The sequence below is a fragment of the Agrobacterium tumefaciens genome (assembly GCF_031801495.1).
Classification (GTDB): domain Bacteria; phylum Pseudomonadota; class Alphaproteobacteria; order Rhizobiales; family Rhizobiaceae; genus Agrobacterium; species Agrobacterium tumefaciens_K.
Genome location: NZ_JAOEGC010000002.1, coordinates 1,128,832 through 1,242,698 on the forward strand (window position 1 = coordinate 1,128,832; position 113,867 = coordinate 1,242,698).

Here is a 113,867-nt window from a genome sequence, read left to right on the forward strand (position 1 = left end):
TCGAAGACGCGCTGGGCCTGTCGTTCCGCGAGCTGATCGAGCGTCACTGCGGTGGTATCCGCGGCGGCTGGGACAATCTTCTCGGCGTTATCCCCGGCGGCGCATCTTGCCCCATCGTTCGCGGTGAGGACATGAAGGACGCGATCATGGACTTCGACGGCATGCGCGAAGTCAAGTCGTCCTTCGGTACGGGCGGCATGATCGTCATGGACAAGTCCACCGACGTCATCAAGGCAATTGCCCGTATCGCGGCTTTCTTCAAGCACGAAAGCTGCGGCCAGTGCACGCCTTGCCGCGAAGGCACGGGCTGGATGTGGCGCGTGCTGGAGCGCATGGTGAAGGGCAACGCGCAGAAGCGCGAAATCGATATGCTGTTCGAAGTCACGAAGCAGATCGAAGGCCACACCATCTGCGCTCTCGGCGACGCTGCTGCCTGGCCGGTTCAAGCTCTCATCCGCAATTTCCGTCCGGAAATCGAAAAGCGGATCGATCAGTACACCTACAGGGCCATGGATGATGGCGCTGTTCTTGAGGCTGCCGAATAATAATTCGGCAGCTGGATGCGGCGCTGGCTCAGACCTTCGCCGAACCATCATGACGCGGCTGGCAGGTCAGTTTGAGTGCTGGACGTGATTAAGGATTTGTTGCGGACTGTGTGGGACACGGGACGAACAGGCAACAGGACGTAAGTAGAACCATGGCAAAGCTCAAGGTTGACGGTAAAGAGATCGAGGTTCCGGATCATTTCACGCTGTTGCAGGCGTGTGAGGAGGCTGGCGCCGAAGTTCCGCGCTTTTGTTTTCACGAGCGCTTGTCGGTCGCGGGTAACTGCCGCATGTGTCTCATCGAGGTGAAGGGCGGACCGCCCAAGCCTGCTGCATCCTGCGCCATGGGCGTGCGCGATATCCGCGGCGGCCCGAATGGCGAACTGCCGGAAGTTTTCACCAACACGCCGATGGTCAAGAAGGCCCGCGAAGGCGTGATGGAATTCCTGCTCATCAACCACCCGCTGGATTGCCCGATCTGCGACCAGGGCGGAGAATGCGACCTTCAGGACCAGGCAATGGCCTTCGGTATCGCCGGTTCGCGGTACGCTGAAAACAAGCGCGCGGTTGAAGACAAGTACATCGGACCGCTCGTCAAGACGGTCATGAACCGCTGCATTCACTGCACGCGCTGCGTCCGTTTTACGACGGAAGTGGCGGGCATCGCCGAACTCGGCCTGATCGGCCGCGGCGAAGACGCCGAGATCACCACCTATCTCGAGCAGGCGATGACCTCCGAGCTTCAGGGCAACGTTGTTGACCTTTGCCCGGTTGGCGCGCTGACCTCCAAGCCATTCGCTTTCACGGCACGTCCGTGGGAACTCAACAAGACCGAAACCATCGACGTCATGGACGCGCTCGGTTCGGCGATCCGTGTCGATACGCGTGGCCGTGAAGTCATGCGCGTCATGCCGCGCGTCAACGAAGCTATCAACGAAGAGTGGATCTCCGACAAGAGCCGCTTCATCTGGGACGGCCTGAAGACGCAGCGCCTTGACCGTCCTTATGTCCGCAAGGATGGCCGTCTGCAGCCCGCGACCTGGGGTGAGGCGTTCGGCGCGATCCGTTCGGCCGTCGGCGCAACTTCCGGCAACAAGATCGGCGCGATTGCTGGCGATCTGGCCTCGGTTGAAGAAATGTTTGCGCTGAAGTCGCTTCTCGCATCGCTCGGCTCGGCCAATGTTGACTGCCGTCAGGACGGTGCAGCGCTTGATCCGTCGCTCGGCCGCGCCAGCTATCTGTTCAACGCCACCATCGAAGGCATTGAACAGGCCGACGCGCTCCTGATCGTTGGCTCCAACCCACGTTACGAAGCGGCCGTTCTCAACGCCCGCATTCGCAAGCGCTGGCGTCGCGGCGGCTTCCCTATCGGTGTGATCGGTGAAGGCGGCGAACTGCGCTACGATTACGAATACCTCGGCTCCGGCGCGGAAACGCTTTCGGATCTGGCAAATGGCTCGCACAGCTTCGTTGACAAGCTGAAGTCCGCCAAGAATCCGCTCATCATCATCGGCCAGGGCGCTCTGGCGCGCGCTGATGGTGCTGCTGTTCTCAGCGCTGCGGCAAAGCTCGCCGTTTCGGTTGGCGCCGTTACCGAAGAGTGGAACGGTTTCTCCGTTCTTCACACGGCAGCTGCCCGGGTTGGTGGTCTGGACATCGGCTTCGTACCGGGTGAGGGCGGTGTTTCCGCCGCTGACATGGTTGCGTCGATGGACGTTCTTTTCCTGCTTGGCGCAGACGAGATCGACCTGTCGAACAAGGGTGCCAAGTTCACCGTCTACATCGGCAGCCATGGTGATCATGGCGCGATGAACGCTGATGTCATCCTGCCTGGTGCGGCCTATACCGAAAAGTCCGGTATCTGGGTCAACACCGAAGGCCGTGTTCAGGTTGGCAACCGTGCTGGTTTCGCTCCCGGCGAAGCCCGCGAAGACTGGGCAATCCTGCGCGCCCTGTCCGACGTTCTCGGCAAGAAGCTGCCGTTCGATTCTCTGTCGGCGCTGCGTGGCCAGCTTTACGTTGCCCATCCGCATCTGGCCGAAACCGACGAGATCGTTGCCGGCAACGGCAAGGACCTCGAGGCGCTGGCCGGCAAGGTTGGCACACTCAACAAATCGGCGTTTGCCTCGCCGGTTAAAGATTTTTATTTGACGAACCCGATTGCGCGCGCCTCCGCTGTCATGGCCGAGTGCTCCGCATTGGCCCGCAACAATTTCAAGGCTGCGGCAGAGTAAGGGTAGGGGATTATGGATTCGTTTTTCTGGAGCTACGTCTGGCCCGCGCTGATTATGGTCGGCCAGTCCCTGCTGCTTCTCGTGTGTTTGCTGGTGTCCATCGCCTTCCTGCTGCTGGCCGACCGTAAGGTCTGGGCCGCCGTACAGCTGCGCCGTGGCCCGAACGTCGTTGGCCCGTTTGGTCTGTTCCAGTCGTTCGCCGACCTTTTGAAGTTCATTCTCAAGGAGCCGGTTATTCCGGCTGGTGCCAACAAGGCCGTGTTCCTGCTGGCTCCGCTGGTTGCCGTGACGCTTGCGCTCGCCACCTACGCGGTCATTCCGTTCAATGAAGGCTGGGTCGTCGCCAACATCAACGTCGGCATTCTCTATATTTTCGCGATCTCGTCGCTCGAAGTATACGGCATCATCATGGGCGGCTGGGCTTCGAACTCGAAGTATCCGTTCCTCGGTGCGCTTCGTTCGGCGGCGCAGATGGTGTCTTACGAAGTGTCCATCGGTCTGGTGATCGTGACCGTTCTGCTATGCGTTGGTTCGCTGAACCTCACGGACATCGTTCTGGCCCAGAAGACCGGCCTTGGCACCATGCTCGGCCTGCCTGCCTCGTTCCTAGATTGGCACTGGCTGTCGCTGTTCCCGATGTTCATCGTGTTCTTCATTTCCGGCCTTGCCGAAACCAACCGTCCGCCTTTCGACCTTCCGGAAGCGGAATCGGAACTGGTTGCCGGTCACATGGTCGAATATGGCTCCACGCCGTACATGATGTTCATGCTTGGCGAATATGCTGCCATCGTTCTGATCTGCTGCCTGACGACGATCCTGTTCATGGGTGGCTGGCTGCCGATCGTGGACGTATGGTTCCTGAACTGGGTTCCGGGTATCGTCTGGTTCGCGCTCAAGGGCTGCATGGTCTTCTTCATGATCGCTCTGACGAAGGCTTTCGTTCCCCGTTACCGCTATGACCAGCTCATGCGCCTTGGCTGGAAGGTGTTCCTGCCGCTGTCGCTCGCCATGGTCGTTATTGTTGCATTCGTACTGAAGCTGACGGGGTGGGCAGGTTGATGCCTGAACTCCTCGCTCAAAGATCTGGAGACTGAGATGGCAAGCCTCTCCCAAGCCGTCAATTCACTGTTCCTCAAGGAGTTCGTTGGCGCGATCTTCCTGACGATGCGCCACTTCTTCAAGCAGAAGGCGACAGTGAACTACCCGTTTGAAAAGGGTCCGGTTTCTCCGCGTTTCCGTGGGGAGCACGCTCTGCGCCGTTATCCGAACGGGGAAGAACGCTGCATCGCCTGCAAGCTGTGTGAAGCGATCTGTCCTGCTCAGGCCATCACCATCGAAGCTGGCCCGCGCCGCAATGACGGCACCCGTCGTACGGTGCGTTACGACATCGACATGGTGAAGTGCATCTATTGCGGATTCTGCCAGGAAGCATGCCCGGTCGACGCGATCGTGGAAGGTCCGAACTTCGAGTTTGCGACAGAAACCCGCGAGGAGCTCTATTTCGACAAGCAGAAGCTTCTCGACAATGGCGACCGTTGGGAGCGTGAAATCGCGCGCAACCTCGCGCTGGATGCGCCTTATCGCTAAGGTGCAACCGTGTTCGGCGGAGCTTGCGCTTCGGTGAACGATGAAAGAGTAAATGCCTGTCAGGTTTTACCGGCAGGGATAAACGGGTGAGGGGACGACAAGGGTCTTCTCTGCCCGGATGAGGACGAGAAGGCACCAACATGGGTCTGCACGCTATATTCTTTTACATATTCGCTTTCGTCGCCGTGGCGTCTGCGTTTCTGGTCATTGCATCGAAGAACCCGGTTCACTCGGTCCTCTTCCTGATCCTGACCTTCTTCAACGCGGCTGCGCTGTTCCTGCTGACGGGAGCCGAGTTCCTCGGCATGATCCTGTTGGTGGTCTATGTCGGCGCCGTGGCGGTGCTCTTCCTCTTCGTCGTCATGATGCTGGATGTCGATTTCGCCGAACTGCGCTCGGGCGTGCTGCAATATGCGCCGGTCGGCGCGTTGATCGGCCTCATCCTCGCAGCGGAGCTGATCGTCGTGGTTGGTGGCAGCATGCTGAACCCGCAGGCGGCCAAGTCGATCACCATGCCGATCCCGAACCCGCTTGAGCGCACCAACACGGCTGCACTCGGCGACGTTCTTTATACGAACTACGTCTACTTCTTCCAGCTCGCCGGCCTCGTGCTGCTGGTCGCCATGATCGGCGCAATCGTGCTGACGCTGCGTCACCGCACAGACATCAAGAGGCAGGATATATCGGTCCAGGTTGGCCGTGACCCGAAAACGGCGGTCACGACGGTCAAGGTCAAGCCGGGCCAGGGCATCTGAGGCGCGAACGGATCCAAGGAAAAAGAATATGGAAATCGGTCTTTCCCACTACCTGACGGTCAGCGCGATCCTCTTCACGATCGGCGTCTTCGGTATCTTCCTCAACCGGAAGAACGTCATCGTCATCCTCATGTCGATCGAACTCATCCTGCTTGCGGTCAATCTCAACATGGTGGCGTTCTCGTCCTTCCTGAACGATATCGTCGGTCAGGTATTCGCACTGTTCATCCTGACCGTCGCTGCTGCCGAAGCGGCCATTGGTCTTGCAATACTCGTTGTCTTCTACCGCAACCGTGGATCGATCGCGGTGGAAGACGTCAATATGATGAAGGGCTGATAAGGCTATGATCTACAAGGCTATCGTCTTTCTTCCGCTGATCGGCTTCCTGATCGCTGGCCTGTTTGGCCGCTCGATCGGTGCCAAGGCCTCGGAATATGTCACCACCGGTCTGATGATCGTGGTTGCGGTCCTGTCCTGGATCGTGTTCGTGAATGTTGCGCTCCTCGGCCACGGCGAGGGCGGTGAAATCATCAAGGTCAGTGTCCTGCGCTGGATCCAGTCGGGCGGCATCGACGTCGAGTGGGCATTCCGCATCGACACGCTGACGGCTGTCATGTTCGTCGTGGTCAACACGGTGTCCTGTCTCGTGCACCTGTATTCGATCGGATACATGCACCACGATCCGCATCGTCCGCGCTTCTTCGCATACCTGTCGCTTTTCACCTTTGCGATGTTGATGCTGATCACCTCCGACAACCTGCTGCAGATGTTCTTCGGCTGGGAAGGCGTGGGTCTGGCGTCCTACCTTCTGATCGGTTTCTGGTTCAAGAAGCCATCTGCATCGGCTGCGGCCATGAAGGCGTTCATCGTCAACCGCGTTGGCGACTTCGGCTTCATCCTCGGTATTTCCGGCGTCTTCGTCCTGTTCGGTTCGATCAATTTCGAAACGATCTTCGCGGCAGCAAGCACCTATCTGCCGGCTGAAGGCGCCGCGTCCACCGACGCTGTCATCAACCTGTTCGGCATGAGCCTCGACAAGGGTCATGCGATCACGGCGGTCTGCCTGCTGCTGTTCATGGGTTCCATGGGTAAGTCGGCGCAGTTCCTGCTGCACACCTGGCTGCCGGACGCCATGGAAGGCCCGACGCCGGTTTCGGCGCTCATTCACGCCGCAACCATGGTCACCGCCGGTGTGTTCCTCGTGGCTCGCATGTCACCGCTGTTCGAACTGTCGCCGGATGCGCTCACCTTTGTCACGCTGATCGGTGCGATCACCGCGTTCTTTGCCGCGACTGTTGGTCTGGTGCAGAACGATATCAAGCGCGTCATCGCTTACTCGACCTGCTCGCAGCTCGGTTACATGTTCGTGGCACTTGGGGTCGGTGCCTATGGTGCCGCCGTGTTCCACCTGTTCACGCACGCGTTTTTCAAGGCTCTCTTGTTCTTGTGCGCCGGTTCGGTCATTCATGCCGTCGATGGCGAGCAGGATATGCGCTATATGGGCGGCCTGCGTAAGCACATCCCGCTCACCTTCTGGACGATGACTGTCGGCACGCTCGCGCTGACCGGCGTTGGCATACCCGGCACCGTCATCGGCTTTGCTGGCTTCTTTTCCAAGGACGCCATCATCGAGTCGGCTTTCGCCTCGCATTCCAGCCTCGGCGGTTTCGCCTTCACGCTTCTCGTCATCGCTGCGCTGTTCACCAGCTTCTATTCGTGGCGTCTGGCGTTCATGACCTTCTTCGGCAAGCCGCGCGCTTCCGCGGACGTCATGCACCACGTCCATGAATCGCCGATGGTGATGTTGCTGCCGCTGTTCATCCTGACGGTCGGCGCTCTGTTTGCCGGTGTCGTGTTCGTCGAATATTTCTTCGGGCATCACTACGAGGAATTCTGGAAGGGTGCCCTGTTCACCGGTCCTGAAAACCACATCGTGCATGAGTTCCACAACGTTCCGAAGTGGGTGAAGTGGAGCCCGTTCGCAGCCATGGCTCTTGGTTTCGTGACGGCATGGTACATGTACATCAAGTCGCCGGAGACGCCCAAGCGTCTGGCCGAAACCCACCGTGGCCTGTACCAGTTCCTTCTCAACAAGTGGTACTTCGATGAACTCTATGACTTCCTCTTCGTCCGTTCGGCGAAGGCGCTCGGTCGCTTCCTGTGGAAGAAGGGCGACGTGGCGGTCATCGATCATTACGGTCCGAACGGTATTGCAGCGCGTGTGGTTGATGTGACCAACCGCATGGTCCGCCTGCAGTCCGGTTATCTTTATCATTATGCCTTTGCGATGCTCATCGGCATCGCGGCGCTTGTCACCTGGATGATGCTCGGGAGTGCCTTCTGATGACCGATTGGCCCATTCTTTCAACGGTCACCTTTTTGCCGCTCGTCGGCGTGGTGCTCCTGCTTCTGACGAATGAAAACGGCCCGTATGGACGCCGCAACATTCTCAATGTTTCGCTGCTGACGACCGTATTCACTTTCATCGTCTCGCTGTTCGTCTGGATCGGGTTCGACAATTCGAACCCGGGCTTCCAGATGGTCGAGAAGCATGACTGGTTCGGCAACATTGCGTCCTACCACCTGGGTGTCGACGGCATTTCCATGTTGTTCGTCATCCTCACCACCTTCCTCATGCCATTCTGCGTGCTGGCAAGCTGGGAATCGGTAGAAAAGCGCATCAAGGAATACATGATTGCCTTCCTTCTTCTGGAAGTCGTCATGATCGGTGTGTTCGTCGCGCTCGATACCGTTCTCTTCTACGTCTTCTTCGAAGCGACGCTGATCCCGATGTTCGTCATCATCGGCGTGTGGGGCGGCAAGGATCGCGTTTATGCATCCTACAAGTTCTTTCTCTATACACTGCTCGGTTCGGTTCTGACGATGCTCGCCATCATGGCGATGTATTGGCAGGCCGGTACGACCGACATCACCGAACTACTGAAATACGGCTTCCCGGCCGGTATGCAGACATGGCTATGGCTGGCGTGCTTTGCTGCCTTCGCGGTGAAGATGCCGATGTGGCCAGTCCACACCTGGCTGCCCGATGCGCACGTTCAGGCGCCGACCGCTGGTTCGGTCATCCTGGCTGGCGTCATGCTGAAGCTTGGCGGTTACGGTTTCATCCGTTTCTCGCTCGCCATGTTCCCGCTGGCTTCGGATTATTTCGCACCGTTCGTCTTCACGCTCTCGGTTCTCGCCATCATCTACACCTCTCTGGTTGCGATGATGCAGGACGACATCAAGAAGCTGATTGCCTATTCCTCCGTCGCCCACATGGGTTACGTGACCATGGGTATCTTCGCCGCGAACGTTCAGGGCGTGCAGGGCGCAATCTTCCAGATGCTCTCGCACGGCATCGTCTCGGGCGCGCTCTTCCTCTGTGTCGGCGTCGTGTACGACCGTCTGCACACCCGTGAAATCGCGGCCTATGGCGGCCTGGTGAACAACATGCCGAAATACGCCGTGGCGTTCATGATTTTCACCATGGCCAATGTCGGTCTGCCGGGTACCTCGGGCTTCGTCGGAGAATTCCTGACGCTGGTCGGCGTGTTCCGCGCCAACACCTGGGTTGCTCTCTTCGCGGCAACCGGCGTCATCCTTTCGGCCGCCTATGCGCTGTGGCTCTACCGCCGCGTCATTTTCGGTGCGCTTGAGAAGGAAAGCCTGAAGTCGATGCTCGATCTGTCGACCCGCGAGAAGGTTCTCCTTTACCCGCTGGTTGCCCTGACGATCTTCTTCGGGGTCTATCCGGCGCCGGTGTTCGATGCCACAGCTGCATCGGTCGATCTTCTGGTAAACAACTATACGGCTGCATTGCAGGCGGCGCAGAATGTTGCGCTCTCTATGAATTGACGACAGGACCCGTTGGACATGACCGCTGAAATTCTTTTTGCCAGTCTGCACATCGCGACGCCCGAGCTGATCCTTGCGGTCGGTGCGCTGGCGCTGCTCATGATTGGCGTATTCTCCGGCGACAAGTCGACCAATACGGTGACGGGCCTTTCGGTCGCGCTGCTCGTTGTCGTCGGTCTGTGGATCGTCTTTGCTCCGGCTTCGGGGCTGGCCTTCGGCGGCGTTTACGTCGCCGATGCCTTCGGCAACTTCATGAAGATTCTGGCGCTGATCGGTTCGATCACGGCCATGATCCTTTCGGTCGGCCAGAGCCGTTTCGAGCCGATTGGCCGTTTCGAGTATCCGGTCCTGCTGGTGCTGGCGACCCTCGGCATCCTGCTGATGATCTCGGCCAACAACCTGATCTCGCTCTACATGGCGCTGGAACTCCAGTCGCTGGCTCTCTACGTCATCTGCGCGATCAACCGCGAAAGCCTGCGCTCCACCGAAGCCGGTCTGAAGTACTTCGTCCTCGGCGCGCTGTCCTCCGGTATGCTGCTTTACGGCATGTCTCTGGTCTACGGCTTCACTGGTAACACCGGCTTTGCTGAAATCGCCCAGGTTCTGACGGCTGAAACCCGTTCGCTCGGCCTTGTCTTCGGTCTGGTCTTCGTTCTGGCCGGTCTGGCGTTCAAGATCTCAGCCGTTCCGTTCCACATGTGGACGCCGGACGTTTACGAAGGTGCACCGACCCCGGTGACTGCATTCCTCGCAGCTGCTCCGAAGATCGGTGCGATGGCAATCCTCGTACGCATTGTCGTTGAAGCCTTCCAGCCGGTGTTTGCCGACTGGCAGCAGATCGTAGTGTTCATCTCGATTGCCTCGATGCTGCTCGGCTCCTTCGCGGCAATCGGCCAGAAGAACATCAAGCGCCTGATGGCATACTCCTCCATCGGTCACATGGGTTACGCGCTGGTAGGTCTTGCCGCCGGCACGGAAGCAGGTATCTCCGGCGTCATTCTCTACATGACCATCTACATGGTCATGACGCTCGGCTCCTTCGCCTGCATCCTCTCGATGCGTCGCAAGGAAATCGGCAACGTTGAAAACGTCGAGGATCTGGCTGGTCTGTCGTCCACCAATCCCTTCATGGCGGTTGTACTGACCATCCTGATGTTCTCGCTCGCAGGCATTCCGCCGCTAGCTGGCTTCTTCGGCAAGTACTACGTCTTCCTTGCCGCCATCGAAGCCAAGCTCTACGCGCTTGCCATCATCGGTGTCATCGGCTCGGTTGTCGGCGCTTATTACTATATCCGCGTCGTCAAGGTGATGTGGTTCGATGAGGCCAAGGACAGCTTCGACCGTCCTGCTGGCGAACTGAAGATCGTTTACGCGCTCTCGGGGCTGTTTGTTCTTGCCTTCATCTTCTTTGGCGGTGCGCTCGGCAACGCGGTAACTGCCGCAGCAAAGACGTTCTTTTGATTGATACGCTTAAAAACACGGGCCGGATGTCGACTGACGACTTCCGGCACGAGGCGATGGCGGAAACGCCATCCACCAACATCGAATGTTTTGCCCGTGCGCGGGCAGGGGACGGTGGCAATCTGTGGATTACCGCCTCCCGCCAGACCGGCGGCAAAGGCCGTCGCGGCAGGCCATGGGTTTCCGAACCCGGCAATCTCTACGCATCGCTCCTCCTGATCGATCCCGCTCCCGTGGATCGCATCGGCTCGCTGCCGCTGGCTTTCGCGCTGGCCGTCTATCGTGCCGTCCGCTCGGTTCTACCGGCCGGTGGAGCGCCGCTTGAGATCAAATGGCCGAATGATATCCTGATAGGGCGAAACAAGACCTGCGGTATCCTCATGGAGGCGGAAGTGCTGCCCGATGGACGTCGGGCGGTCGTGATCGGCATCGGCATCAACATCGCGCACAAGCCGGATAATCCGCATTACCCCGTGACCATGCTGGCGGAACACGGTGCAGCATGCTCTCCGGACGAGCTTTTCGCGCATCTGTTCCGCGAGACGGCGGTGGTGTTGCAGGCCTGGAATCAGGGCGTTGGCGTTGCAGAGGTTATGGCAAGCTGGCGCGCCGCCGCTTGTGGTATCGGGGAGCGTATCACCGTGAATTTCCCGGACCGTTCTGTAGGCGGGCGCTTCGCCGGTATCGATGATAATGGTTTTCTCTTGCTGGATGAGGATGATGGCCCGAGACGGTCAATTGCCGCCGGCGATGTGTTTTTCGGGTAAGGGCCGCGCGCTGTAAAAATCGTGCAAGGCTTGCCCGCTCGAGTTTGGAGCCTCCCTGCTGCTCATGGAAAGCAGGGCGTCAGACCGGTTCCGCATCGGCCCGGTTGTCCTGACGCTCGATATGTCCGATGCTTTGAAAATGGTGTCGGGTTGCAGCCAGCGGCTGCGGCCCGCGTGCCGTTATGAATGGACAAGAACAACAATGGCTACACAGGACGAATTCGTTTTCCTGCCACTTGGCGGGGTTGGTGAAATCGGCATGAATCTGGCGCTGTACGGTTATGGACCGGCAGCCAAGCGTCAGTGGATCATGGTCGATTGCGGCGTGACCTTTGCTGGCCCCGATCTTCCTGGTGTGGATCTGGTGCTTCCGGATCTCAGCTACATCGAGCAGCAGAAGAAGAACCTCAAGGGCATCATTATCACCCACGCCCACGAGGATCACTATGGCGCGCTGAACGACCTGTGGCCGGGCCTGAACGTTCCGGTCTATGCGTCGCCATTCACCGCCGGCATGCTGGAGGCCAAGCGGAACTTCGAAGGCACCCGCGCCGAAATTCCGATCACGATCTTCAAGGCGGGCGACCGCATCAATGTCGGCCCCTTCGAGATCGAGGCTGTCGGCGTCAATCACTCAATCCCCGAGCCGATGTCGCTGGTCATCCGCACCCCGCTCGGTAACGCCATCCATACCGGCGACTGGAAGATCGATGAAGCACCGTCGCTCGGACCGTTGACGGATGAAGCCCGTTTCCGCGCCATTGGCGAGGAAGGCGTGCTGGCGCTTCTCTGCGATAGCACCAATTCTGTACGCGATGGTGTTTCGCCTTCCGAACATGAGGTTTCGGAAGGGCTTAGACAGATCATCGAAAATGCCGAAGGACGTGTGGCCGTCACCACCTTCTCCTCAAATGTCGGACGTATCCGTTCCATCGCGCAGGCCGCGGAAGCCGCAGGCCGCGAGGTTCTGCTGCTTGGTTCGTCCTTGAAGCGTGTCGTCAACGTCTCGCAGGATCTCGGCATCATGGAAGGCATCAAGCCGTTTCTCGCCGAGGATGAATATGGCTATATTCCCCGCGACAAGGTCGTGCTGATCCTGACCGGCTCGCAGGGCGAACCGCGTGCCGCGCTTGCCAAGCTTTCTCGTGACGAAATGCGCAACGTTGCGCTTGCTGCGGGTGATACCGTCGTCTTTTCGTCCCGCGCCATTCCCGGCAACGAAAAGGCCATCATCGATATCAAGAACGGCCTGATCGAGCAGGGCGTCCATATCATCACCGACAACGAGGCTCTTGTACACGTATCCGGCCATCCTCGCCGCAACGAACTGCTGCGCATGTACGAATGGACCAAGCCGCAGATCGTTGTTCCGGTACACGGCGAAGCTGCGCATCTGGTGGCACAGAAGGAACTTGCCGAGCAGGCGGGCATCCCCCAGGTGCCGAAGGTGCGTAACGGCAATATATTGCGTCTTGCACCTGGACCGGCGGAAGTCATCGACGATGCGCCGCATGGACGTGTGTTCAAGGACGGCAATCTGATCGGTGACATGGACGAGATGGGCATCGGCAACCGTCGAAAGCTCTCTTTCGCCGGTCACGTTGCCGTTAACGTCATACTGGACAGCCGGTTTGATTTCATGGGGGATCCCGACGTCGTACCCTTCGGCCTGCCGGAGTTCGACGACGAAGGCGAAGATATGGAAGACACCCTGTACGACGCCGTTCTCGGCGCAGTGGAAAGCATTCCTCGTGCGCGCCGCAAGGACCTCGAAATGGTGCGCGAGGCCGTGCGCCGTGCCGTTCGTGCTGCCGCCAATCAGGCGTGGGGCAAGAAGCCGATTGTGACGGTGTTCATCACGAAGGTCTGATGACATCATTGACGCTGGCGAGCAGGCTTCCTTCGGGGAGCCTGCGCGAAAAGGGCGGCATTCCTGTTTCCCGGTGAATGCGCTACAACAGGAGAGGATCAGGGTGCCGGGTGCGTCTCGATCCTGGAGCTTGGGAGGATGTCGTGCACTGGCTTTCGGTTTTTGCCGTCTATTTCATCGTGTGGTGGACGGTTCTTTTTGTGGTTTTGCCGATTGGCCTGCGTACGCAGGCGGAAGACGGTGAGGTTGCCGTCGGAACCGTCGCCAGCGCGCCGGCAAAATTCAGGGGGGCGAGAGTTCTGCTGATGACGACCGCAATTTCAGCGTTGGTCTGCGGTCTCTGGTATGGCGGATCCTGGTGGTTCGGCTTCACTCTGGATGATTTGCCGCGCATCGTTCCAGTTTACGATTGAAACCTGTCATATGGCTGACACCGATATGATGCTGAGAGAAGCGCCATATTCGGCCAGTTGACAATCAAAATTTTGCCGGATTGATAAAACGCAATTTTGCGTTGCTTTAAAAAAAGCAAAAAAAAACAAGGCATTTCAGCCTTGTTTTTCAGGTTTCGCGTGATCTGTAACCGTTGCCGGGGCAGCGAACAAGCGCGCCTAAGATCTGATCCTCCCAAGACTGACCGCGAAAACGGCAGGAATTTAGACTTCTTGCCTCTTTTGTAAGCTAAAATTAGCGTAATCCCCCAGGCTTGTCATCTAATTTTTTGCATATTTGCTACAGTCGGCAAAAAATTCTCTGCGGTTCAATTTGTCGCACCCGATCAAGAATAATATTCCGACCAAAGCGTTTTGTGAGAACGTGGTGTCTCAAAACTGTCATGAAAACGTCTTCAGCCGTCTTTTTGTGGCGGGTTTTCTTCTTCACCCGAAACGGTTATGTACGGCGCCAATATCCCTTTATTAGAGGCGATTCCCGCGTTCGTGCGCATTCGCCAGACACAATGGAAGCCGTCATGCGTCTCAGCCGTTATTTCATGCCCATCCTGAAGGAAAACCCCAAGGAAGCGGAGATCGTTTCCCATCGTCTGATGTTGCGCGCGGGCATGATCCGTCAGCAGTCCGCAGGCATCTATTCCTGGTTGCCGCTCGGAAAGCGTGTGCTGGACAAGGTGAACGCCATCATCCGTGAAGAGCAGAATCGCTCCGGCGCCGTCGAGCTTCTGATGCCGACCCTGCAATCGGCGGAGCTGTGGCAGGAAAGCGGCCGTTATGACGACTACGGCAAGGAGATGCTGCGCATCAAGGATCGTCAGGATCGTCAGATGCTGTACGGCCCGACCAACGAGGAGATGATCACTGACATCTTCCGCTCCTATGTGAAGTCCTACAAGAACCTGCCGCTGAACCTCTATCACATTCAGCTCAAGTTCCGTGACGAGGTGCGTCCACGTTTCGGCACCATGCGCTCGCGCGAGTTCCTGATGAAGGATGCCTATTCTTTCGATCTGACGAAGGAAGGCGCGATCCATTCCTATAACAAGATGTTCGTCGCTTATCTGCGCACCTTCGAGCGCCTCGGCCTGCGCGCCATTCCGATGCGCGCCGATACTGGCCCGATCGGCGGCAACCACAGCCATGAGTTCATCATTCTGGCCGATACCGGCGAATCCGAAGTCTTCTGCCACAAGAGCTTCCTTGATCGCGCCATCCCTTCCGTCGATACGGATTTCGACGACGTTGATGCGCTGCAGGCAGTGTTCGACGAGTGGACGGCCGACTATGCCGCGACCTCGGAAATGCACGACGAGGCTGCTTATGATGCAATTCCCGATGCTGACCGCCTTTCCGCGCGTGGCATCGAAGTCGGTCATATCTTCTACTTCGGCACCAAATATTCCGAGCCGATGGGCGCGAAGGTACAGGGTGCGGATGGCAAGGAACACGCTGTTCACATGGGTTCTTACGGTATCGGCCCGACCCGCCTTGTTCCCGCCATCATTGAAGCCTCGCATGACGAGAATGGAATCATCTGGCCTGCTTCGGTCGCGCCTTTCGATGTCGTCGTCATCAACATGAAGGCTGGCGATGCCGCCTGCGATGCTGCTTGCGAAAAGCTCTATTCCTCGCTTTCCGCGGCGGGCAAGGATGTTCTCTATGACGACACGGACGACCGTGCGGGCCAGAAATTTGCGACTGCCGATCTGATCGGCGTGCCGTTGCAGATCATCGTCGGGCCGCGTTCGGTTGCGAACGGCGAAGTCGAGGTCAAGAACCGCAGAACCGGGGAGCGTGAAACCGTCACGCTTGAAGCTGCGATGAACAAGGTGCTTGGCTGAGAAGCCGGATCGAGGAGACGACATGGCAAAAGCCGAGGCTGAGAAGAGTGCGGCAGCTTCCGTAAAGGAGACTGCCGCCCGGCCGTTTTCTGCATTCGAACGCATGGTAGCCTGGCGCTACCTGCGGTCACGGCGCAAGGAAGCATTCATTTCCGTCATCGCCGGCTTTTCCTTCGTCGGTATCATGCTGGGTGTCGCGACGCTCATCATCGTCATGGCGGTGATGAACGGTTTTCGTACCGAACTGATCTCGCGCATTCTCGGCATCAATGGGCATATGATCGTCCAGCCGATCGATACGCCTTTCAACAATTACGACGATCTTGCGAAGAAGTTTGCCGCCGTTCCGGGCGTCACCATGGCCTTGCCGCTCGTGGAGGGGCAGACGCTTGCCAACGGGCGCGGTGGCGCCGGTTCCGGCGCACTGGTGCGCGGCGTGCGCACCGAGGATATCGAGAAGATCAAGGAAGTCTCTTCCAATGTGAAGACCGGCGATCTCGTCGGCTTCATGTCGGGCGAGGGTGTTCTGGTCGGTTCCCGTCTTGCCTCGCAGCTGGGGTTGACGGCGGGCGACGACATCACCCTGATTTCACCGGAAGGCGATGTGACGCCGATGGGCGTCAATCCGCGGGTGAAATCCTACAGAATTTCCGGCGTCTTCGAGATCGGCATGTCGGAATATGACGCGTCGATGATCTACATGCCGCTGTCCGAAGCACAGCTTTATTTCAACTCCGAAGGCATCGTGCAATCGATCGAGCTCTACGTCAGTCATCCGGACAATGTCGACGGCATCCGGCCGCTTGTGGAGCAAGCCGCTGAACGTCAGGTTTACATCACCGACTGGAGACAGCGGAACCAGACCTTCTTCTCCGCCCTTCAGGTGGAAAGAAACGTGATGTTCATGATCCTGACGCTGATCGTTCTCGTGGCTGCGCTGAACATCATTTCCGGCCTCATCATGCTGGTGAAGGACAAGGGCAGCGACATCGCTATTCTGCGCACCATGGGTGCAAGTTCCGGCTCCGTCATGCGTATCTTCTTCATGACCGGTGCAGCCATCGGCATCGTTGGCACCTTTGCCGGCGTGGGGCTTGGTATCCTCGTATGTCTGAACGTGGAATCGATCCGGCAGTTCTTCTCCTGGATATCGGGCACCGTGCTGTTCGATCCGCAGCTCTATTTCCTGAGCCAGCTCCCGGCTGAAATGGATGTGAGCGAGACGATCTCCGTCATCATCATGGCGCTGACGCTTTCTTTTCTGGCGACCATCTTTCCGGCATGGCGGGCATCGAAGCTCGATCCGGTTCAGGCCCTGCGTTACGAATAAGGACCGCTTCCCGATATGGCTAAAAAAACTGTGCTGCGGCTTACCGGCATCGAGCGGACTTACGGTCAGGGCGAAACCTCGCTTTCCATTCTCCGCAAGGCCGAATTTGAAATGAAGAGCGGCGAGATGGTGGCGCTGGTGGCGCCATCCGGGACGGGAAAGTCGACGCTTCTCCATCTGGCTGGTCTGCTTGAACATGCCGACGCTGGCGAAGTCTTCATCAACGGCGCGCCCTGCAGCAATCTGGGGGATGAAGCCCGCACGGCAATCCGCCGCAGCGATATCGGCTTCGTCTACCAGTTCCATCACCTGCTGCCGGAGTTTTCCGCGCTAGAAAACGTGATGATGCCGCAGCTGATCGCCGGACTTCCGAACAAGGAAGCGTCAGCGCGCGCCAGTGCGCTGCTGGACTACATGCGCGTCGGCCACCGTGCCGAACACCGTCCATCCGAACTCTCCGGCGGTGAGCAGCAACGTGTGGCGATTGCCCGCGCCGTTGCAAATGCGCCGCTGCTCCTGCTGGCCGACGAACCGACCGGCAACCTCGATCCCGAGACGGCGCATTACGTCTTTGACGCGCTGGAGGCGTTGGTCCGGCAGTCTGGCCTCGCCGCATTGATCGCCACGCACAATCATGAACTGGCGGCGCGCATGGATCGGCGGGTCACGCTGAGCGAAGGCAAGATCGTGGACTTCTGATCACGTCGCAATCGACGGCGTGTGAGGCTGACCACAGCGCTTCCGATTTCCACAACGGATTTTTTCAACCCGAAGATGCTTTCTGCACCTTCGGGTTTTTCGTTTTTGAGTCAAAGGCTTGCTTTCAGCCGGAGGGAACCGGGAGTCGATTCTGTCGTTTGTTCAAGGTAGCGATGGCCGAAAGGCTGTTGACAATGAAACAAAATGAGAACAAAGTTGGAACATAACGAGTAAGGAGAGACCAATGACTGATTTCGTTCGTGACGTCGCCGCTTTCACCTCGATTGCCGTTTTTGTCGCCAGCTTTTCGATGATCCTCACCGCCCTCTGACGGACTAGTGAACAGGCTGGCTTGATTTCAAGCCTGTATAGATGCCGCTTGCCTGTGGACTTTATCGCCCGGAAGTTCGAAAATCACACGCGATTCAGAATGACGGGATGATAGAATGGGTGAGATGGCTGCGAGCAGCGAACCTTCGGGCGTAAAGATGAAAACGCCGGGTTTTGTCCACCTGCGGGTCCATTCCGCTTACTCACTCCTTGAGGGGGCGCTTCCCCTCAAGAAGGTTATGTCGAAGGCGGTAGCAGACGGCCAGCCGGCCATCGCCATTACCGATACGAACAATCTTTTCGTCGCGCTCGAGTTTTCGGAAAAGGCGCGTGACGAAGGTTTGCAGCCCATCATCGGCTGCCAAGTTTCCATCGACATGCAGGATGCGGTGGAGGATCGCCGCAATAACAATTCACATCTGGCAAAATTGCCGTCCATCGTGCTTCTGGCCGCGAATGCGCAAGGCTATGAGCGGTTGGTGAATCTCGTTAGCCGAGCTTATCTCGAAGGGGAGGGCAGTGGTCATCACGCGGTGAACATTTCCCGAGCCTGGCTGGAAGAAGGTTCGAACGCTGGCCTGATCGCGCTGACGGGTGCTTCGGGCGGTCCGGTGGATATCTCCCTGAGAGAAGGACATCCGCAGCAGGCGAAAGACCGGTTGTTGATGTTGAAGTCTCTGTTTGGTGATAGGCTTTATGTCGAATTGCAGAGGCAGGGCAGCTTCGACCGTGCGCACGAACGCCGGATGATTGCTCTTGCCTATGAAAATGATGTTCCGCTGGTTGCCACCAATGAGGCGTTTTTTCCATCGAGGGCCGATTATGAGGCCCACGATGCGCTGATGGCGGTTGCGCACAACGCCATCGTTTCCGACGACAGCCGCTTCCGTCTGACGCCGGACCATTATCTGAAGAGCCGCGATGAGATGATGGCGCTGTTCGCCGACATTCCGGAGGCACTGGAAAACACCGTCGAAATTGCGCTTCGCTGCTCCTACGTGCTCAAAAAGCGCGGACCGATCCTGCCGCGTTTCACCGGTGCCAGCGACGATCCGGAAGCGGCCGAGCGTGCCGAATCTGGTGAGCTTCGCCGTCAGGCCGTCGAAGGCCTCAACCAGCGTCTCGCTGCACTGGGCATGGCGGCAGGTTATACGGAACAGGAATACCGCGACCGGCTGGACTTTGAACTCGGTGTTATCGAGCGTATGAAGTTTCCGGGTTACTTCCTGATCGTTGCCGATTTTATCAAGTGGGCAAAGCAGCACGATATTCCGGTCGGTCCCGGCCGTGGTTCGGGTGCGGGATCGCTGGTCGCTTATGCGCTGACGATTACCGACGTCGACCCGCTGCGTTTTTCGCTGCTGTTCGAACGCTTCCTCAACCCGGAACGCGTTTCGATGCCCGACTTCGATATCGACTTCTGCCAGGATCGCCGCGAAGAGGTGATCCGCTATGTGCAGCGGAAATATGGTCGCGAGCAGGTGGCGCAGATCATCACCTTCGGTTCTCTGCAGGCCCGTGCGGCCCTTCGCGATGTTGGTCGCGTGCTGGAAATGCCCTACGGTCAGGTCGACAAGATCTGCAAACTGGTCCCTAACAATCCGGCCAATCCGACGCCGCTCTCAAAGGCGATCGAGGAAGAGCCACGCCTGCGGGAAGAGGCGGAAAAGGAGCCGGTTGTCGCTCGCCTTCTGGATATTGCCCAGAAGATCGAAGGGCTTTATCGTCACGCTTCGACCCACGCCGCCGGTATCGTCATCGGTGACCGGCCGCTGTCCCAGCTTGTGCCGATGTATCGCGATCCGCGCTCGGACATGCCCGTCACCCAGTTCAACATGAAGTGGGTGGAAAGCGCCGGTCTGGTCAAATTCGACTTTCTGGGCCTCAAGACCCTGACGGTCCTGAAGGTGGCCGTCGATTTTGTCGCCAAGCGCGGCATCAGTGTCGACCTGGCCGCAATCCCGCTAGACGACCCGAAGACCTACGAGATGCTGTCGCGTGGCGAAACCATCGGCGTTTTCCAGGTGGAAAGTGCCGGCATGCGCAAGGCGCTCATCGGCATGCGCCCCGACTGCATCGAGGACATCATCGCGCTTGTGGCATTGTATCGTCCGGGTCCGATGGAAAACATCCCGGTTTACAACGCCCGCAAGCACGGCGAGGAGGAGATCGAGTCGATCCACCCGACGATCGATCATCTTCTCAAGGAAACGCAGGGCGTTATCGTCTATCAGGAACAGGTGATGCAGATCGCTCAGGTTCTGTCCGGTTATTCGCTTGGCGAAGCCGATCTTCTGCGCCGCGCCATGGGTAAGAAGATCAAGGAGGAGATGGACAAGCAGCGCGAGCGTTTCGTCGATGGTGCGATGAAGAACGGCGTGTCTAAGGCGCAGGCCGACACCATCTTCGATCTTCTCGCCAAGTTCGCCAACTACGGCTTCAACAAATCGCACGCCGCCGCTTACGCCATCGTGTCCTACCAGACCGCCTATATGAAGGCGCATTATCCGGTGGAGTTCCTCGCGGCGTCCATGACGCTCGATATGGCGAACACGGAAAAGCTCAACGATTTCCGTCAGGACGCGGGGCGTCTCGGCATCGAGATCGTCGCGCCTTCCGTGCAGACGTCGTATCGCCAGTTCGAGACGGGTGAGAGCCGCATCTATTATTCGCTCGCGGCCATCAAGGGTGTGGGTGAGGGCGCGGTCGATCACATCGTTGAGGTGCGCGGCAACAAGCCGTTTGCCAGCCTCGAGGATTTCTGCCTGCGCATCGATCCCAAGCAGATCAACCGGCGTGTGCTGGAAAGCCTCATCAACGCCGGCGCCTTCGATTGTTTCGGCAAGGATCGCGCCGAACTGATCGGCGGGCTGGATCGGATCATCGGATATTCACAGCGTGCGCAGGAAAGCCGCGTTACCGGCCAGTCGGATATGTTCGGCTCGGGTGGTGCAAGCGGCCCCGAAAAGCTGGTGCTGCCTGCATTTCAGCCCTGGCTTGCCTCGGAAAAGTTGCTGCGTGAATATCAGGTGCTCGGTTTTTACCTCACGGCGCATCCGCTCGATACCTACAAGCCCACTCTGGAAAAGCTCAGGGTGCAGACCTTTGCGGAGTTTTCCGGTGCGGTAAAGCAAGGGGCGACGGCAGGGCGTCTGGCGGGTACCGTTACCGGCAGGCAGGAGCGCAAGACGCGCACCGGCAACAAGATGGGTATCATTACCTTCTCGGATTCGTCAGGCCAATATGAAGCCGTGCTGTTTTCCGAAGGGCTCGGACAATATCGCGACCTTCTCGAAGTCGGAAAATCGTTGGTGGTGACCGTTCAGGCGGAAGAACGCCCGGAAGGCATCGGCTTGCGTATCCAGACGGCGCAGTCGCTGGAGGAAAAGTCCGTGCAGATGCAGAAGGCCCTGCGCGTTTACGTGCGCGATTCCGGGCCTCTCAAGACCGTGGCGCGGCATCTGAACACCAAGGGCGATGGCTCGGTCTATTTCATCGTCATCAAGGACGAGGGAAGCCGCGAGATCGAGGTGGAACTGACGGAGAAATACCGAATCTCACCGGAAATCGCTGCCGCCTTGCGCTCGGCGCCCGGGGTTATTGACGTAGAACTCGTCTGACCTTCGCCTCGGCGGTTCAGACCGGCCCTTCTTTCGTCACCGTGATAAAGTCCGTGCCCTGCCCCGTTTCCATCTCGTGACTGAAATCCGAAACGGTGATCGAGCTTCCGGTCGAGAGTTCTTCCTCGATCCGTTTGCGGATATGGGCAGGTATGTCGATCCGGCTGAGGACAGCGCTCAACTGGTCGAAACCGCCAGGCGCCTCTGCAACGGTTATCCCCAGACGCTTGCGGGCTGCCGCAGGCAGATGGTTTTCGAGCGTCATGCCGTTCCACTCGGCTTGTCCACCGGTACGATCGACGGATACCGCTTCGAGGAAATGCGTGCCGAGCGCCACTTCCGGATCTCTGATGTCGACCGGCGCTTCGAAGAGCGGTTTGAAATCCTGTCGCACCATGATCTGGCCGCTTGGCGCATGATCTTCTCCGGCGGCCTCGTAGAGCGCCCGGGTGAACCCGTCCGTCAAAAGCGGGCCTGTTGTGTTCATGCCTTTCCAGCGCTTGAAACCGTTGACGGCGCTGATGGTCATTGCGCCAGCATAACCGTCCGGGGTGCCCGCATCGAAACCGAGTCGGGTCAGAAGCAACTGGATGTCCATCACCTTTTCGCGCTCGCCGCGGCGGGTGATGAGGATGCGCAGCGGTGAAGACTGCTTTTCCCTCACGTTTGGCTTGATGGCATTGGTCTTTTCGTTGACGGCAACCTCGACTGCTCCCAGGGCCGCATCGAACGTTGCCGGACGCAGTTCGACATCTGAAAGCAGCAGCTTTCCGTCGTCAGCGTCGTCGCGTGGCTGGAAAAGAGCCGGATGCTGCACGAAACGCAAGGAAACCGGTGCGCCGGTAATGATGACATGCACGCCGCGTTCTGTCTGGCCAAACAGTGATTGTGCGAATTTGGAGGGCAGCCGCACACAGCCATGCGATGCGGGATAGTTCGGAACCTTGCCCTCGTGTAGCGCAATCCCGGACCATGTGAGACGCTGCATGAACGGCATGGGCGCGGCCGAATAGATGTTGGATTCGTGATATTTGCGCTTTTCCAGGATGGAAAATATGCCGCTCGGCGTTTCGTGTCCGGCCTTGCCGGTGGAAATCTTCGAGGTGGCGATAATCTCGCCGTTCTCGTAAAGCGCCAGAGATTGGTCGCTTTTAGACACGACGATCTGCAGCGATTTCTGGTCGGCAGCGAGAACTGGAAAGGCGAGAATACTGGCCGACAACATGCCGGTCAGGAGACGCAGGCGAAGGGACATGACGCAATACACCACATGTACAAAACTGCCTCTACTCAACCACGTTAAGCTTAAGGAAGTTTAAGGGCGCCCTCGACTGTTCCATCACGAGAGTGTGTAAATGCTGAAAACAGGACCCGGATGTGCTGCCGCGTTACGCCCTAAAATCACTTATTTGCGGGTTCCGAAGGTGTAGCCGGTTTCGACGCTGCCTTTGCCGAATTTTTCCCTGAGCTTGTCCATCGCCGCTTCCGCCGCCGCCCGCCGCCCGGCAAGTTCGTCCACCAGGTCGGGAGGGTCGGCCCGTGCCGCATCGCACAGATCGGCCACACCTATCCCGAGCAGACGGAATCTGGTGCCATCGGCTTCTTTCTCCATCAGCGAAAGCCCGATCCTGAATATCCGGTCGGCAAGCTGGGTCGGGTCGTCCAGCTTGCGATTGCGCGTGCGAATCCTGAAATCAGCCGTCTTCATTTTCAGAACGACCGTCTGGCCCGCAATGGCGTGTTTTTTCAGGCGGGACGAAACCTTTTCCGAGAGGGAGCGCAGGATGGGGACAAGATCGTCGTAACGCGAGATGTCATTGAAAAACGTTGTCTCCGACGATACGCTCTTGGCCGGGTCGTTGATATGCACATCGCGCTCGTCGATGCCCCGTGAGAGGCGAAACAGCCGCTGGCCCATCGAGCCATAGCGGCGCATCAGGTCGCCTTCCTCCATCTCCTGCAGTTGCGATATCATGCGGATGCCATCCGCCTCCAGCGTGGCCGCAAAGGCCTTGCCGACGCCCCAGATGGTCGTGACCGGCCGTGTTGCCAGAAAGGAAAGCGCCTCGGCTTCGCCGATCACCGAAAAACCGCGCGGCTTGCGCAGGTCGGACGCCACCTTGGCCAGAAACTTGCAGTAGGAAAGCCCGGCGGAAACGGTGACGCCCACTTCCTTTTCCACGCGGCTCGCGAATTTTGCCAGCACGCGGGCAGGGGGATCGTGGTGTAATCTCTCTGTCCCCGAAAGATCGAGAAACGCCTCATCGATGGAAATTGGCTGCACGAGGGGCGTGAGTTCCTGCATCATGGTGCGGATCTGGCGGCCGACCTGGCTGTATTTCTCCATGTTCGGCTTGATCACGACGGCATCGGGGCAGGCCTCCAGCGCCTTGAACATCGGCATGGCGGATCGCACGCCGTGAATACGGGCAATGTAACAGGCGGTGGATACCACGCCGCGCTTGCCGCCACCGATGATGACGGGCTTGTCGGCAAGGTCTGGATTGTCCCGTTTTTCGACAGAGGCGTAGAAGGCATCGCAGTCGATATGGGCGATGCTGAGTTGATAGAGCTCATCGTGATAGAGAAGGCGCGGGCTGCCGCAGGCGCGGCAACGCTTCAGGCCCGCTGGCTGCCCAGCCAGACAGTCGCGGCAGAAACCGGGATCATACGCGTGCAACGTGGACATGACCTGACCGCAACCGATCCATAAACAAAACGGGAACGTTGGCGACAATACCCTGTCGTTCGCCGCGGCTCAAGCCGTCAATATTCGCCGGAATCGAGTCCAGGCCCGGAAAAGTGACGCCACGCGGCTTCGACCGTCTCGGGTGATGTCTCCGTTGCCGCGCAGAAGGCCATAAGGTCCGGTTCGTGGCTCATAAGGAAGTCTGTCAGGCCTGCGAGAAAACCGGGGTCGTTGACCGCCTGGCGCAGCATATTCGCTTGCAGGCCACTCAGCGCCAGAAAACGGGAGAGCATGTCCGGCTCGTTTGCCAGCCACCCAAGTATGGCGGCGGCTGTTTCTTGCGGATCCTTCTCGACATTGTCGTTGTTTTTAGGGTGTCGCAGCATTTCTCTTCCGAAGTTACCTATTTTGAAACCAAATCGCCTTAGCCTAACGCCACAATTGGACGATGGAATCGACTTTCTGGCAACTTATATGTGCAGATAAAGGTTTCAAAGCGGAGCGGGGACTGTTCGCCATGCCCAAACAGGTCATGATAGTCGAGGACAACGAGCTGAATATGAAGCTCTTTCGTGATCTGATCGAGGCATCGGGTTATACGACGATCCAGACTCGCAATGGCATGGAAGCACTCGACCTCGCCCGCAAGCATCGTCCTGACCTCATTCTCATGGATATCCAGCTACCGGAGGTTTCCGGTCTGGAGGTGACGAAATGGCTGAAGGAAGACGATGAGCTGCACGTCATACCGGTCATCGCCGTCACGGCCTTCGCTATGAAGGGCGATGAGGAGCGCATTCGTCAGGGCGGCTGCGAGGCATATGTGTCCAAACCGATTTCCGTCCCGAAATTTATCGAGATCATCAAGACCTATCTTGGTGATGCGTAAGGCGACTGGGGAAAACCATGACAGCGAGAGTTCTGGTTGTTGATGACATACCGGCGAACGTGAAGCTTCTGGAAGCGCGGCTCGTCGCAGAATATTTCGATGTACTGACCGCCGAAGACGGTTTCAAGGCGCTGGCAATCTGCGACAGCGAGCAGGTCGACATCATTCTTCTGGACATCATGATGCCGGGAATGGATGGCTTCGAGGTTTGCGAGCGGTTGAAGGCCAACCCGCATACCGCGCATATTCCGGTGGTCATGGTGACGGCTCTCGATCAGCCATCAGATCGCGTTCGCGGTCTGAAGGCTGGCGCCGACGATTTTTTGACGAAGCCCGTCAACGACCTCCAGCTTATCGCACGGGTCAAAAGCCTTGTGCGTCTCAAGTCTGTCAGCGACGAGCTGCGCATGCGTGCCGAAACCGCTCGCCAGATTGGCATGGAGGACCTGCTGAGAAACGACAACACGATGCAGGCGCCGGGCCGTGTGCTGCTCGTCGATGGCCGTGCAAGCTCGCAGGAGCGTATCATCAGAGCGCTGAAGCCGGTTGCCGAGGTTGAGGTGATGTCCGATCCGCAGGCCGCGTTGTTCAGGGCCGCGGAAAATCCCTTCGAACTGGTGATCGTCAACTCGACCTTCGACGATTACGATCCGCTTCGCCTGTGCTCCCAGCTTCGCTCTCTGGAGCGGACCCGCTTTCTGCCGCTTCTGCTTGTGGCGGAGCAGGGCGCTGACGATATGGTGGCGCGCGCTCTCGATCTCGGCGTCAATGATTACATTCTCCGCCCCGTCGATCCCAATGAGCTGGTCGCGCGTACGCTGACGCAGATCAAGCGCAAGCGGTTCAACGATCATCTGCGGCGCAATCTACAGCATACGATGGAGCTTGCGGTGGTTGACGGGCTGACGGGGCTGAACAATCGCCGCTACTTGGACAACCATCTCAAGGTACTTTTTGACCGAGCAGCAGCACGTGGCCGGCCGATTTCGATCTGCATTACCGATATCGACCGCTTCAAGAGCGTGAACGATACCTACGGCCATGATGTCGGTGACGAGGTTCTGCGTGAATTTGCGTCACGTGTGCGCTCCGCCGTGCGTGGCGCGGACCTCGCCTGCCGTTACGGTGGTGAGGAGTTCGTTGTCGTCATGCCGGATACCCCGATGGAAAACGCCATCGGTGTCGCAGAACGTCTTCGCGAGATCGTCGAGGACCAGCCTTTCTATGTCCGATCCATAGACCGAGAGCTGAAGATCACGGCATCGCTTGGCATCGCGACAAACAGTCCGTCGGTGTCTTTGCCGGATCAGCTTCTCAAACAGGCCGACAGGGCTCTGTACGAGGCCAAGAGTTCAGGAAGAAACCGCGTCGTCGCAGCAGCAGCCTGAGACAACCTTACAAACAAGCGATTAACTCAGATCATTTGTAAGCCTGGCTAAATTGAAGGAACGCGTGCTCGATCCTGTTATAGTTAAGGTTGAGTTCTACGGGGAATTCAATCGGATCGCGCCATATAGTGTGTCATACTGGTATATTTAACCATATCTTTCGACGCAAACGGTCTGGCCTTAAGAATTTGTTGATTTTTATTCCGCTTCTGCGCAAAATCTAATCCGACGAAAAAGATCTTCAGTCGGCTTTCAGCCGCATGATGATGTTGTGCAGGTGGCATGGACGCTACGGCATATCGCTCATCAGGGGTCGTATTGCGTAGTTTGAATGCCCCATGATGCTCAGGTCCGCCGCATCTCCTGGATCGTGGGGTCGGTCGGTCGGTGATGTTCGAATCGGTTCCTCGTGCCGTAATCACATCGCTGGCCGACCGCCTTATATCCCCGGCGAGTCGTCGGCCAAACCTTTCCCCCAGATCTTTGCCTTCGAGATATGACGTTCCGGAAGCGCAGGGGCGTCAGCAAGCAGCCTCTGGGCTACGCGGGTGCGATGTGTTTTCGTATCTGTGGAGCAGCCACTGTATCGAGGGCGGACCGGCCGCGGCAGCAGAAGTCCTGGCTTGAACTGCGACCGCCACAAACAAAAAACGCGCCCGTAGGGCGCGCTTTTGTCGGAAAACCGATCAAGAATTACTTGATCTTGGTTTCCTTGAATTCTACGTGCTTGCGTACAACCGGGTCGTACTTCGTCTTCGTCATCTTGTCCGTGAACGTACGGCTGTTCTTGGTGGTGACGTAGAAGGTACCGGTGTCGGCTGTCGACAGCAGCTTGATCTTGATTGTTGTAGCTTTCGCCATGGTCGTCCTGCCTTTAACAAAAGAGAAGCCGCAGGTGCTTTCACCTCGGCTAAATCTGGCGCGAAACTACGTATCGCGCCCGAAAAGTCAAGTCTGTTTTGCCCGGAAAACAAAACGGAAGATATAAAGCACCACGTAAAGGGCGAAAAATGTGGCGAGCGCCCAGGCAAATCCGTCTGTCCCGGCAATGTCCATCGCAATACCCACTGCCTGCGGTCCGCAGATCGTGCCAACGGCGTAACAGAAGATGAAGGCGGCATTGGCCGCCACGAGGTCTGCGCCCGTCAGGCGCGATCCCAGATGCGTCAGTCCGACGGTATACATGCCGGAAACGAGCCCGCCCCAGAACAGGAGCAGGCCAGCAACCAACAACCAGCTCTCGACGAGAGCGGGTAGAGCCAGCGTACCTGCCACGCCTGCAAGTGCCATGAGGCCGAGAAGTGTACGCCGGTCCTTCATCCTGTCGGACATGAGGCCGATCGGGATCTGGAAGACCATGTTGCCGATGCCCATCACTGTCAGCAGCACGGCGGCCTGCGATTCGCTAAACCCTTCACGCGTGGCGTAGATCGGGAAAAGTGACAGACCGCCCGCCTGCACCGCCCCGAAAACGAAGGCTGCGGCAGACGCCATGGGCACCATCCATATATAACGCGCGAAATGATGGTTCGGCCTCTCGTCCAGCTCCGGGCTTTCGCCACGCGCCACGAAGATCGGGATCGCTGCCAGGAGAATGATGGCGGCGCCCACGATAAAGGGAATGATTCCCTCGCTGCCGACGAGGGAAAACAGCAACGGACCAACGGCGAAGCCAACGGCAAGGCCGGTGGCGTAGATACCCAGCACCATGCCGCGCTTCCTTGGCGGTGCGGCCATGTTGATCCAGTATTCCGACAGGATGAAAAGCGTCGTGGTCGCGCCATGGAAGACGATTCGCAGCGGAAACCACATCCAGAAGGCATCAGCGAAATAAAAGCCGAGCGCACTGAGTGCCGAAATGACAACGGCCAGCAGCATGGTTCGGGCAACGCCGAAATCATGGGCGACTTTTGATGCAAGGGGGGCCGCCATCATCGCCGCGATACCGGCCATTGCCGTATTCACGCCGATCATGGTGGACGAGATGCCGCGCTTCTCGAGAATGATCGACAACAGCGGCAATCCGAGGCCGATGGCGACGCCGACCGCGCTGATGGAGGCAATTGCTGCAATCAGGGAAGGCCAGTGAATGGCGTCTTCTTCGCATTTCGTTCGTGACATGACGGCCTTTATACAAAGTCTCGAATAAACCGGCCGTGGCGCGTGAAGTAGAACCGCACGGGGCATTCAAAGGGCAATGAGGGATCACCTATCATAAGTTTTGTGACATCTTCGAGAACCGTCCGTGTGATCGTCGGCATGTTCAGACCTGAAAGGTTGGCCGTGTCAACCCACCGGAGGTCCCGAAGCTCGTCCGAATCGCGAAGAGCTGCGATATCCACGTCGATTTCGTCCACGAAGCCACTGAAGAAACGCGTGTCGTAGCGTCGGGATAGGCCCGGTGGCGTGATCGCTCTTGCGACAAAACGCAGTGTCGAAAGATCCGGGCCGGTGCTTTCGCGGCCAAGCCGGATGCCTGTTTCTTCAACGAGTTCTCTCACCGCGGCAAGAGCCAGCGCCCGCGCTCCGGCGGGGCTGAGCTGCCTCGGAACCGATTTTGTCAGCCTGCTCACCACTGCGGGGTGCAACTCTCCGCAATAGGGCAGGGCGTGATCCCGCCGATCGCGTTTGCCGCCGGGAAAGACATAAGTATTGGGCATGAAGACATGGGCGGCGCTTCGCTTGCCCATCAGCACTCGCAATCGTGGCCCGGAGCGGTCGAACAGAAGGAGGGCCGCTGCGTCGCGAGGACGCATCGCAACCGTCGTTGGTTGAGGATCAGTGGAAGGATGCAGTGGCGCCACGCAAAGGCCTAATGCGAGGAGCCGTCGATGACCGGCTTTGCCGGTCGGTTGTCGAAGCCATGCATCTTCAACGCCCATTGCAGGCCAATGACACCGCCCTTGATCGGTTGCAGCGTCACAAGCGCAGCAAGGATGGTAATGGGCACCCAGATGGCGAAGTGCACCCACATAGGCACCTGCATGATGAGATCGGTCATCATGAAGCCACCGACGGCAATGTGCCCGATGATGACGATGGAAATGTAAGGTGGCAGATCATCGGACCGCTGGTGGTGCATTTCCTCACCGCAGGCAGCACAATTATCCACGGGCTTCAGCCAGGCGCGGAAAAGACGTCCCGAACCGCAGGCGGGGCAACGGTTCACCATGCCGCGCATGATGGAGCGTCCCAGCGGTCGCTCCATGTCCTTATCGCCATACGTCAGAGTTTCGGAGCTGTGTTCGATACCCATGCTCGTTTCCTTCCCGTGGCGGTTCTCGCCGCTTGCTTATCGCCGCCGTCTTGGCGGGCGTGTGCCGGGCTTTGCCGCCACGCGTGACGTCCGCCGCCCCGCTTTATGAAACGACCGTGTGGCGACCGGCATCTTCCTTCCCTCGCTCAGCATATCGAAACGCAGGGCGCCCGCCAATGGCACGGCCTCGGCAAGCTTGACCTGAACGCTGTCGCCAAGCTGATAACCGAGCCCGGTTTTCTCACCTGTCAAAGCCTGATGAGCCTCGTCATAGATGAAGTAATCCGTGCCGAGCATTGATATAGGTATGAAACCATCGGCGCCAAATTGCGGCAGCGCGATAAAAAGTCCCGCCTTGGTGACACCGGAGACGCGCCCTTCGAACTCTTCGCCCACGCGCTCGGAAAGATGGTGGGCGATCAGGCGGTTGATGGTATCGCGCTCGGCCGCCATGGCGCGACGTTCGAAAGTCGAGATTTCCGCGGCAATGTCGTCCAGCGTCGCTTCTTCCTGCGGGGTGATGCCACCTTCGCCAAGACCCAGCGAACCCACCAGCGCACGGTGCACGATAAGGTCGGCATAACGGCGGATCGGCGAGGTGAAGTGTGCGTACTTCATCAGGTTGAGGCCGAAATGCCCGATGTTCTCCGGGCTGTAGACCGCCTGGCTCTGCGCGCGCAGCACCATCTCGTTGACCATGATCTGGTGCGGCGTATCCAGCGCACGGGCCAGAATGCCGTTGAAGGAGTTGGCGCGCATCGCCGCACCCTTGGCCATGGAAATGCCGATGGTGCCAAGGAACTCCCGTAGGGTTTCCTGCTTGGAGAGCGTCGGCGCATCGTGCACGCGGTAGACCAGCCGCTGTTTCTTCTTTTCCAGCGTCTCGGCGGCGGCGACGTTGGCCTGGATCATCATCTCCTCGATCAGCTTGTGCGCATCGAGGCGTTCAGGAATGACAACCTTGTCCACAGTGCCGTTGGGGCGCAGCAGGATCTTGCGCTCCGGCATGTCGAGTTCCAGCGGCTGGCGACGATCACGCCCGCGCTTCATCACCTCATAGGCATGCCACAGAGGTTTCAGGATCGGCTCCAGCATCGGTCCGGTCTTGTCGTCTGGGTTGCCGTCGATGGCGGCCTGTGCCTGCTGGTAAGAGAGTTTCGCCGCACTCTTCATCATGATGCGATGGAAGGTGTGCGACGCCTTGCGGCCTTCCCTGGAAAACACCATGCGCACGGCAAGGGCAGGGCGGTCGACGCCTTCCTTGAGGGAGCATAGATCGTTGGAAATGCGTTCGGGCAGCATGGGGACGACCCGATCCGGGAAATAGACCGAATTGCCGCGCTTCAGCGCTTCGCGGTCCAGCGGCGCGCCGGGCCGTACATAATAGGAAACATCGGCAATCGCCACCGTCACGATCACGCCGTCCGGGTTGTCGGGCGAGGGATCGGGTTCGGCGTAAACCGCGTCGTCATGATCCTTGGCGTCGGCCGGGTCGATGGTGATCAGCGGCAGGTCACGCCAGTCCTCACGGTGCGCCATCGTGGCGGCTTTTGCGTCATCCGCCTCCGACAGAACATTTTGCGGGAAGATATGCGGAATGCCATGCGCATGGATGGCGATCATGGAGATCGCCTTTTCGGATGCGACAGAACCGACGACGGACAGAACCTTGGCGCGTGTCAGGCCGTAACGCCCGCTGTTGCGTGAGGTTTCCACCTCGATCAGATCGCCGTCCTTCGCATCACCCACGCCATCCGGGTCGATGACCATTTCCTCGCCGCGCCGGTCGATCGGCATCAGGCGACCACCGCCGCCCGGAGACAGCTTGAACACACCGAGAAGCGCGCCCTGACGACGATCGAGTATCTTGACGACACGCGCCGTATAGGCCGGACCTGCCTTTTCCTTGGAGGGAAAGATTTTTGCCAGAACGCGGTCGTTCAGGCCGGCGGTCGGCGCCTTCTTTCCACGATCCTGTGACGATTGCCGGATCAGCACGGCAGGAGCCGCACCCAGATCCTCCGGCCATTCCGCCGGCCGGCCGATCAATTCGCCGTCCTTGTCCCGCGTGGTGATGTCGAGAACCGTCACCGGCGGCAGGCCACCCGGCCGCACCAGCGACTTGCGGCTCTTGTGTACCATGCCGTCGCCTTCCAGCTCCTTCAGCAGGGCTTTGAGGAGGACGCGGTTTTCGCCTTTCAGACCGAAAGCCTTGGCGATCTCACGCTTGGATGCCTGCTGCGGGTGGTCGGCAATGAATTTCAGCAGCACTTCGCGCGAAGGCACTTCACCATGGATGATGCCTTCGCCTTCGTCCACGCGTTTGGAGCGCGCCGTGCGTCCGAAACCGTCATTGGCGGAACCCTGTTTCTGACGCGGCGCTTTACTCACGATTCTGCTTTCTTCGATTTTGCTGCGGCCTTGGGCTTGGCCGCGGATTTGGCTTTCGTTGCCGTTTTCGCTTTGGTCGCCTTCGGCTTTGCGGCAGCGTCACCATCGGCAGACTTGGCTACAGGCTTCGCCGCGGCCTTCTTGGCCTTGGCAGGCTTGCCACCGGTGCCGGTCTTGGCGATGCGTTCGGCTATCAGCACCAGCGCCTCCTCCAGCGTCACGCTGTCTGGAGCCTGCGCCTTCGGAATAGTGGCATTGACCTTGCCCCAATTGACGTAGGGGCCGAAACGGCCGTCACGCACGGTAATCGCACCGCCATCGGGGTGATCGCCAAGCGTTTTCAGCGCAGCCGGGGTAGACGATCTGCCACGGCCAGGTGCTGCCTTCTTTTCGGCAATTACCGTCACGGCACGGTTGAGGCCGATTGAGAACACGTCCTCGACACTCTCTAGATTGGCGTAACCACCGTCATGCAGCAGGAACGGTCCATAGCGGCCGATACCGGCGGAAATCATCTTGCCGCTTTCCGGATGCTGACCGATATCGCGCGGCAGGTTGATGAGTGCGAGCGCCTTCTCGTGGTCGATCTCTTCCGGCTTCCAGCCTTTTGGCAGCGATGCGCGCTTGGCGTCCTTGCCGTCGCCACGCTGGATATATGGTCCGAAGCGGCCGGAACGCAGCGTCAGCTCTTCGCCCGTCATCGGGTCCGCGCCCAGCGCCTTCGGCTCGTTGAGGGCGGCGGCTTCCGCCTCCGCACCGTCCGAGGTGAGCTGACGCGTGTAGTTGCATTCGGGATAGTTTGAGCAGCCGACGAACGCGCCATACTTCCCAAGTTTCAGCGACAGGTTGCCGGTGCCGCAGACCTGGCAGATACGCGGATCGGAGCCGTCCTCGCGCTTGGGGAATACCAGCGGTGCCAGAACCTCGTTCAGCGCATCCAGAACGTTGGTGACACGCAGCTCCTTCGTGTCTTCGATCTGGGCGAAGAAATCCGACCAGAAGTCACGAAGAACCTGCTTCCAGTCCAGTTCACCGGCAGAAATGCGGTCGAGCTTTTCTTCCAGATCCGCGGTGAAATCATATTCGACGTATTTTGTGAAGAAGCTTTCGAGGAACGCCGTCACCAGCCGTCCACGCGAATGCGGAATGAGCTTGCGCTTGTCGACGATGATGTATTCGCGGTCGCTCAGCGTCTTCAGTGTCGCGGCGTAGGTGGAAGGACGGCCGATGCCGAGCTCTTCCATCTTCTTGATGAGCGATGCTTCCGAATAACGCGGCGGTGGTTCGGTGAAGTGCTGGCTGGCGTTGATCTTCTGCCTGGCGAGGTTTTCGCGCGCGTTGATTTCGGGCAGGCGGCCTTCGTCGTCACCGTCGTCGCTCTGTTCGCCGTCTTCCTTCTGATCGGTATAGGCGGCGATGAAACCGTCGAAACGGATCACCGAACCAACTGCTCGAAGGCAGGCCTTCTCGCCCTTGTTGTCAGCGAGGATTTCAACGGTGGTGCGCTCGATCTCGGCGGATGCCATCTGGCTGGCAATGGCACGCTTCCAGATCAGGTCGTATAGCCTGAACTGGTCGGCATCGAGAAACCGCTTCATCTTGTCCGGCGTGCGGTTGAAGTCGGTCGGACGGATGGCTTCGTGCGCCTCCTGCGCGTTCTTTGCCTTTGTGGAATAGAAACGGGCTTTCTCAGGCACGTATCGGCCACCGAACTGTTCGCCGATCGCGCGGCGAGCTGCATCAATCGCTTCCGGCGCCATCTGCACGCCGTCGGTACGCATATAGGTAATCAGACCTGCGGTTTCGCCGCCGATGTCGATACCTTCGTAAAGCTTCTGTGCGACCTGCATGGTGCGCGAAGCTCCGAAGCCCATGCGCGAGGAGGCGGCCTGCTGAAGTGTCGAGGTCGTGAACGGAGGGCCGGGATTGCGCTTGACCGGCTTGGCCTCGACGGTATCGACAACATAGGTCGCACCTTCGAGAAGGGTTTTGAGGCGGTTGGCGTCGTCGCCCGTCTTGATGCCTCTCGCCTGCAGGCGCTTGCCATCGGCAGACGTCAGCTTTGCTTCGAACTCGTCACCGCGTGGTGTCTTGAGAAGAGCGGAGAGGTTCCAGTACTCTTCCGAAACGAAGCGTTCGATTTCGGACTCGCGATCGCAGACAAGGCGAAGCGCTACGGACTGAACGCGGCCAGCCGAACGTGCGCCGGGCAGCTTGCGCCACAGCACCGGTGAAAGGTTGAAACCGACGAGATAGTCGAGTGCGCGGCGCGCCAGATAGGCGTCTACCAGCGGGATGTCGATGTCGCGCGGGTTCGCCATCGCATCGAGAACAGCCTTCTTGGTGATGGCGTTGAAGACCACGCGCTTGACGGGCTTGTCACCGATCACCTTCTTCTTTTTCAGAAGATCGAGCACATGCCAGGAAATCGCCTCACCTTCGCGATCAGGGTCGGTTGCGAGAAACAGTCCGTCGGAGGATTTCACCGCATCGGCAATATCCTTCATGCGCTTCTGCGAGGCCGGGTCCACTTCCCAGGACATTTCGAAATCCTGGTCCGGCAGCACCGAGCCATCCTTGGCAGGAAGATCCCGAACGTGGCCAAAGGATGCAAGAACCTTATAGCCCGAGCCAAGATACTTGTTGATCGTCTTGGCTTTGGCAGGAGATTCTACGACGACGACATTCATATTTTTTTCTCTGGAACTGGTCCGTTAATGTGTCCCGGCCGCATGGGCGTGTTGCAGCGAGGCTTCTTTATATTTCGACATGGACAGGTAATGCGCGCTGGTCAAGAGGCAAGGGCGATTTTCTCATTTCGGCACGAATGCAACCAGAGGATTATCTTTGATTGTATTGCAATTTTAAATAAACGAGTTATGGTTGCAATCATTATTCAATGCGTGCTGAAAATCTTTCCTCAGGCTGAATTCGCAGGGTATATTATGGTCCCGGATAGAACACACGATAATGCCTATGGTGACGCAACGAGGGAAAATCTTGCCTACATCCGGCAGATGTTGGCGGAGCTCCGGCAGGCCGCCAGCCGTGAAGGCGCGGACATGCTCTGTTACCTGATCGAGATGGCTTATGTGGAAGTCGGTGATATACAGAGCGGGCGACGCAAGCTCTCAATCCGCCATAACAAGTGAAACCAGCCCCCCGGTATGCCGGTTTAGCCGACCGGCGATATCCAGTTCCAGAAGCACCATGTGAACCGTGGCAGGCGACAGTCCCGTATGGCGGATGATGTCGTCTGTCTCGACAGGCGAGGGACCGAGCGCAGCCGCAATGATGTTGCGCTCCGTATCTTCGGGCGGCGACATGTCGGTTTCGCGTGCCGGTTCCTCGACTTTCCGCTCGAGCGGAAGGACTGGTTCCATCATCGGATGCAGGGCATCGAGAATGTCGGCTGCGCCCGTTGTCAGCATGGCGCCTTCCTTGATGAGCCGGTTGGTTCCGTGACAACGCGGGTCGAGTGGTGATCCCGGAACGGCAAAGACGAGGCGCCCTGCTTCGCCCGCAAGCCGGGCAGTAATCAGCGAGCCGGAACGTTCCGCCGCTTCCACGATCACGACACCAAGCGAGACCCCGGCGATCAATCGGTTGCGGCGCGGGAAATCCCGCGGCCGAGGCTCCCACCCAAAGGGCATTTCGCTGATGGTTGCGCCGCCTTTGTCATAGATTTCCTGCAGCAGGCCGAAATTTTCCTGCGGATACGGCCGGTCGAGCCCACCCGCCAGCATAGCCACGGTTCCGGTTGGGAGACTGGCGCGGTGTGCGGCGGCATCGATCCCGCGCGCAAGGCCGGATGCGATGGTATAGCCTGCCCGTCCGCATTCCTGCGCCAGCATGGCTGCAAATTTCGCGCCGTTGATCGACGCATTGCGCGAACCGACAATGCCGATGGAGGGGCGTGTCAATGTGGCGCCTGATCCCCGCATAGCGATCAGCGGTGGCGCGCCGTCCACATGTCTCAATGCAGGTGGATAGTCCGGCTCTCCGATGCCGACGAAACGTGCGCCGAACCTCACGGCCGTGTCGATTTCGCGTTCAGCCTCCGCCTGCGTTGTGATGCGCAGGCTTCGCGACGAACCGCCGCGCCGCGAAAGCTCGGGCAGTGCCTCGAGCGCGTGTTCGGCGCTGCCGTAGTGATTGATGAGTTCGCGGAACGTGACTGGACCGATATTGTCGCTGCGGATCAGCCGAAGCCAGGCGACTTTCTGCCTGTCGGAAAGCGCCATGCCCTGTCGTTTTATTCCGTCGTGCGGCATCAAACGCCCTCGCTAAGAGGGCGAATGGCGTTTGCCTTAGCCCTTCTGGCCGATCTTGCTTTCCGTGCCTGCGACAAGACGCTTGATGTTTTCACGATGTTTCCACCACGAAATGACGCTCAGGAGCGTAACGAGCAGCGCGGTTTTTTCGGGTCCGAGTATCCACAATGCCGCGGGAATGACAAGCATCGCCACCAGTGCGGAAAGCGAGGAATAACGGGTGATGAAGGCCGTCACCAGCCACACCGCGGCAAAGCCCAGCATCATCAGCGGTGCAGCACCCAGCAGCACGCCGATATAGGTCGCGACACCCTTGCCGCCCTTGAAGCCCAGCCAGACCGGAAACAGGTGGCCGAGGAAGGCGAAGAAGCCTGCGACCAGCGATGCTTCGTATCCCCACAGCGCATTGGCGACCAGCACCGCAGCCGTACCCTTCAGCGCATCGAGCAGCAATGTCGCGGCAGCGAGTTTCTTGTTGCCGGTACGCAGCACGTTGGTCGCGCCGATGTTGCCCGAACCGATCTTGCGGACGTCGCCCAGACCGGCGGCACGGGTCAGGATCAGGCCGAACGGGATCGAGCCGAGCAGATAACCGACCAGCGCGGCAAGCGCGAGCAGGGAGGCTGCCGTCTCCCAGACAGTCAATACAGTCATTCAAATGTCCCCTGTCTTCGTGCTTTCCGTAACGTAAGTTTCATCACAACTCGTGAACCTGTTTGCCCGCCACGTAGGTGGCGACAACACGGCCGCTGAAACGTGCATCCTCGAACGGCGTGTTCTTGGATTTCGATACCAGATTCTTTTCCGATACAAGCCAAGGTTCTTCGAGGTCGATGAGTGTGATGTCAGCCTTCGCTCCGGCCTTCAGCGTGCCGGCATCAAGCCCGAAGATCTGGGCCGGACGGGTCGAAAGCGCATCGATCAGCCGCATCAGCGGAACGTCGCCGCTATGGTAGAGGCGAAGAGCCGCAGCCAGCATGGTTTCCAGCCCCACCGCGCCGCTTGCCGCATCCGAGAAGGGCAGGCGCTTGGTGTCCACATCCTGCGGATCATGAGAGGAGACGATGATGTCGATGGTCCCGTCCTTCAGCGCTTCCACCATCGCCTTGCGGTCGTCTTCCGAACGCAGAGGCGGGGAGAGCTTGAAGAAGGTGCGATACTCGCCGATGTCGTTTTCATTGAGCGTCAGGTGGTTGATCGAGATGCCGCAGGTCGCCTTGACGCCCCGCGACCGCGCCAGCCTGATTGCCTCGGCCGATTCCGGTACGGAAATCTTGGCGGCGTGGTAGAGCGCTCGTGTCAGCCCGGCGATGCGCAGATCGCGCTCCAGCGGAATGATCTCGGCTTCCTTCGGAATGCCGGGCAGGCCGAGCCAGCTTGCGAAAAGTCCCTCGTTCATATCGCCGTTGCCGATATATTTGTCGCGGGTTTCGAGCGCGATCACCGCGCCCAGTTCGCGGGCGTAGGTCATTGCCCGGCGAAGCACCAGCGTGTCGGAAAGCGCCTTGCGGCCATTGGTGAAGGCAACGGCACCCGCTTCTTTCAGCATGCCGAACTCGGTCATTTCCTCGCCGCGCAACCCTTTGGTTACAGCTGCCGCCGGGTGGACGTTGACCAGCGCCTTGTCACGCGCCGTCTTTTTCACGAATTCCACGAGCGCGATATCGTCGATGACGGGATCGGTATCCGGCATCACGATGATGCTGGTGACGCCACCCGCCGCTGCCGCACGAGAGGCGGACTCGATCGTTTCGCGGTGTTCGGCACCGGGTTCGCCGACGAATACGCGGGCATCGACCAGACCGGGAACCGCAATCAGCCCCTTGCAGTCGCGAACGGTCGCACCTTCCGGCACACCCTGATTGCGGGCGTCCTTGCCTGCCGCGAGAATGGTGCCATCAGCGCCGATGACGATGCTGCCGGTTTCGTCGAGGTTGCGGGAGGGATCGATGATGCGGAGGTTGTTCAGAACGGTAACGGCACTCATACGCGCTCACCCTGATTTTGCGAGACAAGCAGGGTTTCCATCACCGCCATGCGAACGGCGACCCCCATTTCAACCTGGCTTTCGATCACGCTCTGCGGACCGTCCGCCACCTCGGATGCGATTTCCACACCGCGGTTCATTGGGCCGGGATGCATGACGAGCGCATCGTCCTTGGCAGCCTTCAGTTTTTCGGCGTCGAGGCCGTAATAATGGAAATATTCGCGCACTGAAGGCACGAAGGAGCCAGACATGCGCTCGCGCTGCAGGCGCAGCATCATCACCACGTCGGCGTCTTTCAGACCTTCCTTCATGTCGTGATAGACTTCCACGCTCATGTCGCGAATACCGGACGGCAGCAGCGTTGCAGGCGCGACGACGCGAACCCGCGCACCCATCTGGTTCAGGAGAATGATGTTGGAGCGGGCAACACGCGAATGCAGCACGTCACCGCAGATCGCTACCGTGATACCGGATAGCGTTCCCTTGGCACGGCGGATGGTCAGCGCGTCGAGCAGCGCCTGCGTCGGATGTTCGTGCTGGCCGTCACCGGCGTTGACTACGGAGCACGCGACTTTCTGCGCGAGAAGCGCTGCCGCACCGGCAGAGGAGTGGCGCACCACCAGGACGTCCGGTCGCATCGCGTTCAGCGTCATGGCCGTGTCGATCAGCGTTTCGCCCTTTTTGACGGACGAATTGCCGACCGACATGTTCATCACGTCAGCGCCGAGGCGTTTTCCAGCCAGCTCAAAGGAGGACTGCGTGCGGGTCGAGGCTTCGAAGAACAGGTTGATCTGCGTGAGGCCACGCAATGTCGTGGTCTTCTTCTCGCGCTGACGGCTGATTTTCACCGCCTCGTCGGCTTTGTCGAGAAGAAGGGTGATATCCTGATGGGAAAGCCCCTTGATGCCGAGGAGATGGCGGTGGGGGAAGAAGACCATGCGGTTTGCCTCCTGAAGGGCGTCGCATTTTCCCGTGAAAATGCCCGGAACGCCCGAATGCTGGTCCGTGCGCTCCCATTCGCTGTCTACACGCCTGTGGAGCGCCGCGGAAATCGGTCCTGCGCTCTATAGAGACTGCTTCAGCGGGGGGCAAGCGTTCGCGCGCTCTGCGAGCGAAAACATGGGGATGTTTTCCCGCTTGCTTTATATCAAAGCGTGACTTGGTATGGTCAGGCAGTTTCCTTGACAGCAATCGCAGCCGAATGAATGTCTGCGAGAGGTAACTGGAAATATCGCCATGTCTTCTTATTCAGTCTTTGCCCTGGCCGTTCTCGCCCTTCTGCTGACACCCGGTCCGACCAACACGCTTCTGGCGCTCTCCGGAGCTGGGCGGGGCGTGAGGGCGTCCCTGCCGCTGATGCTGGGGGAGATCGCCGGTTATCAGCTGGTCATTCTGTCGCTTGTCTTTTTTGTCTCCGGTTTTCTGGAGGCGCATGTAGAACTCGCCGCAGCCGTAAAGCTTTGCGCTGCGATATGGGTGGCGTTTCTGGCGGCGCGGCTATGGACCTTGCCGTCCTCTGCGCCCATAGGCGAGGCGATTTCCGCCCGGAGGGTTTTCGTCACGACATGTCTGAACCCGAAGGCAGTGATTGTCGGTCTGGTGCTGCTGCCGCAGGCGCCATTTGCCACTATATGGCTCTATATCCTGCTGTTCTCGGTCCTGGTGGCGCTTGCTGCGCTCGTCTGGCTCTCTGCCGGTGCCTTTCTCATCCGTCATACCAGCCAGTCATCTCCACGCCTCGTTCGCGGCACCGCGTCGGGTTTTCTGCTGGTCCTGTCGCTGGGGCTTGCCGGAAACGTGTTCGGCATTCTCTAGGCTGGTTCTGAAAAACGCCGAAAGCGGCTGTTTAATCCCTTCAATCGCTTCCTGTGGGTGAAATTATGCAATATCACCCACTATGCAATTCCAATAAAAAGCAGCTAGAAGCACTTGATGACCCAGAACTCCCGGACAGAAGAAACGCTCGCCGACCTGAACCAGCCAAGCCTCTGGACCGGTATCAACGCCTATCGTTCCGATCCGCTGATCGTTGATCTGACATCGGGGCTTTCGCGCAATCTCCGGGACGAGTTCGATCAGATCGGTCGCTACGTCACCTCGCACGAAGCGCAGGAACTGGCGCGCATGGCCAATCAGTGTGTGCCGAAGCTCAACACCCACGGTCCACGCGGTGAACGGCTGGATCAGGTGGAATTTCATCCTGCCTGGCATGCGCTCATGCGCCGCTCCATGTCGGCCGGCCTGCATTGCGCCGCATGGGAAAATTCGCCCGATACGCGCGGCAACGAACACAAGGCACGCGCCACGAAGTTCTACCTCACCTCGCAGCTTGAGGCCGGGCATCTGTGCCCGCTGACCATGACCAGCGCGTCCGTCGCCGCGATCATGACTTCGCCGCGTGTGCAGAAGGAATGGGCGCCGAAAATCCTGTCACGCAAATACGATTCGTCGCAGAAGCCGGCATTGCAGAAAACCGCCGTGACCATCGGCATGGGCATGACGGAAAAGCAGGGCGGTACCGATGTGCGCGCCAACCGCACCACCGCCGAACGGGTGGGCGAGGGCATCTATCGCCTTTCCGGCCACAAATGGTTCCTGTCCGCGCCGATGAGCGACGGCTTCGTCATGCTGGCGCAGATGGGCGACGGCATGGGCTGTTTCCTCGTGCCGCGTTACCTTGAAGACGGCTCCGCTAACGGTCTGCATTTCCAGCGGCTCAAGGACAAGCTCGGCAACCGCTCCAACGCCTCTGCCGAAGTCGAATTCACCGATGCCTTCGGTTATCTGCTGGGTGATCCCGGTGCCGGTATTCGCACCATTCTGGATATGGTGACGCTGACGCGGCTCGATTGCGCGCTCGCCTCCGCAGGCATGATGCGCGCCTCGCTGGCCGAAGCCGTGCATTATGCCCGTGGCCGCTCGGTCTTCGGCAAGATGCTCGTCAGCCAGCCGATCATGACCCGCGTGCTGGCCGACATGGCGCTCGATGCCGCAGCCGCAACGGCGCTCTCCTTCCGGCTGGCGACGGCTTTCGATGCCGCCCGCAACAACCCGGCGGAGGCGGCCTATGCCCGCGTCATGACGCCGATCGTCAAATACTGGTGCTGCAAGATCGCGCCTGCACTGATCTACGAGGCGATGGAATGCCTCGGCGGCAACGGTTACGTCGAAGAGCGGCCGATTGCCCGCCATTACCGCGAAGCGCCCGTCAACGCGATCTGGGAAGGTTCCGGCAACGTCATGGCGCTGGACGTGCTGCGCGTCCTTCAACGCGGCAAGGATCTCTTCGACCTCGTTTTCCAGACACTGGAGCGCGATCTTGGTCCCTCCGGCAAGAAGACCACGGATGTTCTTCGTGCGGCGATTGCGCTGGCTGAACGCGACGAGGGAGCTGCCCGCCTTCTGGTCGAGCAGTTCGCGCTGGCGGCCGCTGCCGCGGAGCTCTGCCGTCTTGGTGCGGGCAAGATCGCCGATGCTTTCCTGGAAACGCGTCTGGCCGGTGGCTGGAGGCATACTTACGGCATGCTCGATTCGCGCTTCGATCCGACATACATTATCGACCTTCTTTACCCACCCGCTTCGTGAGGATTGATGCTGACATTCCGTTCTGCGCGTCCGGAGGATGAGGACGCCCTTTACGCCATCAGTCTGGCGACCGGCGACGCGGGTCAGGACGCGACGCCACAGTATCGTGACGGGCGCATGGTCGGCCATATCTATGCGGTGCCTTATCTGCATCTGTGGCCCGACGCGGTTTTTGTGGCTGAGGATGATGAGGGCGTATGCGGTTACATCGCTGGCGCGCTCGATACGGTTTTGCATGAAGAGCGGCTTGAGCAGGAATGGTGGCCGCATCTGCGTACGCTCTACGCCGATCCCCAGGGCGATCCGGACAGCTGGAATGCCGATCAGCGCCGCGCCCACTTCATCCATCATCCGCGCCGCACGCCGTCCTGGCTGACCGACCCGTTCTCCGCTCATATCCACATGAACCTTTTGCCCCGTACGCAAGGGAAGGGCGGTGGCACGCGCCTGTTGTCACGCTGGCTCGATATGGCGAGACAAAATGGCGTCGGTGGCATCCATCTTGGTGCCAGCGAGCGCAACGAAACCGGCATGCGCTTCTGGGAAACACGCGGTTTCAAGCGTCTCGATAGTCACGAAACACCTGGGTCCGTCTGGTTTGGTATGGCGCTCGAATAGCGCTTCTATTGGCCTGCGCGGACGTTACGCCTTCCTGCGCAACAGGGCCGCAGCCACCGCGACATCCGTACCGGCAAGGCCGGTCGAGCAGAACAGCGTCACCTCGTCTGGTGACTGACGGCCGGTTTGCTGCCCCGCAACGATCTCTGATAGACCCCTGATGCGTTGTTCGTCCAGCGTGCCGGCAAGAAAAAACGGCGATGCGTAGGCGCGAATCTGGTCGGGCGAATCTGTCGCGATCAGACTCGCCGCAGCGGCGACGTCTTTGCCTAGTTCGTGTGCATTGACGGTCTTCGGCCCAACCGTGTTGATATGGACGCCGGGTTTCAATGATTGCGCATGGATGACGGGTGTCGTGCTGCTGGTCGCGCAGATGACGATATCGGCGTCCGCGACTGTATCCTCCACCGTCTTGGCAGGCTGGATGTCGATATCCAGTTGACGCTTCATTTCTGTTGCGAAGGCATGTCTGTTGGTGTCGTCCCGGCTGAAGACGCGCGCATGCGAAAGGCGCCGCACGGCCGCTGCCGCAGCAAGTTGGGTCCGGGCCTGAAGGCCGCTGCCGATGATGCCGACCGTTCTGGCATCTTCGGAGCTGAGGTGGCGAATGGCGACGCCACCGATTGCACCGGTTCGGATCGCACCGAGCTTTTCTCCCAGAACGAGCCCTTCCAGCCGGGCTGTGTCGGCTGACCAGACGGCAACGATCTGCGAATGCTCGTTGCCGGCAAAGGTATCGTAGACGCGAAAACCTGCGATCGCATCATCCCCGACAAGGCCGCCGACGGTAAAGACAAGATCGCCTTTGCCGGGAAACGCGACATGGTGTCTGGGTGGGGCAACCAGTTCGCCGAGCGCCTTCTTCCGCATGGCGGCCTCAACCGCCTCTATCGCGATCGGCATGATGTCGCCGCCGCTCAGGTCCTGATCAGTCAATATCGTCGTCATGGCTGTCCTTTCGGTTACCACATCCTGCAAGCTCAAGTGCAGTTTAGGTCAAGCGGCTTTCAAAAAAGAAGCGCCGGTACGCAGTTTGGCCGTCATCCACAGCTTCCTGTGTCTTGCCACGTCTCCCGCGTTGTCCTTCCTTTCATGCTTTGTTAACCCGGTATTTCAGGCTTCCGGGAAGGACGGGTAGACGACATGGTGGCGAGCGCAGCCGCAGAAATGATTTCGGACGTTAAACCGGAAAAGCGTATCAAGGATCGCGCTGCGACCGAGCGGGCGATTTTCAATGCGGCCAAGTCCATTCTCGCGGAAGAGGGTTTCCAGAATTTCGGCATCAACGCCATCGCGCGCCGCGCCGGTTGCGACAAGCAGCTCATCTATCGTTATTTCCGCGGCCTAGAGGGGTTGATCGAGGCGATCGGTGAAGATCTCGGTTCGTGGGTCAAGGATCGAATTCCAGAAGATACCGGCGGCATGTTCCTGCTGACATACGGCGATCTCATGGAACGGCTGGCGCTCTATTTCATGGATGCGCTACGTGCCGACCCGCTCGTCTGCAAGATCATCGCCTGGGAGGTTTCCGAAAACTCTCCGCAGGTGCGGCAGCTCTCCGAGGCGCGCGCCAAATCGCTGGCGAAATGGCTGGAACGAATGCGTGGCTCTCTGGAGGCGCCAAAGGGCGTCGATACCGCGGCCGTCAACGCCGTTCTGTTCGCGGCGATCCAGCATCTCGTCATATCCGCTGCCGCGAGTGGTCAGTTTGCCGGTGTTCCACTCAGATCCGCAAAGGATTGGGAGAAGGTCGCAACAGCCGTCAAGAGGCTGGTGCGGGGTGTCTACGGCTGATTGCCGCAACGTCTGATCTCTATGGTCCGCCGTATATAACCGCTGCGTTGTTCCGCAGCGGTTTTTTATTGCGCTGCGCCATTGTCTCCGGAGAGTGACGTGGTGAGTTATCCACATCCGCGCGCCGTTTGTTAACCATAATGGCAGCTTTTATTTGCCTGTCAGCCGCCACCGGTCCAGTGTGTTAATGATTGATTAACCATGCGCAATGATTGCGCAGAGGGAGCCGCAAGTGAGCCGCTGGATAGCTTTGAGCGTCATGATGACGTTTTTTGCCATGCTGCCGTTGGATATCGACGTGCCAGCGCTGAACCTGTGCCTTATGGCGTTCGCGCGCTGGGCGGTGCTTGCTGGCATTCCCGAAACGTTGTCCCTGCGGGAGCAGGTGGCATGAAGTGGTTCCTGATCCTGTGGGCCGGACCGGTCGCCCTGCTGGCCGGCTGGTACTGGCTTTCTTATTACGACATCAGCTTTGGCTTCTACATGCTGACCCGCCAGACCCATGATCTCGTTTTTCAGATTTACGGTCACATTCTGGGCATGCCGCCGGAAAGCCTGCCGCCACTGGTGGCACGCGCCATCGCTGTCGACAGCATTGTCGTGCTGGCAATCGTCGCATTCCGCAGAAGAAAGAAAATCATCGCCTGGTGGCAGGGTCATCAGTCTGTGGAGCGCGCCAGCGCCGAAAGCCTGTCCAGCGCACCCTGAAGAATGAAACTCGCTGCGGCCGAATCGATGCGTTCGGCCCGCTTGGCGCGTGACACGTCCATTTCCAGCAGTGCCCGTTCGGCCGCAACCGTGGAAAGCCGTTCGTCCCAGTAGATGAAGGGCAGGGCGGTCTTTTCGCTCATCGACCGAACGAAGGCACGCGTGGCCTGCACGCGCGGACCGGATGAGCCGTCCATATTCATCGGCAGACCGATCACGAAGGCAGAAACCTTTTCCTTTTCGGCAAAGGACAGCAGCACCTCGGCATCCAGCGTGAATTTCACCCGCTTGATGACAGGGCGCGGCGTGGCAAAGCGTCTCGACAGATCAGACATGGCAAGGCCGATGGTTTTCGTGCCGAGGTCAAGCCCGGCAATGGCCTGTCCCGGCTGCAGAACATCTGCAAGTTCTTCGATTGTCAGCGTTGCCATGGTTCTTCTCTTACCGCTTGCGAACGAATTCTGTGCGCAGCACCAAGCCTTTTACGGCGTCGTGCTTGCAATCGATCTCTTCAGGATTATCTGTCAGTCGTATCGACTTGATAACCGTTCCCTGCTTCAGCGTCGTGTTTGCGCCCTTGACCTTCAGATCCTTGATAAGTGTAACAGAATCGCCATCGGCCAGGAGGTTGCCAGCCGCATCGTAAACCGCGTTTGCGGTCACCGCTTCTGCTGCTATTTCAGAGGCGGGGCGCCATTCGCCACTCGCTTCATCATACACATACTCGTCATCATCTGCGGCCATGTTCGCAATCCAAATTTTACGGGGTATCCGGTTGTCCGGCCCGTCCTATGTCATAGTATACCGTTAATACAAAGGAGAACTTCCATGAAAATCAGCTGGCTCGGCCATGCCGCCTTCCGCATCGAGACGGCAAAGGCCAAGATCCTCATCGACCCGTTCTTCACCGGAAATCCGTCTTTTGCCGGTCAGGACGCCAGGAATGCCGCAGAGGGCATCACCCACATCCTGCTGACCCATGGACATGGCGACCATGTGGGTGACACGATACAGCTGGCAAACGAAACCGGCGCAACGGTTCTTGCCAATGCAGATCTCGCCTCCTGGCTCGGTTCGAAGGGCCTTGCCAGGATCGACATGGGCAATACCGGCGGTACGGTGCACTTCGACGGTTTTTCCGTAACCTTCACCAACGCGCTGCATTCGTCCGCGCAGATAACCGAAGACGGCGTTTCACACTCGCTTGGCAACGCCAACGGCCTCATGCTGCATGTCGAGGATGGCCCGACCGTTTACCACATGGGCGACACGGATATCTTTTCCGACATGAAGCTCATCAATGAACTGCACGCACCGGATATCGGTCTTGTGCCGATCGGCGATCGCTTCACGATGGGCGGCGCGGTGGCGGCTCTTGCCTGCCAGCGCTTCTTCAATTTCGAGCACGCGATTCCCTGCCACTACGGCTCTTTCCCGATCATCGACCAGACGCCGGAGAAATTCGTGAGCGGTATGGAAGACGGCAAGACCCGGGTTCACACCCCGAAGCCGGGCGAAACGTTGTCCTTCTGACGCCGCGAGTTTAGGCGTGTCGATACCGGAAAAGCACCGCACACTTTTACGCGACACGCTTTCTACCGTTGCGAATGGCGGACATGCTCATTATAGCGGGTAGGAAAATTCCTACCGGAGTAGAACCATGTCCGTCGATCTTGCCACCGTGAAGCGCGTTGCGCGCCTTGCCCGTATTGCCGTTAATGAAGAAGAGGCCAACAGGATGCTTGGCCAGCTGAATGGCATTCTCGGTTTCGTGGAGCAGCTTTCGGAAGTGAATGTCGACGGCGTCGAGCCGATGACATCCGTTACCCCGGTGGAAATGAAGAAACGCGCGGACGTTGTGACCGACGGTGACAAGGCGGACGATATCGTCGCCAATGCACCCGCGACCGACCGGAACTTCTTTATGGTTCCGAAAGTGGTCGAATAAACCGACCGCCGTTCCTTCGTCTGATTTTTCCGAGATTTTCGAAAGCCGTTGCCGACCATGACCGAACTGACGAGCCTGACCATCGCCGAAGCCCGCGAGAAGCTGAAGACCAAGGAGTTTTCCGCCCTTGAGCTGACCGACGCCTATCTGAAGGCCATCGAGGCCGCGAACGGTGCGCTGAACGCTTATGTCGCGCTGACGCCGGAAAAGGCCCGCGACATGGCAAAGGCATCGGACGAGCGCATCGCTGCCGGAAAGGCCGGAGAGCTCGAAGGGATTCCGCTCGGTGTGAAGGATCTTTTTGCCACGCGCGATATCCACACCCAGGCGTGCTCGCACATTCTCGATGGCTTCAAGCCGAAATATGAATCCACCGCTACGCAGAACCTGTGGGATCAGGGCGCCGTCATGCTGGGCAAGCTCAACATGGATGAGTTCGCCATGGGCTCGTCCAATGAAAGCTCCTGGTATGGCCCGGCCATCAACCCATGGCGCGCCAACGGCTCCGAGCAGAAGCTCGTTCCGGGCGGTTCCTCGGGTGGTTCGGCTGCCGCCGTTGCGGCGCATCTATGCGCCGGTGCCACGGCAACGGACACCGGCGGTTCGATCCGTCAGCCTGCCGCGTTTACCGGCACGGTCGGCATCAAGCCGACCTACGGCCGCGTCTCGCGCTTCGGTATCGTCGCTTATGCCTCGTCGCTCGATCAGGCTGGCCCGATTGCCCGCGACGTGCGCGATGCCGCGATCCTGCTGAAGTCGATGGCCAGCGTTGACGCCAAGGACACCACATCGGTCAACCTTCCGGTGCCGGATTATGAAAAGGCCATCGGCCAGTCGCTGAAAGGTCTGAAGATCGGTATTCCCAAGGAATACCGCGTCGACGGCATGCCGGAAGAAATCGAGAAGCTCTGGGCGCAGGGCGTGCAGTGGCTGAAGGATGCCGGTGCAGAAGTCGTCGATATCTCCCTGCCGCATACTAAGTACGCTCTGCCGGCATACTACATCGTGGCGCCTGCCGAAGCGTCTTCCAACCTCGCCCGCTACGATGGCGTTCGCTACGGTCTGCGCGTCGACGGCAAGGACATTGCCGACATGTACGAGAAGAGCCGTGCTGCCGGTTTCGGCAAGGAAGTCCAGCGCCGCATCATGGTCGGCACCTATGTGCTGTCAGCGGGTTATTACGACGCCTATTACCTCAAGGCGCAGAAGGTCCGCACGCTCATCAAGCGCGATTTCGAAAACGTCTTCCACGAAGGCGTCGACGCGATCCTCGCGCCGATCACGCCCTCTTCCGCCTTTGAAGTCGGCGACAAGGAACTCGCGGCCGATCCGGTCAAGATGTACCTGCAGGACGTCTTCACCATCACCGTTAACATGGCTGGTCTTCCGGGTCTGTCCGTTCCGGCCGGTCTGGACGGCAAGGGTCTGCCGCTCGGTCTTCAGCTGATTGGCAAGCCGTTCGAGGAAGAGACGCTTTTCAAGACTGCGTATGCCATCGAGCAGGCCGCAGGCAAGTTCACGCCCGCCAAGTGGTGGTAAGCGACCTCATAATACGACAGATGCATGAAGCCGATCGCGATGCGGTCGGCTTTGTCGGTTTTACGGCGTGGCGTTCCAGCAGTGCTTTCGATGACAGCTACCTCGACCCGCTTGTTGTCGAGCGGGTAAGAGGTGAGTTCGAGCAATTCGCAAAGTCTCCGGTCGGTGACGTCGTGGTTGCATTCATCGGCGACGTACTTGCCGGCTGGGGTGCTCGTGATTCCGCACCGGACTACATCTCCGATCTTTGGGTTGATCCAAAATGGCAGGGCAAGGGGATCGGTACGGCTTTGATTCATCACTTCCTCGGAAAGATGAAGGCGGAAGGGTCGCCTCTGGCCAGGATCAGTACGCACGCCAGGAACCGTGCCGCTATCCATCTTTATGAGCGTTGTGGTTTCGAGATCGTCTGGCGTGGAATGGAATGGTCGGACAGCATGAAGGTCGAGCTTGAAAAGGTGAAGCTGGAGCGCTCGCTTCAGTTCTGATCCTGTTCTTCGGGCCGCGACGTCCGTTCGGTGGAATGCCCCGCAAAGGCGAGAACCGCCTAAGCGGATGCCATTGTCTCACCTAACCGGCGGCTGGCCGAATCGCCCCGCCAATGCTTTACTTCCATCGACAACGGAGGGCGCGGATTGATCGTCATTCGCAATGCGCGTGAGGAAGAGGCAGCCTCGCTGGCGGAGATTGGCCTTCGCGCCTGGCAGCAGGCAACCGCCGCCATCGGCATTACGACAGCTCTGTATGACAACGCCAGCGTTGCTTTTGCAAATTTCACCCGTTCATCGTGGTTGAGCATAACGGTTGCGGAAAAGGGCGGCGTGATCGCGGGCTGGGCGGGACGCGAACGGTTTGACGACAAGATCTCCGATTTCTGGATCGATCCTGATTTTCAGCGCCGGGGTGTCGGAAGCCGGTTGCTGGCTGAAATCGAAAGCCAGATCATCGAAAAGGGTTTTGAGGCTGCAATGTTGGAAACCCACGCGCAGAACGAACCCGCCGTGGCCTTCTTCCGCCATCACGGTTACAGCATTGGCTGGTTATCCGTATCTTATGCGCCCAAGCTTGATCGAGACGTGCAGTCGGTGGGCCTTCAGAAGCAGCTCATTGAGATCGACACCGGCACTTACGGTCCTGAGTTCTAGCGAACCAGCCAGCCGGACATGATGGCCAGCGATATCAAAACGCCCGCATGCAGCACGATGATCGATATGAGAATGCTGCAGAAGGGCTCCTTGCGCGTCTTGTGACGCAGCAGGCGTTGGGCGCAAACGGCTCCGGCACTTCCGCCGATGAAGGCAAGCCATAGCAGGGTGCTTTCCCGTATTCGCCAGCCACCTTTTCGGGCCGCTTCCTTGTCCCACCAGTAGACGCAGAAGACAAGCAGGTTGAATGTAAGGTAGGCCGCGAGGCAGAGGGTGAGCGTCGTCATGATCGCTATTGACGCCTGGAACCGTAAAAGAGTGGTATTCAATCGGGCGTAATACTGGATGTCGCATGCTTCGATGGCGCAAGATGTCTTGCGCCATGGGGCCAATTGCTCTACCTCACCACTGACAGAAATTCCGTATTCCGTGAGCTTGATATGACCCTTGTAGACGTGCGCACACCCGACCCGAAACGCTTCATTCCCGGCGCGACCGGCGATTGGGAGATCGTCATCGGCATGGAGGTGCATGCGCAGGTTCTCTCCAATTCCAAGCTGTTCTCCGGCGCTTCCACCACTTTTGGCAATGCGCCGAACGCCAACGTGTCGCTGGTTGATGCCGCCATGCCCGGCATGCTGCCGGTCATCAACGAGGAATGCGTCAGGCAGGCGGTTCGCACCGGTCTCGGTCTGAAGGCGAAGATCAACAACCGTTCGATCTTCGACCGCAAGAACTATTTCTATCCGGACCTGCCGCAGGGCTACCAGATTTCGCAGTTCAAGGATCCGATCGTCGGTGAGGGTACCATCACCATTTCGCTCGGTCCCGACCGCCAGGGCAATTTCGAGGACATCGAAATCGGCATCGAGCGCCTGCATCTGGAGCAGGACGCTGGCAAGTCCATGCACGACCAGCATCCCACCATGTCGTTCGTGGACCTGAACCGTTCGGGCGTTGCACTGATGGAAATCGTGTCGAAGCCCGACATGCGTTCGTCGGATGAGGCGAAGGCCTATCTCACCAAGCTGCGCTCCATCGTGCGGTATCTCGGCACTTGCGACGGCAACATGGACGAAGGCTCCATGCGCGCCGACGTGAACGTCTCCGTGCGCAAGCCGGGCGGCGAATTCGGTACACGTTGCGAAATCAAGAACGTCAACTCGATCCGTTTCGTCGGCCAGGCCATTGAATACGAAGCCCGTCGCCAAATCGCCATTCTGGAAGACGGCGGAGTGATCGATCAGGAAACGCGCCTGTTCGATCCGGGCAAGGGTGAGACGCGTTCCATGCGCTCCAAGGAAGATGCGCATGACTACCGCTATTTCCCCGATCCGGACCTGCTGCCGCTGGAGTTCGATGATGCTTTCGTGGAAGCGCTGAAGACCGATCTGCCGGAGTTGCCTGACGACAAGAAGGCACGCTTCGTGGCTGACCTCGGACTGTCGGTCTACGATGCATCGATCCTCGTTTCGGAAAAGGCGATTGCGGATTATTACGAGGCTGTCGCTGCCGGACGCGATCCGAAGGCTGCCGCCAACTGGGTCATCAACGACCTGCTCGGCGCGCTGAACAAATTCGGCAAGGACATTGAGACGACACCGGTTTCGCCGGAGCAGCTCGGTGGCATCATCGACCTCATCAAGGCCGAAACCATCTCGGGCAAGATCGCCAAGGACCTGTTCGAAATCATCTGGAACGAAGGCGGTAACCCGGCCGAGATCGTAGAAAGCCGCGGCATGAAGCAGGTGACCGACACCGGCGCCATCGAAAAGGCCGTTGATGAGATCATCGCAGCCAATCCGGATCAGGTCGAGAAGGTCAAGGCAAAGCCGACGCTGGCTGGCTGGTTCGTCGGTCAGGTCATGAAATCGACAGGCGGTAAGGCCAACCCGCAGGCCGTTCAGGCGCTGGTCAAGGCCAAGCTCGGCATTGAGGAATAAGCATCGCTGAGGCGGTGGTGGGCCGGGACCGGAAACGGTACCCGGCCTTTTTATTTGAAGAAGAGGACAGCATGGTGTTTTTCATTCGTACCGCCAGCGAGCGCGATATCGAGCCGGTTCGCGAACTTCTCGATAAAACATGGCATGCCACCTATGACGACATCTACGGTGCGGAAAACGTCGGCAAGATGATCGCAAGCTGGCATTCGCTGCAGGCCATGAAGGACCGTATCCACAAGAAGGGTGGCGAGTTTCTGGTGGCCGACGACGGCAAGCGCATTGCCGGCATGGGCTATGCCGCCATGTCCACCAAGATGACCAAGACGGCGCTGCTTTATCAGCTCTACGTCGCGCCGGAATTCCAGCGTCAGGGCATCGGTCGCGATATTTTTGCCGAACTCGAAACCTGCTTTCCATCCGCTGAAATCATGCGTCTTGAGGTCGAGCCCAAAAATACTGTCGCAATCTCCTTTTATGAAGGCGTCGGTTTTGTCGAGGTGGACCGAATCGACCGGATGGCCGGCGTCGAGGGGTTGCCTGGCATCGTGATGGAAAAGAGCCTGCCGAAATGAACGCAACCGCCGAAAGTCTACTCATCCGCCAGGCCCGTGAGACTGATGTTCCTGCACTGACCGCGATCTATGCTGCCGATGAGATCGGCGCGCATGGTGATACGGCCGATGAGTCGGCGCTTGGCGATTATCTCGCAGCCTTTCGGGCCATCGAGGCATCGCCCAACGAAACGCTCTATGTTGCAGAGCTGGGCGGCGCTGTCGTGGGTACCTTCCAGACGGCGATCCTGACGAAACTCATCGGGCGAGGGGCAGTGTCGATGGTGATCGAGGCTGTGCAGACGCGCGCCGATATGCGCAGCCGCGGCATAGGCGCGGCGATGATCCAGTACTGCCTTGAAGAGGCTCGGGCGAAGGGTTTCAAGACCGTTCAGCTGACCTCCAATGTGGCGCGTCTGGATGCTCATCGATTCTACGAACGGCTTGGTTTTGAAAAGCGGCATTTCGGTTTCAGGATGAAGCTGAAATAGCGTTTGCAACGCGGGAAATGCTGGACAATCCGTACGCATGGCGGCATAAGCTTTTGGCGGTGCAGGCGTGAAAACCTTAGCATCTACAAGCCCGAGGAACGCATTATGAAGACTCTCCTGACGCAAATCTTCACCTGGTGGAATGGCCAGACGATCGGAACACGGTTTCATACCTGGCGTTTCGGCAAGAAGGTAGGGCAGGACGAGTTCGGCAACACCTATTACGAAGGTGGTACGACCTCCTGGGGCATGCCGCGCCGTTGGGTGATCTATAACGGTTACGCCGAAGCGTCTGCCATTCCTCCGGGCTGGCACGGCTGGATGCACTACCGCACCGATACTCCGCCAAGCCAGGAAGACTACGTTGCACGCGAGTGGCAGAAGCCGCACCAGCCGAACCTGACTGGCTCTTCCAAGGCATACCGCCCGAAGGGTTCGCTTGCTGTCGCTGGCGAACGTCCCCGTGTGACCGGCGACTACGACGCCTGGACCCCCGGAAACTGATTTCCGTTTCAGGCGACATGCTTTCGTTATGTCGCATTTGAAACCCTTGTCGCCACCCGTTTTCGCCACATTCCGCCATTAGAGCATTTTCAGGAAAAGTGGTAACGGGTTTTCCGCCCGGAAATGCGCAAAAATTCCGTTGATCCGGTCGAAGTGACGACGCAAGATTTTTTTGGAGACAGGTCGTATGAGCAAAATCACGCAGGTTCGTTCTTTGCGTGCGCTGGCAGTTTCTCTGCTGGCAATTGCCTCAACGGCGGTGTTCGTCTCGCCAGCGCCCGCCGCCCGATTGGAAAACAAGGTGGCCGTTTTCTCCGGCATCGACAAGATCACCGGGCGCATCACCTCATTCGACGTTTACATCGACGAGACGGTGCAATTCGGCGCATTGCAGGTGACGCCAAAGGTCTGCTATTCCCGCGACCAGACCGAAGCCCAGAAGATTAACGCGTTCATCGAGGTCGATGAAATCACGCTTGATCGCAAGATCCGTCGCATTTTCACCGGCTGGATGTTTGCCGATAGCCCCGGCCTCAACGCCGTGGAGCACCCGATTTATGACGTCTGGTTGACCGGTTGCAAGCAGGACTCGGAAGTGCCTGCTCCCTCTACGGCAAGCAACTGACCTAGAGCGATTCCATTTAACAAGGAAACGCTCTAACGGAAACTCTGAAAATTCAGAACTGCAGACTTGGCCGATTGACCGCTGCCTCGAGCATCTTCACGTATTCAGCTTTGGGAACGTCAATCGCACCGAACGTCTTCAGATGATCCGTCGTAAATTGCGTGTCGAGCAGGGTGAACCCCTTTGCTCGCAGGCGGGCGACCAGATGGACGAGGCAGATCTTCGACGCGTTGGTGCGGCGCGAGAACATGCTTTCCCCAAAAAATGCCGAGCCAAGAGACACACCGTACAGGCCGCCGACGAGCGCGTCGCCCTCCCACGCCTCGACACTATGGGCGTGGCCGATCTGATGCAATTGCGTATAGAGATTGCGGATCGTCCTGTTGATCCACGTGCTTGGCCTATCGGGCGCTTCTTCCGCGCAACCCGCCATCACGCCGATGAAATCGGTATCGAACCGGATATCAAACGGCTGTTTGCGGATGGCTTTGCCGAGGCTTTTGGAAACGTGGAAATCGTCGAGCGGGATGATGCCCCGCATTTCCGGCTCGACCCAGAAAAGCTCCGGGTCGTCTGCCGAATCAGCCATCGGAAACAGGCCGACCGAATAGGCGCGAAGCAGAATATCGACGGTGATGTCGTTATTTCTGCCGCGCCGTCCCATTCTTAGTGTGCGTCACCGGCCAGATATTTTTCCAGCCAGTGAATGTCGTATTCGCCCTTCAGGATGTCTTCGTTCTGCAGAAGATCCTGGAACAGCGGCAGCGTAGTCTTGATGCCGTCGACGACGAACTCGTCCAGCGCGCGGCGCAGACGACGGATGCACTCGTCACGGTCGCGACCGTGAACGATCAGCTTGCCGATCATGCTGTCGTAATAAGGCGGGATCTTGTAGCCCTGATAGGCGCCTGAATCCACGCGCACGCCGAGGCCGCCGGGCGTATGGAAATAGGTGAGGGTCCCGGGAGAAGGCACGAAGGTGCGCGGATCTTCCGCATTGATACGGCATTCGATGGCGTGGCCATGGAATTCGATATCCGCCTGCGTGACCGACAAGCCCTGACCAGAAGCGACGCGAATCTGCTCCTGCACCAGGTCCATGCCGGTGATGGCTTCTGTCACGGGATGCTCCACCTGAAGACGGGTGTTCATTTCGATGAAATAGAACTCGCCGTTTTCGTAGAGGAATTCGATCGTGCCTGCACCGCGGTACTTCAGCTTGCGCATGGCACTGGCGCAGATTTCGCCGATTTCCATGCGTTGCTCAACGGTCAGTGCCGGAGAGTTGGCCTCTTCCAGAACCTTCTGGTGGCGGCGCTGCAGTGAGCAATCGCGTTCGCCGAGATGAACCGCATTGCCTTCGCCATCGCCGAAAACCTGCACTTCGATGTGCCGCGGCTTGCCGAGGTACTTTTCCATGTAAACGGCGTCGTTGCCGAAAGCGGCAGCCGCTTCCGAACGGGCCGTATTCACGGCTTCCTCGAGGTCAGCTTCGGTCTTGGCGACCTTCATACCGCGACCACCACCGCCAGCCGTTGCCTTGATCAGAACCGGAAAACCGATCTGTCGGGCAATTTCCAGCGCGTTTTCAGGCTTCACTTCGCCATCGGAGCCCGGAACGACGGGAATACCGAGTTCCATAGCCGTCTGCTTGGCGGTGATCTTGTCGCCCATGATGCGGATATGCTCGGCGGTCGGCCCGATGAAGGTAATGCCGTGTGCATCGAGAATATCGGCGAACTTGGCGTTTTCCGACAGGAAACCGTAGCCTGGGTGAACCGCATCGGCACCGGTGATCTCGCAGGCTGCGACGATCTGGTGGATGTTGAGGTAGCTGTCACGCGACGGCGGCGGGCCGATGCACACGCTTTCGTCGGCCAGACGAACATGCATGGCGTCCGCGTCGGCCGTGGAATGCACGGCAACGGTGGGGATGCCAAGCTCCTTCGCAGCGCGCAGCACTCGAAGGGCGATTTCGCCGCGGTTGGCTATGAGGATCTTCGAAACCATGGTGGACCGCCTTTATTCGATGACCACGAGGGCTTCGCCATACTCCACGGGCTGTGCGTCGTTGACGATGATCTCCACCACCTTGCCGGACTTCGGAGCCGGGATCTGGTTCATGGTCTTCATCGCTTCGACGATGAGAAGCGTCTGGCCTTCCTTGACGGTGGCGCCGACTTCGATGAACGGACGCGCGCCCGGGGCAGGCGACAGGTAGACCGTGCCGACCATTGGCGAGGTCACGGTGTTGGCCGGGTTGCGGGCAGGGACAGCAGGTGCTGCTGCCGGCGCCGCAGGCGCTGCGACAGCGGCAGGCGCGGCCAGCGGAGCTGCCGGAGCATATGCTGCGGGAGGAGCAGCGTAGACCGTTGTGGGTGGCGCAGAACGGGAAACGCGAATGCGCAGGTCGTCCTGCTCGACTTCGATCTCGGAAAGGTCGGTGTCGTTGAGGATGTTCGCGAGTTCGCGGATCAGTTCCTTGTCGATACCGTTTTTCTTTTCAGACATGACAAACCCTATTCTGATTGTTTCTTTTTATGCCGTGATATTCTTCAGCGCGTTGAGCGCCATGATGTAGCCGTATGGCCCGAAACCGCACACCATTCCTTTGGCTGCGGGGGCAATCATCGACTTGTGACGGAATTCCTCGCGGGCGTGAATGTTGGAAATGTGTACTTCCACCACGGGAACTGAGATGGCGCGAATGGCGTCGTGCAATGCAATCGACGTATGGCCATAAGCGCCGGGGTTGATGACGACACCGACCGCGCGATCTCCCGCTTCATGCAGAAGGTCGACCAGCGCGCCCTCGTGATTGGACTGATGGCATTCGACGGAAAAACCGAGTTCTTCGCCGGCCTTGATGCAGTCGTTTTCGATGTCCTTCAGCGTTTTGCCGCCGTAAATACCCGGCTCCCGCTTTCCCAACATGTTGAGATTGGGTCCGTTGAGGACGAAGATCGTGTTGCTCATTCGTGGTTCCACAAGAAAATCAGCGACACCTATAGACTGCACAGCTTCGAAGGAAAAGCCCCCGGACGCCGTAAAGCGCCGGGTTGTCCGGCAACTTCAGGGTTTATGCAGAGGCTTTTGATAAATCAGGAGCAGGTGGCCTTGCCGCAGGTGCGCATGTTGGCGATCTTCTCTTTCAGCGGGGCTGCGCCGACGGCGCCGAAGACCGCTTCCGTACCAACGATGTAGGAGGGCGTTCCGGTGATGCCGAGATTGTTCGCGAGCTGGTAGGCTTCCTGTACCTGCGCATCGTTGGGGTTCTCTTCCATCGACTTGCGGATATCCGCTTCCTTGATGCCGAGAGAGGTCGCAACTTCCATGGCGCTTTCTTCATTGGCGCGTCCGCGTGCGCCAAGCAGGGTGCGCTGGAACTCCGGATATTTTTCCGGAGAGAGAAGTTTCACTGCATTCGAGACCCGGTGGGCAGCAACCGATTCCGGTCCGAGAATAGGGAATTCCTTCAGGACGACACGCACGTTCTTGTCGGACTTGATGATGTTGTCCATGTCGCTCATGGCGCGTTTGCAGTAACCGCAATTGTAATCGAAAAACTCGACCAGAGTGACGTCGCCATCCGGATTGCCGAGCGCGAGATCGTATTTCGATTCGAAAAGGGCTTTCTGGTTGTCGGCAACCGCTTCCGATGCCTTCGCGTTGCGCGCTGCATATTGCTTGCGCTCCAGCGCGTCCTGCACCTCAAGCATGATCTCCGGGTTTTCGATCAGATACTGTTTGATGAATTCGCCCATTTCCTTCTTCTGCCGGTCATCGAGCGCGTGCGCAGGCTGGAAGGCAAAAACGGTCGAAAGGGCCGTGATGCTGGCGAAAACGGTTGAACGGAGAAAGTGCGCCATATCGGTCCTCATCATGTATGTAGGCGTGCCACAGGAATATCACAGTCGCACTTACCTTACCTTAAGCCAAATACCATACGGCAAAAATAGTTGTCCTCATTATGATCGCATGATTGTGAAGACTGCGATTTTGCGGCAAGTCTCGAAAAACATTTCAGGAAAGAAAACGCCATTGATAACGATGTCGAAGCGAAGCGCGGTTGAACCCTTCCATGCCATGGACATTCTGGCGGAAGCGAACCGGCGCAAGCAGGCAGGCCGTCCGGTGATTTCCATGGCCGTTGGCCAGCCGTCTCACCCTGCGCCGAAGGCGGCGCTGGCAGCGGCCGAGACTGCACTGAAACACGGCCGTATCGGTTATACGGATGCGCTCGGCCTGCGCGACTTGCGAGAAGCGATCGCAGGACATTATCAACGTCGCCACCAGGTGACAGTCGATCCTGCCCGCATAGCGGTAACGACAGGTTCGTCCGCGGCCTTTAATCTCGCGTTCCTCGGTCTGTTCGATGCGGGGGATCATGTGGCGATCGCAAGGCCCGGCTATCCCGCCTATCGCAACATCCTCAAGGCGCTCGGCCTCAATGTCGTGGAGGTGCCGGTGACTGCCGAAACCGGATACACGCTGACACCGGCAAGTCTTGAGCGAGCTGAAACGAGGGCGGGCTGCAAACTGAAGGGTGTGCTCTTGGCAAGCCCGGCCAACCCGACCGGAACGGTAACCGGCCGCGAGGCGCTGAAGCGCCTTTCGGCCTATTGCGACAGCCGCGATATCGCTTTCATCTCCGATGAGATCTATCACGGCCTGACCTTTGTCGGCGATGAAACTAGCGCTCTCGAGATCTCCGACAACGCCGTCGTCATCAACTCGTTCTCAAAATATTACTGCATGACCGGCTGGCGCATCGGCTGGATGGTCCTGCCCGAAAAGCTCGTCCGCCCGGTCGAATGTCTGGCGCAGAGCCTCTACATTTCCGCGCCCGAACTGTCGCAGCTGGCTGCTGCCGCGGCCTTCGCCGCCGAGGGTGAGCTGGACGTCTACAAGGAAAGCTATCGCACCAACCGCGATTTCCTGATGGTGCGTCTGCCCGAAATCGGCCTGCCGCTGGCCTCGCCGATGGACGGCGCCTTCTACGCCTATGTCGATACGAGCCGTTATTCCAACGACAGCATGGATTTTGCCAGGCGTATGCTGGCTGAAATCGACGTGGCGGCAACGCCCGGCATGGATTTCGATCCGGAGGAGGGCCACCGGGCGCTGCGCATTTCCTACGCGGGGTCCGTCTCGGACATTGCCGAAGCGGTTGGCCGCATTGCCGGGTGGTTAAAGCAGGGCTGAGGTTGGTTGGCTTTTGCGGTTCTTATTCCGCGGCGTCACATTGGAAGATGCTGCGGAATTCTTTCTCGCCCTTCGTAGTGAAGGTCAGCACGCGACCTTGCCCACGCCTTATCCAGTCGCGGCTTTGCATGCTGGCAAGCAGTGAGGCGCCAAGCCCGCCGCCCAGATGATGGCGGCGTTCGCTCCAGTCCAGGCATTGCAGGCAGACGGGGCGGCGGCCTTTCTCCAGCATTGACAGATCGATGCCGAAGTCTTCGAAGAAGTTGCGTCCCCTGTCGGTCAGCGCAGGGTCGTCGCCGTCCGTGACGAAACCTTGCGAGACGATGGCGTTAAGCAGTGCTACCCCACTTTCCCCCGCGAGATGATCGTAACAGACACGCGCTTCGCGCAACGCCTTGTCCTTGGGGCCAGTGCGTACTCGAACCGCGCCGGTACGTTGGGCAAGGCCCATCAGAGCCTCGAGCACCTGTGCTACATCGGGACCGGAAAGCCGGAAATAGCGATGCCGTCCCTGCTTTTCGCCTTTGAGAAACTGTGCGTCGGAAAGTTTCGAAAGATGGCCGCTTGCGGTTTGCAGTGTCACGCCTGCGGCTTGTGCAAGCTCGCTGGCCGTCAGTGCGCGACCGTCCATCAACGCCGTCAGAATGTTGGCGCGCGCAGGGTCGCCGATCAGCGAGGCGACATTGGCGATGATAGGTCCGTCGTTCATGCTTCGATACTAGCCGAAGTATTGTCGTAGAGCAAGCTGAGCGACTGCCGATCATTTTTTCTGTATGCTTGGAACAGACAATCTGGATCGAACCCGTTGCTGGAAAAGGCTATAGATGTGCGGGAGGCCGTCGCGGCGGTTCAAAGAAACAAAAAGGGAAGTGATGGATATGTCGGCAGAGAAAGTGGCGGTGATAACGGCGGGCGGCAGTGGCATGGGCGCTGCCGTTGCGAAACGTCTGGCTGGCGATGGCTACAAGGTTGCCATCCTGTCGTCGTCCGGCAAGGGAGAGGCGCTTGCAGCCGAACTGGGGGGGGTCGGTGTGACTGGATCGAACCAGTCCAACGATGATCTCAAACGGCTTACCGATCTGGCTCTCGAAAAATTCGGCCGTATCGATGTGCTCGTCAACAGCGCCGGGCATGGCCCACGCGCGTCCATCCTCGATATCAGCGACGAGCAGTGGCATGCCGGGCTCGATGTCTATCTGATGAACGTCATTCGCCCGACCCGCATCATTGCCCCCGTGATGGTGACGCAGAAGACAGGATCGATCGTCAACATCTCGACAGCCTGGGCCTTCGAGCCGAGCAGCATGTTTCCGACCTCGGCGGTGTTCCGTGCGGGACTTGCCTCGTACACTAAGATCTTCGCCGACACCTATGCGGCCGACAACGTGCGCATGAACAATGTGCTGCCCGGCTGGATCGACAGCCTGCCCGCGACGGAGGAACGTCGTGAGAGCGTACCGATGCAGCGTTATGGTACAAGCGAGGAAATCGCAGCGACTGTGGCGTTTCTGGCGTCTGAAGGTGCCGGTTACATTACCGGCCAGAATATCCGTGTCGATGGCGGTCTGACGCGCTCCGTCTGACAGGCAAGATAATGTCGTCTGCCCCTGTCACCCCTGACCGGATCCGGGGCAGAACGCGATCCTGGGCTTGATCTCACAGGATACCGGCTCAACGAGCTGAATGATGAAGGTAGAATGTCCGGCACAAAAAAGCCCGCAACTCTCGTTGCGGGCTTTTTTTATATCTATTCGAAAGAGTTTCAGAAGAAACCGCGTCGCTGCCACCAACCGCCCTTGCGCGGCTTCGGCTCATCGCCGTCATTACTGGACGACGTGACCACCGGCTCGGACGTGGAGACGTTTTCGCCACGGTTTGCACGAGCGGATTTACCCTCGGTTTCCGTCTCCGATGCAACCGTTTCGGCGCCAAGGTCTGCCGAGGCTTCGCCAGCTTCCTCAATTGCCACTTCGGCAACAGTCTGCTCGACGATCACAGGCTCGACCGTTTCGACTTCAACAGCCTTCGGTTCGTCTTCGACCTTCGCCTTGGCCTTACGGGTACGGCGTGGCTTCTTCGGAGCGTCTTCGGCTACCGGTTCCTCAACGGCTTCGACAACCTCGACGACGGCGACCTCTTCGACAACAGCCACGGCCACCGGAGCCTCCGCCTCGTCGCTCTCTGCTTCGCCGTCAGCCTGCTGCTCGCCATCGGCGTCAAGGGCTTCGTCTTCCGCACGGTTGCGGCGACCGCCACGCTTGCCGCGACGGCGACGCTTGCGCTTGCCGTCGTCTTCCGCGGCCACGGCTTCGCCGTCAGTCGTTGCCTCGTCATCCGAGTCGGAGGCGTTTTCTTCGTCGTCACCGGCCTCATCGCCAGCAGCATCGTCGACGCCTTCGGCTTGACCTTCTGCGCCCTGTCCATTCTGGCCACCCTTGCCACGACGACGGCGACGACGCTTGCGCTTGCGCTTGCCGTCTTCGCCGTTCTCGCCCTGCGACTGGCGTGCCTCGGTGGTCTGGGCCTTGACGATTTCTTCCTCGTCTTCGTCCTCTTCGACCTCGATGACGATATCGTCCTCTTCCTCGGCGAAGTCCGGCAGAGCCTGCAGCAGGCTTTCTATCTTCACCGGATTTTCAACGGCTTCGCCACGGTCGATCGCGAAATGCTGCGCGCCGACGCTGGCATCGGCAGCGATGATGATGGAGACGCCGAAGCGGCCTTCATAATCGACAATCGTGCCACGCTTGTGGTTGAGCAGATAGAGCGCCGTTTCCGGCGTGGTACGAACGGTGATGTTGTGCGTCGTATTGCGCAGCAGGTACTCCTCGACGCCACGCAGAACGTGCAGGGCGATGGAGGATTCCGAACGGACGTGGCCCGTGCCGCCGCAGTGCGAGCAGACCTGCGTGGTCGATTCCAGAACCGAGGCGCGGATGCGCTGACGCGACATTTCCAGAAGGCCGAAATGCGAGATGCGGCCGACCTGAATGCGGGCGCGGTCGTTCTTCAGGCAATCCTTGAGCTTCTTTTCGACGGCGCGGTTGTTGCGCTTTTCTTCCATGTCGATGAAGTCGATGACGACCAGGCCTGCAAGGTCGCGCAGGCGAAGCTGGCGTGCCACTTCTTCGGCGGCTTCCAGGTTCGTCGTCAGAGCCGTTTCTTCGATCGAATGTTCGCGGGTCGAACGGCCGGAGTTCACGTCGATCGAAACCAGAGCTTCCGTCTGGTTGATGATGAGATAACCGCCCGACTTCAGCGTCACCTGCGGCTGCAACATGCGGTCGAGCTGGGCTTCGATGCCGGAGCGCGAGAAGATCGGGTGAATGTCGCGGTAAGGCTGAACCACCTTGGCGTGGCTCGGCATCAACATTTTCATGAAGTCTTTCGCTTCACGATAGCCTTCCTCACCGGAAACGATGATCTCGCTGATATCCTTGTTATAGAGATCGCGGATCGAACGCTTGATGAGCGAACCTTCCTCGTAAACGAGGCAGGGCGCAGTGGAATTCAGCGTCAGCGTGCGGACGTTTTCCCACAGGCGCATCAGATATTCGAAGTCGCGCTTGATCTCGACGCGGGTGCGGTTGGCACCTGCGGTACGCAGGATCACGCCCATGCCCTGCGGCACCTCGAGATCGCGTGCGATTTCCTTCAGGCGCTTGCGGTCTGCCGGCTGGGTGATCTTGCGGGAAATGCCACCGCCGCGTGCCGTGTTCGGCATCAGGACGGAGTAACGTCCGGCAAGCGACAGGTAGGTGGTCAGTGCCGCGCCCTTGTTGCCACGCTCTTCCTTGGCCACCTGCACCAGAAGAATCTGGCGGCGTTTGATGACTTCCTGAATGCGGTACTGCTTGCGCGGCTTGCGGGAGACGCGATCAGGGACCTCTTCCATGGCGTCTTCTGCGCCAACGGATTCGATCACTTCCTTTTCGTGGTGATCGTCGTCGTCATCATCGTCGTCATCATTGTTGTCGCGACGAAGACCTTCTACTTCTTCGGAAATCGTATCGGCATCGACCATTGCGGCCATTTCGCCACCGGTGCTGCCGTCTTCCTCGGAAGCGGTCTCAGTGGCTTCCGCCGTGGATTCCTCGTCAGCAGCCTTCTTCTTTGCGCGGGGGCGACGGGCGCGCTTTTTCGGCTTTTCTTCTTCGACCGGTGCTTCTTCCGCAACCACTTCGACAGCAACTGCTTCGGTCTCGGTCACTTCGGCAACCGGCTCATCCGCCGCAACCGTACCGGCGGCTTCCTCTACCGGAACGATGCCGACATCGGGTTGCTCGACCTGTGAAAGGTCGATTGCGGGCGCGCCCGGCTCCGGTGCGTCGGCCGATTCGAAATCGTCGCTGCGGCGATGATCTTCGGCCTCTGCCTTCAGCAATGCCTGGCGATCTGCCAGCGGAATCTGGTAGTAGTCCGGGTGAATTTCCGCGAATGCCAGAAAACCATGACGGTTTCCGCCGTAGTCCACAAATGCCGCTTGAAGCGAAGGCTCTACGCGCGTCACCTTAGCAAGATAGATGTTGCCGCGGATCTGCTTCTTGTGTTCCGATTCGAAATCGAATTCCTCAATCCGGTTTCCACGGACGACTACAACGCGGGTCTCCTCTTCGTGGGAGGCGTCGATAAGCATTTTGTCTGCCATGTAAGCTGTGCTCCTCGGCGCAGCCTTGTATTATACGAGAACAGGCCCGCCGGGAGGACGGGCCTTTCATATGAGTGCAAGGATGTGCCGGAAATGAAGTCTCCAGCCTGACCTCCGTAAACTGGCAGCATCCGGACCGACGGCGAGGCGCTGGGCCTGCTCCTGGTATCCGGTTCATGTGAAAACTGCTGCGACATCTTGAGCCAGGCGGAACGACAATAATATATAGATCCCTTGGGATCCGATGAATTTGCTCTCCTCAGAGCGGCAGTGGCAACGCCACCGGGTACGTTTCCGGACACCTCCGGAATTGATCCAGTTTCAGGATAAATGTAACGACGGCAGATGATTGCCCGCTTTTGCGGCGCCAGCTTCTTTACTGATTGGCAGCCGGCGGGCATCTATCCCGTCAACACTTTTAACCCTCATTCGTGTTGTATGTTTTCTCTGTCATAATAGCAATAGCCTGGCTAAATATGCCATATTGTTGGTGGAATTGGCGGGTTAAGAATTGGTTCATCAACGCCTGCGATTTTGATGCAAAATGCGGCAAAGGCATATGCGCCGGGGCTGAAATAGCCGCAAACCGGCAGCAATACGTCGTTGTTCGTGCAAATGACTGAAATACGGATTTTTTTAGAAGACCATGATTTTCCATCGGGGATCAGCCATTTCAGGTGAAAGAGGGGCGCTTGGTGTGCGAATCGCACGTCTTGCGTGCGTTGTCGCGCTGTCCTTCGTCGTGTCGATTCCAGGGATTCGCGGCGCGGCGGCCAACGGACCGCTGGTCGCTCATCAGGCTCGTATCATCGGTGATGAGGCCCGCACGCGCATTGTTCTCGATTTCGAGGAAGAGCCGGAATTCGATATTCATTATCTCGACTCGCCGGCGCGCATCGTCGTCGACTTCCCGGCCGTGAATTTCACCTTCCCGTCATCGGACCTAGCTGCAACCGGACTGTTTTCGGACATACGCTTCGGCAGCATGGGCGAGGGAAATGCCCGTATCGTCCTGACCGCCCGCAAGCCAGTCAAGGTCGCCGTAGCCGAAGCGAAGCCAGGCGAAGGCGGAAACTCCTACCGCTTTGTTCTGGATACCGAGATCACCACCAAGGCGAAATTTGCCGAGCTGATGAAGTCCCAGCAATGGCAGACCCCGGCACCCGTCTCGACCGCTTCCATCACTCCTGACGACAAGACATCGCGTTCCGCCGATTTCGTGATCGCGGTCGATGCCGGGCATGGTGGCATCGATGCCGGAGCCTCCGGCGCCACCACCGGAACGGAAGAAAAGGTCATTACGCTCGCCTTCGCCAGGGAACTTGCCGAACGGTTGAACCGCGAACCGGGCGTGAAGGCTTTTTTGACCCGCGACTCCGATACGTTTCTGGCGCTTTCCGAGCGTGTGACGCTTGCGCGGCAGAACAATGCCAATCTCTTCATCTCTGTGCATGCTGATACGTTGAAGCAGAAAGCAATCCGCGGCGCGACCGTCTATACATTGTCCGACCGTGCCTCCGACCGGATGGCGCAGGAACTGGCAGAGCGCGAAAACAAGTCCGACCAGATTGCCGGTGTGGCCGTTTCGAACGAGCCGCCGGAGGTTGCGGATATTCTTCTGGACTTGACACGCCGCGAAACCCAGGCTTTTTCCGTTACGCTCGCGGAAAATATCGTGTCGTCCTTCGAGGGGCAGGTGGGTCTTATCAACAACCCGCACCGCTATGCCGGGTTCATGGTGTTGCGCGCCCATGACGTTCCGTCCGTCCTGCTGGAGCTGGGTTTTCTATCCAATCCGGAAGACGAGAAACTGCTTCTTGATTCCGAGTGGCGTAAAAAGGTTGCCGATACGTTGGCGACAGCAGTTGGCCGTTATCGCGGAAAGGCGTTGGCAAACGGCGGTTAAGGCCCTGTTCCAGTCTTTGGTGATGCGTTGTATCATCGCCATGGATCGGGAAAACCGTTCGCTCCATACAGGGTAAAACACGCAGAAGCCCTATTTTACTCACAATCGACGCGTTACTCGAAGGTCGGATTCGGCAATTGTCGAGGCGCGACCTTTGCTGATGATGTGGTAACATATCGGCGAATGCAGGCGCATTCGGCTTGTCATTGAAGGTATGGTGTGCAAAACGGCACCCGATATGCAAGGATACGCTCAGATATCGATGGGCGTTGATGGTTACGATTCGAATTATCGGTAGCTTGGTATGATCAGACTTATTGGATATTTCTTTGGCTTGGCCTGCGTACTGTTTCTGTGCGCCGCCGCCGCCGGTGCGATTTATTTGCGCGGCGTGTCGCAGGACCTGCCGGACTATGCCGTTCTGAGCACCTATGAGCCGCCGGTAACGACCCGTGTGCATGCCGGTAACGGCGCGCTGATGGCGGAATATGCGCATGAAAAGCGGCTTTTCCTGCCGATCCAGGCGATCCCCGACCGTGTGAAGGCAGCGTTCCTCTCCGCCGAAGACAAGAATTTCTACAACCATCCCGGTATTGACGTCTGGGGTCTTGGGCGTGCGATCCTCGTCAATATCCAGAACCTCGGCTCCGGTCGCCGCCCGGTCGGCGCGTCGACGATCACGCAGCAGGTTGCCAAGAACTTCCTTCTGACGAATGACCAGACGTTCGACCGCAAGATCAAGGAAGCCATCCTTTCGTTCCGCATCGAGCAGACCTACTCCAAGGACAAGATTCTTGAGCTTTACCTCAACGAGATTTTCTTCGGTCTGAACTCCTACGGTATCGCGGGTGCCGCGCTCACCTATTTCAACAAGTCGGTGACGGAACTGACGATTGCCGAGACGGCCTATCTTGCCTCTCTGCCGAAAGGCCCTGCCAATTACCATCCGTTTCGTCGCGAAAAAGCGGCTCTCGAGCGTCGCGACTGGGTGATCGACCGCATGGCCGAGAACGGCTACATCACCGTTGCTGATGCCGCCGACGCGAAGAAACAGCCGCTCGGCGTCAACGTCCGTCGCGGCGGCGCACATATTTTCGCCTCCGATTACTTCGCCGAGGAAGTCCGTCGTCAGATTGTTGAAAAATATGGCGAAAAGGCTCTTCTCGAAGGGGGGCTTTCCGTTCGCACCTCATTCGATCCGCAGATCCAGCTGGAAGCGCGCAAGGCGCTTCAGGACGGCCTAGTGGAATATGACGAGCGCCGCGGATACCGCGGACCTATCGATCATATCGACACGGCTGGCGACTGGAGCGCTGCACTTGGTAAGCTGAAGGGTCTGCGTGACGTTCCCGAGTGGAAAGTCGCGGTGGTGCTGGCTGTCGGCGCAGATGGATTGACCATCGGCGTTCAGGCCGACCCGGACGCCGAGGACGCAAGCGGCGACCAGCGTATGCGTGGTCACATTTCGCCGGAAAACATGCGCTGGGCCTATCGCGACGCCAATGGCAAGAGATCGACGGCCAAATCGCCTGTCGGCGTATTGTCTCCGGGCGACGTGATTTATGCGCAGCCGTTGAACGCAACGGGCAGCGAATATCGCCTGCGCCAGCCTCCTAAGGTTCAGGGTGGTATGGTGGTGATGGATCCGCATACCGGCCGTGTTCTGGCCATGGTGGGCGGATTCTCCTACGGGCAGTCCGAGTTCAACCGGGCAACGCAGGCAATGCGTCAGCCGGGCTCCTCCTTCAAGCCGTTCATTTACGCGGCCGCCCTCGATAACGGCTATACGCCCGCATCGGTCATTCTCGATGCGCCGATCGAGGTCGTTTCCGGCAATCAGGTCTGGAAGCCGCAGAACTACGGCGGCGGTTCGGCTGGCCCTTCGACCTTGCGCCTCGGTATCGAAAAGTCGCGTAACCTCATGACCGTGCGCTTGGCGCAGGATATGGGCATGAACCTCGTCGCCGAATATGCGGAGCGCTTCGGTATCTACGACGAGATGCCGCCGCTCCTGTCCATGTCGCTCGGTTCGGGTGAAACGACCGTCATGCGCATGGTTTCGGCCTATTCGGTAATTGCCAATGGCGGCAAGCAGATCAAGCCTACGCTTATCGACCGCATTCAGGACCGTTACGGCAAGACGATCTTTCGTCACGAGGAGCGCGCCTGCGAGGGCTGCAACGCCACCACGTGGCAAAATCAGGATGAGCCCGTCATCGTCGACAATCGCGAGCAGGTCCTAGATCCGATGACTGCCTACCAGACCACTTCCATGCTGGAGGGTGTGGTTCGTCGCGGTACGGCTGCTGGAAAGATCCCGGTCAATGATCGTCCCGTTGCAGGCAAGACCGGCACGACGAACGATGAAAAGGACGCCTGGTTTGTCGGTTACACGCCGGACATGGTTGCGGGCCTTTATATCGGCTTCGATTCTCCGGCCCCCCTCGGTCGCGGTGGCACGGGCGGTTCGTTGTCGGCGCCGATCTTCGGCGAGTTCCTTGGCGACGTTGCTAAACACACCGAACCGAGCCAGTTCATCGTTCCGGAGGGCATGAAGTTCGTCGCCGTCAACCGCAAGACGGGCATGGCCGCTATGGAGGGCGAACCGGACACGATCATGGAAGCCTTCAAGCCTGGCACAGGCCCGGCAGACAGCTTCTCCGTGATCGGCGATATGGACGGTTACATGTCCCAGGAAGATATCCTGAAAACATCGCCTCAGGCCCAGCAGGCCATAACCGGCGGTGGCGGCGGTCTTTATTGATCCGTCGTATGTGAGTTCGCTAGGGGCGCGGTCTTTACATCCGCGCCCCTCGCATTTATTGAGCAGCCAGTTTCAAACAAGGTGAAGAACCAGCGAAATGCGCAATGAAATTGTGAACGTAGTCGACGAAATCAAGCAGGCCATAAGCCTGCTGAGGAGGCATCTTTGACTGGGACCAGGCGATAAGACGACTGGACTGGTTGAATAACAAGGCAGAGGATCCGACCCTCTGGAATGATGCCGCAGAAGCACAGAAGCTGATGCGCGAGCGCCAGCAGCTTGATGACAGCATCAGCGGCGTTAAGGCGCTCGAGCAGCAGTTGAAAGACAACATTGAGCTGATCGAACTCGGCGAGATGGAAGGCGACAACGAGATCGTCAAGGATGCCGAAGACGCGCTGAAGGCACTCAAGAGTGAGGCAAACCGGCGTCAGGTGGAAGCCATGCTGTCGGGCGAAGCCGATGGCAACGATACCTACCTCGAAGTGCATTCCGGTGCAGGCGGTACAGAAAGTCAGGATTGGGCCAACATCCTGCTTCGCATGTATACCCGCTGGGCTGAGCGCGAGGGCTTCAAGGTCGAGGTACTCGAAGTTCATGATGGCGAAGAAGCGGGCATCAAGTCTGCTACGATCCTCGTCAAGGGCCACAATGCCTTCGGCTGGCTGAAGACGGAATCGGGCGTGCATCGTCTGGTTCGTATCTCGCCCTATGACAGCAACGCGCGCCGTCACACTTCTTTCTCCTCCATCTGGGTTTACCCGGTGGTGGACGATTCGATCCAGATCGACATCAACGAAAGCGACTGCCGCATCGATACCTACCGTTCGTCCGGTGCGGGCGGTCAGCACGTCAATACGACCGACTCGGCGGTTCGCATCACCCACATTCCGACGGGTATTGCGGTCGCCTGCCAGCAGGAGCGCTCCCAGCACAAGAACCGCGCCAAGGCGTGGGAAATGCTGCGTTCGCGTCTCTACGAGGTCGAGCTTCAGAAGCGGGAAGATGCCGCCAATGCGCAGGCTGCATCGAAAACCGATATCGGCTGGGGCCATCAGATCCGCTCGTACGTTCTGCAGCCGTACCAGTTGGTCAAGGATCTGCGCACCGGTGTTGAAAGCACAGCGCCTGGCAACGTTCTGGACGGCGATCTGAACGAGTTCATGGAGGCAGCCCTTGCCCATCGCATCAGCGGTGGCGCGGGTGTGGATGTGGCCGACATCGATTGATGATGGCCGGATTGCCGCAATGATGAAAATCGCCCCTCGCGGATCGGCTGCGAGGGGCTTTTTGTTTGAAGGATGTATGTTTTGAGACAGGCGCTTTACATCGTGGATGTTCAGGCGAGCTTCAATCCACCGCCATTGCTTGTGAGAGAGATCACCCGGCTCGCGCAGACCATTCCGAGCGCGGCAAGCGTCGAACGCCATGACGAAAGCATCACGCCGTTCGAACGGCAGCTCGGCTGGAAGCCAGGCAGGGATGACGACAGCCTCGTGCCAGCAGACCGGATTTTCATCAAATACGGCTACGCCCCGCCCAAAGAGGCGATCGACTATCTTCGTTCGCTGAATGTGGAACGTGTGTTGGTTTGCGGCATTCAGGCCGACACATGCGTGCTCGCTGCCGGCTTCGCACTGTTTGATGCCGGCCTCACGCCGACCTTGTTGCCGTGGCTGACGGTTGGCTCAAGCCTCGACCGCAGCGGTGAGCTTGGAGCGAAGCTTTGGAAACACCATTTCGGCGCCGTGCTGTCCGGGCCGCACGAATTGCTCGAATAGAGGTATCAGTTCGAAGCGCGTTCGATCTTCATCTCACCCAGCTCGTCGATGAGGATCGTCCAGCTTTCCGCTTCCTTCGCCATGCGGTCCGTCTTCAGGTGCACTGTGACGAAGAGGCCTGGGGCGCTGGGCGCGCCATTGGAACTTTCCGGGCGAATATCCGTGACGTAGGCCTGCATCTGGCCGAATTCTTCCAGTTCCACAGTCTCTAGAAGGCTCGGACCGTTTGCGGTAAGCGCTATGCGTTGCAGGTAGATCCGGGCCGTTCCATCGCCCTGCCGAAGCGCGATGACCTTGTAATATCCACGTGCCGGTGCTTCGGGAATCGTCCGCTGTCCCACCGTGCCGTTTGTTTCTGGCAGGTTCGGCTCTTCCCATCGTCCGCTGCTGGTCACGAAGATCGTGGAAACAGGCAGCGCGTTGATGTCCGGCGTTTGCGCTGGCACGCAGATCGTGCTGGCGACAAGAAGCAGTGCGACAAGGAGCGGTCTTTTCGGGTGCATCACGGTCTTCGTCAGTTGGTGAATTGCTCTGCAAGAATCCGATCCGACCATGAGCGGTCCGGGTCTGAAAGAATGCGGGCTGTCCGGTCCTGCGATTGCGCGATCCTGACATGGGTTACGGATTTGACTTCCGTGTGGTCTGCAACGGCATTGACGGGGCGCTTGTCGCGTTCAAGAACGTGAATATCGACCGTCACCTTATTCGGTAAAAGCGCACCGCGCCAGCGGCGTGGACGGAATGCGCTCACAGGCGTGAGCGCCAGAAGCGGCGATTCCAGTGGCAGGATCGGTCCATGCGCCGAAAAATTATAGGCCGTGGACCCGGCTGGTGTCGCCACCATCATGCCGTCACAGATCAGTTCTTCCAGACGCATCTTGCCGTCCACCTCGACGCGAAGCTTGGCGGCCTGATGGGATTGCCGGAACAGGCTGACCTCGTTCATGGCAAGGGCGGTGAACTCGTCACCGTCGGAATCCGTCGTCGTCATGCGCAGCGGGTGAAAGTCGTTGCCCGTTGCAACGTCGATACGTTCGCGCAATCCTTCGACCTTGTAGTCGTTCATCAGGAAACCGACAGAGCCACGGTTCATGCCATAAACCCGTTTGCCGGAGTTCATGGTTTCGTTCAGGACCTGCAGCATGAAACCATCGCCGCCAAGTGCGACGACTACTTCGGCTTCTTCAAACGGCATGTTGCCGTATTGGGTCGTCAGCTCCTCCAGCGCGGCCTGCGCATCCTCGGTTTTTGCTGCGACGAATGACAATGAAGAGCTAGAACGCGACATTCGCTTTCCTTGGCAAGGTCGCGGGACAGGGGCGACACGCGAAAAAGTGGGTGACTTGTTGAGGCAACTCGCAATCTTCCGGTCTCTAGGCGAATCGCCGGTGAAAAACACCGACCTATCGCAAGTATATTTTCCTTGGTACATGAAGAGCTTATGTCGCGACAAGCTATTTTGGACCGAGATCGGTTCCGCGGTCGCTTCCGGGCCGGATCCGGTCCACAGCTTCTTGTTTTCATGTGTCTGACAAGGGTTGCGATGGGCCGTGGTCTGGGGCAGGTTGCTCGGTAGCAATACGCGCCGACGTGGTCGGCGTCAGGCAGGAGGCAAGGCGTGGCTCTCAATTACTCAATCTACGATGTCTTTACCGATACGAGGATGGCGGGCAATCAGCTTGCGGTCATGTATGGTGGAGAAGGTCTGGACGATGCAACAATGCAGGCCATTGCAAGGGAAATGAACCTGTCGGAGACGGTGTTCGTCAACCCGTCCTCCAATCCGGCGCATTCCGCTTCGCTGCGCATATTCACGCCATTTGGCGAGCTTCCATTCGCCGGGCATCCGACGGTCGGCGCGGCTGTGGCGATCGCGGAGCGTCAGCATACGGCAGGCGGCGATCTCGATATGGTCAGCGTGCTGGAAGAGAAGGTCGGGCCGGTCCGCTGCGCGGTTAAAATCCGTGAGGGTGCGGCCAGTTTTGCCGAATTCGACCTGCCGCGAAAGTCAGCGCGTGTGGATCTGCCGCTCGACCACTCGAAACTGGCCGATGCGCTCGGTGTCAGCGAAGCCCATATCGGTTTCGAAAATCACGTTCCCTCGGTGTGGACGGCCGGTGTCGCCTTCCTGATGGTGCCGCTGCACAATCTTGCAGCCGTTCAGGAGATGGAGTTCGATGCGGGTCTATGGCTCAGAACCGCGCCTCTGGTGGAAGGGCGCCTTGCGGCGGCATTCATTTATTGTCGTGGCGGCGTCAATCATGCCGCGAAGTTCCATGCCCGTATGTTCTCTCCCGAAATGGGCATTCCCGAAGACCCGGCGACCGGTTCGGCCGTCGCTGCCATGTCCGGCGCGATCCATTATTTTGATGGCCTTTCCGATGGGCAATACCCGTTGCTGGTAGAGCAGGGCGTGGAGATGGGCCGTCCCTCGCACATTCATCTACGCATGGATATCAAGGATGGCGAGATTTCCCGTGCCCGCATCGGCGGCAATGCAGTGCGCGTAGCATCGGGCATTTTCGAGGTCTGACACCGACAGGCCAAGGCGAGACAGCCTGCCATTCAGCTTTTTTCGCAATCGAAAAAGAAAACCCCGGTCAGACGACCGGGGTTTTTGTTTGTTCAGTATTGCGTAGGATCAGTTGAACCGACCTGCCGCATGCGCGAGCATCGTGTAGACCTTGCCGGTATCCGAGGTGAGATAGGACTGCGTGACGGTCCGGTCGCGATCCGTGCGTGCCACGTCGGCAAGAAGCTTCTCGAAGTCTGCGATGTAACGATCGACAGCCGTGCGGAATTCCTGCTCGCGGTCGTACTTGCGCTTGATCTCGTCAAACGTCTGCTGGCCCTTCAGCGTGTAGAGACGACGCGTAAACACATCGCGCTCGCCGCGCTGGTAACGGCGCCACAGTTCGACCGAGGCATCGTGATCGATGGCGCGGGCGATATCGACGGAAAGCGAGTTCAGCGATTCGACCATGTGACGCGGGTTGCGGGTGTCGGCAGCGCGTGTCGGCTGTTCGGCCGCAGTACGCGGCGCGGAAGCGACAGGCGCGGCCTCCTGGCCGTCACGCGATGCCCCACGCAGCAGATCGCTGATCCAGCCGCCGCCTTCCTGACTGCGCTCTGCAGGTGCGGAACGGACCGCCTGACGGTTTTCGATCGGCAGGCCGCCACGCTGGCCGGGGGCCTGTGCGGCTGGCTGCGGTGAGACGCGCTGCTGAACCGGAGCAGGTGCCGGAGCGACCGGAGCAGGCGCAGGTGCGGCCGGCTGCTGGCGCACTTCGACGCGACGTTCGACCGGCTGCGTCGCCGCGATGGCGCGGGCCACGGGCTCGGACACTTCCATCTGCTGCGTCGATCGACCGACGAGCTGCGAAATATCCTGCAGCGCCTTGATCTGCTCGGAGACGGCGCGACGCATTGCTGCAGCGCTCTCCTTGGCTTCTTCCGGAAGATCGAAGGCGCCACGCTTCAGTTCAGCGCGGGTCGAGTCCAGTTCACGGCGGATATCATGGCTGGAGCGACGGATTTCGTCCGTTGCTCCGGCGAAGCGGGCAACGGCTTCTTCCACGGCCTGACGCAGCGTCTCACGCATGTTGGCCGCTGCGGCGTTCGACTTCTCGGAGGCACTGCCCAGCAGGGTATCGACTTCCGTAAGTGACGATTCCACACCGCCACGCAGGCGATTGACCAGCTCGTCGGAGTATTTCTGCGCATCGGCCAGCGTGCTCTCGATGGAGCGCGTGGCGTCCTGACCGGCGGAGAGCAGGGCGCCCCGCATGGTCTGGGCAGCCGTGCGCGCACGCTGTTCGGTTTCGTCCAGCGAGCGACCGATATCCGCGAAGGAGGACTGCAGATTGTCACGCAGGTTGCCCGCGACGTTCTGCGACCGTTCTTCGGCGGCAGTGAGCGTGTCTTCCACGGCGGTGATGACACCCCGCATGGAGTTTTCGATTTCCTCGGAGCGCTTGAGCAGGCCGACGGAAAGGCTGCGCAGGGCATCCTGACGTTCTTCCAGCGTGCCGACGAGGCTCGACTGGGCTGCGTTGAGCAGTTCGGAAGCCTGGCTCAGAACCTTGGAGTGTTCCTCGAAACGTCCGACGATACCGGCAACCTGCGCCAGAGTCTGACCGGAAATGTTCGACAGGCGGTCGATCTTTCCTTCCAGAAGACGGCTGGAGCTGGAAACCATGTCGGCGGCCTGGGACGCTGCTTCCGAGAAATGCGTCGCAGTCGAATTCAGCGTCTGATCTGCTGCGCTGAATTCCTGAGCTGCACGCTCGACGGCGGAGTTGAACTTCGCTGCCGACTGCTCGACAATCTCCGCCATTCCGTTATGCGTCTGAGAGAGCATGTCTGTGCTCTGGCGGGTGGCGGCAACCAGCTTGTTGGCGGCATCGCTGCCCACGCGACTGTACTTCTCGATACCCTGTTCCACGGCGTCAGCCATGGCGGTGTGGGTTTCGGACAGCATGTCTGTGCTCTGACGTGTCGCTGCGACGAGCTTGCTGGCGGCTTCGTTACCGGCATTTGCGTAGTCACTGATGGCCTGTTCGACCATGCCGACCATTCCGCTGTTGCTCTGCGAGAGCAGATCGGCGCTCTGCTGAGCTGCCGAAACGATCTTTTCGGCAGCTTCGCGTCCGATGGTGGCATATTCGTCGACGACCGGCTTGGCTTTCTCTTCGATCAGGCGAGACAGTTCTGCCGAACGGCTTGCCAGCATCGAGTTGAGTTCGCGGGTGCGGTTGTCGAGTGCCGAGCGGATGGATTCGCCCCGCGCATCGAGCGCCGATTCCACGCCGGTCAACGTTTCGGAAATCACGCCGACCTGCGAACGCACCACGGCTTCTGCTTCCGCAACCTTGCTGACGATGATGTTACCGGCTTCCGAGAATGTCTGGGCGACAGCAGCTGCCTGACCCGAAAGACGCGTCTGGGCATCCGAGATGCGATTGACGATTTCGCCGGAGCGATCCTCGATGGCTTTCGTGAAGGCTTCGTTCTGCGCCTGAACAAGTTCGGCAAATTCCGAGCCGGTCTTTGCGAGGAGGGTGGACGAGCGCGTTGCTTCTTCGCCGAGGCTTTCCGTGGCCGAGATGACGGCGCCGCGCAGGCTGAGCGCCAGATCGGTAGCCTTGCCTTCGATGGTGCGATTGACGTTTTCGAGGCCGATCGTCAGTGCGCGGTCCATCGTGCCGAGACGCTCATCGATCTTGCTCGAACCGCTGTCGAAGGTTTCCGCGAGACGACCGGTACGGCTTTCGAACGTGTCGGCGACGCGTGCCGTCTGTTCATCGAGAATACCGGTGATGCGCTGTGCTGCATCTTCACTGCTGCGAGCGAAGGCGGCGGTCTTGTCGTCAAGCGTTTCAGCGAAGCGACGGCTTGCGTCATCGATGGCCGTGTTGACATTGCCCAGGTCGCCTTGGACGCGCTGCTGCAACGAGTCGAGGCTGACTTCGATGCGCGTGCTGGTTTCGTCGAGACGGTTGGTGACGTTGCCGAGAGATGTCTCGATCCGTGTCGAAAGCTGGTCTGTCGCGCCGCTGATTTCGCGGGCCGCGTCGCTGATCTTGCCAGCAATCGCGCCAGCACCGTTGCGCAGGCGCTCTTCAAGTGTCGCAGCACTTCCGTCGATGGTTTTCTGCAGGTTTTCCTGCTGCGTTTCCAGCGAAAGTTCGAGCATGCTCGTGCTGGAGGCAACCGTCGTGCCGATCATCATTGCCTGTTCGGAGAGCAGATCGCTCATCTGCGTCGATGCGGACTTCAGCGTCGCAGCGATATCGGCGTGACGCTGGTCGAGAGTGGTGGCGATATCCGCCTGCGACTGCGAGAGGCGTGTTTCCAGAAGTGCAACGCCGTTATCGACTGTCTGCGAGAAGAGGCTGCTGCCGCCTTCGACCGCTGTCTCGATGCGATGAGCTGCACCTGCAACGCTTTCTTCGATAAGGCTGCTGTTGCGTTCCAGCGTGCCTGCAATGCGCTCCGCCTGCGAACCCAGCATTGTTTCAAGTCGATCGTGACCGCCAGCAAGCGCGTTTTCAAGCGTGAAAGCCGTTGCTTCAAGGCGCTGGCCAACACCGGCCGCTGCCAGTGACAGGGAGGCGGACTTGGCGTCGAGGGTTTCGGAAATCCGCTCTTCGGCCCCCGAAATGGCCATGTCCAGCGCCATCGTACGGCTATCGAGCGCGTCTGTAATGCGTTCCTCTGCATTCGATACGATGCCGCTGAGGGCCGCTGTGCGGCTATCCAGTGCAGAGGCGATACGGTCTTCGACACCGGCGACGACATCGTTGAGGGCCGCCGTGCGGCCTTCGATGACGTCTGCGATCTTTTCTTCGACACCCGAGAAGGTCATGTCGAGAGCCATGGAGCGGCTGTCGAGCACGTCCGCGATGCGTTCCTCTGCATTCGACACGATGCCGCTGAGGGCCGCTGTGCGGCTATCGAGTGCAGCGGCAATACGGTCTTCGACACCGGCGACGACATCGTTGAGGGCAGCCGTGCGGCCTTCGATGACGTCCGCGATCTTTCCTTCGACACCCGAGAATGTCATGTCGAGCGCCATTGTGCGGCTGTCGAGCGCGTCCGCAATGCGTTCCTCTGCATTCGACACAATGCCGCTGAGAGCCGCCGTTCGGCTATCGAGTGCGGAGGCAATACGGTCTTCGACACCGGCGACGACATCGTTGAGGGCAGCTGTGCGGCCTTCTATAACGTCTGCGATCTTTTCTTCGACACCCGAGAAGGTCATGTCGAGCGCCATTGTGCGGCTGTCGAGCACATCCGTAATACGCTCTTCCGCACCGTTCACGATGGTCTGGAGCGACGCCGTGCGGCTGTCGAGCGCTTCGGTGATCTTTTCTTCGACACCCGAGAAAGCCATGTCGATTGCCATGGTGCGGCTGTCAAGCACATCTGCGATGCGTTCTTCTGCACCGGAAACGACGGTGCTGAGAGCCGCGGTGCGGCCATCGAGCGCGTCCGCAATCTTCTCCTCAGCGCCAGCAACGATGCCAGCCAGGGCGGTGGTGCGGTGGTCGAGCGTCTCGGACAGTCTTTCCTCGACATTGGCGAAGGTCATGTCGAGAGACAGCGTGCGGCTGTCCATCGTATCGGCGATGCGTTCCTCGACACCGGAAATCGCGCTGGAGAGGGCAGCCGTGCGACCGTCCAGCGTATCCGCGATGCGGCTTTCAGCGCCTGACACGACCTCGTTGAGGGCTGCCGTGCGGCTTTCCAGTGTATCGGCAATGCGGTCTTCGATGCCGGTGACAGCGCCGGTAATGGCGGCCGCGCGGGTTTCCAGCGTTTCAGCCAGGCGACGCTCGACGTCAGCGACCACGTTGTTGATGGCTGCAGCCCGTTCATCGAGCAGTGCTGCGAGGTGTTCAGCCGTACCGGATACAGAGCTGGTGATGGCCTGCGAACGGCTGGCAAGCGCCTCATCGAAGCGGTTCTGGCTGGCAGAAAGCGCGCCGAACAAGGCATTGCTGCGTTCGGCAAGCACGCTGTCGATCTTTTCATGAGTATCGGCGAATGCGCCGGTGATTTCGGCTGTACGTTGACCAAGAGCGTCGCTGAAGGCGCGGGTGCGCTCATCGAGCGCGCTTTCCAGCATTTCCTGGCCGGTTCCGAGTGCTGTCGCCAGTGCCAGAGACTGATCGGTCATCTTTGCACCAAGGCGTTCGATGTTGCCGTTCAGCATGGTTTCGAAGGCTTCAGAGCCGCCTGCAACGGTTTCGTTGATACGAGCGAGGCTCTCCATCAGCTTGCTGTCGAGGCTGCCGGCACGCTGGTCAAAGGCGCTTGCAAATTCGGCAACGCGCTCGTCGAACGCGGAGTTGACAAGGCCAACGGTTGCCTGCAGGCGCTCTTCGAACAAGCCGGAACGCAGATCTAGATCCATGATCGCGTCGTCTGCCGTGCTCTGCAGGTTCTGGCGGAACGAAAGACCCTTTTCTTCCAGCGTCGCCCCGAGCTTGTCGAGAACCGTATCCAGCGAACCGTCGATGATCTGTTGACCACGCTCGATGTTACGATTGAGTTCGAGTGTGCGGTTCGAAAGCGTATCGTTAAGCTGGCGCGTACGCTCCTCGAGTGCGTTATTGAGGCTTTCCGTACCGCTGTCCAGCGTCGAGGCGTGGATTGCAAAACGTTCCAGCAGCACTTCGCCACGCTCGTCCAGCGTGGAGGCGAGGTTGTGCAGGCGCATGTCGAATTCGTTGGAGAGCGCCGAGCCGGAAGAACTGAGGGCCTGAAGCAGATTCTCCGTCTTGGCGGCAATCAGGCTGCCCATGGCTTCGGTCGAAGCCCGCGATTTCTCAAGCAGGGCTGCCGAGCGCGTGTCGATCATGGAAGCGAAAGCCTCGCCTGTGGTGGCAATGCGCATCGACAGCTCTTCGCTGACGATGGACAGTTCTTCCTTGATCTGATCCTGTGCGCCGATGATGGACGAGCGGATGCGTTCCGCATGATTGACGATCGCGTCGCGTTCTGCGGTCAGTTCCTGTACGAGGCTACGAACGCGCAATTCGTTGTCCGCGTAGCTGCGCTCGAGTGCATTGACTTCTGAATGGACGAGGGTTTCGAGTTCCGTGGCACGGGCGATCGTGCGTTCAATCCCGTCGTTCATGGCCGAAACTTCGCGGCGAACGGCCTGACCCACCGACATGATGCGGTCGGATGCAACGGTTTCCGGTTCTGCAAGGCGAAGTGCGACTTCCGCCATGGAACGGGCAGCGTTGCGCAGATCCCTGGCGCGCGCCATCATGATGGCGAAGGCGAAGAACAGCATGACGGGAATGATGATGCCGACAATGATCGCCATCAGACCGGGAATAGCCGCAAGGTCGGCAAGCGAACTGATGTTCCACAGACTGTCGCCGTAAAACAGGTGCGCGACACCGAGGCCGCCGATGGCCCAGATGACCGACATGATGGCCGCATTGCGCAGCGCCCCGCCGATCGATCCGCCTTCCAGCGACTTCAGGATCATCGCCGGGCTGCGTTTTGAGCCGTCATTGGCCGCTTCCAGATTGGGGGATTTGGGCGCCTGTTCGGCCGCAGCGCGCGCCGGTTCGGGTGCAGGACGCTGCTGTCTGCTGGCTTCCTTCAATCTGGCCTCCGGCTGTTTCGGCGTTGTAGATTTTCGCTGCTCCGGCGTGTCCTCGAAGGCGCCGAGTTGCAAGGCGTCTTCCAACGCCTGAAATGCAGTCTCGTCGACAGAGTCGCTAATCTTGTTGTTCGCCATGCGGTTACGCCTCGTTACACATACGCCCGGCTTCATGCCGTTCACCCGTTTGCCGCCCGCAAACGAATTTCCGCCATCTGCCAGCAGAACTGCCCCCTCGATAAGGGGAGTGATTCCGCTCATTACAAATTCCCGGAAGCTGGTGATCCAGCTTTCGGGCAAAATTACATCACTGTGCCGTAATAACAAAGCTTGAGCGAAAGCCTGGTTGGAACGGCAGTACCGTAGTGACACATTTGCGTCTTCGAAACAATTAATGCGGATTAGCAGGGAGGGCGAAGTGTCGGCTTTTTAACAGTTTTTAAACCTAGGTTCCGCGCGGAATGCCTTGTTTCGTATAAGTTTAACATAAATTAACCATAGCGAAAGATTTTCACCGGGCGAACGCCGTAATTTAAGCCGATAGCGCCGCCATACATGCGTAAATCCGGCACAGATGTGACGCAAAACAAGAAACGGCGAAACAAACAAGGAATTCAGACATGGCAGCGGTCAGTATTGCTTTCGAAGCTCCGGACAATTCCGGCGGTGCAGCGCCCGCCACGATAAAGCCCATCGATTTCGTTCATCTTTCCCGTCAGACGATGGGTGACAAGGAACTTGAGATCGAAGTTCTTCAACTCTTCAGCCGCAGCGCCCGTGCTGCTTTGCATGAACTGAATGGTGCCGACCCCCTCGCAGTCAAGGCGATCGCGCATCGACTGAAGGGGGCGGCCAATGCCGTTGGTGCATTCACCGTCTCGTCCGCGGCCGCCGTCGTTGAGGATCAGGCGGGAGATGGCGCGGCCATGGCGAAGCTTGTCGCCGCCATCGTCGAAGCGGAAAATTTCGTTCTCAAGCTCTGCCGCTAAGCGAAGATTGGCCGATTTTGTCGGGCCGGTCCGGCTTGGTGCCGCATCTGCGGGTTGCCAAGCGGGGTCGGCCTTTCTATGTGTTTAGATCAATTCTTAGAAGCCACCTCATTTAAAGAACACCACCTGGATTTCCGACATGACCAAACTGACCATCGTCGCCTTTGACGGCACGTCCCATGAACTTGATGTGAGCAACGGTTCCACCGTCATGGAGAACGCGGTACGCAACTCCATTCCCGGTATCGATGCGGAATGTGGCGGCGCCTGTGCCTGTGCGACCTGTCATGTCTATGTGGACGACGCGTGGACGGAGAAGGTCGGCGGTCCCGAGCCGATGGAAGAGGACATGCTCGATTTCGCGTTCGATGTACGTCCGACGTCGCGTCTTTCCTGTCAGATCAAGATGAACGACGAGTTGGATGGCCTCATCGTTCATGTGCCTGAGCGCCAAGGCTGATATCCGATAATTCTTCCGTACACACAAAGAACCCCGCTCGCCTTATTGGGAGGAGAGCGGGGCGAGGTGGGTACGCAGCATGCAGGCGAGGGAGGAAACACCTGCGAGCCCTCAGGTGCGCACCGGGAGAACCGCTTTCGTACGTCTTATACCGATGGTTTTGTTCAGCTTCTTCCTGAACTCTTTGTTTGTTAGGAAAGGCTACAATGAGTCTCTTCCGGCGCGCCATGGCGAGAAGTTATCGGTAAAATCGGGTATGACGTAACGTCACGTGCCGTTTTGCCAACTCGCAAAAACAACACGTCAAACCCCTGATTTTCCTCTGGCGATATGGCGTTTGGCAATGAAACCGCCCTATCGGCGGTCCTTGCCTTGCTCCAGGCGGTGCTTCAGTAGCCGCGTCATGCGCGCATCGAAGTTCTTCGATTCCACCACATCGAAACGGTACTGGTCCTTGTCATGCTCTTCCATGACGGTCTGGGTGATCTTTCCGGCCATTTCCTGCAGCTTGTCGCAGGATGACTGCGGCCGCATCGCCTTCAGCTGTCTTTCGAGCGAGCGTGCATAGGTTCGGGCGATTTCGGCGTGCCGTTCCTCATGCCGTTTGATATCGGCAAGCAGCGTGTCCCAGATGAAGCCAAGCTCCGCCGTGGTCCGGCGCCGGTTTTTCCATTGCGGCAGCAGGATGCGCGTGTTCAGCAACACCTTGGCCGTACCGACGCTGCAAAGTCCGTTTCGTTCGACATAGGTCACATCGCCGCCAAACTTGATTTCCGTCGCACCGGGATGACGCGCGCCTGTCGCTTTCGTGAGCGGGCCGTGGCTGGAAAGCTCCTTGTCCAGATCCGCCGCCGTTTTTCCTCCGATCGAAAAGTAGGAATAGCTCTTGCGGAGAATTGTTTCCGGAAACGCTGTCCCGGGCAGGGAAAGGGCCAGTGCGCCAGCGAGAATGGCACAAAAGGCGCGGTTTGGTCGTGTCATTACCCGGCCTTCCGGTTGAATTCGAAAAACGTTTGCTGCATAGGCGGAGCGGAACTTATAAGGCTTTGCATAACACTCCGTTATTCCTGAAAGGCTCGTGTTACGTGATAACAGCCAGCAGCAATGTGTGGCAAGCGGCCCATGGCCGCTCCCTGAAACTTGATGGACGTGGCCGTATTATGGCCATCGTCAATGCCACACCCGACTCATTTTCCGATGGCGGCCGCTATCTCGCCGCCGATCAGGCGTTTTCCCACGCCATCAAATGTGTGGAAGAAGGCGCGGATATCATCGATATCGGCGGGGAATCGACGCGTCCCGGTGCAGCGGATGTCACAGAGGTCGAGGAGCAGGACCGCGTATTGCCGGTAATCGAAAGACTGGCGCGCGAGAGCGACGTTCTGATCTCCGTTGACACCTACCGCGCCTCGACGGCAAAGCTGGCAATCGAGGCTGGAGCCCACATCGTCAACGATGTCTTCGGCCTTCAGAAGGATGTGGACATGGCGGGTGTCGTCGCGACGGCGGGTGCTGGCGTCTGCATCATGCACACCGGTCGTGAGCGGCAAAAACGTGACGATGTCATAGAGGATCAGTTCGAATTCCTGAACGTCTCGCTCGATATCGCCTCAAAAGCTGGCATAGCCCGGGACAACATCGTGCTTGATCCCGGTTTTGGCTTTGCCAAGGATACGGATGAAAACGTCGAGCTGATGGCGCGTTTTCGTGAACTCGATGCGTTCGGTCTGCCGATTCTGGCTGGAACGTCCCGAAAGCGTTTCGTCGGGTCGTTGACGGGCAGGGAGATCGCGTCCGATCGCGATATCGGGACCGCAGCGACGACGGCGATTCTCCGCATGGCGGGAGCCTCTGTCTTCCGCGTTCACAATGTTGCCATGACACGCGACACGCTGGCGATTGCCGATGCGGTGTTCGCCCGCGTATCGAATGCCTGAAGGGAAGGCTGACACATGAGCTGCTACACCATCGTACTGAAAAACTGTTCGTTCTTCGCCCGTCATGGTCTTCTCGAACAGGAGGAGGTGCTGGGACAGCGCTTTTTCGTGGATGCCGAGATGGAAGTCGAGGCGGGGGACGCGCTTGAAACCGACACGATTGAAAACACCGTGGATTACGGCGTTGCCTTCGCTGTCATTGAGAAGATCGTGGTGGGGCAGCGCCGGTATCTGATCGAGGCTCTGGCGAACGACATCGCCAAGGCGTTGCGCGAACGCTATCCCCAGATCGTGCGGGTCCGCATCACCGTACGCAAGCCGTCCGCGCCGGTTCCCGGTATTCTGGATTATGCGCAGGTGAGTGTCGAGCATCATGCCTGACGTGGTGCCGGAGATCATGAAAGTCGCCACACTCGGTCTTGGCGGGAATGTGGGGGATCCGAAGGCTGCGATGGCGCAGGCGCTGCACGATCTCGACGCACGCGCTGACTGCCGGCTCCTGGCAGTCTCGGCGCTTTACCGCACGCCGCCATGGGGAAAGACGGATCAGGCGGACTTTTTCAACTGCTGCGCCATGATCGAAACGAGCCTGTCCGCGGAAGCGCTACTTCAGACATGCCTTGAAATCGAAAAAAGCATGAAACGCGTCAGGATCGAGCGCTGGGGGCCGCGCACCATCGATATCGATGTGCTGACCTATGGAGATGAGTCCCTCGTCACGGAGAGTATCGAGGTGCCGCATCCGCGCATGACTGAGCGTGCGTTCGTGCTGATGCCGCTGGCGGATATCGCCCCAGAGCTTCCCGTCAACGGCCGCACGGTGCGTGACTGGCTGGAGGGTGTGGACACAGCCGGCATCGTCAAGGCAAACGAAAAGCGGGAGTGGTGGACACTCCCGCTCTGAAAAAGCTCACGAAAAGATAGTGATCAGGGTTTGATGGAGCCGACAGCCATATTGTCGATGTCACGAGCCAGCGTCAGGCCGATGACCGGCACCATCTGGTCTGCGACCTTCACCGAAATCGTGATGTTCATCGAATTGTCGCTGGAAACGCGTGCGACCATGGCGCCGTTCAGCTTCGCGCGGTTGATACCGACGACAACCTTGTCGCCGCTTACCTGGCCGGAAATGATGTCCAGCCCCTTGCCTTCAGCGCCGTCGAGGAACTTGCCTTCGTAGCTGTTGCCCTTCTGGCTGATGACGGCCGACATGGGCTGGCTGAAGACGCCGACCCGGCAGGTGCCGCCAAGCTTGATACCGGTGTTCTTGTCCTCGAGCGGTTCGCCAGTCAGGTCGCAGGTGAATTTCGTGCCCTTGTATTTGCCGGCGACAATCTCGCCCGGTCCCTTCCAGCTTCCGGCAACGGAACGGAAGAACACGTCGTCACGATCGCGCGAGGCAGCCTGAACATCGGAAATTCCCAGGCCACCGCTGAAGGACATAGCGGCGGCAAGTCCGCCCAGAAGCGAAAAGAAGCGCGAATACATGATACTTTCCCCGGCGAAGAAGCCTTGTTCGATGACGGGCAATCTACCGGCGGAATGGTTAATGAACGGTTTATTTGGGCTTCGGGCGGCTCAAACTCCGTAACCTTTTGAAGCGCCGGGCGCCCCTGTCATCAGGCTTTTTCACGGTTTTTTCCGCCAGTCAGGTCGGGCGTCAGATCGGACATGAAATCGCCGATCCCGGGACGTTTGACCGCCCTGAACGGTAGCGGACGGCACAGGTCCATGGCGGCAATGCCGATTCGCGCTGTCATCAAACCGTTGATGACGCCCTCGCCAAGGCGAGCGGAAAGCTTGGAGGCGAGGCCGTGCCCGAGCACCTGTTGGGCAAGCCCGTCACCGACAGCAATCGAGCCGGTGACGGCCAGATGGGCGACGACGTCGCGCAGGAGGCGCAGCATGCCGAGCGTGCCGGGACGTCCGCCGTAAAGTTCGGCCATGGCGCGCACCAGACGCGTCACTTCAAACAGCACATAGGCCAGGTCGACGATGGCGCGCGGGCTGACCGCGGTTACGACCGACACCCGCTTCGATGCATTGAGGATCAGCGCACGCGCCTGCCGGTCTAGGGGGATGAGCAGTTCACGCTCGGCAAGATCGATCAGATGAGGACCGTCGATCACATCATTGTCGGTTTCTTTCAGCGTCGCACGCCCCTTGGCCGTTTCTGCGCGATGCGACAGCACAGCATTGAGGCGGGCCACGATGGCGCGTGCGGCAGCCGGACTTCTCTCGAGGCTCGCCGCTTCGGCATCGGTCTTCAGCGCCTGGACGGCGTTGAGCCGCACGATTCCGAAGACCTCCCGGCCCACGAGTACGAGAACGGCAAAGATGGCGAGGATCAAGGCTATGCTGGCGGTGTAACCCAGCCAGTCGGAGCGGGTGAAGAGATCGCGGACAAGCTGGTCAGCCCAAAGCCCAAAGGCGAGCGAAAACAGCACGCCGAGCGCACCAAGCGCGAGCTTGCCGAAGGAAAACCGCGTCTTTTTCGGTGTGGCGACGGGCAAGGCGCTGGCATCGATGTCGTCAGGGGTCACGAACGGGTCGTTTTCCTCTGGCGTCATCGTCACTTCGCTCGCAAAACTCTGCGGTACGCGCTTCTGTTTGGCGGAGGGGTTTTCCGTTGTTTCGGGTTCAAGCGTGAAGGCCGCAGGGCGACGTGTCTTTTGATCGCTGGGTGTAGGAAGCTTCATGCGAGCTTGTCTCCGAAAAGGAACTGCATGGCGCGGTCGAGCCGTATGTGCGGCACCGACAGGCGGATGCCGCCACTGCCGGGTTCGTCGACGGCGGGCGGACGAAAGCGCACCACGTTGACGTCCGGCAGCGTTGCTTTGTCTCCGTCCGCATCGATACTGCGAAACAGCGGTTCGGGATGCTCAGGCAGGTCGCCGGGGAAAATGGCCGTCTTGCGATTGCCGTCGAAGGTTTCGCCGTTGATCGTTTCTCCGGCAATCGGCGTACCGACGATCACAGGCAGGTTTTGGCCATCTTGGCGCACGCTTGCCTCCTTGGTGGCGCGCACCGAGGCAAGCGCCATCACTTCGATGCCCGCGCCGCTCATGCCGATGGTGGTGACGGCGCGGTCCACAAGACGGCGTGTCAGGCGCTCCAGCCGGTCGTGGCTTTCGTGGTGAAGGTGGTCCGCCTTGGTGGCGGCAATCAGTACCTTGTCGATGCGCCTGCCAAGCAGGGACGACAACAGGCTGTTGGTACCTGGGCGGAAGCAGGCAAGCACGTCACCCAGCGCCCGTTCCAGATCCTGTACCGCCTCAGGGCCACGATTGACGGCCTGTAGCGTGTCGATCAGTACGATCTGACGGTCGAGGCGGGCAAAGTGCTCGCGAAAGAACGGTTTGACGACGATGGACTTGTAGGCGTCGTAACGCCGCTCCATCATGGCGCGCAACGATCCCTTCGGGGCTTTTTCGTCGGTCAGGCCGGGCAGAGGGGCAAAAGTCAGCGCTGGCGATCCTTCAAGGTCGCCCGGCATCAGGAAGCGGCCGGGCGGGAGGGTCGACAGGGAGCGTTCGTCCGATTTGCAGGCCTTGAGGTAAGCAGCAAAGCTTTCGGCAAGCCGCCGCGCCGTCATTTCGTCGGCCGGTCCATTGAGATCGAGCGAGGAAGCGATTGCCAGCCACTCTCGCGCGAGTTCCGCCCGCACACCCGTTTTCGCCAGAGCAACGGTGCTGTCGCTGAAACTCTTGTAGTCCTGCGAAAGCAACGGCAGATCCAGCAACCACTCTCCTGGATAATCGACGATATCGATGGAGAGCTTGCCGGGCGAGAACCAGCGGCCCCAACCGCTGGCGCTCTGGTAATCGAGCGTAATGCGCAATTCGGAAATGGCACGTGTCGAATCGGGCCACAGCCGGTCGCGCACCAGCGCCTGAATGTGATCCTCGTACTGAAAGCGGGGAATGGCGTCATCCGGCTGCGGCTCCAGCCGCAGATTGGAAACACGGCCCGAGCGCACCGCTTCGAACAGCGGCAGGCGTCCACCGTTCAGCAGATTGTGGACGAGGGAGGATATGAAAACCGTCTTTCCAGCCCTGGAAAGGCCCGTCACTCCGAGCCGCAATGTCGGGTGGGTGAGGGTGCTTGCACGGTCGGCCAGATTGTCCAAAGCGACGAGGGCGCTGTCAGTCAGGGACGTAAATGAAGGCGGCAATGGCGGTTTCCCGTCTGGTTTCGATAATTACGCCAACAATATAGGAAATTTTCGTGCCCAAAAAAGAAGCGGAATGACGGAATTTCTCGTCAATTCCATGCCCCGGTCGCGTGGCAGGTCATTCTCGCCCCGTCGTCATTTTCCTGGTGAAATGAAATCGACAAGCCGCCAGCCGCTCTTTCCGTTAGAGCCGTCCTCGAGGAAATCCAGCACCGCAAGACCGGCTGTCGGAAAACCGGAGGGCAAGGCTGCATGAAGCAGATCTTCGCCGATCAGAGCTTCCAGCGTGGCTTCCATCGTCGGGTTATGCCCGACCAGCATCACCGATTTTGTATGCTTCTGGGCGGCGATCAGGGCGAGATAGATGTCGACATGCGCCTCGTACATCTCGTCAACGAAAGACACCTCGATCTCCTCGTTGAAAGCCCTTTGCCACGCCTCCGTCGTTTGCCGGCAGCGCGCCGCCGTGGAGGAGATGAGAATGCCAGGTGTGTAGCCCTTATCGGCGGCGATATCGGCGACGATTTCCGCTTCGGCGAAACCGGATTCATTCAATCTACGGTCGAAGTCCCGTTCTCCCGGAGCTGCCCAGGCGGCCTTTGCGTGACGCAGAAGATAGATGCGATATGGCGGAGAATCGATCTGAAGCATGGACCAGCATTCGAAACCAGAAAGGGACACGCGCCATGCTACAAGATAGAGTTGTCGGCCCGCAAGTCCCTTCACCTTTACGCAAGTCGCGTAAATGTGCGTGAAGAACAGATCGGGACGAGAGGTAATAAAGGATAAAAATTAGTCATTTAGATGATTTTTGTGTCAGTTTTAAAAATGCCTGAAAACTGATCTGTAGACTTGAATCGATCTATATCATTGGAGTATACACCGCCGCATTGAGATGTTCTTCGAGGAGAATCGCGTTGAGTGAGAAGATCGATCTTAGCAACTATGTACTCTCGGAAGACGATGAGTTCATGAACACCAATCAGCGGGCGTACTTTCGAGCCAAGCTGATTGCCTGGAAGAACGACATCCTGAGAGAAGCGCGCGAGACGCTGGGTCATCTCGCTGAGGAAAGCGCCAATCATCCGGATCTTGCGGACAGGGCTTCTTCCGAAACGGACCGGGCAATCGAACTTCGCGCCCGGGATCGTCAGCGCAAGCTGATTTCGAAGATCGATGCCGCGCTCCAGCGCATTGACGACGGCACTTACGGATATTGCGAAGAAACCGGCGAGCCTATCGGACTGAAACGTCTGGATGCCCGACCGATCGCAACCCTCTCCATCGAGGCGCAGGAACGCCACGAGCGTCGTGAGAAGGTCTACCGCGACGAATAAGTCGCGGGACGTCCGGTAAGGGAAACAAACATCACACGAAAGAAGGGCGCGGATTTCGGTCCGCGCCCTTCTTGTTCTAATTCATGCTGAGCCTGGAATGTCGTTGCTGCAGACCTCAGCGATCGCGTGTCACGGAAATCTCCCCGAAGATGCGGGCCATTTCCTTCTGCATATCCTTGTCTGGTGTCGCACCTGTAATGGGCGGCTCGACGATGGCATCTTTTTCCGAAACGTTCCGATCTGGAGTAGCGTCGGCAGGCGCGATCGCTGCGGCGTCCTGACCCTTGGCGATCTCGGCTTCCAGAAAACTCTCGAAATCGCTGGCAAGATCGTCGGAGAACTTCGGCTCGGCGTCGGAGGCTAGGATGACAGCGGCATCCGGCTTTTCCGCAGAGGGGGACGGCGGTGTCAGCGTCGGCAGCACGCGTTCACGCGCGGCATCCAGAAAATCAGCAGCGCTGGATTGATCGATGATGGCTTCACGCGCTGTGAAAAGGGCCGCAGGATGTGACGCTTCGGCCTCTACCGTGGCCACTGGCTGCGTCGCGACCGAAACGACAGGCGCTTCCATCCGCTTTGGCTCTGCGCCTTGTGCAGGCGTATCGACCACCGCGGCAGCAAGCGGCAGGACGGGCGCCGCTTGGACGGCAACAGGTGGACGCACGGGGGCAGCCACTTCAGGGACGTGGCGGGCTATGGCCGGTGCCGGTACTGGTGCGACCGAAGAGGAAACGGGTGTAGGGGCAACGACAGAGGCTGGGGCTGGAGCTGCCTGCGGGGCTGGACGCGGGGTGTCGCGGCCAACAGGTGGCGCAGGGCGCGGAGCTGGCGGTATATCGCGCGAAGCAGGTGCCGGGCGTGGCTGTGGTGCTGCCGCTACAGGCGCTCGGGCGACGGGAGCGGCCGGCTCCGCCCTCAATGGGCGCCTGGCCGGTTCTTCTGTCGGTTGGATCGAAGTGGCTGCAACAGCTTGTACCGGAGACTGCTGCTGCAGAGCTTCTCGGCGCTCCTGCGGAAGCACACCCTCCTGTACTTTCATCTCTTGGTCTTGACGCGGCAGCGTCTTCATCGGCACGTCATCCGGATCGCGGACTTCCTTGACGATCGGGATCGCACCAATACCGCTTTCGATGACGATATCGGTCGGTCCACCGATCATGACGAGATGCTCGACGTTGTCGCGGCGCACCAGCACCAGCCTGCGGCGTGCGTCCACTGCCGTGGCATCTAGAACCTGCAGGCGTGGCTGGCGATTCCGGCCGCCGCGGATGAAGGGAGCCGAACCGCTGCGTCTGCGAATGATCCACATTGCGATTGCCAGAAGAAGCAATGCCACGCCGACGCCAACTACCGCGACGATGAGGCGGTTTCCATAGGTGCCGATAAAATCTTCCATGATGGAAATCTTTCCCTTTAGATTTTTTCGGGCAAAAAATGCCGTGTTTCTTTGTTTTGCCGATAGTTAGCAGGAAAAGACGATTTTTTTGGGTCCGTTACAAGTTTTATCCGCCGCTGTCCCGCACATTTGCAAAAGCTCTGAACCATTCGCCGGTTCCGTTGCCGCGACCAAATAGCGAAATCACCGCAATTAAGCTGTTTTCGCTGTGCGTTTTTGGGTCTTTGTGTCGCGGCGGAGCTTTTTGATGTTTGAGCGAGTTGCTACAAGACATCCTGTTGCCCGATTCCGTCGACGAGCCGGGCCTTTCTGATGATACGACCTGCAAGATTGCGAGGCCAAGATGACCCGGGTGCGCCAGCCAAGCGACAACGACCTTCCTTTGGTGGACAGGCGTGCCCGTTCCGGCACGGTTCTGCGCATTCTTCTCCTTGCTCTCGTGCTGATCGCCGCTGCTGCCGCCTTCGTCTACTTCAAGGATTCGCTGGAAAACGAGATCGTTCTCGGCATTCTGGGCGTTCTGGCAATGATGGGGATTTTCTTTCTCGTGTCGTCGATCATCGGCTTCATCGAGGTGATGCCGCAGTCGCGTTCCGATGGTCTGGCCCGCCGTTTTCTATCGGCCCATCCGGATGGCACGCTGATTACCGATGCAAAGGGACGTATGGTCTATGCCAACGCCACCTACTGCCATATGACCGGGACCACCAGGGCCAGCGATATCCAGAGCCTTGAGACGTTGCTGTCGCGCAGCCGCGAATCGACTGAGGCGCTCTATCGTCTCATCAACCTTCTGCGGGAAGGGCGAGACGGCTACGAGGAGTTCCGCCTTCTCAAGCCACTGAGCGAGAGCGCCGGCAATGGCGGGCCGCACTGGTACAGGCTCAAGGGACGTGTGCTGAAAAATGCCGACGATGAGGATCTTCATGTCTTCCAGATCGCCGATATCACGCCGGAGCGCGAAGATCAGGAACGTTTCTTCCGGGAACTGCAGAACGCCATCGATTATCTCGACCATGCTCCGGCCGGTTTCTTCTCCGCGGGGCGCAAGGGCGAGATCGTCTATCTGAATGCCACGCTGTCGGAATGGCTCGGCATCGATCTGGCACAGTTTTCGCCGGGTTCGATGACGGTTTCGGATATCGTCGCGGGCGAAGGCATGGCTCTGATCGAATCGGTCCAGCCGCAGAACAACGCCAAGCGCACTGAAATCCTCGATCTCGACATGCGCCGCGTCAACGGGCAGAGCATGCCCGCCCGCCTCGTGCATCAGGTGACGGCCCGGGATGGTGCACCGGGCGAAAGCCGCACCATCGTCCTTATGCGCCCGAAGGGGCATGAGGACGCGGAATCGTCTTCGGCCATGCGCTTTACGCGTTTCTTCAACAATACGCCGATGGCAATCGCCTCACTGGATGGCGAAGGCCGCATTCTCCGCATCAATGCGCCGTTCCTCAAGATGTTCTCGGGCGTTGTCGGTCGCGACGACATCGACCGCGGCGTGGCGTTCGAAACCGTCATTCACGACAACGAAAAACCGCGTTTGGAAGAGGCGCTGGCCGAAGCCAAGGACCGTCAGGGCGATATTGCGCCTTTCGATTCCCGCCATCCCAAGGATGAAGGGCGCCATTTCCGCTTTTACGTCAATGCGGTCATTGATCAGGATGACGAGGCGCCGGAAGAGGTTGCCATCGTCTATGCCATCGAGGTGACGGAGCAGAAAGCACTCGAAACGCAGATGGCGCAGACACAGAAGATGAACGCCGTCGGCACGTTGGCAGGCGGCATCGCGCACGACTTCAACAATGTGCTGACGGCCATCCTGCTGTCGTCCGATCATCTGTTGCTGCAGGCACGGCCGGCCGATCCGAGTTTCGCCGACCTGATGGAGATCAAGCGCAACGCCAACCGTGCCGCGGTTCTGGTGCGCCAGCTTCTGGCGTTCTCGCGCAAGCAGACCATGCGACCCGCAGTGCTCAATCTGACAGATGTGATCGGCGACCTGCGCATGCTGGTCGATCGTTTGATTTCCGGCACCAACGTCAAGCTGGAAGTCGATTACGGTCGCGACCTCTGGCCGGTCAAGACGGATCTCTCGCAGTTCGAGCAGGTGCTTATCAATCTCTGCGTTAACGCGCGCGACGCGATGCCGAATGGCGGCAAGATCACCATTCGCACCCGCAATATCGATGCGCAGGAGGCCGCCGCGCTTGCTCGCCCCGATATTCCTGCCGAAGACATGGTGATGGTTGAGGTTGCTGATAATGGTACCGGCATTCCGCCGGAGATCATGGACAAGATCTTCGAACCGTTCTTCACCACCAAGGAAGTCGGCAAGGGGACCGGTCTTGGTCTGTCGATGGTCTATGGCATCGTCAAGCAGTCCGGCGGCTACATCTATCCGGAATCCGAAGTGGGCAAGGGAACCGCCTTCCGCATCCTGCTGCCGCGCCACGTCGTCGAAGCGCCTCAGCCGGGCGTGATCGCGTCCGAAGCCTTGGCCGTACCTGTCGCAGCGGTGGAAGAGACCAAGGAAGAGCCGGTCGACCTGACAGGCAAGTCAGCCGTCGTTCTGCTGGTCGAGGACGAGGAAGCGGTGCGGCGCGGTGGAAAGCGCATGCTTGAAACGCGTGGCTATACGGTTCACGAGGCAGGATCCGGCACCGAGGCGCTGGACGTGATGGAAGAGCTGGGCGGCAAGGTCGATATCGTCGTCTCGGACGTGGTTATGCCTGAAATGGATGGCCCGTCACTGTTGCGGGAACTGCGCAAGTCTTATCCCGACCTGAAATTCATTTTCGTGTCCGGTTACGCCGAAGACGCCTTTGCCAAGAACCTGCCTGCGGATGCAAAATTCGGGTTTCTGCCAAAGCCGTTCTCGCTGAAGCAGCTGGCCGTCGCCGTTCGCGAAATGCTGGACGCCAAGGACTGAAAAGGGTCTCCTGATGGCGATCGACAAAACGGGGCCGGTCAGCCGGCCCTTTCGTTTTGTCGGGCGTTTTTTGGATGGCGGCCGAATTGTGAGTTCCAGCAGGGCCGTGAACGCTCAGCCCTTTGGTGCCATTTGAAAATTTCCTGAAGTTTGCCTCTTCGCAAACGCAATAGTGATTGCACCGTTTCTCAAGGGGCTTAAAATCATCACGGAACGACCTAGATATGGAGAGGCGAAGTTCTCCCTCCTGGCATTAAGCCATCGGTTTGAGAACAGTATGGAGAATGATGAAAGATGATCGCTAGGCCGATCTATATGCAGGGTGAAGGCGAAGGGGAGGGCGACGGTTCCAACCGTGGAACGTCCGTAATTACCCGCGTCAAACCTAAGGCGAAAAGACCAAATCTGTACCGTGTTCTTTTGCTGAATGACGACTATACTCCCATGGAATTCGTCATTCACATTCTGGAGCGTTTTTTTCAGAAGGATCGCGAAGCGGCAACCCGCATCATGCTGCATGTCCATCAGCATGGGGTGGGCGAATGCGGGGTGTTTACATATGAGGTCGCAGAGACGAAAGTAAGCCAGGTCATGGATTTCGCCCGACAGCACCAGCATCCGCTGCAGTGCGTCATGGAAAAGAAATGAGGATCGCAACGTGCCAACTTTTTCCCCAAGTCTCGAGAAGGCGCTGCACCAGGCATTGACCTTTGCAAATGAGCGTCACCACGAATACGCGACGCTTGAACATCTACTTCTGGCGCTTATCGATGATGCGGACGCGGCCGCCGTTATGACCGCCTGCAATGTGAACCTCGATGCGCTGCGCAAGACCGTCAGCGATTACGTCGATGATGAGCTTGCCAATCTTGTGACCGGTTACGATGAAGACTCCAAGCCGACCTCCAGCTTCCAGCGGGTCATTCAGCGTGCGGTCATCCATGTCCAGTCATCCGGTCGCGAGGAAGTGACCGGCGCGAACGTGCTCGTCGCCATTTTTGCCGAGCGCGAGAGTCATGCTGCCTACTTCCTGCAGGAGCAGGAAATGACCCGCTACGACGCGGTGAACTATATCTCGCACGGTATCGGCAAGCGGCCGGGCACGTCGCAGACGCGCGCGCCACGCGGTGCTGATGAAAGTGAAGGTGAAAACAAGGCACCCCGCAGCAATCAGGAAGAGGACAATTCTTCTGCCAAGAAGCAGCAGGATGCGCTGAAGGCTTACTGCATCAACCTCAACGACAAGGCTCGCAATGGCAAGATCGATCCGCTGATCGGTCGTCATGACGAGGTGAACCGCACCATCCAGATCCTGTGCCGTCGCTCCAAGAACAACCCGCTTTACGTGGGCGATCCCGGTGTCGGAAAAACGGCAATCGCCGAAGGTCTGGCCAAGCGTATCGTTGAAGGAAAGGTGCCGGAAGCGCTGAAGAACGATACGATCTTCTCGCTCGACATGGGCACGCTGCTGGCGGGAACGCGTTATCGCGGCGATTTCGAGGAGCGTTTGAAACAGGTCGTCAAGGAACTCGAGGAGTTTCCCGGTGCGGTTCTGTTCATCGACGAAATCCACACTGTCATCGGTGCAGGCGCCACTTCCGGTGGGGCCATGGATGCCTCGAACCTCCTGAAACCCGCATTGTCCTCCGGTGCGATCCGCTGCATCGGTTCGACCACTTATAAGGAATACCGCCAGTTCTTCGAAAAGGATCGGGCACTGGTGCGTCGCTTCCAGAAGATCGACGTCAACGAGCCGTCCATCGACGATGCCATCGAGATCATGAAGGGCCTGAAGCCTTATTTCGAGGACTACCATCACCTCAGATATTCCAACGAGGCGATCAAGGCGGCTGTTGAGTTGTCCGCGCGTTATATCTCCGACCGCAAGCTGCCGGATAAAGCCATCGACGTGATCGATGAAACGGGTGCGGCACAGATGCTGCTTCCGGCATCCAAGCGCCGCAAGCTGATCACCGAGAAGGAAATCGAAATCACCATCGCGACCATGGCGCGCATACCGCCGAAAACGGTCTCGAAGGATGACGAGATGGTTCTGGCCAATCTCGAGCAGGAACTTCGCTCGGTGGTTTATGGTCAGGATACGGCTATCGAAGCTCTTTCGACTGCCATCAAGCTGGCGCGTGCGGGCCTTCGCGAGCCGAACAAGCCGATTGGTTCTTATGTCTTCTCCGGCCCCACGGGCGTCGGCAAGACGGAAGTGGCCAAGCAGCTTGCATCCTCGCTCGGCGTTGAAATGTTGCGCTTCGACATGTCGGAATACATGGAGCGGCACACGGTTTCGCGTCTGCTCGGTGCGCCTCCCGGCTATGTCGGTTTCGACCAGGGCGGCCTTCTGACGGATGGCGTCGATCAGCACCCGCATTCGGTCGTGCTGCTGGACGAAATCGAAAAGGCGCATCCGGACATCTACAACATTCTGTTGCAGGTCATGGATCATGGCTCGCTGACGGACCACAACGGCAAGAAGATCGACTTCCGCAACGTCATTCTCATCATGACGACCAATGCGGGTGCGTCTGAAATGCAGAAGTCGGCCATCGGTTTCGGTTCTTCGCGCCGCACGGGTGAAGATGAAGAGGCGATCAACCGCCTGTTCACGCCGGAATTCCGCAACCGTCTGGATGCGATCATTCCGTTCTCGCCGCTGCCGACCGCCGTCATCCACAAGGTCGTGCAGAAGTTCGTCATGCAGCTTGAGACGCAGCTTTCCGAACGCAACGTCACATTCGACCTGCACGAAGATGCCGTGTCCTGGCTGGCGGAAAAGGGTTACGACGAGAAGATGGGCGCCCGTCCATTGTCCCGTGTGATCCAGGAAAACATCAAGAAGCCGCTCGCCAACGAAATCCTTTTCGGCAAGCTGAAGAAGGGCGGTGTCGTTAGCGTCACCGTTGGCAAGAAGGACGACGGAACAGACGGCTTGATCCTTGAGGTCTTGCCGGAAACCGCACCCGTCAAGCCGAAGCCGGAAGCGGAACTGAAAGCTGCCAAGTCGCCGGCCAAAACGGCCAAGGGCAAGGCAAAGTCTACATCCAAGGCCGCGAAGGCGGAGCAGGCCGAGGTTCTAATTCTGGACGCGGACAAGTCCGAAGAAGGACAGAGCCCGCGCCGCAAGGCGAACACGGTTCCCAAGGTGCCGAAAAAGAAGTGACATCGATCACATGATCGATCACAAAATGCCGGACTTCCCGCCCGGCATTTCTGTCTTCAGGAGAGGGATGGACGCGTCGTCAGCCCACCCGTTGCTTGGGGCGCTCTCGCCTGTTTATTGGTCTTCAGACGGGATTGATCTCGTCTCCGTGGCCGAAGATGATTGTGTCGGGTCGTCCCTTCGTTTATGCCCTTCGCCAATCGCCTCTGTCCTGCCGATAATCCGCGCTGGCAGAACGAGCAAGGAAGCGCGTCTAGATGGCAATCCAATCCGAAAGCGATAAGGTTTCCCTCGGTTACTGGTTTTTCCGGGGAATGAAGGGCATTTTTTCCCTGCCGTCCCTCATACTCATGACATCTTTCGTCGGCTTCAGCGCTTTTGCGCTGGAATCGGGCGTCGCCCGCGGCGAGGCGATGTTCATGACGCTGATGATCTGGGCATTGCCTGCGAAAATGATCTTGATCGGTTCAATGGTCGGCGGCGCCAATCTAGCGGCCTGCTTTCTGGCGGTAACACTCTCGTCGGTCAGAATGATGCCGATGGTGGCGTCCATCGTGCCGGAAATGCGGGGTGCGAAAACGCCGACATGGCTGTTGTTGTTCCTGTCGCACTTCGTCGCCATCACCGCCTGGGTCTTTGCCACGCAAAACCTAGCCAACGTGCCACGTGAGGGGCGCGCTGCATGGTTCGCGGGATTTGGTATCACGCTCACGCTCGTCAACACCGTCATTGTCGGTCTTTGTTACGGGGTCGTTGCTGCTTTTCCGCCGCTGGTCGCCGGTGTGCTGTTCTTTCTGACCCCCGTCTATTTCATCGCATCCATCTGGGCGTCCGCCCGGCATTCCGTCGTCAAGGTCGCTTTCGTTATCGGCGTGATCGCAGGGCCGTTGTTTGCCGTCATCGCGCCGGAGTTCGATATTCTTTACGCGGGGATCGGCGGTGGAACCTTGGCCTACCTGATCGACCGCTTCGTCTTCCGCCGCAAGATTGTGCCGGTTTCGCCGGAAGGAGAACCGTGATGACCGACCAATGGTGGGCGACTTACGTTTTCATCGCGATTGCAGGCTGGCTGGCGACCGATCTCTGGCGCTGGCTTGGCGTTCTTGCCGGCAACCGGCTGAAAGAGGATTCTGAGGCGCTTGCCTGGGTCAGGGCGGTTGCAACAGCCCTTGTCATGGCTGTAACGGCCAAGCTGATCGTGTTTCCGACCGGCAGTCTGGAGGCCTCGCCTCTGTGGGTGCGCATCGGTGCAGCCGTTGTTGGCTTTGTGGTGTTTCTCGCTGCTGGCCAGCGCGTGCTGGTTGGCGTAGCTGCACCCATCCTCCTGCTGGCGGGTGGATTGCTCGTGTTGGGCTTTTGATACAGGCCTTATACGAATCTTAAATTCCCCGTTTTACGCTCCTGGTATTCGAACAGGAGCCACGATCATGAAACTCTTCGCCGCGGAACGTTTTGTCCTCAGCGTCATTGCAGTTCTGCTCATGATCGATGCGACGTTGATCGCGGTGACGGGCGTTCGCGTCGACTATGCTGGATATGCCTTCTGCTGGTTGATTGGTGGCGGCGTTTTTTTGCTTGGCCAGCTTTACCGCAAAAGCGGGCGTGATATGCGCATTGCGACGGCGTTGATATCGGCCGGATTGTTTATCCTGTTTTCACTGGCTGCTTCCGTTTTCAACTACATGTTTTTGCCCGTCCATTTTCCAGCGATCGATCCGTTGCTTTTCCGGGTCGATGCCGCTTTCGGATACAGCTGGCCGGATGTGGTGACATGGGCTGCGACCCATCCATGGGTGGGCAAAACCCTGTTTGCCGTTTACGCGACATCGCTGCCGCAGCTTCTGCTGATCGTGATCACGCTCGCCTTTACGGGCAAGGATCGCATGCTGCACCACTTCCTCGTGACGGGTGTTATCGGTGCTCTCGCGAGCATAGTCTTCTGGATTTTTTTCCCGACATTTGGTCCATCGGCCTACCAGTCATTTCCCCAATGGGTTCCACAGATCATCCCGCTCGCGGTTGATGCCGGTTACGGGCAGGAACTCGTTCGTCTTGGACAGGAAGGTGTTACCTATCTCACGCCGAAAAATACCCTTGGCCTGATTGGTTTCCCCTCATTCCACATCTTCATGGCCGCCATGTCCGTGTGGTTCGCGCCGCGCCACTGGCTTTCCATGACGGTGATCTGGACATTGAATGCGCTGATGCTCCCTGCTGTCCTCGTTCAGGGCGGTCATCACCTATCGGATATTTTTGGCGGGCTTGTCGCCTTCGCGCTTGTCTGCCCGCTGTCTGCGCACCTCCTGAACTGGTTGGCTGCGCAGGAACAGCTGCGCGTGGCACGGCGGCCGCAGGTTCAGATACTGCCCGCCGAATAATCCGGCAGGCGATCGATAGTCCGCGTTTCACCCACGAGCCAGTCGAACAGCAGACGTGCCGGTTCGCTCATCCTGTCGGGTTCCTCAAGCCAGTAGGATTTGCCTTCATCTGATGCCTGATCGAATAGAACGACAAGACGACCGCCGGATATCTCGTCACGCATCAGTTCCGTTGGGCATAAACCCACCCCTTGCCCCGCTTTCAGCGCTGTCAGAAGCAGGTTGAAGTCGGCGAAGATCGGCCCAGTGTTCTGAGGGCATTGCGCCTCGTTGGCAGAAAACCAGTCGTGCCAGGCCGTTTCAGTCTCGTCGTGCAGAAGTTCCGCCTTCGCAAGTGCGGCGACATTCGTGATGGCGCCGGATTTTTCAAGATAGGTGGGTGCACATGTCGGCCGTGTTGCTGCACTGAACAGCACAACGGCTTTCCCTGCGGGGTGGACCCCATGCCGGATGACGAGATCGGCAGGGACGGCGTGTTTTGCGTCCAGATAACTGATCGACACCTGTATGTCAGGGTAGAGCGCCCGGAAGCGGGGCAGGCGGGGCGTAAGGAAATACGCTATCACCGAGGGAAGACTGGCCAGCCGTACAATGGAGCGCTCCTTTTTTCCTCGAATCCGTTCCGCCGTCGCTGCGATCTGGCGCAGACTTACGGAGACGGTCTGGCCGAAATCCCGCCCTGCCGGTGTCAATCGAACGCCTCGCGCCTGTCGTACGAAGAGTGGTACGTCCATCCACGTTTCGAGCGTGCGAACGTGTTGACTGACGGCTGCGGCCGTCATTGCGAGTTCTTCCGCAGCCGCGGAAAAACTTTCGAGTCTTGCAGCAGCCTCAAAGGCGCGAAGGGCAGGGAGTGGTGGTAGTTTCATGGCGGCAAAGGCTAGGTCATACTTGGTCTCAGGGCAAGAAAAACCCGTCTTGTCACATCATGTCGCACAGGGCAGTTTGCTTGTTCTGTCGTGCTGTCTTTCGAGGATTCATATGCCGAATACCGTCAACGAACCTGTGTACAAAGAACCGTCGGATGCTGCCGATCGGCGCGCCCGCCGCCCTGTCGTCGTTTACCCGAATGGCACGCTTGAAGCACCAGACCTTTCCAGGCTCGCAAGGGCGAGACAGACAATGGAAAAGGTGAATGAAGTTATCGTGCCGCCGCGCGACGGCCGTACGTTCACAGTGCCGAAGGGACACTTTTTCCGGATCGTCAGTATAGATGGTCCGCAGGTCGGTGACCTCAATCTCTGGAATGCCCATGATCTGACGGAGCGTTTCTTCAGCGGCAAGACGCGCGCCTTGCATGCCACGCATGTTTCCATCGGTGACAGGCTATGGAGCAACCTGCCGTCGCTGCGGCCCATGGCAACAATAACGGGCGATACTCTGGCGTGGTACGGCTGGGACGAGGATGGTGGCGGGCTGCATGATGTGATCGGCACACGCTGTGATCCCTACACCAATCGTCTGCTGAGCGGCGGCGATTACCACCATTGCTGCCATTCCAATCTCACCAATGCGCTGGCGTCATCGAAGGGTTTGTCGTTCAGCGATGCCGAGCCGCATGTGCATGACGTTCTCAACGTCTTCATGTGCACGGGCTTCACCAAGGATACACACCAGTATTTCATGAAGGCGAGCCCGGTTCGGCCCGGCGATTATCTGGAGTTCTTTGCCGAGATGGATCTGCTTGGCGGACTTTCCGCCTGCCCTGGTGGCGATTGCAGCGCCAGCCACTCCAGCGATGTTGCGGTATGTTATCCGCTGAAAGTGGAAATCTACCGGCCGAACATGGCGCTTCTCAGCGATTGGCCCTTCCCGGAACGCAACCCATACTGCAACCCGGCATGAGTAAAAACGCCCCTCCCTGATCGGGAGGGGCATTCTTTCATCTGCAAACCGTCAGGACGCGAGGGCCGCCTTGATCTTTTCGGCGTGCGCCTTCAGCACCTCGCCATCGGCCATCGCACCGGAATGCGGCTTCAGCGGCTGGCCTTCCACGCGTGGAATGACGTGGAAATGCAGGTGGAAGACCGTCTGCCCGGCGGCCGGTTCATTGAACTGCGCGACGTAGACGCCATCCGCATCGAATGCTTCCTTGGCGGCGACGGCAAGCTTCTGCACCACGGGAATGGTGCGGGCCAGCACCTCCGGATCTGCATCCAAGAGGTTGCGCGAACCGGTCTTCGGAATGACCAGGAGATGACCGGGCGCCTGTGGCATCACATCCATGAACGCCAGCGTATGCTCGTCTTCATACAGCTTGTGGCTCGGGATTTCGCCGCGCAGGATCTTCGCGAAGATGTTGTTGTCGTCATAGGTGCTGGCGGTCATCGAAATCTCTCCTCATGTGTAAAAATCCAAAGCAGACTATTCGTCCGTGTCCTGTCTGTTGCCCTTGCGGAATGGTGTATGTTCCTCGAGATAATCGCCGATATGTTCGACTTCCTGACGTTCCCGCTCCAGATAGTCGTCAATGGCGCGGCGCAGTCCAGGATGGACGATGAAATGCGCTGAATGCGTGGTGACCGGCACATAACCGCGTGCCAGCTTGTGCTCTCCCTGCGCGCCTGCTTCGACGCGTTGCAGACCCTTCGAAAGAGCGAAGTCGATGGCCTGATGATAGCAGACCTCGAAATGCAGGAAGGGATGATCCTCGATGCAGCCCCAGTGACGGCCATAAAGCGCATCCGAACCGATGAAGTTGATCGCGCCCGCTATGTAACGCCCGTCGCGTTTCGCCATGACGAGCAGAATGTCGTCTGCCATGCGTTCGCCGATCAGCGAATAGAACTGGCGCGTGAGATAAGGCCGGCCCCACTTGCGGCCTCCGGTATCCATGTAGAAGGTGAAGAACTGGTCCCAGATATCTTCAGTCAGATCGGAACCGGTCAGCCAGTCGATCGTAATGCCGTTTTCGAGCGCGGCGCGGCGCTCCTTTTTCAGTCCCTTGCGTTTGCGGGAAGAAAGCGCATCCAGAAAATCGTCGTGATCACGGTAGCCGTTGTTAACGAAATGGAACTGCTGGTCGGTCCGATGCAGGAATTCCTGCGAGGTGAGGGCTGCAATGTCCTCATCCGTTGCGAAGGTCACATGTGCGGATGACAGGCCGACCTTTTCCGTCACCTGTCCTATGCCGGACGCGAGAAGCAGTTTGACGCCGTCATTGTCGGATGTCTGCGCGGTCAGCAGACGCGGGCCGGTCGCCGGTGTAAAGGGAATGGAGCATTGCAGCTTGGGATAATAATGGCCGCCCGCCCTTTCGAAAGCATCCGCCCAGCCGTGGTCGAAGACATATTCGCCCTTGCTGTGGTTCTTCAGATAGGACGGAACTGCCCCTAGAAGCGCACCTGCTTCGTTTTCCAGCAGCAGATGATGCCCCTGCCATCCTGTCTTGGCGGCCGCTGATCCGGACTCTTCAAGAGAAGATAAAAAGGCGTGAGAAACAAATGGATTATACAATTTTCCTTCCGCGCTGCGCGAAGTTCCGGAAAGCTGTTTCCAGCGGTCCGGATCGATATCCATGAAGGATTGCGCAACGCGGATGGAGTAATTTTCTGTCATGCCGTGGCGGACGGGTTCTCTCTCGGGTCGAAACCTTCGAATGTCATCTGGTCAGCATATTTATAGGTAGTCGCACGGGCATTTTCATCCCTTACGGTCCAGGTAATTACCGGCACGCCAAGTTTTCTTTGCGCTTTGATAAAGCTGTTGGGCAGATGCCCCCAGTGGTAGGAGATGAAGTCGACGCCGATATGCATGGCTTCGTCATGCTTGAAGAAGTCTTCCGGCTTGTCACCTTCGGCAGTCAGTCCCAGAGGCCAGGGTGAACCTGCGGCCTTCAGATTCTTCAGCAGGTGATGATCGAAGCTCATCAGCGCAACGTGACCCTTGTAGCCTTCGAGGTCCTCCAGCACCGCCTCGGCAAACCCGTCATCGACGCCTTCGCCCTCGCGCCCCTTCAGTTCGATCACCAGCGGCACCTTGCCGGCACAGAGCGCGAGAAGCTGCTTGAGTGTCGGCACCTTGTCCCTGGTCTGTCCGACGGACAGCAGCGACAATTCGGCGGAGGTGCGCTCGCGCACGTCACCCTTGATGCCGGTCAGTCTGGTCATTTCATGATCGTGGAAGATCACCGGAACGCTGTCGGCCGCAAGCTGCACGTCGCATTCGATGGCGAAACCGGCTTCAATAGCGCGGGAAAAAGCTGAAAGCGTGTTTTCCCAGATGTCATTGTTCATGTCGTGGTAGCCACGATGCGCAACAGGCTGGTTGATCAGCCAGGACAGTTTGAGCGTCATACGTCGATTTCCACGATCGCGTCGATTTCTACGGCGGCATTGAACGGCAAGCAGGCCATGCCGACGGCGGCGCGCGCATGCTTGCCTGCGTCACCCAGAACGTTCGCGAGAAGGTTGGAAGCGCCGTTGATGACGAGGTGCTGTTCGGTGAACTCAGGAACGGAGGCAACGAAGCCGTTGAGCTTGAGAATTCGGCGGACTTTTGAAAGATCGCCATTTAAGGCGGCCTTGACCTGTGCGAGAATGTTGACGGCGCAAAGTTCGGCCGCGCGCTGGGCTGCAGGAACGTCGACATCGCGACCAACAAGGCCCGTGACCGCAATCTTGCCGGATTCCATCGGCAATTGACCCGATACGTAAAGCAGATTGCCGCTGATGGTGAACGGAACGTAGTTTGCCGCGGGTGCGGCGGCGACGGGAAGCGTGAAGCCAAGTTCCTTGAGGCGGCCTTCGATGACGTCCGACATTTTCGTCTCCGGTTTTGTTGTAAATCCTTCAAGAATCCGGCATTCAGGAGATGTGGTCCCAAAGCCGGGCGGTTGCTTGTACAATATGACTGGCGAGTCCAACAGGAGATAATGCATGTTTGTCAGGAAGCTTGGTTTCGTTGCCACTACAGGGCTGTTGTCCTGCCTGTCGAACGCCGCCAATGCCTTGCCAGCACAGCTTCCCAATCTGATCGCCCATCGGGCAGTGTATGATCTTGAACTAAAGGACGCGTCGGACCGTTCCGGCATCGAGGGCATGACGGGTCGCATGGTCTATGAGTTCACCGGCTCGGCCTGTCAGGGATACAAGACGGATTTTCGTTTCGTGACGCAGATCAATACCGGCGATGCGGTTCGGGTGACCGACCAGCAGACGACGACATTTGAGGATCCTGCGTCGAAAAAGTTCACCTTCGAGACGAAATCCTACACGGATGAGAAGCTGGACAAGGAAGTGCAGGGCGCTGCGAGCGATAGCGATACGGGCGTGAAGGTGGACATCACCCGCCCGGACACGCGCCAGGTCGACCTCGCTGCGTCCGAATTTCCGACAGAACATATGTTTCAGGTGATCGAGAGCGCGAAGCAGGGCAAACGCATCTTCGAGTCCCGCATTTTCGATGGTTCTGATGACGGCGATGAAAGTCTGATTACCTCAACGCTCCTGGGCAAGTCGCAGACGCCGAAGGATGGTGACGTCGAGGCGGGCAAGACGGGCGAATTCGCCAAGGCGTCGTTCTGGCCGGTAACGATCGCCTATTACAACGACAAGACGGGAACGGATGCTCTGCCGATCTATCGCATGTCGTTCAAGCTCTACGAGAATGGAATCACCCGCGACCTGACCATGGATTACGGCGATTTCGTTTTGACCGGAAAGCTCGCGAAGCTTGATATCCTCAAGCCTGAAACCTGCGAAAACAAGCCGGTTCGCTGAAAGGCGCGTCGCGAAAGAGGTTTTTTCGCATAAAAGCTTGCTTTTTATCGCAGGCGATTGTATGCGCCTCACCATTCCACACGCGAAGCTTGGGATGTTCCGGGAGAAATCCGGATCGTTCCGCCCGGTGGTGTCGATGAAAATCGACGCTGTTCGCTTCTCGGGGGTTAAACCGGAAAAGGAGTAACAAGGCATGGCATTGCCCGATTTTTCTATGCGTCAGCTTCTCGAAGCTGGTGTTCACTTCGGCCACCAGACGCACCGCTGGAACCCGAAGATGAAGCCGTACATCTTCGGCGACCGTAACAACATCCACATCATCGACCTGGCTCAGACCGTTCCGATGCTGTCGCGCGCCCTTCAGGTCGTGTCTGACACCGTTGCTCGTGGCGGCCGCGTTCTGTTCGTTGGTACGAAGCGTCAGGCGTCCGAAATCATCGCCGACAGCGCGAAGCGTTCGGCTCAGTACTACGTCAACTCCCGCTGGCTCGGCGGCATGATGACGAACTGGAAGACGATTTCGAACTCGATCCAGCGCCTGCGCAAGGTTGACGAAATCCTCAACTCGGAAGCCTCCGGCTACTCCAAGAAGGAGCGTCTGAACCTTGAGCGCGAACGCGAAAAGCTTGAAAAGGCTCTCGGCGGTATCCGCGATATGGGCGGCGTTCCGGACCTGATGTTCATCATCGACACCAACAAGGAAAAGATCGCGATCGAAGAAGCCAAGCGTCTTGGCATTCCGGTCGTTGCGATCATCGACTCGAACTGCGATCCGGACAGCATCGACTACCCGATCCCGGGTAACGACGACGCATCGCGCGCCATCTCGCTGTACTGCGACCTGATCGCTCGCGCTGCCATCGACGGCATCGCACGTCAGCAGGGCGCTTCCGGTCGTGACATCGGCGCTTCTGAAGAAGCTCCGATCGAGCCTGCGCTCGAAGACGAGGCTGGCGCCTGATAGTCGGCCTTTGGGCGGCATCCTGGATGCCGCCTTTTCAATCAGGATCTGACAGGGCCGTTCTGGACTAGAAAAGTTCGGCGGCCTTGTTTGTTTAAAGTCCGCACTGCTCCCGTTTTCCTGGGAGGCGGTACGGCGCAAGAAGTTTCATGGCAGGCGTTTCATCACGCTGTCACAGTTCCGGGTACATTCGTTCCCAAAATCCGATTTCGGGCTGACGCAGACGCGTCGTAACCGACCGAACCGACAAGAGGCACACAATGAGCGAAATCACAGCCGCAATGGTAAAGGAACTGCGCGAGAAGTCTGGCGCAGGCATGATGGACTGCAAGAAGGCGCTGCTCGAAAACAACGGCGACATCGAAGCATCGATCGACTGGCTCCGCGCCAAGGGTATCTCCAAGGCCGACAAGAAGGCTGGTCGCGCTGCTGCTGAAGGTCTCATCGCCATCGCCGGCGCAGGGCACAAGGCTGTTGTCGTTGAGCTCAACTCGGAAACCGACTTCGTTGCCCGCAACGACGCCTTCCAGGATCTCGTTCGCGGCATCGCCAACGTTGCCCTGACGACCGACGGTTCTGTTGAAGCCATTGCTGCTGCGACCTACCCGGCAACCGGCAAGATCGTTGCTGACACCATCAAGGACGCAATCGCCACCATCGGCGAAAACATGACGCTGCGCCGTTCGGCGGCCCTCGAAGTCGAGCACGGCGTTGTTGCGACCTACATCCACAACGCTGCTGGCGACGGCATCGGCAAGCTCGGCGTTCTGGTTGCCCTGAAGTCGGAAGGCGACAAGGCTGTCCTGACCTCGATCGGCCGTCAGGTTGCCATGCACATCGCTGCAACCAACCCGCTCGCAATCCGTGCTGAAGAAGTCGACGCTGGCGTTGCCGAGCGCGAACGCAACGTGTTCATCGAGCAGGCTCGCGAATCCGGCAAGCCGGAAGCAATCATCGAGAAGATGGTTGAAGGCCGCATGCGCAAGTTCTTCGAAGAAGTCGCTCTTCTTTCGCAGGCTTTCGTCATCAACCCTGACGTGACCGTCGGTGAAGCCGTAAAGGCAGCCGAAAAGGAAGCCGGTGCTTCCATCGAAGTTACGGGCATGGTTCGCCTTCTGCTCGGCGAAGGCGTCGAGAAGGAAGAAAGCGATTTCGCGGCAGAAGTCGCTGCAGTCGCCAAGGGCTGATTATATTTACCCAATCTTGGGGAAACGGGAGGGCATCGCGTGACAACGCGGTGCCCTTCGTGTATCCGCGTGTCGGTTACATTTCCGAGGAGTCATGATGTCTTCCAAGCCGCTCTATAAACGTGTCCTGCTCAAGGCTTCCGGTGAAGCTCTTATGGGCGACCAGGGTTTTGGTATCGATGTTGCGGTCGCAGACCGGATCGCCTCCGATATCGCCGAAGCAAGGGCGATGAATGTTGAAGTCGGCGTCGTCGTCGGCGGCGGCAATATTTTCCGCGGTGTTGCTGTTGCCTCCAAGGGTGGCGACCGCGTCACCGGCGACCATATGGGCATGCTGGCGACCGTCATCAACGCGCTCGCGCTCGCGACCTCGCTGAGAAAGCTCAGCATCGATACCGTCGTTCTTTCCGCAATCGCCATGCCGGAAATCTGCGAAAGCTTTTCGCAGCGTGCAGCGCTCCATCATATCGCGCAGGGTCGCGTGGTGATTTTCGCTGGCGGCACGGGCAACCCGTTCTTCACAACCGACTCCGCTGCGGCGCTGCGCGCTGCCGAAATTGGTGCCGAAGCGATCTTCAAGGGAACGCAGGTTGACGGTATCTACTCCGCTGATCCGAAGAAGGATCCGACAGCGACCCGCTTCGACGAGTTGACCCATTCGGAAGTTCTCGGCAAGGGTCTTGCGGTGATGGACGTTGCAGCTGTTGCGCTCGCCCGTGAAAACCACATTCCGATCATCGTTTTCTCGATTCACGAGAAGGGCGGCTTCGCACAGATATTGACCGGCGGCGGCCGCAAGACCATCGTGCACGACAAATAACCGGAATCGAATGACGCCGCCACGCGCGGAATACGGCCCTTATGGCCGACAGAGATGGAGTATCAAATGAGTGGTGTTGACCTCACCGATATCAAGCGCCGTATGGATGGCGCCATCAATGCATTCAAGAGCGATATCGCGGCGCTGCGCACTGGTCGCGCGTCGGCAAACATTCTCGATCCGGTAACGATCGACGCCTACGGTTCGCGTGTACCGCTGAACCAGGTGGCCAACATCACCGTTCCGGAGCCGCGCATGCTCGGCGTCAATATATGGGACAAGTCGATGGTGAACGCCGTCGACCGCGCGATCCGCGAATCCAACCTCGGTCTCAACCCGATCGTTGACGGCCAGAACCTGCGTATTCCGCTGCCAGAACTGAACGAAGAGCGTCGCAAGTCGCTCGTCAAGGTCGCCCATGACTATGCCGAAAAGGCCAAGGTGGCGATTCGCCACGTTCGCCGCGATGGCATGGATGGTCTGAAAAAAGCCGAAAAGGATGGCGACATCGGTCAGGACGAAAGCCGTGGACAGTCGGAAAAGGTACAGAAAATGACCGACGACACGATTTCGGAAATTGACCGCTTGCTTGGCGAGAAGGAAAAGGAAATCATGCAGGTCTGATCGCAATCACGACAGAACTGTATTTTATTCGTTTTAATTCCGCGCTGCCTACATTGGATCGATATGCCGACGACGACGACACGTTCCTCAATTCCCGAGCACGTCGCCATCATTATGGATGGTAACGGGCGTTGGGCAAAGCAGCGCGGTCTTCCGCGTGTCATGGGCCACCGCCGCGGCGTCGAGGCTGTACGCGAAACCGTGCGCGCCGCAGGCGAAACCGGCATTTCCTATCTGACGCTGTTTGCATTCTCGTCGGAAAACTGGCGCCGGCCGGAGGCCGAGGTCAACGATCTGATGGGGTTGCTGAAGGCATTCATCCGCAGGGACATGGCCGAACTGCATCGCGAGAACGTGCGTGTTCGCGTCATCGGTGATCGCGCGTCCCTGAAGGGTGACATTCGCTCGCTTCTCGAGGAAGCCGAGCATATGACGCGTGACAACACGAAGCTGACGCTTGTTATCGCGTTCAATTACGGTAGTCGCGACGAAATTGCCCGTGCTGCCTCCTCGCTTGCGCGTGATGTTGCGGAGGGCAGGCTGGATGCCTCGGCGATAACGCCTGAGATGATTTCGGCGCGTCTCGACACGGCAGGTATTCCTGATCCCGATCTGATCATCCGCACCAGCGGCGAAGAGCGGTTGTCGAACTTCCTGCTCTGGCAGGCCGCCTATTCCGAGTTTCTGTTCGTTCCCGATTATTGGCCGGATTTCGATCGCCAGCATTTCTTTTCTGCAATCGAGCAATATGCGACGCGTGATCGCCGTTTCGGCGGCTTGGCCGATCAGGTTGCTGTGGCGGGCGCCTGATGAGCGCTGAACTCAGACTGCGGATCATATCCGCGATCGTCATGGCGGCGATCATCCTGACCGCGACCTGGTACGGCGGAATCCTGTTCCGTGTTGTTGCGGGGCTTCTGGCGATTCTCATCTATTACGAGTGGTCCTCGATCACCCGTCTTTCCGAAGCCAACCCCGCCGGCAACGCCTGGGGCTGGTTCTCGGTTGCGGTCATCGCCGGTAACATGATTTTTGGCGAGACATCGCTGGACCTGCCGCTCTTGTCAGGCTTTGCCCTGACGGCTGCGGTGTTTCCTATTTTGAGGGGCCCGAACTGGTGGCTCGTCGGTGGTATTTTCTATGCGGGTCTGAGCGCAATTTCGCTTGCCGCCATTCGCAGTGATGATCTGATAGGTTTAGTTTCGATCCTATTCATCTTCGCCGTCGTCTGGTCTACGGATATCCTCGCTTACTTTGTGGGGCGCGCCATCGGAGGACCGAAACTTGCACCTTCGATTTCACCGGGAAAAACCTGGTCGGGAGCCATCGGTGGCACCGTCGCGGCGCTGATCGGCGGGTCAGCGGTCTTCTTCGCATTTAACGGCCGGGTAGGGTTTGTCATTCTCGGGTTGGCGCTGGTGCTTTCCGTCTTCAGCCAGATTGGCGACCTTTTTGAATCCTTCATCAAGCGTCGTTTTCAGGTCAAGGATTCCAGTCATCTCATTCCCGGCCATGGCGGTTTCATGGATCGGGTTGATGGTCTTGTTTTTGCCTGCTTTACCGTGTTCGTCATTGCGTTCGTGCATGCGGCGGTTACCGGCGATGCGCCCGGATCGCGCGGCGGCCTGTTGCCAGGGTTTTGAAGCTGTGCGACGGGTCATTGGAGTAAGAGGCTAGTCATGAGCACAGTAATGGCCGCAGCCGGTTTTTTGACCGGCTATATCATTCCCTTCATTCTCGTTCTGTCGCTGCTCGTTTTCGTGCATGAGATGGGCCACTATCTGGTCGGCAGGTGGTGCGGCATACGCTCCACGGCGTTCTCTGTCGGTTTCGGGCCGGAGCTGATCGGATTCACCGACCGCCATGGCACGCGCTGGAAGATTTCCGCAATACCGCTCGGCGGCTATGTCCGTTTCTTCGGCGACGAAGACGCATCGAGCAAACCCGACAGTTCCGGCCTGTCCCACATGTCGCTTGAAGAGCGCGCTCAGACCCTGTCGGGAGCGAAGCTTTGGAAGCGAGCCGCGACGGTCGCGGCTGGCCCGATTGCCAATTTCATTCTCGCGATTCTGATATTTGCTGTCCTTTTCGGTATTTATGGTCGCATGATTGCCGATCCCGTCGTCGCGGAAGTGCGCCCAGACAGCGCTGCCGCCGAGGCGGGTGTTCTGGCAGGGGATCGTCTGATCGCCATCGATAATGAAAAAGTGAAGACATTTGAGGACGTGCGCCGTTACGTCGGCATTCGTCCCGGCACGCCGATCGTCGTGACCGTCGAGCGGGCAGGTGAGGAGCTTCGCCTGCCGATGGTGCCGACCCGCACCGAAACAACAGACCAGTTCGGCAACAAGCTGGAGATGGGTATCATCGGTATCGTGACCGACCAGAGCAGCGGCAATTTCCGGCATATCACCTACACGCCGGGTGAGGCTGTGCTCGAGGGCGTAAGGGAAACCGGCCACGTCATAACGGGCACTTTCAACTACATCGGAAACCTTGTGACCGGCCGCATGAACGCGGATCAGCTGGGTGGTCCGGTGCGGGTGGCGCAGGCATCCGGTCAGATGGCAACGCTTGGGATCTCGGCCGTCATTCAGCTTGCAGCGGTGCTCTCAGTATCGATCGGACTTCTCAACCTGATGCCTGTCCCGGTTCTGGACGGTGGTCATCTGGTGTTTTATGCGATAGAGGCGATACGCGGCAGGCCGCTTGGCGCTGGCGCGCAGGAAGTTGCCTTTCGCATCGGGCTTGCCATGATCTTCAGTCTGATGGTATTCGCAACATGGAATGATATCAGCAGCTTGATTGGCTGAATGGGGTGTTTTATCGATTTTGTTAGCGACTTGTTTACCTTGTTTTTATGCCGAAGTGGCGAATGAGCCACTGTAGGTCACGAAGTAAACAGAAATTAACGTTCGCGCTTGCTTGTAGAGGAAAAGCAGGTAAAACGACGCAGATGGCCGGAGTCGGGTTCCGCCCGCTGAGGGACAACGTAAAAAGGTAAGAATTGAAATGAAGGCTGGTTCAAAATTTTTGAACGCGGTGTCGGCGGTTGCGCTGTCTGCTGGTGTTTCTTCGGTTGCGGGCTTGGGAGTGCTTGCTTCAGCGGGTGCAGCGAATGCCGCCGTTGTCAGCAGGATTGATGTTCGTGGCGCCGAAAGAGCAGGTGCCGAATCCGTACGTTCGAACATCACCATCGCGCCCGGACGCAATTTTTCCAATTCGGACATCGATGAATCGGTGAAGCGTCTTTACGCCACCGGGTACTTCTCGAATGTCTCCATGCGCGTCGCCGGCAATGCACTGGTTGTTACCGTCAGTGAAAACCAGATGGTCAACCAGGTTGTGTTCAACGGCAACCGGAAGATCAAGGACGAGAAGCTGACGGGTGTCGTCTCGACGCAGCCGCTCGGCCCGTTCAATCAGGCGCTTGTCACTGCGGATATCGCCCGCATCAAGGAAGCCTATGCCGCGATCGGTCGCAGCGACGTCGAAGTCACGACGCAGACCGTTTCCGTCGGTCAGGGGCGCGTAAACATCGCCTTCGTTATCAATGAAGGCGAGCGCACGAAGATCGGCCGCATCGATTTCGTTGGCAACAATGCCTATAGCGATGGCCGTCTGGCTGCCGTTATCAACACCAAGAAGTCCAACATGCTGTCGTTCCTGACGCGTAAGGACGTTTACAACGAGGACAAGCTGCGCGCCGACGAAGAGGCGCTGCGCCAGTTCTACTACAACCGTGGTTACGCCGACTTCCGCGTCGTGTCGTCCGAGGCTGTGCTGGACGAGTCCAAGAACGAATACAACATCACCGTCACGGTTGATGAAGGTCAGAAGTACGACTTCGGCAACGTTGCGGTTGAATCGACCGTTCCGGGCGTCGATGGCGCTGAACTGCAGGGCCTGCTCGAGACTCGTCAGGGCGCAACATACAGCGCCAAGGAAGTTCAGCAGAGCATGGAAGCCATCAACAAGCGTGTTGCTGCCGAAGGTTATCCCTTCGCACGCGTCACGCCGCGTGGCGACCGTGATATGGGCGGCAACACCGTTGGTGTGACCTACATCGTCGATCAGGGCGAGCGCGCTTACGTCGAACGCATTGAAATCCGCGGCAACACCCGCACGCGCGACTACGTTATTCGCCGCGAGTTCGACATCTCCGAAGGCGATGCCTTCAACCAGTCCATCGTGACGTCTGCGAAGCGTCGTCTGGAAGCTCTCGGTTACTTCTCGAAGGTCAATGTTTCGACGACTGGCGGCAGTGCGCCGGATCGTGTCGTTATCGTTGTCGATGTTGAAGATCAGGCGACCGGCTCGTTCGGTATCGGTGCAGGTTACTCGCAGAACGACGGCGTGCTGCTTGAAGCGTCTGTCGAAGAGAAGAACTTCCTCGGTCGCGGCCAGTACATTCGCCTTGCGGCAGGTGCGGGCGAAGACGATGCGCGCAGCTATACGCTGTCCTTTACCGAGCCCTACTTCCTTGGTTACCGTCTGGCAGCAGGTTTCGACCTGTTTAAGAGCCAGAGCCGTAGCGAAGACTATTACGACTACGACGAACAGGGCTTCACGCTGCGCGTAACGGCGCCGATCACGGAAGATGTGTCTACGACCTTCAAGTACACCTACAAGCAGATCAATTACGACGGCGAAGGCGATTGGCAAAACCCTGCCAACCTCGCTCAGCCGTATCAGGATCTGATTCGCGGCGAAGACTGGACCCAGTCGATCATTGCGAACGTATTGAACTACAACACGCTCGATGACCGCAACATGCCACGCGAAGGCTGGCAGGCGCAGCTCACGAACGAGTTCGCAGGTCTTGGCGGTGATTCCGAATACTACAAGATCTACGCGAAGGCCCGTTATTACTACACCTTCTCGGATGAGTACGATGTCATCGGCTCGCTGACGGGGCAGGCTGGCCATGTTGCACCGACGGGTGACAACCTGCTCGTCTTCGACCAGTTCAAGTTCGGTGGCCGTCAGGTTCGCGGCTTCAAGAACGATGGTATCGGTCCGCGTATCGGTAACGACTCCATCGGTGGTACAACCTACTTCGCGGCTTCTGCTGAAATCACCGCTCCGATGCCGGGCGTTCCGGAAGACTTCGGCCTGCGTCTTGCTGGTTTTGTCGATGCCGGTACGATGTACGGAAACAAGGTTTCCACTACGCAGACCGTTCAGGACGACAATTCCATTCGCGCATCGGCTGGTATCGGTGTGATGTGGGCGTCGCCGTTTGGCCCGATCCGCGTCGATTACGCCGTACCTTTCGCGAAGGAAGACTACGACGAGGAACAGCGTTTCCGGTTTGGCATGTCCAACACTTTCTGATATCGGCAGTCCAGAACTGCAACTTTGAACGTTCTGGAGTTTCCGTCTGATGGAATACAACGGCTTTTTTCCGCCCCACGAAGGAATGCGATTGAAAGATATCGCAGACCGTCTTGGGGCGGAACTGTCTGATGAGGCGGCTGGCGAGCGGATCGTAAGATCCGTCGCGCCCGTCTACAGGGCAAAATCCGACCAGCTCTGCTACATTCTTTCCCGCAAGAACCGCGAGGAATTGCTGACATGCGAAGCGGCTGCCGTCATTTGTGACGCCGCCCTTGCAGGCGCTGTCCCTTCCCATATTCCGGCATTGATCTCGAAGACGCCGCATACACTCTTTGCGCAGGTTGGTGCCCTGTTGCATCCGGCCGCGATGCGTCCGTCGATGATCGGTCATGTCGAGACGGAAGTGTCGGCTGCCGCGCATGTTGATCCAAGTGCACACCTGGAAGATGGCGTGATCGTCGAGCCGTTTGCGGTGATCGGTGCAGGTGCCCGCATCGGCGCGGGTACGCGTATCGGGCCAGGCGCGATCATTGGTCCCAACGTCCAGGTCGGCCGTGACTGTACGATTGCGGGCGGTGCCAGCATTCTGGTGTCGCTGCTTGGGAACAATGTCATCATCCACAACGGCGCACGTATCGGCCAGGACGGTTTTGGGTATGCACCGGGTCCGCGTGGCATGCTCAAGATCGTGCAGATCGGCCGCGTCATCATTCAGGATCATGTCGAGATCGGTGCCAATACAACAATCGATCGCGGTACAATGGATGACACGGTCATCGGCGAAGGCACGAAGATCGACAATCAGGTCCAGATCGGTCACAACGTCCGCATCGGTCGCCATTGCGGCATCGTCAGCAAGGTCGGCATTGCGGGCAGCACCCGTATCGGCGACGGGGTGATGATTGGCGGAGCGGTGGGCGTGAATGGCCACATCACGATCGGGGACGGCGTTCAGATCGCCGCGATGAGCGGTGTCGTTGCCGATGTACCGGCAGGTGCGCGATACGGTGGCGTACCCGCCCGTCCCATGAAGCATTTCCTGCGCGACATGGCCGATATTCTGGCCCGCGCCGAAGAGCGTGATAAAAAAACAGGAGAAAAAAACAATGGCTGAAGAAACGAAGACGACGCTTGGCGCGGCTGACATTCTGGAAGTGATGAAGCTGCTGCCGCATCGTTATCCGTTTTTGCTCATCGACAAGATCATTGAGATCGATGGCGACAATTCGGCAATCGGCATCAAGAACGTAACGGTCAATGAGCCGCACTTCACCGGCCATTTCCCTGATCGTCCGATTATGCCTGGTGTCCTGATCGTGGAAGCCATGGCCCAGACGGCT

The 113,867-nt window shown here is 58.7% G+C and carries 104 protein-coding genes (2 of these 104 only partly in view); 66 read left to right on the top strand and 38 right to left on the bottom strand.

Going from position 1 to position 113,867, the window contains the following annotated elements; all coding sequences use genetic code 11:
* From nuoF to dnaE, 16 genes are all read left to right on the top strand, one after another.
* Window positions 1–545, top strand: the 3' portion of a protein-coding gene (gene nuoF / locus N7578_RS14970; RefSeq protein WP_311111086.1) for an NADH-quinone oxidoreductase subunit NuoF. The gene continues 760 nt to the left of window position 1, outside the view; the window shows 545 of its 1,305 coding nt (coding positions 761–1,305); its start codon lies off the left edge, out of view; its stop codon occupies window positions 543–545.
* A gap of 152 nt (window positions 546–697) precedes the next feature.
* Complete coding sequence (nuoG, locus tag N7578_RS14975) at window positions 698–2,779, top strand: NADH-quinone oxidoreductase subunit NuoG (protein ID WP_311111087.1); 2,082 nt, start codon at window positions 698–700, stop codon at window positions 2,777–2,779.
* A 12-nt stretch (window positions 2,780–2,791) separates the two neighbouring features.
* Window positions 2,792–3,838: an NADH-quinone oxidoreductase subunit NuoH gene (nuoH, locus tag N7578_RS14980; RefSeq protein ID WP_311111088.1), complete on the top strand. Its 1,047-nt coding sequence runs from the start codon at window positions 2,792–2,794 to the stop codon at window positions 3,836–3,838.
* A gap of 36 nt (window positions 3,839–3,874) precedes the next feature.
* A complete protein-coding gene (gene nuoI / locus N7578_RS14985) occupies window positions 3,875–4,366 on the top strand; it encodes an NADH-quinone oxidoreductase subunit NuoI (RefSeq protein ID WP_003502385.1) in 492 nt (163 codons plus the stop codon).
* 140 nt (window positions 4,367–4,506) lie between these two features.
* Window positions 4,507–5,121 carry an NADH-quinone oxidoreductase subunit J gene (locus tag N7578_RS14990; protein ID WP_311111089.1) on the top strand — a complete coding sequence of 205 codons (615 nt, stop codon included), beginning with the start codon at window positions 4,507–4,509 and terminating at the stop codon, window positions 5,119–5,121.
* A gap of 28 nt (window positions 5,122–5,149) precedes the next feature.
* Window positions 5,150–5,458: an NADH-quinone oxidoreductase subunit NuoK gene (nuoK, locus tag N7578_RS14995; protein WP_138795558.1), complete on the top strand. Its 309-nt coding sequence runs from the start codon at window positions 5,150–5,152 to the stop codon at window positions 5,456–5,458.
* Between the two features lie 7 nt (window positions 5,459–5,465).
* Window positions 5,466–7,466, top strand: a complete 2,001-nt coding sequence (gene nuoL, locus N7578_RS15000; RefSeq protein WP_311111090.1) for an NADH-quinone oxidoreductase subunit L — start codon at window positions 5,466–5,468, stop codon at window positions 7,464–7,466.
* Window positions 7,466–8,977 (top strand): NADH-quinone oxidoreductase subunit M, encoded by a 1,512-nt coding sequence (locus tag N7578_RS15005; protein WP_311111091.1) that lies wholly within the window; start codon window positions 7,466–7,468, stop codon window positions 8,975–8,977. The genes nuoL and N7578_RS15005 overlap by 1 nt, the downstream gene beginning before the upstream one ends.
* 18 nt (window positions 8,978–8,995) lie before the next feature.
* Window positions 8,996–10,438, top strand: coding sequence for an NADH-quinone oxidoreductase subunit NuoN (gene nuoN, locus N7578_RS15010; RefSeq protein WP_311111092.1), 1,443 nt, complete (start codon window positions 8,996–8,998; stop codon window positions 10,436–10,438).
* 26 nt (window positions 10,439–10,464) lie between these two features.
* A complete protein-coding gene (locus N7578_RS15015; RefSeq protein ID WP_311111093.1) occupies window positions 10,465–11,205 on the top strand; it encodes a biotin--[acetyl-CoA-carboxylase] ligase in 741 nt (246 codons plus the stop codon).
* Window positions 11,206–11,407: 202 nt separating this feature from the next.
* Window positions 11,408–13,075 (top strand): ribonuclease J, encoded by a 1,668-nt coding sequence (locus N7578_RS15020; protein ID WP_311111094.1) that lies wholly within the window; start codon window positions 11,408–11,410, stop codon window positions 13,073–13,075.
* Window positions 13,076–13,152: 77 nt separating this feature from the next.
* On the top strand, window positions 13,153–13,488 hold the full coding sequence (locus N7578_RS15025; RefSeq protein WP_311111095.1) for a DUF1467 family protein: 336 nt from the start codon (window positions 13,153–13,155) through the stop codon (window positions 13,486–13,488).
* Between the two features lie 557 nt (window positions 13,489–14,045).
* Entirely contained in the window at window positions 14,046–15,368 is a 1,323-nt protein-coding gene (gene proS / locus N7578_RS15030) for a proline--tRNA ligase (RefSeq protein ID WP_311111096.1), read from the top strand.
* Between the two features lie 22 nt (window positions 15,369–15,390).
* Window positions 15,391–16,698: a lipoprotein-releasing ABC transporter permease subunit gene (locus N7578_RS15035; protein WP_311111097.1), complete on the top strand. Its 1,308-nt coding sequence runs from the start codon at window positions 15,391–15,393 to the stop codon at window positions 16,696–16,698.
* A 15-nt stretch (window positions 16,699–16,713) separates the two neighbouring features.
* On the top strand, window positions 16,714–17,397 hold the full coding sequence (locus N7578_RS15040) for an ABC transporter ATP-binding protein (RefSeq protein ID WP_311111098.1): 684 nt from the start codon (window positions 16,714–16,716) through the stop codon (window positions 17,395–17,397).
* Window positions 17,398–17,843: 446 nt separating this feature from the next.
* Window positions 17,844–21,347 carry a DNA polymerase III subunit alpha gene (gene dnaE / locus N7578_RS15045; protein WP_311111099.1) on the top strand — a complete coding sequence of 1,168 codons (3,504 nt, stop codon included), beginning with the start codon at window positions 17,844–17,846 and terminating at the stop codon, window positions 21,345–21,347.
* Between the two features lie 16 nt (window positions 21,348–21,363).
* On the opposite strand, the gene N7578_RS15050 is transcribed toward dnaE, so the two are convergent.
* From N7578_RS15050 to N7578_RS15060, 3 genes are all read right to left on the bottom strand, one after another.
* A complete protein-coding gene (locus tag N7578_RS15050; protein ID WP_311111100.1) occupies window positions 21,364–22,602 on the bottom strand; it encodes a L,D-transpeptidase family protein in 1,239 nt (412 codons plus the stop codon).
* Between the two features lie 150 nt (window positions 22,603–22,752).
* Window positions 22,753–24,036 carry a DNA polymerase IV gene (locus tag N7578_RS15055; RefSeq protein WP_311111101.1) on the bottom strand — a complete coding sequence of 428 codons (1,284 nt, stop codon included), beginning with the start codon at window positions 24,034–24,036 and terminating at the stop codon, window positions 22,753–22,755.
* A gap of 77 nt (window positions 24,037–24,113) precedes the next feature.
* On the bottom strand, window positions 24,114–24,422 hold the full coding sequence (locus tag N7578_RS15060) for a DUF3572 domain-containing protein (protein WP_311111102.1): 309 nt from the start codon (window positions 24,420–24,422) through the stop codon (window positions 24,114–24,116).
* Between the two features lie 131 nt (window positions 24,423–24,553).
* Here N7578_RS15060 and N7578_RS15065 point away from each other — a divergent pair, with 131 nt between their 5' ends.
* Window positions 24,554–24,925, top strand: coding sequence for a response regulator (locus N7578_RS15065; protein ID WP_003496409.1), 372 nt, complete (start codon window positions 24,554–24,556; stop codon window positions 24,923–24,925).
* Between the two features lie 17 nt (window positions 24,926–24,942).
* Complete coding sequence (locus N7578_RS15070) at window positions 24,943–26,313, top strand: PleD family two-component system response regulator (RefSeq protein ID WP_311111103.1); 1,371 nt, start codon at window positions 24,943–24,945, stop codon at window positions 26,311–26,313.
* 693 nt (window positions 26,314–27,006) lie between these two features.
* Here the strand turns inward: N7578_RS15070 and rpmG are convergent.
* The 6 genes from rpmG to topA all read right to left on the bottom strand — a co-directional run bounded on the left by rpmG (window position 27,007) and on the right by topA (window position 34,650).
* Window positions 27,007–27,174, bottom strand: a complete 168-nt coding sequence (gene rpmG / locus N7578_RS15075) for a 50S ribosomal protein L33 (RefSeq protein WP_003496403.1) — start codon at window positions 27,172–27,174, stop codon at window positions 27,007–27,009.
* A gap of 87 nt (window positions 27,175–27,261) precedes the next feature.
* The gene (locus N7578_RS15080; RefSeq protein WP_311111104.1) at window positions 27,262–28,434 is read right to left on the bottom strand and encodes an MFS transporter; all 1,173 of its coding nucleotides are present in this window, start codon (window positions 28,432–28,434) and stop codon (window positions 27,262–27,264) included.
* 8 nt (window positions 28,435–28,442) lie between these two features.
* Entirely contained in the window at window positions 28,443–29,069 is a 627-nt protein-coding gene (locus tag N7578_RS15085) for an NUDIX hydrolase (RefSeq protein ID WP_311111105.1), read from the bottom strand.
* 56 nt (window positions 29,070–29,125) lie between these two features.
* On the bottom strand, window positions 29,126–29,569 hold the full coding sequence (locus tag N7578_RS15090; RefSeq protein ID WP_311111106.1) for a DUF983 domain-containing protein: 444 nt from the start codon (window positions 29,567–29,569) through the stop codon (window positions 29,126–29,128).
* A 36-nt stretch (window positions 29,570–29,605) separates the two neighbouring features.
* Window positions 29,606–31,960 (bottom strand): ribonuclease R, encoded by a 2,355-nt coding sequence (rnr, locus tag N7578_RS15095; protein ID WP_311111107.1) that lies wholly within the window; start codon window positions 31,958–31,960, stop codon window positions 29,606–29,608.
* Window positions 31,957–34,650 (bottom strand): type I DNA topoisomerase, encoded by a 2,694-nt coding sequence (gene topA, locus N7578_RS15100; RefSeq protein ID WP_311111108.1) that lies wholly within the window; start codon window positions 34,648–34,650, stop codon window positions 31,957–31,959. Before topA ends, rnr begins: the two co-directional genes overlap by 4 nt.
* Before the next feature lie 255 nt (window positions 34,651–34,905).
* On the opposite strand from topA, the gene N7578_RS15105 reads away from it, so the two are divergent.
* Window positions 34,906–35,112: a hypothetical protein gene (locus N7578_RS15105; protein WP_311112519.1), complete on the top strand. Its 207-nt coding sequence runs from the start codon at window positions 34,906–34,908 to the stop codon at window positions 35,110–35,112.
* Here N7578_RS15105 and dprA read toward each other — a convergent pair.
* The 4 genes from dprA to N7578_RS15125 are packed head-to-tail and all read right to left on the bottom strand — an operon-like array spanning window position 35,092 to window position 39,159.
* Window positions 35,092–36,234 (bottom strand): DNA-processing protein DprA, encoded by a 1,143-nt coding sequence (gene dprA / locus N7578_RS15110; RefSeq protein WP_311111109.1) that lies wholly within the window; start codon window positions 36,232–36,234, stop codon window positions 35,092–35,094. The two genes, N7578_RS15105 and dprA, sit on opposite strands and share 21 nt — an antisense overlap.
* Window positions 36,235–36,270: 36 nt before the next feature.
* Window positions 36,271–36,888, bottom strand: a complete 618-nt coding sequence (gene plsY, locus N7578_RS15115) for a glycerol-3-phosphate 1-O-acyltransferase PlsY (RefSeq protein WP_311111110.1) — start codon at window positions 36,886–36,888, stop codon at window positions 36,271–36,273.
* Window positions 36,889–36,931: 43 nt separating this feature from the next.
* A complete protein-coding gene (locus N7578_RS15120; RefSeq protein WP_311111111.1) occupies window positions 36,932–38,221 on the bottom strand; it encodes a dihydroorotase in 1,290 nt (429 codons plus the stop codon).
* Window positions 38,218–39,159, bottom strand: coding sequence for an aspartate carbamoyltransferase catalytic subunit (locus N7578_RS15125; protein ID WP_311111112.1), 942 nt, complete (start codon window positions 39,157–39,159; stop codon window positions 38,218–38,220). The genes N7578_RS15120 and N7578_RS15125 overlap by 4 nt, the downstream gene beginning before the upstream one ends.
* 298 nt (window positions 39,160–39,457) lie before the next feature.
* Here N7578_RS15125 and N7578_RS15130 point away from each other — a divergent pair, with 298 nt between their 5' ends.
* From N7578_RS15130 to N7578_RS15140, 3 genes are all read left to right on the top strand, one after another.
* Window positions 39,458–40,036: a hypothetical protein gene (locus tag N7578_RS15130; protein ID WP_311111113.1), complete on the top strand. Its 579-nt coding sequence runs from the start codon at window positions 39,458–39,460 to the stop codon at window positions 40,034–40,036.
* 117 nt (window positions 40,037–40,153) lie between these two features.
* Window positions 40,154–41,806, top strand: a complete 1,653-nt coding sequence (locus tag N7578_RS15135) for an acyl-CoA dehydrogenase family protein (RefSeq protein ID WP_311111114.1) — start codon at window positions 40,154–40,156, stop codon at window positions 41,804–41,806.
* 6 nt (window positions 41,807–41,812) lie between these two features.
* Window positions 41,813–42,424 carry a GNAT family N-acetyltransferase gene (locus N7578_RS15140; protein ID WP_311111115.1) on the top strand — a complete coding sequence of 204 codons (612 nt, stop codon included), beginning with the start codon at window positions 41,813–41,815 and terminating at the stop codon, window positions 42,422–42,424.
* A gap of 24 nt (window positions 42,425–42,448) precedes the next feature.
* On the opposite strand, the gene N7578_RS15145 is transcribed toward N7578_RS15140, so the two are convergent.
* The gene (locus tag N7578_RS15145) at window positions 42,449–43,372 is read right to left on the bottom strand and encodes an ornithine cyclodeaminase family protein (protein WP_311111116.1); all 924 of its coding nucleotides are present in this window, start codon (window positions 43,370–43,372) and stop codon (window positions 42,449–42,451) included.
* A gap of 195 nt (window positions 43,373–43,567) precedes the next feature.
* On the opposite strand from N7578_RS15145, the gene N7578_RS15150 reads away from it, so the two are divergent.
* The 3 genes from N7578_RS15150 (at window position 43,568) to N7578_RS15160 (ending at window position 44,926) form a co-directional block, all read left to right on the top strand.
* Entirely contained in the window at window positions 43,568–44,218 is a 651-nt protein-coding gene (locus N7578_RS15150) for a TetR/AcrR family transcriptional regulator (protein ID WP_311111117.1), read from the top strand.
* Window positions 44,219–44,450: 232 nt separating this feature from the next.
* Window positions 44,451–44,612 carry a hypothetical protein gene (locus tag N7578_RS15155; protein WP_311112593.1) on the top strand — a complete coding sequence of 54 codons (162 nt, stop codon included), beginning with the start codon at window positions 44,451–44,453 and terminating at the stop codon, window positions 44,610–44,612.
* On the top strand, window positions 44,609–44,926 hold the full coding sequence (locus tag N7578_RS15160) for a DUF6105 family protein (RefSeq protein WP_311111118.1): 318 nt from the start codon (window positions 44,609–44,611) through the stop codon (window positions 44,924–44,926). The genes N7578_RS15155 and N7578_RS15160 overlap by 4 nt, the downstream gene beginning before the upstream one ends.
* Here the strand turns inward: N7578_RS15160 and ruvX are convergent.
* Window positions 44,878–45,357: a Holliday junction resolvase RuvX gene (gene ruvX / locus N7578_RS15165; RefSeq protein ID WP_311111119.1), complete on the bottom strand. Its 480-nt coding sequence runs from the start codon at window positions 45,355–45,357 to the stop codon at window positions 44,878–44,880. The two genes, N7578_RS15160 and ruvX, sit on opposite strands and share 49 nt — an antisense overlap.
* Before the next feature lie 10 nt (window positions 45,358–45,367).
* Window positions 45,368–45,670: an alkylphosphonate utilization protein gene (locus tag N7578_RS15170; RefSeq protein WP_311111120.1), complete on the bottom strand. Its 303-nt coding sequence runs from the start codon at window positions 45,668–45,670 to the stop codon at window positions 45,368–45,370.
* A gap of 84 nt (window positions 45,671–45,754) precedes the next feature.
* Here N7578_RS15170 and N7578_RS15175 point away from each other — a divergent pair, with 84 nt between their 5' ends.
* From N7578_RS15175 to N7578_RS15195, 5 genes are all read left to right on the top strand, one after another.
* Window positions 45,755–46,459, top strand: coding sequence for a metal-dependent hydrolase (locus tag N7578_RS15175; protein ID WP_311111121.1), 705 nt, complete (start codon window positions 45,755–45,757; stop codon window positions 46,457–46,459).
* Between the two features lie 127 nt (window positions 46,460–46,586).
* On the top strand, window positions 46,587–46,874 hold the full coding sequence (gene gatC, locus N7578_RS15180; RefSeq protein ID WP_311111122.1) for an Asp-tRNA(Asn)/Glu-tRNA(Gln) amidotransferase subunit GatC: 288 nt from the start codon (window positions 46,587–46,589) through the stop codon (window positions 46,872–46,874).
* A 57-nt stretch (window positions 46,875–46,931) separates the two neighbouring features.
* Entirely contained in the window at window positions 46,932–48,413 is a 1,482-nt protein-coding gene (gatA, locus tag N7578_RS15185; protein ID WP_311111123.1) for an Asp-tRNA(Asn)/Glu-tRNA(Gln) amidotransferase subunit GatA, read from the top strand.
* Window positions 48,404–48,901, top strand: coding sequence for a GNAT family N-acetyltransferase (locus N7578_RS15190; protein ID WP_311111124.1), 498 nt, complete (start codon window positions 48,404–48,406; stop codon window positions 48,899–48,901). The genes gatA and N7578_RS15190 overlap by 10 nt, the downstream gene beginning before the upstream one ends.
* Before the next feature lie 147 nt (window positions 48,902–49,048).
* Entirely contained in the window at window positions 49,049–49,558 is a 510-nt protein-coding gene (locus N7578_RS15195) for a GNAT family N-acetyltransferase (protein ID WP_311111125.1), read from the top strand.
* Here N7578_RS15195 and N7578_RS15200 read toward each other — a convergent pair.
* Window positions 49,555–49,845, bottom strand: a complete 291-nt coding sequence (locus tag N7578_RS15200; RefSeq protein WP_311111126.1) for a DUF1294 domain-containing protein — start codon at window positions 49,843–49,845, stop codon at window positions 49,555–49,557. The two genes, N7578_RS15195 and N7578_RS15200, sit on opposite strands and share 4 nt — an antisense overlap.
* Before the next feature lie 153 nt (window positions 49,846–49,998).
* Here N7578_RS15200 and gatB point away from each other — a divergent pair, with 153 nt between their 5' ends.
* From gatB to N7578_RS15225, 5 genes are all read left to right on the top strand, one after another.
* Window positions 49,999–51,501: an Asp-tRNA(Asn)/Glu-tRNA(Gln) amidotransferase subunit GatB gene (gatB, locus tag N7578_RS15205; RefSeq protein ID WP_311111127.1), complete on the top strand. Its 1,503-nt coding sequence runs from the start codon at window positions 49,999–50,001 to the stop codon at window positions 51,499–51,501.
* 74 nt (window positions 51,502–51,575) lie between these two features.
* On the top strand, window positions 51,576–52,073 hold the full coding sequence (locus tag N7578_RS15210) for a GNAT family N-acetyltransferase (RefSeq protein ID WP_311112520.1): 498 nt from the start codon (window positions 51,576–51,578) through the stop codon (window positions 52,071–52,073).
* Window positions 52,070–52,543: a GNAT family N-acetyltransferase gene (locus N7578_RS15215; protein WP_311111128.1), complete on the top strand. Its 474-nt coding sequence runs from the start codon at window positions 52,070–52,072 to the stop codon at window positions 52,541–52,543. Before N7578_RS15210 ends, N7578_RS15215 begins: the two co-directional genes overlap by 4 nt.
* Window positions 52,544–52,648: 105 nt before the next feature.
* Complete coding sequence (locus tag N7578_RS15220) at window positions 52,649–53,047, top strand: NADH:ubiquinone oxidoreductase subunit NDUFA12 (RefSeq protein WP_311111129.1); 399 nt, start codon at window positions 52,649–52,651, stop codon at window positions 53,045–53,047.
* A 187-nt stretch (window positions 53,048–53,234) separates the two neighbouring features.
* Window positions 53,235–53,672, top strand: a complete 438-nt coding sequence (locus tag N7578_RS15225) for a DUF2155 domain-containing protein (RefSeq protein WP_311111130.1) — start codon at window positions 53,235–53,237, stop codon at window positions 53,670–53,672.
* 52 nt (window positions 53,673–53,724) lie between these two features.
* On the opposite strand, the gene aat is transcribed toward N7578_RS15225, so the two are convergent.
* From aat to N7578_RS15250, 5 genes are all read right to left on the bottom strand, one after another.
* Window positions 53,725–54,336 carry a leucyl/phenylalanyl-tRNA--protein transferase gene (gene aat / locus N7578_RS15230; RefSeq protein ID WP_311111131.1) on the bottom strand — a complete coding sequence of 204 codons (612 nt, stop codon included), beginning with the start codon at window positions 54,334–54,336 and terminating at the stop codon, window positions 53,725–53,727.
* A gap of 2 nt (window positions 54,337–54,338) precedes the next feature.
* A complete protein-coding gene (gene accC / locus N7578_RS15235) occupies window positions 54,339–55,682 on the bottom strand; it encodes an acetyl-CoA carboxylase biotin carboxylase subunit (protein WP_311111132.1) in 1,344 nt (447 codons plus the stop codon).
* Between the two features lie 12 nt (window positions 55,683–55,694).
* Complete coding sequence (gene accB, locus N7578_RS15240; RefSeq protein ID WP_311111133.1) at window positions 55,695–56,183, bottom strand: acetyl-CoA carboxylase biotin carboxyl carrier protein; 489 nt, start codon at window positions 56,181–56,183, stop codon at window positions 55,695–55,697.
* 27 nt (window positions 56,184–56,210) lie between these two features.
* Complete coding sequence (aroQ, locus tag N7578_RS15245) at window positions 56,211–56,648, bottom strand: type II 3-dehydroquinate dehydratase (protein WP_138795516.1); 438 nt, start codon at window positions 56,646–56,648, stop codon at window positions 56,211–56,213.
* A 125-nt stretch (window positions 56,649–56,773) separates the two neighbouring features.
* Entirely contained in the window at window positions 56,774–57,541 is a 768-nt protein-coding gene (locus N7578_RS15250; RefSeq protein ID WP_311111134.1) for a DsbA family protein, read from the bottom strand.
* A 172-nt stretch (window positions 57,542–57,713) separates the two neighbouring features.
* Between N7578_RS15250 and N7578_RS15255 the strand changes: the two genes are divergently transcribed.
* Complete coding sequence (locus N7578_RS15255; RefSeq protein WP_311111135.1) at window positions 57,714–58,877, top strand: aminotransferase class I/II-fold pyridoxal phosphate-dependent enzyme; 1,164 nt, start codon at window positions 57,714–57,716, stop codon at window positions 58,875–58,877.
* A gap of 22 nt (window positions 58,878–58,899) precedes the next feature.
* Here the strand turns inward: N7578_RS15255 and N7578_RS15260 are convergent, their stop codons facing one another.
* On the bottom strand, window positions 58,900–59,586 hold the full coding sequence (locus N7578_RS15260; protein ID WP_311111136.1) for a winged helix-turn-helix domain-containing protein: 687 nt from the start codon (window positions 59,584–59,586) through the stop codon (window positions 58,900–58,902).
* A 169-nt stretch (window positions 59,587–59,755) separates the two neighbouring features.
* Between N7578_RS15260 and N7578_RS15265 the strand changes: the two genes are divergently transcribed.
* The gene (locus N7578_RS15265; RefSeq protein WP_311111137.1) at window positions 59,756–60,460 is read left to right on the top strand and encodes an SDR family oxidoreductase; all 705 of its coding nucleotides are present in this window, start codon (window positions 59,756–59,758) and stop codon (window positions 60,458–60,460) included.
* Window positions 60,461–60,639: 179 nt separating this feature from the next.
* On the opposite strand, the gene N7578_RS15270 is transcribed toward N7578_RS15265, so the two are convergent.
* Window positions 60,640–63,525, bottom strand: a complete 2,886-nt coding sequence (locus N7578_RS15270; protein ID WP_311111138.1) for a ribonuclease E/G — start codon at window positions 63,523–63,525, stop codon at window positions 60,640–60,642.
* 646 nt (window positions 63,526–64,171) lie between these two features.
* Between N7578_RS15270 and N7578_RS15275 the strand changes: the two genes are divergently transcribed.
* The 4 genes from N7578_RS15275 to N7578_RS15290 all read left to right on the top strand — a co-directional run bounded on the left by N7578_RS15275 (window position 64,172) and on the right by N7578_RS15290 (window position 69,976).
* Window positions 64,172–65,431 carry an N-acetylmuramoyl-L-alanine amidase gene (locus tag N7578_RS15275; RefSeq protein ID WP_311111139.1) on the top strand — a complete coding sequence of 420 codons (1,260 nt, stop codon included), beginning with the start codon at window positions 64,172–64,174 and terminating at the stop codon, window positions 65,429–65,431.
* 304 nt (window positions 65,432–65,735) lie between these two features.
* Window positions 65,736–68,195: a penicillin-binding protein 1A gene (locus N7578_RS15280; RefSeq protein WP_311111140.1), complete on the top strand. Its 2,460-nt coding sequence runs from the start codon at window positions 65,736–65,738 to the stop codon at window positions 68,193–68,195.
* 97 nt (window positions 68,196–68,292) lie between these two features.
* Window positions 68,293–69,424, top strand: a protein-coding gene (gene prfB, locus N7578_RS15285) for a peptide chain release factor 2 (protein ID WP_311111141.1) whose coding sequence is annotated in 2 segments (ribosomal slippage) — window positions 68,293–68,361 and window positions 68,363–69,424 — 1,131 coding nt in all. Because the reading frame shifts where the segments join, the coding sequence is not laid out codon by codon here.
* Between the two features lie 81 nt (window positions 69,425–69,505).
* On the top strand, window positions 69,506–69,976 hold the full coding sequence (locus N7578_RS15290) for a cysteine hydrolase family protein (protein WP_311111142.1): 471 nt from the start codon (window positions 69,506–69,508) through the stop codon (window positions 69,974–69,976).
* A gap of 5 nt (window positions 69,977–69,981) precedes the next feature.
* Here the strand turns inward: N7578_RS15290 and N7578_RS15295 are convergent, their stop codons facing one another.
* On the bottom strand, window positions 69,982–70,479 hold the full coding sequence (locus tag N7578_RS15295; protein WP_311111143.1) for a hypothetical protein: 498 nt from the start codon (window positions 70,477–70,479) through the stop codon (window positions 69,982–69,984).
* Window positions 70,480–70,490: 11 nt separating this feature from the next.
* Window positions 70,491–71,264: an NAD kinase gene (locus N7578_RS15300; protein ID WP_311111144.1), complete on the bottom strand. Its 774-nt coding sequence runs from the start codon at window positions 71,262–71,264 to the stop codon at window positions 70,491–70,493.
* A gap of 330 nt (window positions 71,265–71,594) precedes the next feature.
* Between N7578_RS15300 and N7578_RS15305 the strand changes: the two genes are divergently transcribed.
* Entirely contained in the window at window positions 71,595–72,509 is a 915-nt protein-coding gene (locus N7578_RS15305) for a PhzF family phenazine biosynthesis protein (RefSeq protein ID WP_311111145.1), read from the top strand.
* 108 nt (window positions 72,510–72,617) lie between these two features.
* Here the strand turns inward: N7578_RS15305 and N7578_RS15310 are convergent, their stop codons facing one another.
* On the bottom strand, window positions 72,618–79,238 hold the full coding sequence (locus tag N7578_RS15310; protein ID WP_311112521.1) for a hypothetical protein: 6,621 nt from the start codon (window positions 79,236–79,238) through the stop codon (window positions 72,618–72,620).
* A 482-nt stretch (window positions 79,239–79,720) separates the two neighbouring features.
* Between N7578_RS15310 and N7578_RS15315 the strand changes: the two genes are divergently transcribed.
* Window positions 79,721–80,089: an Hpt domain-containing protein gene (locus N7578_RS15315; protein ID WP_311111146.1), complete on the top strand. Its 369-nt coding sequence runs from the start codon at window positions 79,721–79,723 to the stop codon at window positions 80,087–80,089.
* A gap of 139 nt (window positions 80,090–80,228) precedes the next feature.
* Complete coding sequence (locus N7578_RS15320; protein ID WP_311111147.1) at window positions 80,229–80,549, top strand: 2Fe-2S iron-sulfur cluster-binding protein; 321 nt, start codon at window positions 80,229–80,231, stop codon at window positions 80,547–80,549.
* A 354-nt stretch (window positions 80,550–80,903) separates the two neighbouring features.
* Here the strand turns inward: N7578_RS15320 and N7578_RS15325 are convergent, their stop codons facing one another.
* Window positions 80,904–81,530, bottom strand: coding sequence for a DUF922 domain-containing Zn-dependent protease (locus N7578_RS15325; RefSeq protein WP_311111148.1), 627 nt, complete (start codon window positions 81,528–81,530; stop codon window positions 80,904–80,906).
* A 179-nt stretch (window positions 81,531–81,709) separates the two neighbouring features.
* On the opposite strand from N7578_RS15325, the gene folP reads away from it, so the two are divergent.
* From folP to folK, 3 genes are read left to right on the top strand one after another with little or no spacing between them, the layout of a single operon-like run.
* Window positions 81,710–82,486: a dihydropteroate synthase gene (gene folP / locus N7578_RS15330; protein ID WP_311111149.1), complete on the top strand. Its 777-nt coding sequence runs from the start codon at window positions 81,710–81,712 to the stop codon at window positions 82,484–82,486.
* 15 nt (window positions 82,487–82,501) lie between these two features.
* Window positions 82,502–82,867 carry a dihydroneopterin aldolase gene (gene folB / locus N7578_RS15335; protein ID WP_311111150.1) on the top strand — a complete coding sequence of 122 codons (366 nt, stop codon included), beginning with the start codon at window positions 82,502–82,504 and terminating at the stop codon, window positions 82,865–82,867.
* A 16-nt stretch (window positions 82,868–82,883) separates the two neighbouring features.
* Window positions 82,884–83,390 (top strand): 2-amino-4-hydroxy-6-hydroxymethyldihydropteridine diphosphokinase, encoded by a 507-nt coding sequence (gene folK, locus N7578_RS15340; protein ID WP_311111151.1) that lies wholly within the window; start codon window positions 82,884–82,886, stop codon window positions 83,388–83,390.
* 23 nt (window positions 83,391–83,413) lie between these two features.
* Here folK and N7578_RS15345 read toward each other — a convergent pair whose 3' ends face one another.
* The 4 genes from N7578_RS15345 to N7578_RS15360 form a co-directional block, all read right to left on the bottom strand.
* Complete coding sequence (locus N7578_RS15345) at window positions 83,414–83,974, bottom strand: hypothetical protein (protein ID WP_311111152.1); 561 nt, start codon at window positions 83,972–83,974, stop codon at window positions 83,414–83,416.
* Window positions 83,975–84,105: 131 nt separating this feature from the next.
* Window positions 84,106–85,185: a YcjF family protein gene (locus N7578_RS15350; protein WP_311111153.1), complete on the bottom strand. Its 1,080-nt coding sequence runs from the start codon at window positions 85,183–85,185 to the stop codon at window positions 84,106–84,108.
* Complete coding sequence (locus N7578_RS15355) at window positions 85,182–86,660, bottom strand: YcjX family protein (RefSeq protein WP_311111154.1); 1,479 nt, start codon at window positions 86,658–86,660, stop codon at window positions 85,182–85,184. The genes N7578_RS15350 and N7578_RS15355 overlap by 4 nt, the downstream gene beginning before the upstream one ends.
* 135 nt (window positions 86,661–86,795) lie before the next feature.
* Window positions 86,796–87,311, bottom strand: coding sequence for a histidine phosphatase family protein (locus tag N7578_RS15360; protein WP_311111155.1), 516 nt, complete (start codon window positions 87,309–87,311; stop codon window positions 86,796–86,798).
* 266 nt (window positions 87,312–87,577) lie between these two features.
* Here N7578_RS15360 and dksA point away from each other — a divergent pair, with 266 nt between their 5' ends.
* Complete coding sequence (dksA, locus tag N7578_RS15365) at window positions 87,578–87,997, top strand: RNA polymerase-binding protein DksA (RefSeq protein ID WP_311111156.1); 420 nt, start codon at window positions 87,578–87,580, stop codon at window positions 87,995–87,997.
* 115 nt (window positions 87,998–88,112) lie between these two features.
* On the opposite strand, the gene N7578_RS15370 is transcribed toward dksA, so the two are convergent.
* Window positions 88,113–89,393 (bottom strand): flagellar biosynthetic protein FliO, encoded by a 1,281-nt coding sequence (locus N7578_RS15370; protein ID WP_311111157.1) that lies wholly within the window; start codon window positions 89,391–89,393, stop codon window positions 88,113–88,115.
* A 343-nt stretch (window positions 89,394–89,736) separates the two neighbouring features.
* Here N7578_RS15370 and cckA point away from each other — a divergent pair, with 343 nt between their 5' ends.
* The 6 genes from cckA (at window position 89,737) to N7578_RS15400 (ending at window position 97,875) form a co-directional block, all read left to right on the top strand.
* Entirely contained in the window at window positions 89,737–92,325 is a 2,589-nt protein-coding gene (gene cckA / locus N7578_RS15375) for a cell cycle histidine kinase CckA (protein ID WP_311111158.1), read from the top strand.
* 294 nt (window positions 92,326–92,619) lie between these two features.
* Window positions 92,620–92,973 (top strand): ATP-dependent Clp protease adapter ClpS, encoded by a 354-nt coding sequence (gene clpS / locus N7578_RS15380; protein WP_311111159.1) that lies wholly within the window; start codon window positions 92,620–92,622, stop codon window positions 92,971–92,973.
* A gap of 10 nt (window positions 92,974–92,983) precedes the next feature.
* Window positions 92,984–95,497: an ATP-dependent Clp protease ATP-binding subunit ClpA gene (gene clpA, locus N7578_RS15385; protein WP_311111160.1), complete on the top strand. Its 2,514-nt coding sequence runs from the start codon at window positions 92,984–92,986 to the stop codon at window positions 95,495–95,497.
* A gap of 257 nt (window positions 95,498–95,754) precedes the next feature.
* Window positions 95,755–96,516 (top strand): AzlC family ABC transporter permease, encoded by a 762-nt coding sequence (locus N7578_RS15390; RefSeq protein ID WP_311111161.1) that lies wholly within the window; start codon window positions 95,755–95,757, stop codon window positions 96,514–96,516.
* Complete coding sequence (locus tag N7578_RS15395) at window positions 96,513–96,857, top strand: AzlD domain-containing protein (protein ID WP_311111162.1); 345 nt, start codon at window positions 96,513–96,515, stop codon at window positions 96,855–96,857. Before N7578_RS15390 ends, N7578_RS15395 begins: the two co-directional genes overlap by 4 nt.
* A gap of 67 nt (window positions 96,858–96,924) precedes the next feature.
* A complete protein-coding gene (locus tag N7578_RS15400; RefSeq protein WP_311111163.1) occupies window positions 96,925–97,875 on the top strand; it encodes a phosphatase PAP2 family protein in 951 nt (316 codons plus the stop codon).
* Here N7578_RS15400 and N7578_RS15405 read toward each other — a convergent pair.
* Window positions 97,854–98,744, bottom strand: a complete 891-nt coding sequence (locus N7578_RS15405; RefSeq protein ID WP_311111164.1) for a LysR family transcriptional regulator — start codon at window positions 98,742–98,744, stop codon at window positions 97,854–97,856. The two genes, N7578_RS15400 and N7578_RS15405, sit on opposite strands and share 22 nt — an antisense overlap.
* Before the next feature lie 112 nt (window positions 98,745–98,856).
* On the opposite strand from N7578_RS15405, the gene N7578_RS15410 reads away from it, so the two are divergent.
* Entirely contained in the window at window positions 98,857–99,720 is an 864-nt protein-coding gene (locus N7578_RS15410) for a DUF1989 domain-containing protein (RefSeq protein WP_311111165.1), read from the top strand.
* A 51-nt stretch (window positions 99,721–99,771) separates the two neighbouring features.
* Here the strand turns inward: N7578_RS15410 and N7578_RS15415 are convergent, their stop codons facing one another.
* The 4 genes from N7578_RS15415 to N7578_RS15430 are packed head-to-tail and all read right to left on the bottom strand — an operon-like array spanning window position 99,772 to window position 102,637.
* Complete coding sequence (locus N7578_RS15415; RefSeq protein ID WP_311111166.1) at window positions 99,772–100,203, bottom strand: HIT family protein; 432 nt, start codon at window positions 100,201–100,203, stop codon at window positions 99,772–99,774.
* Between the two features lie 36 nt (window positions 100,204–100,239).
* Window positions 100,240–101,433, bottom strand: a complete 1,194-nt coding sequence (locus N7578_RS15420) for a GNAT family N-acetyltransferase (protein ID WP_311111167.1) — start codon at window positions 101,431–101,433, stop codon at window positions 100,240–100,242.
* On the bottom strand, window positions 101,430–102,170 hold the full coding sequence (locus tag N7578_RS15425) for a glycerophosphodiester phosphodiesterase (protein ID WP_311111168.1): 741 nt from the start codon (window positions 102,168–102,170) through the stop codon (window positions 101,430–101,432). Before N7578_RS15425 ends, N7578_RS15420 begins: the two co-directional genes overlap by 4 nt.
* On the bottom strand, window positions 102,167–102,637 hold the full coding sequence (locus N7578_RS15430; protein WP_311111169.1) for a RidA family protein: 471 nt from the start codon (window positions 102,635–102,637) through the stop codon (window positions 102,167–102,169). The genes N7578_RS15425 and N7578_RS15430 overlap by 4 nt, the downstream gene beginning before the upstream one ends.
* A 115-nt stretch (window positions 102,638–102,752) precedes the next feature.
* Here N7578_RS15430 and N7578_RS15435 point away from each other — a divergent pair, with 115 nt between their 5' ends.
* From N7578_RS15435 to fabZ, 11 genes are all read left to right on the top strand, one after another.
* Window positions 102,753–103,595, top strand: coding sequence for a cell envelope integrity EipB family protein (locus N7578_RS15435; RefSeq protein WP_311111170.1), 843 nt, complete (start codon window positions 102,753–102,755; stop codon window positions 103,593–103,595).
* A gap of 193 nt (window positions 103,596–103,788) precedes the next feature.
* Window positions 103,789–104,556 (top strand): 30S ribosomal protein S2, encoded by a 768-nt coding sequence (rpsB, locus tag N7578_RS15440; RefSeq protein WP_311111171.1) that lies wholly within the window; start codon window positions 103,789–103,791, stop codon window positions 104,554–104,556.
* A 260-nt stretch (window positions 104,557–104,816) separates the two neighbouring features.
* On the top strand, window positions 104,817–105,743 hold the full coding sequence (gene tsf, locus N7578_RS15445; protein ID WP_311111172.1) for a translation elongation factor Ts: 927 nt from the start codon (window positions 104,817–104,819) through the stop codon (window positions 105,741–105,743).
* Window positions 105,744–105,840: 97 nt separating this feature from the next.
* Entirely contained in the window at window positions 105,841–106,563 is a 723-nt protein-coding gene (gene pyrH, locus N7578_RS15450) for a UMP kinase (protein ID WP_311112522.1), read from the top strand.
* 66 nt (window positions 106,564–106,629) lie between these two features.
* Complete coding sequence (frr, locus tag N7578_RS15455; RefSeq protein WP_311111173.1) at window positions 106,630–107,187, top strand: ribosome recycling factor; 558 nt, start codon at window positions 106,630–106,632, stop codon at window positions 107,185–107,187.
* 63 nt (window positions 107,188–107,250) lie between these two features.
* Complete coding sequence (locus N7578_RS15460) at window positions 107,251–107,997, top strand: isoprenyl transferase (protein ID WP_311111174.1); 747 nt, start codon at window positions 107,251–107,253, stop codon at window positions 107,995–107,997.
* On the top strand, window positions 107,997–108,830 hold the full coding sequence (locus tag N7578_RS15465; RefSeq protein ID WP_311111175.1) for a phosphatidate cytidylyltransferase: 834 nt from the start codon (window positions 107,997–107,999) through the stop codon (window positions 108,828–108,830). Before N7578_RS15460 ends, N7578_RS15465 begins: the two co-directional genes overlap by 1 nt.
* A 48-nt stretch (window positions 108,831–108,878) precedes the next feature.
* Window positions 108,879–110,000, top strand: coding sequence for an RIP metalloprotease RseP (gene rseP, locus N7578_RS15470; protein WP_311112523.1), 1,122 nt, complete (start codon window positions 108,879–108,881; stop codon window positions 109,998–110,000).
* A 199-nt stretch (window positions 110,001–110,199) separates the two neighbouring features.
* Window positions 110,200–112,524: an outer membrane protein assembly factor BamA gene (bamA, locus tag N7578_RS15475; RefSeq protein ID WP_311111176.1), complete on the top strand. Its 2,325-nt coding sequence runs from the start codon at window positions 110,200–110,202 to the stop codon at window positions 112,522–112,524.
* A 49-nt stretch (window positions 112,525–112,573) separates the two neighbouring features.
* Window positions 112,574–113,641 (top strand): UDP-3-O-(3-hydroxymyristoyl)glucosamine N-acyltransferase, encoded by a 1,068-nt coding sequence (gene lpxD, locus N7578_RS15480; protein WP_311111177.1) that lies wholly within the window; start codon window positions 112,574–112,576, stop codon window positions 113,639–113,641.
* Window positions 113,634–113,867: the 5' end (the start) of a 3-hydroxyacyl-ACP dehydratase FabZ gene (gene fabZ, locus N7578_RS15485; protein ID WP_311111178.1), read on the top strand. It continues 234 nt past the right edge of the window; only the first 234 of its 468 coding nucleotides appear in the window; the start codon lies at window positions 113,634–113,636; the stop codon falls past the right edge of the window. The genes lpxD and fabZ overlap by 8 nt, the downstream gene beginning before the upstream one ends.

What these genes read in the sequence shown, in the direction of transcription:
- nuoG (WP_311111087.1), top strand. Translation starts at nt 698, where the DNA reads ATGGCAAAGCTCAAGGTTGACGGTAAAGAGATCGAGGTTCCGGATCAT.
- nuoH (WP_311111088.1), top strand. Translation starts at nt 2,792, where the DNA reads ATGGATTCGTTTTTCTGGAGCTACGTCTGGCCCGCGCTGATTATGGTC.
- nuoI (WP_003502385.1), top strand. Translation starts at nt 3,875, where the DNA reads ATGGCAAGCCTCTCCCAAGCCGTCAATTCACTGTTCCTCAAGGAGTTC.
- N7578_RS14990 (WP_311111089.1), top strand. Translation starts at nt 4,507, where the DNA reads ATGGGTCTGCACGCTATATTCTTTTACATATTCGCTTTCGTCGCCGTG.
- nuoK (WP_138795558.1), top strand. Translation starts at nt 5,150, where the DNA reads ATGGAAATCGGTCTTTCCCACTACCTGACGGTCAGCGCGATCCTCTTC.
- nuoL (WP_311111090.1), top strand. Translation starts at nt 5,466, where the DNA reads ATGATCTACAAGGCTATCGTCTTTCTTCCGCTGATCGGCTTCCTGATC.
- N7578_RS15005 (WP_311111091.1), top strand. Translation starts at nt 7,466, where the DNA reads ATGACCGATTGGCCCATTCTTTCAACGGTCACCTTTTTGCCGCTCGTC.
- nuoN (WP_311111092.1), top strand. Translation starts at nt 8,996, where the DNA reads ATGACCGCTGAAATTCTTTTTGCCAGTCTGCACATCGCGACGCCCGAG.
- N7578_RS15015 (WP_311111093.1), top strand. Translation starts at nt 10,465, where the DNA reads ATGTCGACTGACGACTTCCGGCACGAGGCGATGGCGGAAACGCCATCC.
- N7578_RS15020 (WP_311111094.1), top strand. Translation starts at nt 11,408, where the DNA reads ATGGCTACACAGGACGAATTCGTTTTCCTGCCACTTGGCGGGGTTGGT.
- N7578_RS15025 (WP_311111095.1), top strand. Translation starts at nt 13,153, where the DNA reads ATGCGCTACAACAGGAGAGGATCAGGGTGCCGGGTGCGTCTCGATCCT.
- proS (WP_311111096.1), top strand. Translation starts at nt 14,046, where the DNA reads ATGCGTCTCAGCCGTTATTTCATGCCCATCCTGAAGGAAAACCCCAAG.
- N7578_RS15035 (WP_311111097.1), top strand. Translation starts at nt 15,391, where the DNA reads ATGGCAAAAGCCGAGGCTGAGAAGAGTGCGGCAGCTTCCGTAAAGGAG.
- N7578_RS15040 (WP_311111098.1), top strand. Translation starts at nt 16,714, where the DNA reads ATGGCTAAAAAAACTGTGCTGCGGCTTACCGGCATCGAGCGGACTTAC.
- dnaE (WP_311111099.1), top strand. Translation starts at nt 17,844, where the DNA reads ATGGGTGAGATGGCTGCGAGCAGCGAACCTTCGGGCGTAAAGATGAAA.
- N7578_RS15050 (WP_311111100.1), bottom strand. Translation starts at nt 22,602, where the DNA reads ATGTCCCTTCGCCTGCGTCTCCTGACCGGCATGTTGTCGGCCAGTATT.
- N7578_RS15055 (WP_311111101.1), bottom strand. Translation starts at nt 24,036, where the DNA reads ATGTCCACGTTGCACGCGTATGATCCCGGTTTCTGCCGCGACTGTCTG.
- N7578_RS15060 (WP_311111102.1), bottom strand. Translation starts at nt 24,422, where the DNA reads ATGCTGCGACACCCTAAAAACAACGACAATGTCGAGAAGGATCCGCAA.
- N7578_RS15065 (WP_003496409.1), top strand. Translation starts at nt 24,554, where the DNA reads ATGCCCAAACAGGTCATGATAGTCGAGGACAACGAGCTGAATATGAAG.
- N7578_RS15070 (WP_311111103.1), top strand. Translation starts at nt 24,943, where the DNA reads ATGACAGCGAGAGTTCTGGTTGTTGATGACATACCGGCGAACGTGAAG.
- rpmG (WP_003496403.1), bottom strand. Translation starts at nt 27,174, where the DNA reads ATGGCGAAAGCTACAACAATCAAGATCAAGCTGCTGTCGACAGCCGAC.
- N7578_RS15080 (WP_311111104.1), bottom strand. Translation starts at nt 28,434, where the DNA reads ATGTCACGAACGAAATGCGAAGAAGACGCCATTCACTGGCCTTCCCTG.
- N7578_RS15085 (WP_311111105.1), bottom strand. Translation starts at nt 29,069, where the DNA reads ATGCGTCCTCGCGACGCAGCGGCCCTCCTTCTGTTCGACCGCTCCGGG.
- N7578_RS15090 (WP_311111106.1), bottom strand. Translation starts at nt 29,569, where the DNA reads ATGGGTATCGAACACAGCTCCGAAACTCTGACGTATGGCGATAAGGAC.
- topA (WP_311111108.1), bottom strand. Translation starts at nt 34,650, where the DNA reads ATGAATGTCGTCGTCGTAGAATCTCCTGCCAAAGCCAAGACGATCAAC.
- N7578_RS15105 (WP_311112519.1), top strand. Translation starts at nt 34,906, where the DNA reads ATGGTCCCGGATAGAACACACGATAATGCCTATGGTGACGCAACGAGG.
- dprA (WP_311111109.1), bottom strand. Translation starts at nt 36,234, where the DNA reads ATGCCGCACGACGGAATAAAACGACAGGGCATGGCGCTTTCCGACAGG.
- plsY (WP_311111110.1), bottom strand. Translation starts at nt 36,888, where the DNA reads ATGACTGTATTGACTGTCTGGGAGACGGCAGCCTCCCTGCTCGCGCTT.
- N7578_RS15120 (WP_311111111.1), bottom strand. Translation starts at nt 38,221, where the DNA reads ATGAGTGCCGTTACCGTTCTGAACAACCTCCGCATCATCGATCCCTCC.
- N7578_RS15125 (WP_311111112.1), bottom strand. Translation starts at nt 39,159, where the DNA reads ATGGTCTTCTTCCCCCACCGCCATCTCCTCGGCATCAAGGGGCTTTCC.
- N7578_RS15130 (WP_311111113.1), top strand. Translation starts at nt 39,458, where the DNA reads ATGTCTTCTTATTCAGTCTTTGCCCTGGCCGTTCTCGCCCTTCTGCTG.
- N7578_RS15135 (WP_311111114.1), top strand. Translation starts at nt 40,154, where the DNA reads ATGACCCAGAACTCCCGGACAGAAGAAACGCTCGCCGACCTGAACCAG.
- N7578_RS15140 (WP_311111115.1), top strand. Translation starts at nt 41,813, where the DNA reads ATGCTGACATTCCGTTCTGCGCGTCCGGAGGATGAGGACGCCCTTTAC.
- N7578_RS15145 (WP_311111116.1), bottom strand. Translation starts at nt 43,372, where the DNA reads ATGACGACGATATTGACTGATCAGGACCTGAGCGGCGGCGACATCATG.
- N7578_RS15150 (WP_311111117.1), top strand. Translation starts at nt 43,568, where the DNA reads ATGGTGGCGAGCGCAGCCGCAGAAATGATTTCGGACGTTAAACCGGAA.
- N7578_RS15160 (WP_311111118.1), top strand. Translation starts at nt 44,609, where the DNA reads ATGAAGTGGTTCCTGATCCTGTGGGCCGGACCGGTCGCCCTGCTGGCC.
- ruvX (WP_311111119.1), bottom strand. Translation starts at nt 45,357, where the DNA reads ATGGCAACGCTGACAATCGAAGAACTTGCAGATGTTCTGCAGCCGGGA.
- N7578_RS15170 (WP_311111120.1), bottom strand. Translation starts at nt 45,670, where the DNA reads ATGGCCGCAGATGATGACGAGTATGTGTATGATGAAGCGAGTGGCGAA.
- N7578_RS15175 (WP_311111121.1), top strand. Translation starts at nt 45,755, where the DNA reads ATGAAAATCAGCTGGCTCGGCCATGCCGCCTTCCGCATCGAGACGGCA.
- gatC (WP_311111122.1), top strand. Translation starts at nt 46,587, where the DNA reads ATGTCCGTCGATCTTGCCACCGTGAAGCGCGTTGCGCGCCTTGCCCGT.
- gatA (WP_311111123.1), top strand. Translation starts at nt 46,932, where the DNA reads ATGACCGAACTGACGAGCCTGACCATCGCCGAAGCCCGCGAGAAGCTG.
- N7578_RS15200 (WP_311111126.1), bottom strand. Translation starts at nt 49,845, where the DNA reads ATGACGACGCTCACCCTCTGCCTCGCGGCCTACCTTACATTCAACCTG.
- gatB (WP_311111127.1), top strand. Translation starts at nt 49,999, where the DNA reads ATGACCCTTGTAGACGTGCGCACACCCGACCCGAAACGCTTCATTCCC.
- N7578_RS15215 (WP_311111128.1), top strand. Translation starts at nt 52,070, where the DNA reads ATGAACGCAACCGCCGAAAGTCTACTCATCCGCCAGGCCCGTGAGACT.
- N7578_RS15220 (WP_311111129.1), top strand. Translation starts at nt 52,649, where the DNA reads ATGAAGACTCTCCTGACGCAAATCTTCACCTGGTGGAATGGCCAGACG.
- N7578_RS15225 (WP_311111130.1), top strand. Translation starts at nt 53,235, where the DNA reads ATGAGCAAAATCACGCAGGTTCGTTCTTTGCGTGCGCTGGCAGTTTCT.
- aat (WP_311111131.1), bottom strand. Translation starts at nt 54,336, where the DNA reads ATGGGACGGCGCGGCAGAAATAACGACATCACCGTCGATATTCTGCTT.
- accC (WP_311111132.1), bottom strand. Translation starts at nt 55,682, where the DNA reads ATGGTTTCGAAGATCCTCATAGCCAACCGCGGCGAAATCGCCCTTCGA.
- accB (WP_311111133.1), bottom strand. Translation starts at nt 56,183, where the DNA reads ATGTCTGAAAAGAAAAACGGTATCGACAAGGAACTGATCCGCGAACTC.
- aroQ (WP_138795516.1), bottom strand. Translation starts at nt 56,648, where the DNA reads ATGAGCAACACGATCTTCGTCCTCAACGGACCCAATCTCAACATGTTG.
- N7578_RS15250 (WP_311111134.1), bottom strand. Translation starts at nt 57,541, where the DNA reads ATGGCGCACTTTCTCCGTTCAACCGTTTTCGCCAGCATCACGGCCCTT.
- N7578_RS15260 (WP_311111136.1), bottom strand. Translation starts at nt 59,586, where the DNA reads ATGAACGACGGACCTATCATCGCCAATGTCGCCTCGCTGATCGGCGAC.
- N7578_RS15265 (WP_311111137.1), top strand. Translation starts at nt 59,756, where the DNA reads ATGTCGGCAGAGAAAGTGGCGGTGATAACGGCGGGCGGCAGTGGCATG.
- N7578_RS15270 (WP_311111138.1), bottom strand. Translation starts at nt 63,525, where the DNA reads ATGGCAGACAAAATGCTTATCGACGCCTCCCACGAAGAGGAGACCCGC.
- N7578_RS15275 (WP_311111139.1), top strand. Translation starts at nt 64,172, where the DNA reads ATGATTTTCCATCGGGGATCAGCCATTTCAGGTGAAAGAGGGGCGCTT.
- N7578_RS15280 (WP_311111140.1), top strand. Translation starts at nt 65,736, where the DNA reads ATGATCAGACTTATTGGATATTTCTTTGGCTTGGCCTGCGTACTGTTT.
- N7578_RS15295 (WP_311111143.1), bottom strand. Translation starts at nt 70,479, where the DNA reads ATGCACCCGAAAAGACCGCTCCTTGTCGCACTGCTTCTTGTCGCCAGC.
- N7578_RS15300 (WP_311111144.1), bottom strand. Translation starts at nt 71,264, where the DNA reads ATGTCGCGTTCTAGCTCTTCATTGTCATTCGTCGCAGCAAAAACCGAG.
- N7578_RS15310 (WP_311112521.1), bottom strand. Translation starts at nt 79,238, where the DNA reads ATGGCGAACAACAAGATTAGCGACTCTGTCGACGAGACTGCATTTCAG.
- N7578_RS15315 (WP_311111146.1), top strand. Translation starts at nt 79,721, where the DNA reads ATGGCAGCGGTCAGTATTGCTTTCGAAGCTCCGGACAATTCCGGCGGT.
- N7578_RS15320 (WP_311111147.1), top strand. Translation starts at nt 80,229, where the DNA reads ATGACCAAACTGACCATCGTCGCCTTTGACGGCACGTCCCATGAACTT.
- N7578_RS15325 (WP_311111148.1), bottom strand. Translation starts at nt 81,530, where the DNA reads ATGACACGACCAAACCGCGCCTTTTGTGCCATTCTCGCTGGCGCACTG.
- folP (WP_311111149.1), top strand. Translation starts at nt 81,710, where the DNA reads ATGGCCATCGTCAATGCCACACCCGACTCATTTTCCGATGGCGGCCGC.
- folB (WP_311111150.1), top strand. Translation starts at nt 82,502, where the DNA reads ATGAGCTGCTACACCATCGTACTGAAAAACTGTTCGTTCTTCGCCCGT.
- folK (WP_311111151.1), top strand. Translation starts at nt 82,884, where the DNA reads ATGAAAGTCGCCACACTCGGTCTTGGCGGGAATGTGGGGGATCCGAAG.
- N7578_RS15345 (WP_311111152.1), bottom strand. Translation starts at nt 83,974, where the DNA reads ATGTATTCGCGCTTCTTTTCGCTTCTGGGCGGACTTGCCGCCGCTATG.
- N7578_RS15350 (WP_311111153.1), bottom strand. Translation starts at nt 85,185, where the DNA reads ATGAAGCTTCCTACACCCAGCGATCAAAAGACACGTCGCCCTGCGGCC.
- N7578_RS15360 (WP_311111155.1), bottom strand. Translation starts at nt 87,311, where the DNA reads ATGCTTCAGATCGATTCTCCGCCATATCGCATCTATCTTCTGCGTCAC.
- N7578_RS15370 (WP_311111157.1), bottom strand. Translation starts at nt 89,393, where the DNA reads ATGGAAGATTTTATCGGCACCTATGGAAACCGCCTCATCGTCGCGGTA.
- cckA (WP_311111158.1), top strand. Translation starts at nt 89,737, where the DNA reads ATGACCCGGGTGCGCCAGCCAAGCGACAACGACCTTCCTTTGGTGGAC.
- clpS (WP_311111159.1), top strand. Translation starts at nt 92,620, where the DNA reads ATGATCGCTAGGCCGATCTATATGCAGGGTGAAGGCGAAGGGGAGGGC.
- N7578_RS15390 (WP_311111161.1), top strand. Translation starts at nt 95,755, where the DNA reads ATGGCAATCCAATCCGAAAGCGATAAGGTTTCCCTCGGTTACTGGTTT.
- N7578_RS15400 (WP_311111163.1), top strand. Translation starts at nt 96,925, where the DNA reads ATGAAACTCTTCGCCGCGGAACGTTTTGTCCTCAGCGTCATTGCAGTT.
- N7578_RS15405 (WP_311111164.1), bottom strand. Translation starts at nt 98,744, where the DNA reads ATGAAACTACCACCACTCCCTGCCCTTCGCGCCTTTGAGGCTGCTGCA.
- N7578_RS15410 (WP_311111165.1), top strand. Translation starts at nt 98,857, where the DNA reads ATGCCGAATACCGTCAACGAACCTGTGTACAAAGAACCGTCGGATGCT.
- N7578_RS15415 (WP_311111166.1), bottom strand. Translation starts at nt 100,203, where the DNA reads ATGACCGCCAGCACCTATGACGACAACAACATCTTCGCGAAGATCCTG.
- N7578_RS15420 (WP_311111167.1), bottom strand. Translation starts at nt 101,433, where the DNA reads ATGACAGAAAATTACTCCATCCGCGTTGCGCAATCCTTCATGGATATC.
- N7578_RS15425 (WP_311111168.1), bottom strand. Translation starts at nt 102,170, where the DNA reads ATGACGCTCAAACTGTCCTGGCTGATCAACCAGCCTGTTGCGCATCGT.
- N7578_RS15430 (WP_311111169.1), bottom strand. Translation starts at nt 102,637, where the DNA reads ATGTCGGACGTCATCGAAGGCCGCCTCAAGGAACTTGGCTTCACGCTT.
- N7578_RS15435 (WP_311111170.1), top strand. Translation starts at nt 102,753, where the DNA reads ATGTTTGTCAGGAAGCTTGGTTTCGTTGCCACTACAGGGCTGTTGTCC.
- rpsB (WP_311111171.1), top strand. Translation starts at nt 103,789, where the DNA reads ATGGCATTGCCCGATTTTTCTATGCGTCAGCTTCTCGAAGCTGGTGTT.
- tsf (WP_311111172.1), top strand. Translation starts at nt 104,817, where the DNA reads ATGAGCGAAATCACAGCCGCAATGGTAAAGGAACTGCGCGAGAAGTCT.
- pyrH (WP_311112522.1), top strand. Translation starts at nt 105,841, where the DNA reads ATGTCTTCCAAGCCGCTCTATAAACGTGTCCTGCTCAAGGCTTCCGGT.
- frr (WP_311111173.1), top strand. Translation starts at nt 106,630, where the DNA reads ATGAGTGGTGTTGACCTCACCGATATCAAGCGCCGTATGGATGGCGCC.
- N7578_RS15460 (WP_311111174.1), top strand. Translation starts at nt 107,251, where the DNA reads ATGCCGACGACGACGACACGTTCCTCAATTCCCGAGCACGTCGCCATC.
- N7578_RS15465 (WP_311111175.1), top strand. Translation starts at nt 107,997, where the DNA reads ATGAGCGCTGAACTCAGACTGCGGATCATATCCGCGATCGTCATGGCG.
- rseP (WP_311112523.1), top strand. Translation starts at nt 108,879, where the DNA reads ATGGCCGCAGCCGGTTTTTTGACCGGCTATATCATTCCCTTCATTCTC.
- bamA (WP_311111176.1), top strand. Translation starts at nt 110,200, where the DNA reads ATGAAGGCTGGTTCAAAATTTTTGAACGCGGTGTCGGCGGTTGCGCTG.
- lpxD (WP_311111177.1), top strand. Translation starts at nt 112,574, where the DNA reads ATGGAATACAACGGCTTTTTTCCGCCCCACGAAGGAATGCGATTGAAA.